Raw genomic sequence first — 111478 nt, 5'->3', positions numbered from 1 at the left:
TTCAGTTCTGAGGCGATTCTTCGAGATCCTGATCGCAGAGGGCAGGGGACCGGCCACCTCGCCGGTTCCCCCCGCCGGCCGCGGGTTCCGACCCGAAAAAAATCAAATCCGGTACAGACGGATTTCCGCATTTGTTCCCTCGCCGCCTCAGCGCTCGGCACATGCTATTCCCGAGGCCCTGTTAAAACGTTTTAGGTCGGAGGCGCGATGTGCACGCGACAGTGCGCTGATCGAATGCCTCTATTCCACTGGCGCACGGGCAGCAGAAGTGATCGCCATAACGTACGAAGACGTGCTGTGGAAGGAACAGGCCGTGTTTCTTCAGACGAAAGGGCGCGCGGTCAAAGAGAAAGTCGCAGCATCGCGGATCTTTTTCGAGCGCCTGAAAGTGTATCTGGATGAGCGTGGCGAACGCCTGAGGCCCGGGGATTACATTTGGGTCGTGCGGCGGGGCGCCACGAGACCCATGACATATCCTGCCCTCCGGGCCGTCATTCAAGGAATGAACCGTCGCTTTGGGAGCAATGTTACCCTGCATGATTTCAGATCGACGTGTGCCGTCCAAATGGCCCGGAACCCCTTGATTCCCCTGCTGACGATTCGAGACCAGATGAGACATACAAATCTCTCTACAACACAGCGCTACATGGATTCAGGACGCATTGAAGATTTCTCTTTGCTTCAGAAGCATCTCGATGATGACAGTCACACGTCGCTTCCTATTGTTGAGTCGGTTGAATATGATCAGGATGACCTTGCTACTATTTTTGGACACATCAATGAGAGAGGGTCGGAGTGACAGCTGATGATTTTACGCGCGATGATATGATCTGCAAGATCGTGGGATTTTCACAGCTCCAGGGCTATACAGAGAAGACGCAAATGGACTACTTTTACGGTGCCAAATGTCTTCTGGACTGGCTTGAGACGCAGTGTGGTCGGACATGGCAAGAGCGCTGGCTGAACGGCGAACCTTCAATCATGAATTGGGGAGAGGCTCCCTCGGTTAGAAACAGAAAACACTTTGACTCAATGAGACTAGCTCTCTCACCATTGTTATGTCTTAGAGTTTTGCGCCCTAGCTATGAATGGCTTAATCACCAACATTTTAACAAGCTACATCTTAAGCTATCGGCGACAACTGATACCGAAGATTTTAGGATGATTAAAGAGACGGCAAAGCTCATGAAATTTTCAGGACATAGCACGTTAAGAACCATGCTGTGTGCTACGCTCATTGCTATCCATACAGGAAAGAGGATTTCGGCGTTCACGCTGGAAGATCTTCAGGAGTATGACGAAAAGCGCAAATTGGGAATTCATTATCTCGTCACGGCCGCTAGTCTGTGGAATGTATTGCGATACAATAGAATTATTGAGGGTGGTCTCGCAACGAGCGGCACTTCCAAGATCGTAGGTGCTCTGGAATCTGAAGAGCTGCTGGATAAATATCTTATTCTCGATCCCGACCAGAGATTTGTTTTCGCATCGTATCTGGATCACTGCAGCGTGCAGTGCAGTCCATTGGCTCTCAAGCAGGAGGCCGCCTTTCTTTTGGAAGCGTTCTGGCGCGACATCCTTCATCATCACCCGGAACAACTGACGTTTGAGGTCTCCCGGTCGATTGCCAATGCATGGAAGAAACGGAAGAAAGTAGACCCGGATACCGGGGAACGGATGAACGCTGCCGGAGTTTTTTCAACCGTACGAGCGTTTTACGCATTTCTGGACGAGCGTGCCCGCGAGGATCCGGAAACCTGGGAAAAATTTGCGGCGTATAATCCTGTCGATCTGGCTGACATTCAAGGTGAAGAGAAATTAACTTCCGACGGAAACGCGAAAAAAAGAAAAGATACTGCCGAGAAGCTCCAATACCTCGGCATTTTCTGGGAGACGCTCAGAAAAAACTCCGAAAATGCCATGCGTCTCCTTGAGGCCGCCAGGCAAGCGGGGCCCGGCGAACAGTTTGAAGCAAATGGCAAGCAGTTCTTGCGAGTGCCGACATCTCGCTCGCTGATTTCCACAGAGAATTATGGAACCGTCAGCGTCAAAGTAACTGAAGTCGGTCATCCTGGAGCAAAAAATATTGACGCTGTCAGCCAGGAGCACAGCGCATTTTGGATATGGGCGTCGATGGATCTGCTCCTGCGTACCGGCCTCCGCCCGTGGGAGTTGTACAGATTGGAAAAGGCTGATATTTCGAAGATCGTCGATACGAACAACAATGTGGTACCGTGCTTAATGATTCGTGCGGGGAAGACAGATGAACCCCGGGTTGTGCAATTGACCCCAAAGGCGGTCGCGACCCTCTCGCACATTATGAGGCGGGTTCAAGGCGAACTTGACTCCTATCCTGCTGTGCCCCGTTTTGAAGTAGTCGAGGGAGAATACGTCGAGGATGCTCAGTTGATTCTCCAAAAATCACTGAGCAGCTACCGATCCGGCTTTTATGGAACCGAACTGCTGCGTTGGCTGCACACGTTCCATGCTGATCTGTACGAACAAAGAATGCTTCCCGATTGGGTCACGTTCACACCCAAGGATTGTAGGCGACTGGTTGCAACCAAGATGTACATCAAAGGAGTACCCCTTCTGGAAATACAGAGGTTTCTGGGTCACAAGCACCTGCAGACCACATCGCTCTATATCGGCGAACCTATCGACACATTGCTGCAGCAATTGAAAGGTGTCTGGGACGATTGAAACATCGCTGCAAGCCGAGCCGCTGTGCGTCTGATGGGCTGGGAATGTTCACGGTCGGGGCTGGCCCATCACGCTGAGCTCACACTTCAGGTGTGGCTGGCTGACCAGACGACTATCGCTGCGGTCTGGGACATGCGACAGGCCACTGCATATCCCTAGGTACGTTGGCGTGTGCCTGTCGCGGTGTCGTCAGTCGTGCGAATGCCGATCGTGCCCTGTTGGCCGGGAGAACGTTGCGTCCGCTCTCACCAGTTCCACGGCCGGTCGTCCTTGATGAAAGACCGACGCGGCAATCTGATACTCGCCGTGGAAATCTCCCCCGATGATCAGCAGCAGCGGTTCCGGGCAGGCGTAGGCGTGGACGAGGCCCGGATTCCGCATGGTCTGCTGGTCCCGGGGGCTGTGATCAGGCGGAGCGTGCGGATGCGAATGCCATTCTCCGAGGTAGTACAGGCCACGCTCACGCCATAACCGGTCGAGCCACGTCCGTGTTCCCGCCGTGCCCCGCTCGAAGGTCGAGCGGCCGGCGACAGAGTCCTCAGGGGCGGGCAGTAGGGCGCGCACATGGGCCATGTCGCGGCGGCTGGAGTAGTGGCCGGCGAGGATGCCGCCGGTTTCATTCGGCAGGCCCGTGCTGCAGTGGCGCAGCAGCGTCCGCAGCTGGGCGCCGCTGATGGTCAGCCCGAACCGTCCGTCACTGGATCGGAAGGTCAGGGGGTCAGTCAAAGCGTGCCCCGTCGATCCGCCGAATGCCCATGAAGCGGTCACCGTCCTGAACCTGCTCATAGATCTCCAGCTGAAGGGCTTCCAGGCGTCGCATCAATGCCGCCTCCACGTACTTCACTCCAGTCGCCGCGAACAAGGCGATGTCGTCGAGGCGGGCTGGAAACACGGGGTGCCAGCATCCGATGCCCGCTCGTGGGATGTCATGGGCGGGGAAGCGGGCCAGATCTCCCTCGACGGCCGCGCCCACTAGGTCAAGGAAGTCTTCCAGGGGAACGATCGGGCCAGGCGCGTAAAAGCAGTACAGACGTTGAGCGCGCAGACCGAGGGAGAGGGACACGAACGCCTGATGATCCCCCCAACGCACGCGACGGAGCTCAATCAGGAGGCTGTCGCTGGCCGTGCAGTCCACGATCAGGTCGCACTCCCGCAAGGCGGCCACTGCGTCTTCGTCGTGGTGGGTGAAGGTCCGGTTGATGGCCTGCACGGTGACGTGGGGTCCACTCATGTTCAGCCGCTGGGCGAGCCGTTCCGCCTTGAAGTGCTCGAGGTCACCGAGGGTAAGCGTATGGCGCACGAGGTTCCCGGCCTCGAGCTGGTCTCCATCGATGAGGAGGAGCGAGGCGGCGCCCGTCCGGGCCAGCTGTTCTGCCACGGCGCTGCCGAGAGCGCCCACACCGATGATGGCGATGCGGGCGCGCTGTGCTGGGTCGGGGAGCCGCCCGCGGCTGCCGAGTTCCTCGGCGTTCCAGTTGCTCGATTCGGTCCAGATGAGTGGCGATGCGTCGGCCAGGGCGTCGCGGCGGTCTTTCATCAGGCGGCCGCGAGCGTCCGGGCGCCAGCCATTCGGTACTCTGTTCCCCCGTGAGAGGCGGGGGAGGTCCAGTGCCTGCCAGTGCATCTGCCGCAGTGGGCCGCCGTGGGCTTGCGGCATCGGCCAGCCCAGGAGCAGCAGGTGGGCCTGACCATCGCGGAGCGCTTCGAGATGCGGACAGAGGCGTGCGAAGAGGTCGATGCCCTGGGCCTGCACCGCGAGTTGCAATTCTCCCCAGGTCTGGGGCAGTTGCCAGGGCGGGACCACGGGCGCACGGTCGAGCCGGAGCCACACGCCCTGCCGCTCGACAGTGACCGCCTGCAGGGCGCTGCCCCACGTGGGACGGTACGTCTGTCCAAAGCCCCGCACGAACTGCGCTCCCTTTACATCGGGGACGTCCGACACCTGGACCAGGCCAGCCCGGGCTGACTTGGAAAGCCAGGCCTGCAGACTGGTCTCGTCCTCGTTGTAGGCCAGCAGGCGGCCCGGCCTGCCTCCACCCGGCAGGGGCGGCAATTCGTAGGGGTCGCCGTCCGGGGTCAGAGACCCGTGTGCGGCCGCGTGTAGCCAGGCCAGTCCGCGGTGGACGTGCCAGGCGAGCCGGGCCGCCGCGTCATACGGTTCGGTGTCGTAGACCGCGCGGTCGAGGATGTTGAGGGGGGTGTCCAGGCACGGGTGCCCTCGGCGCCATGGCGCGCCTGCGTCTCCGTGGGTGTTGTCGGTCTGGTGGGGGAAGGTGACCTTCAGCCCTCCGTCCACGGCGGGGTACAAGCGGATCAGGCCGGCCGGGTACTCGGTGCTGACCACCAGGTACCAGGGCGTGACCGTCGGGACGAGGTCGCTTCCACCGGTGAGCACGAGCTGGCAGGGCTGGAACCAGCGGGGCCGCTGCTCGTCGGGTGTCCAGGGCCCCAGTGGCACGAAGCCCTCGATGTGTTCAAGGGCTTCGGTGCCGGTGACGAGCGCCTCTGGGAGGGCGTCAGGCAAAGCGGCCCCGCTCGGTGCCGCTGCCACTGCTGGTGCGTTCGGTGAACCCCCCGGTCGTGCTGCCGCCGCCGTTGGTGCCCCCGCTGACGGGCGGCAACGGGAACCGGTTGCCGAACAGACTCCGCCAGAGCAGGGCGCTCTCGTGGGGATTCGGCTCGTCGTAGGCCTGCCGCGCGGTGGTGGCGGCGTCATCGATCAGGTCGAAGAAGGCGACGAAATCTTCCGGCGTGAGGCGGCTGAGGACGTTCACCTCCGGAACGCCGCGGGCCGGCACGACCGGAACCTCACCGCGCTGCGCGTAGCTCCACAGGCCGTCGCGGAGGGTCTCGAGGGTCCGGGTCACGCCCTCCGCGATGCTGCCGACATGTTCTGGACAGGCGTCGCCCACGAGGTGCTCGATGGGGTACCCCTTGGGATACTTGGGCGCGTCGTGCTGGCGGCGCCACCACTTGAGTGCCTTCACGATCCGCACGAACTGCTTGTTCAGGGCCTGATTTTTGTCGGTCGTCCAGCGGATGGTCTCGAGCGGGTGGGTCCGCTGCCACTCGCGCGCGTCCCGGTCCGGGATGAGCAGCGGTTCGGAGCGCCAGGGCTCACTGGCCGCTTTGGCGAAGTAGGACTTGAAGGCCACAGCCCCCTGGGCGCTGTCCAGTTGCTCCTCCGACTCGAAGATATCGAAGGCGAAGCTCTTAAAAACCTCTGCCTGTCGGGCGCTGGGTGCACTCGTCACGACCAGGTCGAGCTCGACGTACGACAGCTCGATGCCGATGGAACGGCCGTTGAACTTCCACTTTTCGGGATAGTGCCGCTCCATGAAGGGTTGAAAGAGTTCGAGAGCGTCATGTGGGGTGTAATGCGCTTCGTTCAGGTTGGTCACCACGACCACATCCACGTCGGATTTCTTGCCGGCGCGCGGCCGGATGGCGGTTGAGCGGCGGTAGCTCCCCTGCAGAAAATGCGTGATGATGTAAGGCTCGAGGTCGGCATCAGCGTCCAGCCGCTGTCGGAGGGTGCGGTGGCCGCGGATGAATTCGTCGCGCTGGTAGTCTGTCGGTTCGATGTTGCTCAGAAACGTTTGAAACTGGGTCGGCAGGTCCATGATCTCTCCTCGAGCGGGGTCGGACACCTCAGCTCCCGGTCGTAATCGTGACAGGCATTATGTTATAGCACAACAATTGAGGTGGGGGCGCGGGCTGCAAAATGGCGTCCTGCGCGGAGACGAGGCTGGAGATGGCGCAGTGCCGCATCCACTGGATGGGGAACGGAGCCTTGGACTCTGGGAAGCCGTGGCGTACATCTGAGGGTGGCTGGGGTGCGCTGGCGTCGCGGAGGGCCGACCTCAGCAGAGGTCGCTCCTCGTCCCTTTTCTTCTCCTGCCGACACCAATTCAGCCCGAGCGCGGGCCGAGCCGGGCGGGTACTCCGAAGGCAGTTAGTTTAGAAATAGGATATTATCTGAACTAAAAGCGAGTGTTCGCTTTTTCCTCGTTCCAGACGTCATTTATCACATGGCCTATCGGGTGAAGCCGTCCACTCAACGCATCACCAACGCTTAGGCTCAGGCCGGCCTGGCGTCAGTCGTCCACCGCTGCGCGACCCACCGGCAGCCACGCGCTACGCTCGCATCACCCATGCCCGACGACCTCGATCAGGTGACTGCCGACAGCGACCGCATCCTCGATGTCCTCCATCACGCCCACCTCCACGGCGGCGGCCACGCGGACACTCCCGAACTCGCCCGCGAGCTCAGTCTCCCCCTGGTGCGCGTCTCGGCCGCCTGCCGCCGCCTCGCCGCGCTGTCCCACCTCGCGGTGCATGCCGACCGGGGCGAGGGCGAATTCCTGGTCAGCATCACCTCTGAGGGCATGCGCTCTACCGAAGCACGCCGGCGTCCGGCTGCGCCCAACACGCTCACCCAGAACTTCCATGCTCCGGTCGGCGTAGTCGCTACCCAGACAGGTCCAGATGCCCACATGACTGTCCAGCACCGCGGTGGCATCGCGGCCGAGGAACTCACCGCCCTGCTGACCGGCCTCCGGGCTCAGATCGCCACCCTCCCGGAAGACGACCAGGACGAGGCCCACGACACGCTCCAGAGCCTGGAGAAAGGCGTGCAGGAAGGCCGCCTTGTTCGCGCGCAGCGTGCAGTGGAGACCCTCAGCAAGCTGGGTACGTCCTCCGCCACGTTCATCACGGCGCTGAAGGGCATCGCCAAGGCCCTGGGTCTGCCCTTCCCAGGTGAGACACCCTGAGTTCTCACGCAGAGCGGCTGGAGTCCCTCCTGCGGGCGCACAGCCTGCATGAGATGGACGCCGCACGGCTGCTGCTGGATTGCGGGTGCCCACTTCCGCTTGCCGGGCCGTTGACGACCGCCCAGGCTCAAACTCTCGGCACGTGGCTGGACGTCGATCCGCTCTACCTCCTTGGCCGTGAGGACAGACCCGTGCCCGCCCCTCATCCGTACCACAACGCGCCACAACTGCTGTGGTCAGCCGTGATGAGTGGCGTGGCCGCCGGCACACTCAAGGAAGTGCATGTGCTCAAGGCTCGTGGCATCGACCTGGACCGCCTCAAGTCCTGGTGGCCGACCGACGACGCCCGGGTGATGATCGCGGTCGTCCTGAAGCTCCGCCGGGCCCTCGGCTCCTATGAGGTGGCGTCCTACCAGCTCTGGGAGCCCCTGCCGTGGAACTACGGTAAGTCCAGAGGCGAACTCCTCTCCGTCATGCTGCTGCTCCAGCACCTCGACGCACGGCTCAGAGGCGGCCTGTTCTTCCGGGGCGTCGAGATCAGCGTCACGGACATGCAGGGCCTGGTGGACGGCACCATCCATGCGTCAGCGGTGATCGGTGAGGGCTGCTGGACGCCAGGCTGGGACCTCTACGACCACCTCCCGCCGGATGCCCTGAAGGTGCCAAGCAGGGCACGCGCGCTGGAGTCTTCCCTCCGGCACTACGGAGAGTGGCGGTCGTGGATCACCCCGGGAGGCCAAGCCACACCCGGTCAGGGTTAAAGCCCAACCCGAGCTCCCACGGCAGGGGCTCCCGTGCTGGATCAATCGTCAGGGTGTATCCATCCCTGACCTGCACTTCGATGGTGCCTTCGAACCAGTCGTTGAGCGCTGCACGACTGCCCGTCCCGACCAGCCGGTCTGGAAGCACTTTTCCTTCCAGCAGGACGGCGGCCAGCAGCGCCCGCGTGATCACATTCGGTTGAGCGCTTTCGCGTAACCACGCGGGCTCCATGGAGACCACCTGCCCGAACCGTGGGATGTACTGTATGCCACTCACGGCCACCACGCGGCCCTGCTCGGATGCCTGCCACAGTGACTCGGCGGAATACATGGGATGCAGCGGTCCAAGTTGCGCGGTCAGGGTTCCCATGACATTGGTGACCTCGTCGGTCATCGAGTGGAGGTCAATGCCGGCAGCGCGGGCCTGCGTGATCACGGTGAGGAGTGCGTCCCGCCGCAGCGTCGCCCGGTGTAACCCCGCAGTCCACGGCCGCTCGACGAACGTCCACCCGCGGCGGAGATAGGTCTGCTCCAGGCGGGTCTGCGGCTCGCCCTCCGGGAGCCACGCCGTCAGTTCCGTGATCTTGAATCGGCCGTCATACGCGATCACCTGCAGCCCGGCCTCCAAGTGCGCGAGCAGGGTGTCGGTCAGCGTGTCGTGCTCCGAAGCACTCAGGGCCACGACGCGCACCCGGCCGTCGTTGAGGAGGTGGTACCACCCGGCCGCCACGACTTCACCTTTGTGTCTGGAGAGCCAGACGTCGTATGCAGGTTGAAATCCAAGAGGTGTGATCACACCGAAGGGCTGCATAGCGTCGAACTGCTCACCGCCACGGTCGAGCAGGCGGTCGAAGAGCGCACGCATGCTGGGGGCGTCTTTGCTTTTCGCGAGGTGGAACCGGTGGGTCAGGCGTGGAGGCAGCAGTGCCATGAAGCTCCTTGTGCGGCATGAAGTCGACGTTGCTACTTATAGAAAGACTATCAATAAGTAGTCGTTTTTTCATACTCTGACTGCGAAGCTGCGTGGATGGCGTCCGATCCCGCACAGGCCCGGCTTGAGGAGATCGGCCGCCGCGTGCGCGAGGCCCGGATCCGCCGTGGCTGGAACCAGGACACCTTCGCCCACAACGCCGGCATCCACCGCGCCTACATCGGTATGATCGAAAACGGCAAGAAGGACCTGCGGATCTCCACGGTGTACCGGCTCGCGGAAGCGCTCGGCGTGCCCGTCACGGCCCTGTTGCCCTGAGTTTCGAACAGCGGGCCCGGCCAGTTGCCGTAGTCCGTGCGCCCTCCGTTACGTATTGAACAGCTCAGTCCAGTAGTTCGCCAACGCTTACGCCGAAGGCCATGGCCAGTTTCTCGATCATGTCGATACCGACGCTGTTCTGCATGCGCTCGATCCGGCTGATCTGGGTGTGATGGATCCCGGAATATGCAGCGAGTTCTTCCTGTGACCATTCCCGCTGCTGGCGCAGACGCCGCATATTGTCCGCCAGACGTTGACGGATGGCAGGCGTTGGACTGGACATCGCGCTCATGATGGGTCAGGTCGCAGACAGCGGCCACGCCATATATGTCTTAGACACATCTGTCTAAGACATATATGCCTATAATTACGCATGCACCGCGCCACCCAGCGTTACCTCGGCCTCCCCAATACCCACCGCTCGCAGGACGGCCAGTTCCTCGCGCTCAAGTCGGTAGCCCTCGAGCCGCTGGCCCGGAAACACCTCTTTCAGGCAGTGGACATACGCGGGCGCTGGACCGGGGGTGCGCTCTTCGGTATCCGTCAGACCACCACCCTCGTCGTCACGCTCGCCGCCTGTCAGGCACCACCAAGCGCCACCACTGATCCCCTCACGCCCTCGCTTCCGTTCCTGATGGGCGTCACTCAGGGCGTATCCACCGTGCTCAGCGAAGACGTCGACTGGGCCGGCCAATGGCTCACCGCGCCGGATGGCCGTCTGCCCGACCGCCAGGTCGAGCTCGCCTGGGTCACGCTCGGTGGTCACCTGGGATTGATCGACGAGAAGTATCCCCTGCTCGTCATTGGCCTCCAGGAGGGACTCCTCACCGGCCGGGCATATCTCTGGCTCGAAGGGCAACCCGCAGAGATCGCGTGCCTGGTCGATCACAGGGCCTAGCCCGGCGGCCACATCCCACACATTGGCGTCACAGGCGCGGGCCCGCGCGCCACAGGCCGTCTGGATCAACGACCCGTCGTGCGCTACAAGAACCTACTCACCTGCCCGGAGCAGTTCCGCCACATCGACCTTCAGGGCGTCCGCGATCCTCTGCAGGTGGTCAAGCGTCACGTTCGCCTCGCCGCGCTCCATCGCTCCGATGTACGTCCGGTGGATGCCGGCGTGCTCGCCCAATTCCTCCTGCGACCAGCTGGCCGCCTTGCGGAGCTGGCGGACGTGCGCAGCAAACCGGAGTCGGGCGGCAGAAGCCATCCGGCCAGCCTGCGCGAGCGTCTCTCCAGAATCTACACTCTATACCTAGCAATTTTTCTGCTGACTTCCTAAACTGACGCATGAAAGCGCAGCAGCGGCAGTTCTGGGTACCACCTGGCGCACCGGTCCTCCCCTCTCCCGGTGAAGCGCTGCAGGACGTCGTGCTCCTTCAGGCGGTCACGCACACCCTGCACCAGCAGCTCCTGTCCCCCACCCGCATCCGCGGCGGCCTGCTGTTCGGCTACCAGGAGCAGCACACCCTGCACGTCCTCCTCGCCAGCACCGCGGGCGCGCCCACGTGGTACCCGGACACGCCCCGCGACGTCCTCCAGATCGACCCACGCTTCACGGTCGGCTGGAGCGAGGCGCTGGCCACCCTGTGGCCAGGCCGGGTGGACTGGATCGGCAACTGGATCATCCATCCAGACAGCCAGAGCGCCGCGGCGAAACACGACCACCGCCTCGTCCGGCAGGGGCACACGCTCGGTGTCCTCGACGACCGCAGCATCCTCCTCATCCCCAGCTGGAACGAAGGGGTGCTTGAGTTCCGGAGCTACACCCTGGATCAGGAAGGCCAGGCCGAGGAGCTCCCCTGCCGCGTAGGCCCACGATCCCCCTTAGAGGTCATGCAGACCTTGAGTACCGCACGTGACGCCCGGATGGAGAGCAGCCCTGAACATTGACCCGTCCCCATGCACACGGAAAGACTCCGGCCGGTTCAGGACGCCCGAATGCAGCCGCGCAGCACACTAGGCGTTCGTCGATGACCTGCTTCAGGAGGTTATGGTGACGATCGTCCGCTCCCGACAGCAGTTCGGAGCGATCACCACCCCGCAGCAACGCTCTCCCGATGACGAAGCACGCCGAGTGCGCGTGCTGGCCCGTGCTGAAGCCTTCACCCGTCCCCTAGGCCCCCTGACCACCGAGCGCCTCCAGGCCGGGATTCCTGTGCCTGCCGGCCAGGTCTCCCTCATCGCCCCCGACCCTGTTCAGTGGGGCGCCTTCGACAGTGGCGACGCGCAGATCAACACGAGGATCCTGGAAGCAATCGCTGACGGCCAGCAGGGTCTGGTAGCGCTGTACGGACTGACACGCGGCGACACCCGTCTGGCCGGGCTTACCCTCCACGCCGGACACCAGCGGGCCGACCCGTCGATCTTGGATCAGGTCGACGGTCAGACCAGCGTGCCCACCCTCATCATTCCAGTCATCGCCGTGCACCGAGGCCACCAGCGGCAGGGCGTCGGCCGGCAAGTGATAGACGTTGTGATCAGTGTGGCGCGGGCGAGAGCACCGTACCTCGGCATCACGACACTGTCGCTGGCCTCAACACCAGACAGTGATGGCTTTTTCAGCGCCCTCGGCTTCGAACGTGACGACGTGGCCGCCCCCGACGGCACCCGTGCGCGCTGGCTCCTGCTGCAGTAACGACAGTGGCTGGACGTTCAGCGCGACAGCAGGTGACCGCTCCTAAGAGGTAAAGCTCAAAACCTGCTGAGGCTGGCCGCCCAGGATGCGAAGCGATCAGCGACGGACAACATCTCCCAATGCGGCAAACGAGACACAAGAGCCTCCGGTAGAGCCGACGAGCCTATTGCTGCGCCCATCAGCTGTCCCGCCATCGACCCCACCGTATCGGTGTCTCCTCCTGCACGCATAATGGCTTCCATTACCCCCTGAAAGCCAAGTCGAGCCTCTTGTGCGGCAGCAAATACCGCAAGCGGTACGGACTCTCCCACGAAACCCGAACTGCCGAAACGCTCAGCGGCCTGCTCGATACTCATGTCCTGTTGAGTCGTAAGCGAACGAAGCTGATCGCGTACGCGGCTATCAGGTAACTTCTCGCCAATGCCCAACACATCCCACCCGAGAGGTCGGGTTACAACAGCCTGAATCGCGTAGATAACGGCGAGCGCACCAACATAGGCTTCCTCGTGGTGATGCATGATGCGGCAGACGTCTCGGATGACCTGCCGTTCTTTGAGGTCATTCGGATCAAGGAGAAAGGCGAGGGGTGCAATACGTATCGCCGCTCCATTTCCCGCTGCCCGTTCACCCCGGGCACCACTGAGCGCCCAGTGCGCCCCTGCCTCCAAGTCCCTCAGCGCCTTCAACGTGCTCGACCCAACGCCCGTAAATTGACGCGCCTGGTACCAACGAACGAAAGCCTGAGCGAGACCATCAGGCCTGACCGCCTCAGCTGCAAGGATGGCTTCACAGGTGGCGAGCGTGAACTGCGTGTCGTCGGTAAACGCCCACGGCAGCTCAACTTCCGGAGGGGCGGTGCGATTTTCGAAGGTGCTGCCCCACGCATCACCGATGGCACCGCCAATCAAGCAACCACGAATGCGATTGGCGCGATTAACGGGTGAAGCAGAGAATGCCTGGGTCACAGTATTCAGCGTACTCGGGCACCTGCTTTCTTGAAGCCGCCTCATTTGGGTCGGTCCGCTGTGCTCCTTCCTGCTAAAAGTTGAAGTGCAGTCGTCGGAAGCAAACAAGCGACGATGCCAACAGCCCGAGAGCGAGGAAGAGGTCGCTTCGACGGCCGTATCTCACCGCGAGCTTTTTGTAGTTCAGTAGCCACGAAAATGTACGCTCAACTTTCCAGCGGTTCCGCCCCAACCGGGATTTCTCCTCCACTTGGCGGCGTGCAATTCGTGGGGTGATGCCACGCAGCTTTACCGCAGTTCGGCATCTCGGGTAGTCGTATCCTTTGTCGGCATGCAGTTTGGCTGGGCGCGTGCGGAGCAGGTGGAACCGCTTGTCGTGTACTTTCGGCAGCGCGTTCAGCACGTCTACAAGCTTCTTTGAGTCGTGCACGTTTGCACCGGAGAGGGATAGCGCGATTGGAACCCTGTTGTTATCGACGATCAAGTGAAGTTTGCTGCCACATTTTCCTCGATCCGTCGGGTTTGGCCCTGTGTGAGCCCCCCTTTTGGAGCAGGGACACTCGTAGAGTCAACCGAAGCTCGTGACCAGTCCAGCAATTCTGCGTCCTGCAACGCTTGCAGTAGTGCTTGGTGTAGTTTCTGCCAGACACCTGCTTGTTGCCAGTCCCTCAATCGCCGCCAACAGGTCAAACCACTCCCGAAACCAAGTTGTTGGGGCAGAGCGCGCCACGGAAGCCCACAGCGAAGCACGAAGATAATTCCAGCGAGGACGGCCCGGTCCTCAAGTTTCGGTCGTCCGCCCCGTGGGCTCGGAGCATTCTCGGGCAGGATTGGCTGAACGACGGCCCACAGTGTGTCGGGAACGAGTTGAGCAACCATCCAAGTAAATTACGTGTTTGAGCTGGGAGTATCGTGGCACTGTGGCGAAGGGTAGATCAAGGTACGTCGCGAAAGCCATTCCTAGAGTCGGCTGGCGAATCTGGAACACCAAGATGATGCAATGGTGGGGTGAGCCGTTCAGCTACTTCCCTCAAGAACTGTTGACGGAATTGAACGGGCCAAAGCGACCTGAGCGGTTGACGGAGCTTGCTAAACGCCGGTCATGAGCGAAGGCCGACAACTTACCAGAAGTTTTAAGTTTTGAGCCTTGGCTCTAAGCCACCGTCCGGGCGTCCAGTACGGAGGGTTGACCGAAACGCATGTTCACGACGCATGGACTCCACCCGAATCTCCTGAAGCGTCCGTGTCCCTGGCCTTCGCCATCGTGGCTGCGCGTGGTCCTGCGCGTGTCGGTTGAGAACACATGGATCTTGGCCGCACATCATCCAACGGCACAGCAGTTCGCTGGAATGAATCGTCGCATTGAATGAACCGCCTAAGTTTTAAAAGCAACCCCTGTTGATCCTTGGTTCCCGTGCCGTATGCTACCAATTATGGCGTACACCACACTCAGTGAACAGGTCAGGAAACTCGCCAACGCGCAACGCAGCGACGCCTTCGTCAAGGAATTCCGCGCCGCCGTCCGGGACGGCACCTTCGACGCCGCAGATCTGCCCCAGCGCTTCACGCTGCCCAAAGCCTTCACCCGGCGCGGTCAAGACGACACGTACTCCCGTGATGTCCGGGACATGGTCTTCGAAGCCACGCCCGCATTCGACGAGTGGTTCGCGGACATGAACACCCAGCTGACGCCGGCGCGCCGGGGCGGCACGATCAAGCCTACGTACGAGAACATCGAGGCGGGCCTGGTGGACTTCAAAGCGTTGGCTGCAAGCACTCGGGAGAAGATGCAGGCGAGCTACACCAAAGGGCAGACGCTGGGGAACTCGCGGAAGGGCGCCGCGCCTGCCAAACGTGGAGCTGCTCTCGCTAAGAAGGCACCTGCCAAAAAGACCGTCGCTCGCAAGAAGGCATAACGAAGCGCCCGATCCGCCCTTAACCGCAGCCCCGCTTAATGCGGGGTGTTGTCTTGTCAGGAGCTCTGCATCTGAGCGGCATCGCCCGTGCATAGGGCGTCGCGGCAGCTCGACGGCTTCGCCATCCCATCACCCAGCGTTCAGAGGCGCGCATGATAGGACCAGTGATTTTCACGTGTATGCCTCACCAGGACGGCGCCCCATGACGCACCGCAGCAAACGCCCGCCCAAACCCCGGTACCACCAGACGTACCCGTCGACCCTGGCCACCACCGAGGAACTCCGCGTGCTCGGCCTGTGCCCCGGCACGAGGGAGCCCGACGCCATTCTTGACTACCACCACGGCAACAAGAGCGGCATCTGTGGCCTCTTCGACCGCAGCCAGGCCGTGCCCGCCAGGCCTGCTGACGATGAGGCGTCCTGATCCTCGGGTTAGCCGTGTCACTGCGATCATTCAGAAAACGACAGCGACCACAGCGACGTTTTCTCTACTGACCCACGTGCTGCCACGTCCGTAGGCACAGGCACCGTGATCTGCCTGACCACCGTTCCAGGCAGCCGGTAGCGCCCTCAGTTTCACAACGACGCTCCATCCGCGTCGGCGTGACCGCATGTATGCTCCCGGCAGGTCGTCGGACGTCCCTCCGTGAATAGTCGCTTCGATATCACTGCACTCACCACAGCCACCGTCAAGGTTGACGCACACGCCGTGATGTTCACGACCTGCCCAGTAGCGATGCTGCTGAGCCCCACTCGGACCCTGTGATCCGCGTTGTACGCCGAATTCGGGTGATGATCCAAAGCACAGACGCGGCCATGGAGATCAAGGGAGAGCCGCTCAGGGCTGAGGGATGCAACCTCGAGCTCGACAGCTTGCCTGTGTGCCCGTTCTCGGGCTGACGCATGCGTCAGGCGCTCTCTCATATCACCCCAGGCCCCGACCTCCAGCGCGCAACTGGTATGCTCCGGCATACAACAGTGAATCCTCACTCCTGCAGGCGTGACGCCGATGCCTGACCTTCAGGTCGCGGCCCTCACGCAGGGCTTCGGTGTGAGTGCGGCCCACGTGATGGGCGTCAGCGCACTGAACACCTTCGTGCTGCGCCAGGCCATCCAGAGGCACCACCCGGTCGTGGCCGGCGCCACAGGGATACTCGCCGATGCCACCTTCATCCTGCTGGGCGCCACTGGCGTGGGGGCCCTGCTGCTGCGCGTCCCCGCACTGGCCTCACTCGCTGCGTGGGGCGGCGCCGCGTTCCTGTTCTGGCACGGCTTCAAAGCCCTGCGCGCCGCATGGCGTCATGACCATCCTCACCTCGACAGCGCCAGACCCACAGCCCGGTATGCGCCCCGTGTGGCCGCGACAGCGCTGGCCCTGACCTTCCTCAATCCCCATCCGTATATCGACAGTGTGGTGCTGTTCGGTGCCCTGTCCGCTCCACTGGGCGCCGAAGGGCGAGTCCTGTTCGCCCGGGGGGCCGTGACCGCTTCATGCGCCTGGTACGCCCGGCTCACGTTTGGCGGAAGCCGCCTCGCCCCGCTCTTCCGCTCACCGGCGGCATGGCGTGGGCTCGACGCCCTCGTCGGGCTGCTCATGTGGGGGTTCGCGCTGTCCCTGGTGTGGCGCGCCCTGCACGGCGTGAATTCAGCAGCGTGAGTGGCGCTGGCCAGTCCTGTGTCCAGGGCTCTGAGGAGGTCTGCGTCGCGTGAACGTCATCTCCCCACCACGAACGATACCTAGATCAGCCCCGATTCTCGACATCTCCATCACGCCGCGTCATGACTCCCGGGCGTGCTCGAGGGCGCTGCCGATCAATGTCGTGACGTGGTGATCGAGCAGGCTGTAATACGCCACCCGGCCCTCCTTGCGGAACGTCACCACGCGGCCAGTCCGCAGCAACCGGAGTTGGTGGCTCATGGCGCTCTCGCTGATGCCGACGACCAACGACAGATCGCACACGCACAACTCCCCCGTATTCAGCGCACTGAGGATCTTCAACCGCGTGGGATCAGCAACCAGTTTCAGGAAGGCGCTGGCATGGTCGACGCACTCGGCGTCCGGCAGGGCCTCCCGGGCGCGTCGCACCGCCTCCGGGTGAACACACGCCTCCTCGCAAAGGGCGTCTTGAGAAGCGCTTATCATCTGGCCAGTGTAATGCGCCCGTGCACGGCGTATGAGGGACGCGGCACCGTCCGCCCATGGCCGTCCGAATCCCAGCCAGAAAGCCCACCTGCTGCCGTCAACGGTCACCAACCCCAGACGGCGGGTCGGCGCCGAGTCCACCGCTCCTGTCATCAACGGCAGGGCATCCGCGCGCCCTGAGAAGCACCTCTCACTGCCCAACCGGACGGGGTATCCGGTCGTCCTCAGGCACGCCAAAACGGCCACTCGTGACGTCACTGCCGCGCCAACCCGTCACCGTCCCCAGCGTGCAGTCCAGCAGGCTCGATCCGCATGATGACGTACGGCATGCCGTGAACCGCTGCGATCTCGTGCACCTTCACAACCAGGTCGCGATTCACCTCCGCACCCACCAGATGCACAGTCACGCTGTGAACGCCGCGGGTGGCGCTCCACACATGCAGCGCCTGCACTTCGGTGACGCCAGGCAGCGCGGCCAGCTCGCGACGAAAGGCATTCAGATCCACCTGTTGAAACGCGGCATTCACTGCGCCAGTCATGCTCGCGGCCAGAAGCGCCCAGACGCGCGGCACCACCCAGATCCCCACCAGCGCCCCCAGGAGCGGGTCGAGCCAGAGCTCACCGGTAAAGCGAATCAGGAGCGCGCCGCCGATCACCGCCACAGGCCCCAGCACGTCACCCCGGAGCTCCAGGTACGCGGCATGCGTGGCCGGGTTCCCCTCGCGTCCCGTGGCTGCCAGGCGCGCGCTGATCACGTTGATGCCCAGGCCAAGCACTGCCAGGGCGAGCATGACCGTGGTCTGCACGGGCACGGGTGACTGCAGCCGCCAGTACGCCTCCGCCACCACACCCAGGGCAGCGGTGGACAGCACGCCCGCGATCACAGCTGCCCCCAGAATTACGGCGCGCTGGTGGCCGGGCGTACGCCGGCGATCACGCACTTCAGGGCCTCCAGCCTGGAGCGCCAGCATCAACACCACACCGTCCGTCAGCACATGACCGGCGTCGGCGAGCAGGGCGAGACTGCCGGACAGCATGCCGGCGATGACCTCGACGAGCAGGAACGTCCCGGTCAGGATCAGCGCCTGGCCGAGCCGCCATCCGGGATCTGCCTCAGTCACGCCGCAGCCCTGTGGCTGAGAGCGTCAGCGTGGGTGACAGGCTGCCGGTGGCTGTGCCCTGCAAACGCTCGCGGCGCGGCGACCCGAAGGCCACTGGCCCACCCACCGAGTCAGCCACGCCCTGGCACGCCGATCGTCGATCCGGCGCATCGCCCCGGAACGCCGAACGTGAACGGTGCGGGCGCCACCGGCTCCCTCCGCAGCTGCCCTTGGCCTGGTGCCGCCCCGCATCGACACGCAGCGCGCTGCAGGCCAGCGACGTCATGGGGCGCTGTCCTGACCATTGTCGCGCCGCCACGTGCGGATCAGGGTCTGGACGGCCTCGCGGCTGTGCGTGAGCAGCGCGGCCTCGAACGGAACGCCGACACGCTCCTCGGAGTGAATTCCCGTCCAGTCCGCCAGAAACGCCCGCGTGCTCTCACCCGGTGTGGGGGGCAGCACCTGCAGGCGAACCGTGAGGGTGTACGCGGCGCCCCCGAATCCCACGTAGCGCTGCGGATCGAGGTACCGGACGTCCACGCTCAGCCGCGTGCGGCCGGCGGGAGACGCACATGCCGCCCGCCGGTCCACAGTCACGCCCGAACGCGGCAGTGTTCCCTGCATCAGCTGCGCCAGGAAAGGCTGAAGCGCGCGCCGTGCCCGGTTCGCCCGCCCCGCGTCCACGCCGTCGAACGTGAGGCGTACGCTCTGGGGATCAGTGCACAGGGGCACACCGCTCAGGGTGAGGGCCGCGTCATCGTGCCCAGCGCCCACCACTCCGGCCGCGCCCGCCTGTCTCCCATGGCCGCCAGGAGGCGCCTGGGTGCTGAGCACGCCCGTGACGCCCAACACGCCCATCAGGAGCAGGGCCTCGCGAACCAGCTGGAACCGCACCCCTCGCCGACGGGCGAACGCGCGCCGGACCAGCAGGGACGCCACCAGCGCCAGCAGGGCCAACGTCAGCTTCACCAGCAGGGTCTGGCCGTACCGGCTCTCCGCCCACGCGCTCAGGCGGGGCAGCTGCTGCGACGCCATCAGCAGCCCAGTACCGGCCAGCACGAGCACGCTCCCCACCGCCGCCGGGGTAAAACGCCACGCGAGGGCTGGAACGAGGGGCCGGGCCGTCCCCACCAACGCGAGCACGCCGCCCACCCACACGCCCATGGCGCCGGCATGCAGGGCGTGCAGCAGCCGAACCCAGACACCGTGGCCGTCCCCGTGCCCGATCCCCGCCGCGCCCCAGAGGCTCACGCCCACTGCAACCACGCTCAGCAGCGTGGGCCACGCGGCCACCTCCGCCACGAGCGCCGCGAGAGCGCCGAGCAGGCCAGTCAGCATCGCGCGGCCGGTCGCTGTTCCCGTGGCGTACGCGATCATGTCCGCAGGACCCGTCAGGCCCAGGACGCTCAGCGTGAGGGCCACCTGCCCGGCCCAGGCGAGCAGGAGCAGCGCGCACCCCACCGCGCCCGGCCACCACCCAGGATGGCCGGGCGTGAGCCAGCGGCGGGCCAGCACACTGCCCAGCAGCAGCGCCAGGCCCAGGTAGCTCAGGGCGGTGAGGGCAGCGGCCACGGTCTCACTTCACGCGGAAGGTACTGAAGCCCGTCACCGGGTGCCCGTCATCGGACAGGAGTTTCCACGCGATCACGTACGCACCGGCCGTCAACGCCGGCCTCAGGGGAACACAGACCACGGTGGACAGCCCCGACGCGGCCTGGGTCACGCTGGCCAGTTGGGGCGCTCCATTCTTCGCGGCGAGGGCCAGTGCGGACGCCTGCGCGGCCGTCTTGCCCACCGGAATGGCCATCACGCGGACGGTGCAGAAGCGCAGGTTCACGGGCTCACTGATGGTCAGCGTCACCACCTTGGGGGCGATCACGACTGCACTGCGCCTGGGGGTGATGGCCGTCACCTCCGTGTGGGCCAGAGCAGTCGATGACAGCAGCGCGGTCAGGACAAGCAGAACGGATTTCATGGGAACCTCCAGCGGTGGGGGCGATCTGCGCCCGGGATGGTCGGTGGCGAAGGCCTCAGCACCCCCACCGTCAGAACAGGAAACGCCGTGTCGGATGACTCCAGCGCCGAGGCGTTGCGGCGGTCGGCGAACCGCAGGTGGAGACCGGGCATCTGCAGCCAGGCAGGAGCGTGGACAACCGGCGCGCGCTGCGGCCATCCGCGGCCTGAACCCGGTCAAGATGTCCAGCTCCAGGCGAGAACGCCCCTGCCGCCGCAGCATGGTGTGCCGCGGCGGTCCCACCCGACGTCACTCGATTCCCTCACCGGCGGACGGCCCACCCTCACCTCCCGGTCGGCGCCGCAGGACGACCGTGCCCAGCAGCCATCCGAGGGCAACGCCGGCAGGCACTGCGTCGCCCCACCGCACGGCCAGGGTCTGGCCGGACTGCAGGGTGAAGGTCACCGGCACTGCCTGCGCCGTAAAGCGTGCCGCGCGCACGGTGACGGCGCCGGATGGACTCACCGCGGCGCTGATGCCGTCGTTGCCCACCCGGAGCCACCAGCGGCGGGTCTCGATGGCCCGCACCCGCCCCATCTGGAAGTGCTGTTCCGCGCCCTGCGAGGCCCCGAACCATGCGTCATTGGAGGGTGTCACCAGCACATTCGCGCCGTCACGCACCAGGGCCCGGGCGAGGGCTGGGAACGTCGACTCGTAGCAGATGAGCACGCCCACCCGGAGCGCCCCTGTACCCACCGTCAGCGCCGCGCGGCCAGGCGTCAGGCCCTGCAGGTCTGGAAGACCCAGCGCGCTGAAGACCTGCTGGTACACCCGGTTCAGCGCCCGGCGCCCCGGGAAGAACTCGCCGAAGGGCACCAACCTGATCTTGTCGTACCGGCCGGCGACCACACCTCGCAGGCTGAGCAGGGCGCTGTTGAACGGCTGGCCTGCCTGAGTGACTGCGGCGCCCAGTAAGACCGGCACCGGCACCTGGGCCAGCGCCGCCGGTCGCGTCGCCCAGGTCACGGCAGTCTCCGGCCACAGCACGAGGTCGGCGGCTCCACGCTGCAGGCCACGCCAGGTCAGGCGGAGGTACCGCTGCCAGTCGGCATCCGCCTGCCCAGCGAGCTTCTCGCGCGGGTCGACGTTGCCCTGGACGAGCAGGGCCGTCTGGGTTCCCGCGGGACTGCCGGGCCGGGTCACGCCGAAGACCAGTGCCGCGCCCCAGAGCAGCAGGGCCGCGCCGCACATCCACCTGTTCCGCGATGCCAGGGCGCTGGCCGCTATCCCCACCAGCAGCCCCAGCAGGCTGATGCCGCCCAGTTCGGCCACCTGCACCAGCGGGGTCTGCGCCAGGGTGTACCCCAGGCTGCCCCAGGTGAACCCGAAGGGCCCCCAGGACCGCGCCACCTCCAGCGCCGCCCACGCCATGGGAAAGGCCCCCAGTGACAGGCGGCCTGCCAGGCGGCGCGTGAGCCACGCCGTGAGGGCCCACATGGCAGCCAGAAGGCCCACCAGCAGCGGATACAACGCCACGATGGCCGGGCCGACCGTGCCCGCGAGGCTGAGGGGCAGCCAGCTCAGCAAGGCACCGAACAGGCCCACCGCGAAGAGCCAGGTGAGCCGCATGGCCTGACGCGGCGTCGCGGTGGCAGCTGCGCGGAAGAGGAGGGCCAGCCACACGGGAGCGAGCCACCCGAGCGGCGAGGGCGGGAAGGTGAAGGCCAGGCCGATCCCAGCCAGCACCCACCGCAGCGGGCTGTGCAGGCAGCCCAGCGCGCGCCGCCCCGGGCCGATCCGCGTCCGGGCGCCGCGACCGCGGACGGACCACCAGGAGCGCACACGCGCGACGAGCGCAGCACTCCAGAATGCGGTCCCAGGGCCCGTGCGCCACGGCGTGATCCTCATCCCGCACTGGACAGGTGGGGGCCCATCTGCCGAGGGACAGGCCACCCCTGAACGCGCCGGCCTCGACTGGGGCTGCTCAACCGCGGGTGATCCTGCCGCGCCATTCGGGACGGTGACGTCCACCAGGGGTCACGCGCCCCGAACCACGAACAGGGCCACGGCCGCCACAAGCATCACGCCGGCACCCAGCCAGCCCAGGACCCGCAGCCAGCCCCGCACGGTGAAGTCGCCCATCACCCGGCGGTTCGAGGTCATCAGCATGATCAGGATCATCACGGGGGCCGCGCTGACGCCATTGAGAATGGCGGCGTAATACAGCGCCCGGATGGGGTCGACATGCAGCAGGTTGAGCGTCAGCCCGAGCAGGGTGGCCATGGCGATGATGCCGTAAAAGCCCCGCGCCTGGTACGGCTTGCGCTCGAGGCCCACCGGCCACCGCAGCGCTTCGCCCAGCGCGTAACCCGCCGAGCCGGCCAGCACCGGCAGGGCCAGCAGGCCGGTGCCGATGATGCCGGCCGCGAAGAGCACGAACGCAAATGGCCCCGCCACAGGCCGCAGGGCTTCTGCCGCCTGCGCCGCCGTCTGGATGGACGTCTGCCCGCGCGCGTTGAGGACGGCGGCCGTCGTCAGAATGATGAAGTACGCCACCAGATTCGAAAAGGCCATACCGACGAAGGTGTCCACGCGAATCCGCCGGAACTGCCGCGGCGCCTGCTCCGGCGCCACGCGCAGCGGACGCTCAAGCTCGTGGGTGTCCATCTCGGAGACCTCCTCCGACGCCTGCCAGAAGAACAGGTAGGGACTGATGGTGGTGCCGAGCACCGCCACCAGTGCCTGGACCGAGGACGCCTGCCACGTGAGGTGCGGCCAGACCGTGGCCCTGAGCGCCTCGCCCCAGGGCACCCGCACCACGAACACCGTCGCCACATACGCGAACAACGACACGGTGAGCCATTTGAGAATCCGGGTGTAGCGGGAGTACGGCACGTAGACCTGCAGCAGGACGGATGCGCCCGCCAGCACGGCCGAGTACAGCAGCGCGGGTCCGCCCACCAGGAGCCGCACCGCTTCCCCCATGGCGCCGATATCTGCGCCCAGGTTGATCACGTTGGCGACGAGCAGCAGGGCCGTCATGCTCCACATCCACCCGGCCGGGTAGTGCCGGCGCACATTGCCCGCGACGCCGTGCCCGGTCACCCGGCCGAGGCGCGCACTGATCTCCTGAATGGTGGCCATCAGGGGGTAGGTGAACAGCATCGACCACAGCAGGCCGTAGCCGAACTGTGCGCCCACCTGCGAGTACGTGGCGATGCCGCTGGGATCATCGTCCGAGGCGCCCGTGATCAGGCCCGGGCCCAGGCTGCGCATCAGGCCGGTCTTCGTCTCCCGGCGGTCGGGAATGGAGGGGTCACCCGTCATGTCAACTCCGCCGTGATGACCGGGGACAGGCCGCCCTGTGGTGGGGCGCCGTGCCCAGGGGTGTGCCGCGTCACTGGGCCGCCAGCCATTCCGTCACGAGGAAGCCGAGCGCGAGCCCGAGACCGACACCGAGGCCCACGACGTCCCACGCACCCGGTATCCAGCGCCACCGCCGGACGTGGGCCACCAGCATGCACACGCCCAGGACGCCGTACAGCGGGACGAGGGCAAGGTGCTGGTGCCGGCCGGCCATCACGGCAGCGGCGAGATCGATCACGCCGTTGGCCGGCACCAGCAGCGCGGCATTGCGGTGTGGCCCCCTCACGTCGCCAGCTCCAGCAGGTACAGGGCCACGAAGCCTGCGAAGAACGCCGCTGTGATGAGCGGTGTCTCCTTGACTTCATGCGCCTCGGTCAGGAGTTCCTCGGTCACGAGGAACAGCAGCGCCGCCGCGCCGAAGGACAGCGTGATCTCCAGGGCCAGACCGGACAGACCACGCAGCAAGGTTCCTCCGAGCGCCGCGCCCAGAATGACGAGCACGCTCAGGCCGGCCACGGTCCCGATGGTGCGGCCACGGCTGACCCCCGACTGCCCGAGACTGGACGCCACCGATACGCCGAGGAACAGCAGTTCCAGCGTCAGGGCAATCACCAGCAGGGTCCCCACGCGCTCACCGGCGGCAAAACCCACACCGATCAGCAGGCCGTCGATCAGCACGTCGATGCCGACCACGGTGATGAGGCCGACGTTGCTCGACGGCCGGCCTGTGGTCTCGGGCGTGGCGCCTTCCAGGCGCTCGGCGAAGTGCCGGATGATCAGCATCACGGCGACCCCGAGCGCGAACCCGATCACCACGCCCACCGGCTGGTGGCCCTTGGTGATCTCCGGGAGCAGTTCGCCGGCCACCGCGGCGAACACCACGCCCGCCGCGAAGTGCTGCACCAGGCTGCGCACCGTGTCGCTGGGCACCCGGACGCTCGCCGCCGCACCGCCCAGGATGGTGGCGGCCACCGGGATCAGCGTCAACGAGAGGATCTGCCCGAGGGGTGCGCTCACGAGCCCGGGCGTCCTGCCGTCAGGGCCGCGAGGATCTGCGGGCGTTGCCGGTCGAAGGGGCCATAAAAGGCCTGCTCACCGATGACCGTGACCGGCGCAATCCGCACGTTCGCGCGTCCCTGCATTTCAGCGAGCGCGTCCGGATCACCCCGGACGTTCTTTTCGGTGAACGGCGCGCCCTGCTGCGTGAGCAGCCGCTTGATGGCCTCACAGTCCGCGCAGCCGGGCACGGTGTAGAGCGTGACGACCGGCGAGGGGAGAGCATCCGGCCCGAGGGTCATGCTCAGACGCCCTGGGCGAGAGTGGGGGCCGGGGCCGACGCCTTGGGCGTCCCAGTGGTGCCCTTCCAGCGCAGCAGCCGCAGGGCGTTCGCAGTCACGATCGCGGTCGCGCCGGTGTCCGCCAGGATGGCCATCCACAGGTTGGTGTAGCCGAGCAGCGTGGTGATCAGGAAAATCAGTTTCAGGCCCAGTGCGAAGGCGATGTTCCACTTGATGTTCGTCATGGTGGCGCGTGACAACCGCACCAAGTCGACCACGCCTGTCACTCGCTCACGCAGGAGGGCCGCGTCGGCGGTCTCCAGGGCCACGTCCGTGCCGCCCCCCATGGCGATGCCCACGTCCGACTGGGCCAGCGCAGGCGCGTCGTTGATGCCGTCGCCAACCATTGCTACACCCCCGTCAGCTTTCAGCTGTGCAATGACCTTCAGCTTGTCCTCGGGCAGCAATTCGGCGCGCACGTTCATCCCCAGGTCGCGGCCAATGGCCTGCCCAGTGCGGGCGTTGTCGCCGGTGAGCATGACGGTGTTGACCCCGAGGTCATGCAGCTGGGCCAGGGCGACCTTCGCGTCCTCCCGGGGTTCGTCGCGGATGGCCATCAGGCCCAGGGGGGTCGAGCCGTCCAGCAGCACGACGGTGGTCCGGCCCTGCTCCTCGAACGCGGCAATCTGGCGCTGGGCGTCGGCACTCAGATCCGCGAGCGTGGCGGCGTGACGGGGCGAGGTCACGCTCAGGGCGCGGCCCTCCACCGTGGCGCTCGCACCCTTACCGGGCAGCGCCTGCGCGTCCGTGGCGGACGGAACCGTGACCTGCTCCCGGGCAGCTGCGTCCGTGATGGCTTTCGCGAGCGGGTGGCTGCTGCCCGACTCCACGGCCGCGGCCAGGCGCAGGACGTCACTGCGGTCCATGGTGAGCCCGATCGTGTCCGTGACCCGAGGCTTCCCAGCCGTCAAAGTCCCCGTCTTGTCAAAGGCGACGGTCTTGACGCTGCCGATGGTCTCCAGCGCGGCGCCCCCCTTGATCAGCAGACCGCGGCGGGTGCCTGCACTGATGGCGCTGGTGATGGCCGCCGGGACGCTCAGCACCAGCGCGCACGGGCAGCCGATCAGCAGCAGGGCGATGCCCTTGTAGAGCCACGGATGCCATGCTTGACCCAGCAGCAAGGGCGGCACGAGGGCGACCAGGGCAGAGACCGCCACCACGCCGGGCGTGTAGTACCGGCTGAAGCGGTCAATAAACCGTGCAGTGGGCGCCTTGCTGCCCTCGGCTTCCTCGACCATGTGGATGATCCGGGCAATGGTGTTGTCGGCCGCGGCCTTGTCCACCTGGATCCGCAGCGTGCCGTCGGTGTTGATGCTGCCGGCGTAGACGGTGTCGCCCACCGTCTTCACGACGGGAACGCTCTCGCCGGTGACAGGGGAGTCATCCAGGCTGGACGTGCCTGCGGTGATGGTGCCGTCGGCGGGGACGCGCCCACCGGGGTTGACCTGGACGCTTTGGCCGACCTGCAGGGTGTCGGCCGGCACTTCGCGCGTGCTGTTTCCGTCGACCAGGAGTGCGGTCTTCGGAGCGAGCGCGGCGAGGGCCTGGATGCCCGCCCGGGCGCGGCCGGCGGCAATGCCCTCGAGGAGCTCCCCGACCGCGAAGAAGAACACGACGACCGCGCCTTCCGGCGCTTCCCCGATCGCGACGGCGCCGATGGCGGCGAGGCTGACGAGCATGTTGATGCTGAAGGGATCGCCGAGTCGGGCGCTGGCGACGGCCTTGCGGGCCAGCGGCCACACGCCGAGGAGCGTCGCGGCGACGAAGCCCCAGGTGGCAAAGGCGGGCTCGATGAAGCCGAACAACCACGCGACCAGCAGCAGCAGGCCGGAACTGACGACCAGTTTGCCCTGCCCGGTGCGGTACCACGGAGTCCCGGGCGGGGAGACTTCGTGGACGTGACCGGCGTGGTCATGCCCGTGATCGTGGTCGCCATGGTCGTGGTCATGTCCGGTGTGGTCGGCTGACGTTTCGGAGGCTGGCGTCGTGCGGGGCGTGACGAGGGAGGGCGCGTAGCCGAGGGCCTTGAGGTTTTTTTCCAGGGTGGCCCGTGGCGTCCGGGTCTCGTCCAGGTGAAGCGTCAGCGTCTGCTTGGTGAAGCTGGTGCTGACCTCCTCGGCGCCGGGGAGCGTGGCGACCATGCGTTCGACTTTCTGCACGCAGCTGGCGCAGTCCATGCCGTCGACGAAGTACGTGATGGATGGGGTGGGCGCTGGTGTGCCCTGGCGGGGGGTCGAGGACGTCATGCGAGCAGTATATCTGAGGAACTATTCATATGTAAATCTGTTCATTCATGAACCTGAGCAGAATGGGGGCTCACTGGCACCGTGGTGAGGAGACCTACGCTATGGGCTCAGGAGGTCAACATATGACGATGTCCAGCCAGATCCAGGAGCACATGCCCGTTGTCTGCGCCGATGGCCACAACCACGGTGAAGTCGATCGCGTCGACGGGAACTACATCAAGCTCACCAAGGACGACTCCGGGCAGCATCACTGGTTGCCGCTGAGCGCCGTCGATCACGTGGACGAACACGTTCACCTCAACCTCAACCACAGTCAGGTTCACGAACAGTGGCTGTCGGAAGATCCGCACCCTGAGCACCGTCAGTAGCGGTCTGGGCATGACATCCAAGCGTGGGGACGGCTGCCGGCAGCCGTCCCCACTCGAGTTGTCCTGACATCCGCAGAGGCGATGAGTGGTGCCCGGCCGACCGCGCTGGGTCCGTGCTGGTTCGCAGGGTGGAGCGCGCTTCTGGCGTTTGGATGTCAGCCTGATCCCCGACAGTGGTCGGATGACCTGTTACGTTCTAAGGGCTGATGAAGACCAGAATGTATGCTGCGGCACTGTTGATGGCCCTGACTATGACGGGAAGCCTGGCCCTGACCGTGCAAGTCCAGCGTGGAGATACCGTGACCCGCATCGCCGCGCGGCAGGGGGTTGGCGTGCAGGCGCTGCTGAAGGCCAATCCTGGCCTGAATCCGCAGCGGTTGCAGATCGGACAGCGGCTGAACGTGCCGGTCACTGCCGGGTCAGGCAAGGCGGTGGTCAAGACGGCCGGTCTGCGGGTCAGGGTGTCGCTGCCGCTGGTGGGCCGCCTGACCACGGCGCCGAGCAACGACCACCTCGGCCTGGATATCGCCGCCCGCAGCGGAACGGCGGTCCGGGCGGCCATGGGCGGAACGGTTCAGATGTCCGAGTTCGATGGCCGGACTGGATGGGGCTGGACGGTTGTGGTCGATCACGGGAACGGGTACACCACGCGGTACAGCCACAACAGCGCGAATCTGGTGCGGGTGGGACAGCAGGTGACGGCCGGTCAGACGATCGCCCGGGTAGGCAGCACCGGGAACAGCACCGGACCACACCTGGATTTCCGCGTCTACCGGGAAGGTCAGGCGGTCAATCCGTACAGCCTCTACGAGTGAGCTGAGCAGGCAGCGGCAGGCCCGTCACAGTGGCGGGCCTGCCGCTTCGTTCGGAATGCCACCTTCAACTCATCACATATGAACATCCATGCAGATATACTGCCGGCATGCCCAGGCCCTCGCCACAGGTCATCCCTCTCCTCGCGTTCAGCGTCCTGCTGCTCGCGGACCTGCTGGTAAAGGCCTGGGCATCCCAACACCTGCCGGCTGCCGAGCCCCGCACCCTGATTCCCGGGCTGCTCAGCCTGAACTACACCCTGAACACGGGCATGGCTTGGGGACTCCTGCCCAACCTGACGCTCCCCCTGGCCCTCCTGCGGCTGCTCGTCGGTCTGGGCGTCGTGGCGGCCCTGTTCCGGGGCCGGATCCCTGGCCCGCGCGCGCTCGCCCTGGGCCTGATCGGTGCCGGCGCCCTCAGCAACGCCGTGGACGGCCTGACACGGGGCGCCGTGGTCGACTACCTCACCTCACCCCTGCTCGACCGCGTCCATCTGCTCCTGAGCACGCAGTCCTTCCCCATCTTCAACGGCGCGGACATGCTGGTCCTCGCCGGCGTCGTCCTGCTGGTGCTCACGCCAGCCCCCCGCACCGCGCTGCGGCCCCAGGGAGACCACCTGTGAAACGCCTGGCCCTTCTCGTTCCACTCGTGCTGTTCACCGCGTGTCAGCAGACGTCCATCCGCGGTGTCACGACCTTCGACTACACTGGCGGCGAGCACCAGGACGGCAAGATCACCTACCGTGAAGCCCTGCCGGTCGGCGGGCCACACAATCCTGCGTGGCAGAACTGCGGTGAGTACCAGGCTGAGCTGTATCCCGAGTACGCCGTCCACAGCCTGGAACACGGCGCCGTGTGGGTGACCTACCGCCCCACGCTCGATCAGGAGTCCATCCAGACCCTGCGCAGCGCCCTGAACGGCCGCACCCACACCCTGCTCTCCCCACGCAGCACCCAGACCTCACCCATCGTGCTCACGGCCTGGAACGCCCAGCTGAACGTCGAAAAGGCCAGTGATCCCCGCGTCGGCAAGTTCATTCAGAAATACGAGCAGGGCGGGACGGCTCCTGAGATTGGGGCGTCGTGCAGCGGCGCGTACGACCAGACCCAGTGAACCGCACGGTTCCCTTCGTCGCGCTCGCGCTACTGACGGCCAGTGCCCTGGGCGCCGTCCTACCGTCCGTTCACCTCCTGCACCCCCGGGATGACAGTGCGGACGTGCGCTTCCTGCGGGATATGAGCGCCCACCACGCCCAGGCGGTGGACATGAGCATGCTCCTCGTCAAGCGCAGCAGTGATCCCAAGGTGCGGTTGCTGGCCCAGGACATTGCGCTGACCCAGCAGGCCCAGATCGGGCAGATGACCGGTTGGCTGACCGCGTGGGGCGTGACGGTGTCCGGATCGACGCCTCCAATGAAGGGCATGGACCGCGCGGCGATGGGCCTGGCCAGCGCTGAAGCCCTGACGACCCTCGAGCGGCTGGACGGCAGCGTGGCGGAAGAGCGGTACCTCACGCTCATGCGCCGGCATCACCTGGGCGGGATCGCGATGGCGAAGTCCGCCCTGAACACCCTGCGCAGCCCGCTCACCCGCTCGATGGCCAACCGCATCATCACGTCGCAGACGGCGGAAGTCCGCACCATCGACGCGATGCTCGGTCGCCAAGCGGCGCCGAACACGCCGGCGGCCCCCATGACGGACATGAGCCATGAGTGACCACCACCATCACGGCCAGGAGGCGAGCGCGCGGCAGCTCACGGTCGCCCTGGCCCTGACCGGTTCGTTCCTGATCGTGGAGGTCGTCTACGGCTTCCTCTCCAGGAGTCTGGCGCTGCTGTCGGACGCGGGACACATGCTCACCGACGTGACGGCCCTGGCCCTCTCCCTGTTCGCCATTCACATCGGCCGCCGGGCCGCCGACCGCCGGCGCACCTTCGGGTACCGCCGCACCGAGGTGCTGGCGGCCACCCTGAACGCCGGCCTGCTGTTCGCGGTAGGCATTTACATCCTGGTGGAAGCGTACCAGCGCCTGACCGACCCCGTCGAGGTCCAGACCCTCCCCATGCTGGTCGTGGCGGTGCTGGGCCTGATCGTCAACCTGATCAGTGCGCGCATCCTGATGGCCGGCAGCCAGGGCAGCCTGAACGTCAGATCCGCGTATCTGGAGGTCCTCAGTGACCTCCTCGGCTCGGTCGCGGTCATCGTCGGCGCGCTCGCGATCCGGTTCACGGGCCTGACGTGGATCGACCCCGTCCTGGGCGCCCTGATCGGGCTGTGGGTGCTGCCGCGGACGTGGATCCTGCTGCGGTCCAGCGTGAACGTCCTGCTCGAAGGCGTCCCAGAGGGCCTGGATCTCGACGCCCTGCGCGCGGAGCTCGCCGCGCTGCCGGGCGTGCAGGAGGTGCACGACCTGCACGTCTGGAGCGTCACCAGCGGTGAGCACAGCCTGACGGTGCACCTGGTCGGTACCGAGTCGGTCGGCGTGCTGACGGCCGCGGCTGCGGAGGTCGCGGAACGGTACGAGATCGAACACGTGACGGTACAGGTCGAGGCCCCGGACTTCCACCAGGGCACGCACGGCACGGTGCATCCGTGACGGAAGACCGTCCGGTCGCTGGACCGCTCCGCCCCGCCCGCCACTGGAGTCAGTCGCTGACCCTCGCGCTGCTGGCGGTGTCCGTGCTGCTGGCCGGCATGCTGCTCTACAACCGGCTCATCAATCCGTCGTCCTTCTCCGGAACTGCGTATCCGTCTGGCCGCATGGCACCGGCCCTCGAGGGAACCGGCGAGGACGGCCAGCCGCTGTCGCTCACGGACCTCCGCGGCCAGACGGTCGCGGTGTTCTACGGGTTCCTGAACTGCCCGAACATCTGTCCCACGACGCTCGCCGCCCTGGAGCGCGTCCGGCAGGCCCTCCCGGCCAGTCGGCGTCCGAACTTCACGCCGCTGCTCGTCTCGGTCGATCCCAGGCGCGATACCGCGGCCGGCCTGAAGCAGTACGTCGAGTACTTCAGCGTGGGCGCCCGGGGTCTGCGGGTTCCGGAAGCGCAGCTCAAGCAGACTGTCCGTGCCTGGGGTGCGGACGTTCAGTACGTGGACGTCAAGGGACCTCGGGATTACCAGGTGAACCACACCACTGGCGTATACCTGGTGGACGCGCGGGGCCGGCTTCGCGTGGTGTGGGATTACACGCAGGTCACGGCGAATGCGGCGCGGATTGCACAGGATGTCCTGGCGGTGATGGACTGATGCGCCCATCCAGTTGGCCTCGCCGCAGCGCCGTGTCTCGCCACTCAGGCGGTCACGACACCACGCGGATTCAGCGCGCTCCCGATCATGCGCGTGCTTGACACCGCGTCAAGGCGCCGCATGCTGGGGCTCCTCGCGGCCACCGCATTGACGGCCGCGCTCTCGGCCGCGTGGTGGCAGGCGGTCGGCCGCTGGTCGATGCCGCTGTACTGCATTCAGCAGCGCGGCACGGTGTGGGGAGGGCTGTTCGAGACTCCAGCTGGCTTGACCCCGGTCTGTCCAACGGCATCCACGTACCGCACCGAAGTCAGGACCGGGCAGTCGAGGGTCGAGCAGTACACCCTCCCCACGTGGGCACCCGACGCCCTGCTGACGCCCCTCACGCGCGCGGGCTACGTCCTGCGCGAAGACGAGATCCGGGGACCGGGGCACTACTCGGCGTTCCTGGGCCGCACCGTACCGGCGGAGCTCTTTTACACGGCGGTGCGCGACGGGAGCGGCACGCTGATCACCATCAGCGGCTCTCCATAGACGGGCGCGATCTGACGATTGGGTGCTCCTGAATCCATTCTTTCCGAGGTTGTCCATGAACCGCACACTTCGTCTTGCCTTCGGTAGCATCCTGGTGAGGCTGCTCGTCCCCGGGCCAAAGTACCTCGCGTATGTCCTGAGCCAGGGAGTCGGGGTCACGCTAGCGCCGGAACCGTTTTTCCCGCTAAGCGGCTGGGCTGCCCCCGGTGACCCTGAATCTGGCGGGGTGAGTCGGCCACTCCTGCGGGTGACCCTCCTCCAATGGCCCTGGCCGAAGGCACCAGCCCTCCTGACCTTCAGCTGACGCACCGAATTGACTTGATCTGTTAGGCTGCCAGCATGATCCGTGTCCTGATCCTGTGCACGCACAACAGCGCCCGCAGCCAGATGGCCGAGGCCCTGACCCGCGAGGCGGCCCGCCGTGCTGGACTCGACCTGGACGTCCACTCCGCCGGCACCGAGGCCACCCGCGTCAAGGACGAGGCGAAGACCGTCATGACCGAGCTCGGGTTGAGCCTGGACACGCACACCAGCAAGACGCTGCACGACGTGCCGGACGCCATGAACTTCGACTACGTCATCACGGTCTGCGACAGCGCCGCCGAGGCGTGCCCGGTCTACCCCGGCAAAACTGAGCGCCGGCACTATCCCTTCACCGACCCCTCGGGCGGCAGTCTCGACCGCTGGCGCACGGTACGCGACCAGCTCCAGACTCAGTTTGATGCGTTCGTGCAGTGCCTGAAAGACGGCCAGCTGGCGCCGCCCAGCTACGACGACAGCCCTGCCGTGCTGGTCACCTGAATGCAACCTCCCCTGCACCGCACGCTGGTCGCCGAGTTGATCGGCACCTTCGCCCTGATCTTCTTCGGCCCCGGGGCCGCTATCGTCAACGCGCAGACCGGCGCCCTGGGCCACGCCGGCGTGGCGCTGACCTTCGGGCTGACCGTCACCGTGGTCATCGCCGCGCTGGCCCCCATCAGCGGGGCGCACATCAACCCGGCCGCCACGTTCGCCCTAACCCTGGCGGGGCGATTCCCCAGGTCTCGAGTGCTGCCCTATGTCGCCGCGCAGCTCGTCGGGGCCTCGCTGGCGGCCTTCGTGCTGCTCGCGCTGTTCGGCCTGGAGGGGAACCTGGGCGTCACCGTGCCGGCGGGCAGTGCCTCGCAAGCCTTCGTGATGGAGGCCGTGATGACCTTTTTCCTGCTGCTCGTCGCGCTGCGCTCCGGGTTGCCCTGGGCGGTGGGCGGCGTGGTGGCCCTGGAAGCCATGATGGGCGGCCCCATCACGGGGGCAAGCATGAACCCGGCGCGCTCGTTCGGCCCGGCCCTGGCCAGCGGGATCTGGACGGCCCACTGGCTGTACTGGGCCGCGCCGCTGCTGGGGGCCGCGCTGGCGGTCGCCATGAACCACGTCCTCAGCCCCCGCCAGCCCGTCGAGGCGGATACGCACCGGGCGCAGGAATTCGCGCCGCAAGGAGAGTCATGATGACCCAGCCTGACCCCAGTCCAGCCTCCCTCCGCAAGCCCCGCGTGCTGTTCATCTGCACCGGCAACACGGCCCGATCCCAGATGGCCCAGGTGCTGCTCGAACGCCGCGCCGGCGACCGCTATGAGGTGGTCTCGGCAGGCCTGGAGCCTGGTGAGGTCAACCCGTTGACCGTCCGCGCGCTGCAGGACGCGGGGCTGCCCACGGATCACCTGTCCTCCAAGGGCGTCAAACCCATGATCGCCGAGCATTTTCACTACGCCATCACCGTCTGTGACCGGGCGGAGGCGAGTTGCCCGATCTTTCCCAACGCCCGCTACCGCCTGGCGTGGCCCTTCGAGGATCCGGCCGCCACGACGGGCAGCGACGAGGAGCGCCTCGCCGTGTTCATCCGGGTGCGGGACGAGATCGACGCGCGGATCCAGGGCTGGCTGGCCGAGCGCGCGTGAGGATCGCGGTCTTAGGGGACGTGCACGGCAACCGCTTTGCCCTGGAGGCCGTGGTTCAGGACATCGAGCCGCACCGCCCGGACGCCTGGGTGAACCTGGGCGACCAGCTGTTCGGCGGGGCCGATCCGGCGGGCGCGTGGGCGCTGCAACAGGAGCTCAGAGCCCGGCATGGCGTGCTGGAGGTGCGGGGCAACACGGAGGAGGGTCTGGGCGAGACGCTGACCGAGACCACGGCCAAACGGGACATGCTGGAGTGGTTGCATGGGGTGCTGCCGGAGGGAACCGGAGCGTACGTCGCGGCGCTCCCGACCAGCGTGACGCTGGCGGACGGCACGGTGCTGGCCGCGCACGGCACGCCGGACAGCGCGTGGACGTATCTGCTGCGAGACGGAGACGGCTGGGCAAGTGACGACCTTGTCCGCGATCGGCTGAGCGACATCGGCCCGGCGCGGATGGTGATAGTCGGGCACTCACACCTGGAGCACTTGCGGCAGATCGGGCCGATCACCGTGGTGAACGCCGGGGCGGTGAGCCGGCAGAAGGATGGCTCGCCGCTCGCGCGCTGGGTGCTGCTGGAGGGAGCGGGCGATGTCTGGAGCGTGACCTTCCGGCGCGTGGCCTACGACGTCGGGGCCGCCGCTCGGTGGGCTGAGAAACACGCTTACCACGGAACGAAGGAAGCGGCGCAACTGCGCACCGGGAACGCTGCGTCCTGAGTCCCTTTCCACCCGAGGCCCTGGGCACCGGGGCGGTCAGCGCCAGACCCTAGGCGGGCGCGTGGGTGCGGCGCAAGTCACGCAGGGTCTTGCCGGCGGAGAGCAGCAGGATGACCCCGAGCCCGAACTTGAGGGCGCCCGTCGGGGCATACGCCAGCAGCACGCCCCCCAGCAGTGCGCCCACCACCGAGCCGAGCGACATCGGCACCACCACTCCGCCGAGGTCGGCCCGCTCCAGGTAGGCGCCCTGGGCGCGCCAGCGCAGGGTGCCCGTGAGCACCGTGGGCAGGCTGATCAGGGCGCTGCCGGTGCCCGCGAGCTTGATGTCCAGCCCGAACACCAGCAGCAGCGTGGGGATCAGCAGCTCGCCACCGGCCACGCCGAGCAGGCTGCTGAAGATCCCGATGCCACTCCCGAGCAGCACACCGACGGGGATGCCGAGGGCGGGCGGCAGGTTCAGGCCGCCCCGCGTGAACGGCACGAACGCCTCCAGCAGCAGCAGGAGCCCCACCCCGAGCAGCAGGGAGAATACCACGCTCTCCAGCACGCGGTCGGACAGGCGCTTCGCCAGGGCGGTGCCCAGGTAGGCCCCGGCAACGGAGCCGGCGAGAAGCGAGAGCAGGGCGCCCCCGTGTGGCCCCAGCGTGCCGAGCGGGGTGGTGCCCGTGCGGATCAGCAACGATACGGTCAGGGTCACGAAGCTGACGGCGAGGTTGAGGGGGATGGCGGCGCGCACCGCGTAGCCGAACACGCCCGTGAGGATGGGCAGGCGGAACTCCGCGCCGCCCAGGCCGATCAGCCCACCCAGCAGGGCGACGGGAAGGCCCGTCAGGAAGGCCAACAGCGACCGGGGCACGCGGGTCAGCGTAGCAGGGGGACAGGGAGGGCGGCAGGCCTTTCCTGATGGGCCTCGGGAGTCCTGTCGCTCGGTCACTGGCCAACACATTGACAATCTTCGATCTATCGTGCAGCATAGATTCATGGATTTCGATATGGAGGCGGCGCGCTTCAAGGCCCTGGGCGATCCTCACCGCCTGCGCGCCCTGCACTTCCTGGCGACCGCCACGCCCGCGTGCTGCCAGGGGCCGGACGGGGTCTGTGCCTGCGACCTCGTCACGCACCTGGGGCTCGCGCAGCCGACCGTCAGCCACCACATGCGCCTGCTCACCGACGCCGGCCTGGTGACGGCCACCAGACGGGGCCGCTGGGTTCACTACGCCCTGAGTCCCGCCGGACTTCAGGACGCGCAGGCCACCCTGGGTCTGCTCCAGGGCACAGCGTCCGCCCGTGCCTCGCCCGCCCCCTCCCCCACCGCCCAGCCCACCCCCGCCTGAGGAGGCCACCATGACCACCCTGACCGAGCCCACCCTGCCCACCGCCATCCCTGGTCTCCAAGGCCAGGTCTCGACCCACGCGCTGATCATCGGTCTGCGCGATCAGCTCCAGCGCCCCCTGGAGTTCTGGCTGCACGGCTCACCGCTCGTCGGCCCCGGCTACCACGTCACCGAGGTCAAGGCCGTGACCATCGAGGCGATGGACTGTGGGGGCAAGGCGGCCAGCTGGCGCGAGACCGTGATCCAGCTGATGGACGGCAGCGCCCAGGACGCCCAGGGCGGTTTTATGACCACCCGCAAGTTCCTCGCCATCTACGACCGAGTCACCAGCCGCATCCCGGTGCGGGACGAGGCCGAGGTGCGCTTCGAGTACGGCTCGGAGACCCTGCCCGCCCTGCAGTACCACGTGACTCACCTCGAAGAGCAGGCCGGGCGCACGGTCGTCCACCTGCGCACGCCCGGCGTGCAGTGCAAGGCCGGCGACGCCTGCGGGCTGCCGGTGGCTGAGGCGCAGTCCGAAGGATGTGCGCCAGCCAGTGGGTGCTGCACGCCTCAGGCCCCCATCAGCCTGCAGTGAGGTCGTCCACCCAGCGCCAGCGGCCCCTGATCTGGACGCTGGCACTGCTGTCGACGGTCGGCTACGGCGCGCTGTACTACGCGCAGCCGCTGCTCGCGGTGGCCACCGAGCAGACCACCGGCTGGAGCCGCGCCCAGACCGGTCTGGCCTTCACGCTCGCGCTGCTCACCAACGCGGCGCTGGCCCCCGTTGTGGGACGCGCGGTCGACCGCTTCGGGGGACGGCTGCTCATCAGCGGCGGGGCCGCCCTCGGTGCCGCTGCATTGACCCTGATGAGCCTGCACCCCAGCTATCCCGGCTTCGTGGCGTGTTGGGTGCTCGCGGGCGTGGCGATGACCCTGACTTTCTACGAGCCGGTGTTCACGGTGGTCGCGCAGCAGTTCCAGGCCGGTGACCGCCGCCGGGCGACGCTCACCATCACGCTCATCGCCGGGCTGGCCAGCACCATCTTCGTGCCGCTCACCAGCGCTGGACTCCAGGCGGGTGGGTTGACCATGGCCCTCGGGATACTGGCGGGCCTGCTGGTGATCACGGCCGGACTGGGGTGGGCCGTCTTGCCTGGGGTTGGGCGGCACACCGGCGCCAAGCACCACATGGTGACGCCGTTCGCGCCGGATGCCTCCTTCCGCCAGCTGGTGCTGAGTTTCACGCTGGCGCGGATCGTGTCGGTGGGCACCGGGCTGCAGCTCGCGCCCCTGCTGCTCGCGCGTGGAGAGGCGCCGGCCGTCGCGGCGGCGCTCGCGGGTTTGATGGGGCTGGCGGCCCTGCCCGGCCGGGTGCTGTTCGGGCCGCTGCTGGCGGCACTCGGCATCCACCGCCTGACCACCGCGCTGTTCATCATGCTGGGCCTCGGGCCGCTGCTGCTGGCCACGACGTCTTCGGTATGGCTTGCCAGTCTGGCCATCACGCTCTTCGGTCTGGCCAACGGCGCGCTCACCCTGGCCCGCACCGAACTGCTGGTGGGCCGCTACGACGCCGGGCTCTTCGGCACTATCAACGGGCGTCTGGCCGGGCCGGTCAACCTGGCCCAGGCGCTGACGCCATTTGGGGTTGGCTTGCTGTTCAGCGGGAGCGGAAGCTACCTGCCCTCGCTGTGGGGGCTGAGCGTCCTGGCGGCGCTGTCCGCCTGGGGCCTGCGGGCTCAGGTCCTCGACCCGGCAGCAGCCTGGGTCACTCGCAGAGTGAGGCGTCCTCGTGGGCGTGGCGCACCGGATCGTGGAAGACCTCGGTGAGTATCAGACCGCCCAACTGGAACAGCCGCGCTTCACACAGCGAGTAATAGATGTTCTTGCCGCGCTGCTCGCTCACGACCAGACCCGCGTCGCGCAGCACCCCCAGGTGGTAGGAGACCTTCGACTGCGGCAGGCCGGTCAGGCCCTCGAGGTCACACACGCAGCGCTCGCCCGCCCCGAGGAAGCGCACGAGGTCATAGCGGATCTCGTTGGACAGGGCCTTGAGCTGTTCCAAGACGTCGGAGGCCACCAGAGTCATGCGCCGAGTGTAGACGAGGGAGTTGGAGCGCGCCTTTCAAGGCGACCGTTCCGTGATTCAGAACGTCCGATTGAGGTACACCCCACCTGGACGTCCACCTTCAGGCTCAACACTGCCCAACTGAAGTCCGTTTCTTGATTTCCTGACAGTATGATGCTCAACTCTACGAGTTCAACCTGACACTTCCCTTGGAGGCCCACCATCCTCGGTCACCGCATCGGCTACATCCGCGTCAGCGGCGCCGACCAGAATCCGGATCGCCAGCTCGACGGCCAGACTCTGGCGCGCATCTTCAGCGACCAGGCGTCTGGCAAGGACACCCGGCGTCCCCAGCTCGACGCGCTCCTGGGCTTCGTCCGCGAGGGCGACACCGTCGTCGTGCACAGCATGGATCGGCTCGCCCGCAACCTCGACGACCTCCGCCGGCTGGTCACGACCCTGACCGGCCGGGGCGTGCGGGTGGAATTCGTCAAGGAGGGCCTGACCTTTACCGGCGAGGACTCCCCGATGGCCACCCTGCTGCTGAGCGTGATGGGCGCATTCGCCGAGTTCGAGCGGGCGCTGATCCGCGAGCGGCAGCGCGAAGGCATCGCCCTCGCCCGGACACAGGGAAAGTACCGGGGACGCAAGAAGGCCCTGTCGCCGGAACAGGTGCAGACACTCAGGCAGCGCGTCCTGGCGGGAGAACCCAAGGCGGCCCTGGCACGGGAACTGGGCATCAGCCGCGAGACCCTGTACACCTACCTGCGGCCGACCTGATGCCCGTCGAGTTCCTGAGTGACGAGCAGGCCGCCCGCTACGGGCAGTACCACCAGCCACTCACGCCTGAACAGCTCACGCGGTACTTCTACCTGAGCGAGGAGGATCACGCCTTCATCGCGCGGCGCCGGCGCGACCGCAACCGGCTCGGTTGCGCGGTGCAGCTCGGCACCCTGCGGTATCTGGGCAACTTCCTGCCCGAGCCCACCCGGGTGCCCGACGCGGTGGCACAGACCCTGGCCCAGCAACTGCAGGTGAATCCGGCGGCCCTGCTGGACTACCGCCGGCGCGCCAGCACCTGGTACGAGCATCAGCACGCGATCCTACAGCACACCGGCATGCAGCCCTTCGACGGCCGTCAGGCGTTCCGGCTGGTGCGCTGGCTGTACGCACAGCTGGCCACCGGCACGCTGCGCCCCAGCCTGCTGTTCGATCTGGCCACCTATCACCCCACCGGGCACCAGGTCGTGCTCCCGGGCGTGACGGTGCTGGCCCGCCTGATCGCGCGCGTCCAGGAACGCAGCGGCGCGCGCACCTTTCAGGGACTCAGCCGCCGGCTGAGTCCCGAGCAGCGAACCACCCTCGACGCCCTGCTGATCCTGCCACCCGGGCAGTTCCGGACACCGTTGGAGATGCTCCGCACGCCGCCTACCCGCGTGTCCGCTCCAGGCCTGGTGGCGGCGCTCGCCCGCCTCGAGCAGATCCGGGCGACCGGTGTGGGCCGTGTGGGCGTGGAGGACATCCCGGAGGCGCACCTGACCGTGCTGGCCCGGCAGGCTCAGGGGGCCTGGGCGCAGACCCAGCTGCGCATGGCAGATGACCGGCGCTGGAGCACCCTGCTCGTCTTCGTGCAGCACCTCGAGCGCACCGCGACCGATGACGTTCTCGACGTCCTCGTCAGCCTGCTGGGCACCCTGTCGCTGCGCGGGGAGGCCAGGCGCCGCCAGGAACGCCTGCGCACCCTGGGTGACCTCGACCACGCGGCCCTGATCCTGCAGGACGCGTGCCGCCTCCTGCTCGACACGGGCACACCCGACGCCGAGGTGCGTGCTCAGGTGTACGCCAAGGTCGGTGAGGCGCGGCTCCTCGAGGCCGTGGGCACCATCCAGGCCCTCGCCTGGGAGGCCGAGCAGCCTCCCGACGCGCTGAGCGGGCAGTACAGCACCGTCCGGCGGTTCCTGCCGGCGCTCCTGCGCAGCGTCACGCTGGACGGCACACCCAGCGCGAAACCGCTCCTGGCCGCCTGGACGTTCCTGGTCACTCAGGAGGACACCGGCCGCAGCAGGTCACGCTGGGAAGATGCCCCACGAAGCTTCGTGCCCAAGGTCTGGGCGCGCCGCGTCTTCCCGGATGGCCAGCCCGACCGCGCGTGGTACACCCTGTGCGTCCTTGACCGCCTACAGCAGGCCCTGAAACGGCGGGGGGTCTTCGCACCGGGCAGTGACCGCTACCGGGATCCACGCGCCCAGCTGCTCCAGGGGGACGCGTGGTTGGCCGCGCGGGATGATATGTCCCGCGCCCTGGATCCAATGCCCGATCTCGCCGCGTGGCGCGCCGCGCTGACCGAGGCCTACACCGACGTACAGCACCTGGCCGGCGCAGGCACCGTGACGCTCCGGGAGGAGGCTGGGCACACGCACGTGAGCGTGTCCCCGCTGGACGCACAGCTGGACTCCCCGGCCCTGAACGACCTCCGGACGCGACTGGCCCTGCGACTTCCGGCCATCGAACTGTCCGAACTGCTGCTGGAAGTGCAGGCCTTCTCAGGCTTCGCGGGGGCCTTCACGCCCGTGACCGCCGGCCGCACGTCGTGGCGCGACCTTCCCGTGAGCATCTGTGCGGTGCTGCTGGCTCAGGCCTGCAATATCGGGCTCAAGGCCGTGGCCCGCGACGACGTGCCCGCCCTGACCCTGGCCCGCCTGTCCTGGGTTCAGCAGACCCACGTGCGCGCCGAGGGCATCACGGCCGCGAACGCGCACCTCGTGGCCGCGCAGGATCACCTGCCGCTGGCCCGCCAGTGGGGCGGCGGAGAGGTGGCATCTGCGGACGGCTTGCGGTTCGTGGTGCCCGTGCGCATGATCCATGCCGGGTGGAACAGCACATACTTCGGGTCGCAGCGGGGCGTGACGTACTACAACTTCACCAGTAACCAGTTCACCAGTTTTCACGGCATCGTGATTCCGGGCACCCTGCGCGATTCGCTGTTCGTCCCGTCCGGTCTGCTCGAGCAGCAGACCCACCTCGATCCCCGTGAACTCATGACCGATACCCACGGATCGAGCGACGTCATCTTCGGCCTGTTCAGCCTGCTGGGCTACCGGTTCAATCCGCGCCTGGCAGACCTGGGCGACCAGCGCTTCTGGCGCCTGGATCGGAACGCCGATTACGGCGAACTGAACGACCTGAGCCGGCATGTCATCAACGAGCGGCTTATCGCGGAGCACTGGGAGGACATGCTGCGGCCAGTGGGGTCGCTGAAACTCGGTCAGGTCAAGGCAACGGCCGTGATGCGCACCGTGCAGCGGGGCGGGAGCCTGTCCGGTCTCGGGCGAGCCGTAGCGGAGGTGGGCCGGATCGAAAAAACGCTGTACCTGTTGAGCTACGTCCGGGACGACGGGTACCGCCGGCGCATCCTGGTGCAGCTCAACCGCGGGGAGGGCCGCCACGCGGTGGCCCGGGCGGTCTTTCACGGCCGCAGAGGCGAACTGCGCCAGCGCTACCGGGAGGGGATGGAGGTTCAGCTCGGGGCCCTCGGGTTGGTCGTGAACGCCCTGGTGCTGTGGAACACGCGCTACCTGCAGCATGCCCTGACCCATCGGACGCAGACCCAGGGGCCGGTCGCGCCGGCCGACATCGCCCGCCTGTCCCCGCTGCTCCACGAGCACGTGAACATGCTCGGCCGTTACGACTTCTCCCTCCCAGAGGCCGTCGCAGGCGGCCACCTGCGACCACTCCGCGATCCGAGTCCCCTCCAGGCGTCTCTGGAGCAACTCTCTTAGCGGGTTTTCCTGCTCCGGCCCTAGCGTGACCCCGAGTCGTCATGGCGACCGCCGGATCCAGCAACAACACCACGTCGCGCGCGGGAGCGAGTTCGCTCCCGGACGCGATTGAGGCCCACGGCCTCGCATTCAACTGGCACGCCGCCAGGGACGTTGGTGTGCTCTCCCGGCTCACGTTCCCTCTCCTCCCTCCGTGGGGGCAAGACACGATGCTGGAATTTTACTCTGCTAAGCAGCATACATCGTGCTCAACGAGCTTTACCGTCCCAGCTCTCAATAGGTGCCGCTCAGCGGCACCAGGTCTTCCCGACAGAGGTCGTTCCCCGTCAGGCCGATGTGTTCCCAGCCCATCAGCGAAAAGCGTTCCAGGCGTGGTCAACGGTCGCGGCAGGGGTGGCCTGAAGGTCAGGCCACCCCTGCTCTCAGCTTGCCGTGCAGCCAGTTCAGGCAGCACAACCTGACCCCGAGGATGATCTGCATGCCTGACATGCGGCTGCACATGCACCTTTGGCCGCCCGCAGTCCGACACGTTGGGTGAATCCACGTGCCGTGCGGATTCGGGCTGCTGGTGCACAGCGGGCATGTGCCGCCGAACCGTCCAGTTCGAGCGTGCGGCACGCCCCAGATGGAGCCGATCCGTCACCCTCCTCCGGTTCGTGTCGCGGACGGCTCCTCCTTCCAGAACCGCAGAGCCACATAGATGAACCGTCGAGGCGCGACCACCGTGCATGTCGTCCAGCCGCCCGAGCGGCGGCAGTCGTCCGGAAGCGCCACGGGCACCCGGACGCCATCGCCGAACGGAGTAAAGGTCGCGTCCGCCGTCGCAAACAGGCCCTGCACTGCCGCACGCCCGGGGTAAGTGACCGTGAGCCGACCTGGCGTGAACACCACCTTGAGACCGGGCGGGGCGTCACCGAGCTGCGCGAACGCCCTGAAACTCAACGTGAATCGGTCCTCCACTCCGTTCGGAGGAAGCGGTTCAACCAGCCTTGACAGGTCAGCGACAGCTTCCTTGGCAAGCCACTGGAGGCGCAGGTTTCGGATCCGTGCGAAGTCACGGATCGGCATTGGTGGACGTCGCCGCCCTTCAGGCTGCCGTGTTCCGAAGATGGCGTACGTCACCCAGTCCGGGTCGATGGTCATCCGACCTCCGACCACCGTTGATTCGTTGCCGGGAGGTGGCAATAAGTAGATGCCGTTGTAGCGAAGGTAGATCCCCTGGGCCTGGGACGTGAAGGCCAAGACCAGAACGCTTGCCCTAATAGATCGAGACGATGTCCAGAGCGGGAGCATAATCTTCCACAGCGATGGCTGAACTCGGGTTGGCGCAGACGCCGTCGGTACCCACGTCGATGTCGCTCCCGTAACTGCCCCAGGAATGCAGGGCGTCGATGACATCTGAGACGCCATCTGTCGTGCTCGCCGTCCTGCGCCTTCCTAAGAGCCCGTTTGGCAAATTATACGTCCCTCACGCAGTCTACCTACTGTTGAAGAATGCCCAGTGGAACGTATCCGAGCGATCTCACGGATCGCGAATGGCAGCTCCTCCAGACGGTTCTTCCACGCCGCACTGGACGAGGTCGTCCGCCCATCTGGCATCCAAGGCTCATTCTGGATGCCGTGTTCTACGTCCTTCGCGGCGGTATCGCCTGGCGTGCCCTCCCAGTCGATTTTCCTCCATGGCAGACGGTGTAGTTCCATTTTCGCCACATGCGGCGTTCAGGCGTTTGGGAGGATGTAAATCGCCAGTTGCGGGAGCGATACCGCGTGAGCCTCGGGCGAACGCCCGAGGCTCACGCGGCCATTATCGATAGCCAGAGTGTCAAAACCGCCGAAAATGGTGGCCCACACGGCTTTGATGGTCACAAACAGGTCAATGGGCGCAAGCGTCACATCCTGGTTGACACCTTGGGATTGCTCTTGAAAGTCGTGGTTCATTCTGCCGGTCTGGTTGACCGTGTGGGCGGGAAATTGTTGCTCCAGGCTGTCCACGGTCATTTCCCTGGCCTTCAGAAAATCTGGGCCGATCAGGGGTATACCGGCAAGTTCAAGCACTGGGCCAGCGAACTCCTCCACCTCGATTTCGAGGTGGTCTATCCCTGGTGGCGTCAACTCCAACGGTACCTGCCGGAAGCGCTAGAAGCACAAGGCTTCGATCCGCACGGCTTTCACGTCCTTCCACGGCGCTGGGTGGTAGAGCGCTCATTTGCGTGGCTGGGACGCTATCGACGACTTTCCAAAGACTTCGAAACCTTGCCGTGCTCCGAAGAAACATGGTGCTATGCCGCGATGAGCCGCTTGCTCCTCAAGCGATTGACGATGACATGAAAACGACGTTCAACACGCCAGATGAAGATGCCAAACCGGCTCTTAAGCGTGTTGGGAAACGTGAGGGCATCGTCAGGTCAGGGTGCCGTGCGCGCCTGATCTGAAATGGAACTGCTGATCTTGCGGGCATGGCTCAGCCACACCCCCGCGAGGAGCACCAGGGCGAGCCCCCCACCGATCACAAAGGCGTGCTCCGGGAAGCGTGTGCCAAGGAACCCAGCCACCGGGTACGCGAACGCCCACCACAGGTGACTCCACGCGAAGTGCGCGCCGTACACCCGGCCCTGTGCGGCCTCATCAGTGCGCTCGGCAAGCAGCGTCTCGGTCGGGAGGTTCACCCAGTTCTGCCCGATGCCGGCGATCAGCCAAAAGGCCATCAGACCGCTGAGCGGCACGACGTTCCCTGGCAGAATCGCCAGAGAGGTCACCAGCGCGCCCACCGCGATGAACCGGGTCAGGGGGACGCGCTTCCCGGCCAAGCCCACCGCCAGCGATGCGGCGGCGGCCCCAAGGCCATACGCGGCCATCACCCAGCCGTATTGTGCTCCGCCGAGGTGCAGCCCACCCTCGACCCGCGACACGGTGACCGTCAGGATCATCGCCCCGGCGAGCGCGGCAACGAGTTCCATCAGCAGCGCGAAGCGGATGGGCGGATCACGCCACAGCCGCGCCGTACCGTCCCGCAGGTCGGCACGGGTGCTGCGGTCCACAGTCCCGTCCTGCGTCGCCCGCAGCGCCGGCAGCGTGAGGATCAAAAGCCCGGAGAGCAGGAAGCTCGCGGCGTCGACGGCGAACAGCGTCCGCGTGCCCAGCCACGCCGCGAGCGCGCCCGCCAGTCCAGGCCCGACGATGCCCAGCAGTTCAGTCGTGGCGCTGGAGAGCGCGAAGGCGGGGCGGGCGTCGTCGCGGCCGACGACCAGCGGCACGGTGGCCTGGTTGGTCGGCGTGAAGAAGGCGGTCAGCGCGTTCAGGACGAACATCAGCACGTAGATCTGCCAGACCTGCGTCACGAAGAACATCCCGCCGAGCACGGCCATGCGGCCGAAATCGCAGGTCACGAGCACGGTGCGGCGGTTGACGCGGTCGGCCAACACGCCCGCGAGGGGGCTCAGGAGCACGAAAGCCGCGACGCGGATGGTGAGGGCAATCGCCAGCACGGCCGGCGCCTGACCGGGACCGGCGAGCTGCGCGGCGAGGAGGGCCAGCCCGACCCACGTGAGCGCGTCCCCGACCTGGCTGATGGTCTGCGCCGCGTACAGCCGGGCGAAGCGCGGGTTGCGGAGCGAGCTGAACAGGGCCAGGGCGTTCAATGCACACCCCCGGACAGCCGGTCTGTGAGGTGGTGGTCAGCGAGACCCAGGCGGCGGTGCTCGGCGTGGCTGAAGGCCTGGATCAGGAGGTCGCCCAGGTGGCTGTCGGCGAGGCGGTACAGCACGCGGGTGCCGTCACGGCGGGTCTGGACCAGCTGGGCGTGGCGCAGCACACCGAGATGCCGGCTGACGGTGCTCTGGGGCTGGGCGAGCTGCGTCACCAGGTCAGACACGGCCTGCTCGCCCTGTTGCAGGGCAAGGAGCAGCAGGACGCGCGTGGGGTCGCCGAGCGCCTGGAACAGCTGGGTGACCGAAGTGAGGTCGCCGATGTCCGGGGGGAAGGGAACCGCGTGGACTCGCATGCCCACCACTCTAGCATTCGTCTATCCGGAGGAATAGATTTAACCTCGGGCGGCGAGCGATGCGCCGCGCGGTTTCGAGGAGACGAGATGAGTGACCTGGTTCTTCCAGCCCTGGGCGCGGCCGGCCCGCATGGCGGCCCCTTCGTGCAGACGCCGCTCGGATCAATCGAAGTGAGCGTGTTTGAAACAGGGGTGCCGCCGCGCTTCCGGCTGTACGTCTACGACCACGGCGGCAAGCTCCTGCCTCCACCTTCAGCACGTGACGTCACCCTGGACACTGTGCGTCCGGACGGCACGCGTCACCGCTTTGTGTTTGAGGATCATGGTGTCTACCTCGAGGCCACCGAGTTGCTTCCCGAGCCCCACGAATTCGAGGTGGAAGTGATGACGTCTGCGGCGGGTGTGGTGCCCACCCTGTACGCGGCGCGCTTCACGGAAGACGGGCACGATCACGGCGCCGGCGGCCATGCCCACGGTGGTCATGATCACGCACACGACCACAGGGATCACGCGCACGCCACCGGACCACTCGGCTGGTTGAAGAACACCTTCGGTCACTCCCACTCCATCGTGGAGAAGACCGACACGGCCCTCGAATCCAACGAGCGCGGCATTCGCGCCCTGAAACGCTCGCTGGTGATCCTCGCGTTGACTGCGGCCTTCCAGATCGTCATCGTGTGGATCTCTGGCTCGGTGGCGCTGCTGGCGGACACCATCCACAACTTTGCCGACGCGACCACCAGTCTGCCCCTGTGGCTTGCGTTCGCGCTCGCGCGCCGCGGTGTCAACCGGCGCTTTACGTACGGCTACGGCAAGGTCGAGGACGTGGCCGGCGTCATGATCGTGCTGATCATCTTCCTGTCGGCCTGCGTCGCCGCGTACGAGTCGGTCGTGAAGCTCCTGCACCCCATGCCGATCACCAACGTCGGGTGGGTAGCGCTGGCGGCCGTGATTGGATTCCTCGGCAACGAATGGGTGGCCCTCTACCGCATCCGGGAGGGCAAGGCCATCGGGTCGACCGCCCTGGTCGCGGACGGCTACCATGCCCGTGTCGACGGCTTCACCAGCCTCGCGGTGCTCATCGGGGTGCTCGGGGTGTGGATCGGCGTCCCGACGCTCGACCCACTGGTCGGCATCGGGATCACGCTCGCGATCCTGTTCATCGTTCGCGACGCAGCGCGCTCCGTGTGGCTGCGCTTGATCGACGGCATCGAACCCGACATCCTGGAGAGCATTGAACACGCGCCCCTGCACGTCGCCGGGGTGCGGCGCGTGCGCAACGTGCGCGCCCGGTGGGTGGGGCACCGCGTGCACACGGAGCTCGATGTGGACGTGTCACCGGAGCTGAGTGTGCAGCAGGCCGAGCGCGTGGCCCAGGCGGTCACCGCGTCCCTGCATGACCATGTCCGGCTGCTCGAGAACGCCGTCGTGCGCGCCCGGCCCGCGTGAGCAGTCCCACTCAAGGAGCCGCCATGCCCATCACCGTCCACGTCGACCCTGGGCAGATCCTGGGCCCCGTCACCTCCAGCGACGATCCACGGTTTCCGCCCGGCACCCAGGTGGGACTGCGGCTCGCCGACCGCGAGGGCATCTCCGAGCCGAGCGCGTCCGTTCAGGGCGTCATCTACCCGATTCTGGTGACGGACCGCGTCCTGTATGGCGACACCAGCAGTGACGTGACTTTCGAGGTGCTGCCTGAGACGCACGTGGCCCCGTCTTGAAGCAAGGCATGAACCAGCGCGCGGCGGCCGACCCGACTGGTGAACCGCGCAGCGGCGCGAGGCGGCCTATGTCCTGAATCATTGCCATGCTGGTCGGCGCCCTGGCAGGCTGGCTCGCCAGCATCCTGATGAACACCCATCCGCAGCAGGGTGCGCTGCTCAACATCCTGATCGGGATCGTCGGCGCCATGCTGGGCCGCTGGATCCTCGGTGACCTGCTCCACATCGGCACTGCCGTTGGCACCAGCGCCACACACAGGTTCTCGGGGTATGGTCGGCGCCGTCATCCAGATCGCCATCCTCAAGTCCCTGCGCGGTCTGCGCTGACGTCCAGTCACCGCGCCACTTCGCCTGACGGGTGAAGCGGCGCGCCGTGCATCGGCTGGCCCGGGCGACTCCCGTACACTGCGCGCTGTGGTCACCCCCAGTTTCTCGTCCGGCTTGTGGGGGTGGAGTGTCGCCGCGCTGCTCCTGTGCACCTCCGCCTTGGCCGCGCCGCGCGTGGGCACGCATGACGGCTACACCCGTCTGGTGTTCCCCCTGCCCAGCACCACGACACAGCGCAGTGTCCTCCGCGGGCAGACCCTCACGGTCACCCTGGGACGGGCCGTGCCGTCTGAGCAGGGTAACCCAGACGCCCCGGGTGTCACCCGGTATGCCGTGGCGGGCCGGGTGCTGACGGTGCAGCTGGCTCCGGGCTGCACCCGGGCGACGTCCCGGATGTTGGAAGCGTCGGGTGGCCAGCCGCGCCGCCTGGTGGTCGACGTACCCATCCCCTGCGCCCGGACTCCGGCCTCGGTTCCGGCGGCCACAGTGCGTCCTGCCAGCACGACATCAGGCACCGCCCCCCGCCCGCGCGTCGTGCTCGACCCCGGACATGGGGGGAACGACCCGGGTATGGCGAGCCCCTGGGTGCGCGAGGCAGACGTCAACCTCGCGGTGGCCCTCCTTGTCCGGGAGGAGCTGGTCCGCAACGGCGTGGACGTGGTCATGACCCGCACGACCGACCGGCACCTGGACCCGAACAAGCGCACGGATTTGGACAAACGCGCCAGGCTGGCCAGCAGTGGGACGGTCAGCGCCTTCGTGAGCATCCACACCAATGCAGCCGGGTCTTCCGCGCAGGGCATCGAGGCCTTCTACTTCGGGGCGCCACTGGAGGGGCAGGGCCGCAGTACCGCGGTCTTCGAGAACGGGGGCGGCGCCGCCGGGGAAGCGCTCACCCGGGCGCTGTCGACTGGCGCGCAGTCCATGCTGGGAGACCTCCTCGCGCAGGCCAAACGGTCGTTCTCCCGGCAGCTGGCCCAGGCGGTGCACGCCAGCCTGGTGCGGGCGACGGGGGCGCAGAGCCGGGGGGTAAAGACGGACGCGTTCTATGTCATCCGCAACCCGACGACGCCGGCCATCCTGGTGGAACTCGGCTTCGGGTCGCATCCGGTGGAGGGCCCGAAGCTCGCACAGGCGTCGTATCAGCGAACGCTGGCGCACGCTCTGGCGCAGGCGGTGCTCGGCTTTCTGCATCGCCGTCCGTGAGAGTGGCACCTGGGAGAAGGCCGCCGCCGATCTGAGCGGTGCCGAGTTCACTCCAGTACCCCGCGGGCGCCGTCACCGCTTGGGGCGACCGTTGGGTGGCAGTACAGGGCACGCCGGATTCGCGAGTGCGTTGTGAGCCCTTGTTTCCGTCGGGATGGAACCTGGCGTCTGCGTCCGGAATCCGGCCGGGAAGCGCGGTACACACGACCCACTGCTTGGTCGTGGTGTCGTTCTGCCCCGTCTGAAGACCAATCGTGCCCACCCGCATGTGACCAGACCCCGCCGCGCGCGATCCTCCGGCGCGCCTCCCCCTGACGGGGCCATGTTCTGAGATGGCGTTCTGTGTCGCGGCTCCACCGTCCTGTGGTCGCGCCGCGCCGTCGCCTGTGTCCTCCGGCGGGGTGAGCGCTCTGAATCTGGGCCACGTCGTAGGCGAGTTTCAGGCCGCCGGCCACCACACAGGCCACACCGACACGCCGGCATACAGCGGCCCTGCCAGTACCGGAGACAGGAGACTTCCGAAAGTGCGCGTCGTGTTCGTGAAGCCGGCGGCAGAGCGCTCGACGGCGTTGACGACAGCCATCACGTAGCTCTGCCAGGTCGGCAGGTTCATCTCTGAACAGACAGACGTCGGCACACGAGCGGCAGATCGCCCCACAGTCGAGACATGCGTCCAGGCATCGGAAAAGGATGTGGTGCGCAGGCCCGCCTGCGCCGCGAGGGGATGGGACGGCAGCATGGTGCGGATGGACGGGTGCTGGCCGGGGTCATGGGAAGATCTCCAGGGGAAGGTGCCATCACGGCGCGGCAGCCGGAGAATTCAGAACCCCCATGGTGCCGCAGGCCGTATTCAATTCCCGTCAAGCGCCCTATGCGTGAACATCAGGTGGAGCGTGAGGCGCATGGCGAGGGCGCGGAACGCGGTTGGTCGCCGACCGGTTCAGCAGCAGGGCGTTGACCGACACGATCACCGTGCTGGCGCTCATCAGCAGCGCCGCCCACTCGGGCCTGAGCAGCAGGCCATAGCCGGGGAACAGCACGCCCGCCGCGAGGGGGATCGCCAGCACGTTGTAGGCGGCCGCCCAGAAGAGGTTCTGCCGGATCTTCGTCTCCACACGCCGGGCGAGGACGATGGCACCCGCGACCGCGGCTGGATCATTGCGCACCAAAATCACGTCCGCCGTCTCCACCGCCACGTCCGTGCCGGCGCCGATGGCGATGCCCACCTCGGCCTGGGCGAGTGCAGGCGCGTCGTTCACGCCGTCACCCACCATGGCGACCTTTCGCCCCTGGGCCTGCAACGCCTGCACCTGCCGGGCCTTGTCCTCCGGGAGAACATCCGCGACCACGGTGTCGATGCCCAGGTCACGGGCCACCGCCCCCGCAGTACGCTGGTTGTCACCGGTGAGCATCACCGTGCGCACGCCGGCGTCGTGCAGGGCACGAACTGCCTGACGGGCCGTCTCCCGCACGGTATCCGCGACGGCGATCACGCCCAGGGCGCGGCCACCCCCCGCCACGTACATGGCCGTCTTGCCGTCACCGGCCAGCCGCTGGGCCTGGCCGATCAGGGCCGCGACGTCCACTCCTTCCCGCGACATGAGTTTGACGTTACCCAGCAGCACGCGCCGCCCCGTGACCGTCGCCACCACGCCGTGGCCGGGAACGGAGTCGAAGGCGTCAGGCTTCGGGAAAACCAGGCCCCGTGCTCGGGCTCCCGCCACGATCGCCTCGGCCAGGGGATGCTGTGAGGGTGAGTCCGCGCTGGCGGCCAGCCGCAGAAGGTCTGCTTCATCCGTCCCAGGAGCAAGCACCACGTCGGTCACGGCCGGCTTGCCCTCCGTCAAGGTACCGGTCTTGTCGAACACGACCGTGTCCACAGCGGCGGTCGCTTCCAGGGCACCTGCGTTCTTGAAGAGCACGCCCTCCCGCGCCGCCTTCCCGACGCCCACCGTGATCGCGGTCGGCGTGGCGAGCGCCATCGCGTCCGGGCACGCGATCACGATGGCGGACACAGCGGCGGTCAGCGCGAAGACCACGTCCTGCCCGAGCAGCATCCACACCAGGAACGCGATCAGCCCTGAGCCCAGCGCCACGAACACGAGGTACTTCCCGGCGGTGTCGGCCAGCTGCTGGGCGGGCGCCTTGCTGGCCTGAGCATTCTGGACGAGCTGGACGATGCGGGAGAGCGCGGTGTCGCTGCCGACCGCCGTGGCCCGGAAGGTGAAGGCCCCCGTCTGGTTGACGGTCCCGCCTGTGACGTGGACACCGGCCGTCTTGGCGACGGGCACGGGCTCGCCCGTGATCATGCTCTCGTCGACGTAAGAACTGCCGGTGAGCACCTCGCCGTCCACGGGGACGCGGTCGCCGGGCCGCACGGCGAGCTCGTCCCCCACTACGACCTGATCTAGCGGAACTTCGGTCTCCTGGCCGCCGCGCACCACCCTCGCGGTGGCGGGAGCGAGCTTGAGCAGCGCCTCAACCGCGCGCCCGGTCGCGAAGCGCGAGCGCATCTCCAGCCAGTGGCCCAGCAGACTCAGGGTCGTCAGCATGGCCGCGGCCTCGAAGAAGACTTCGGTGCCGCCCAGCGCGAGGGTGGAGTACACCGAGAACAACCACGACACCAGGATGCCGGTGGCGATCAGGGTCATCATGTTCGCCTCGCGCTGACGCAGGGCACGCCACGCGGCCGAGATGAACGGCCACCCGCCCCACCACACCACGGGGGTGGCGAGCAGCAGCCCGAACCACGCCATGGACAGGCCGAACGGCGGCATGGCCGTGAAGCCAAGGCTTGCTCCGATCGGGGAGTACAGCACCAGCGGCACGGTGAGGGCGGCGCTGATCACGAAGCGCCGCAGCATGTCGTTCACCATGTGCGCGCCGTGGCCGGCGTGTTCGCCGTGCCCCATGTCTGCGTGGGCGCTGTGGTCCATGGCCGCGTGATCGCCCGTCATCGCGGCGTGGTCGTGGGCAGATGCTGCGGTGGAAGCGTGGCCGTGGGTGCTGTGCGCCGCAGGGACGACACCGTGCTCATGGCCCAGGCTCGGATGTCCTGGCTGCACGGACGACGGCGCGCAGTCCTCACAGGCGCAGTCGTACCCAGCGTCGTGGAGGCGCCGGCGCACGTCGTCTCCGGTTACCGTCGCCGGATAGTAGGTGAGGTGGGCGACTGCGCGTGTGCGGTCGATATGGACGCTCTGCACCCCATCCACGCGCGCGAGACGCTGTTCGAGGTCGGCCAGCTCCGAACTGTCGTGGCAGTTGCGGAAGCTCACTTCTAGGACGCTCACCGCCGCTTCAAGGACGACGGGATGATGGCCTTCGTGGGATCGTGTCATGGTCTCCCTGCTTTCCGGTGCCGATGTGGGGCGGTGATGACCGGTGGGATCTGCGGGCGGTTGGATGGTATGAAACGGAGCGGCGTTGGGATGGCGGGCCCACCCACGCCCGCACCCTATACCCCCCCCGGGGGGGAGTCAACTCCCGCGTCATGGATTGTCTCGATGACGGTGTGTGGGAGTCCATAATTCTCAACATCTTGCCGCTACACTTCAATCTTCTCGTTCCACCCCCCTGGGGAGGTTCAAAGTGGTGGGAGGACGGCGCGTGGCCAAGTGTGGGGCCTGGACGGGGGCTTCGTCCTCAAGCCTGCGCCCGCCGAATCCGCGCTCAGCAGCACTGAAGGGGTCGTCCTCGCGCGGCCTTTACACGAATGAAACACAGCCCCAGTACGGTGAAGGACGTGACTCCAGCTGAAGCCGACGGAGGGACAGGGTGGACGCGTCCTGGTGCGGATGCCGTGGGCCAGGTTCCACCCGGCAACCTGGGAAGCGCTGGCATGCAGGAGGTTCATGCTGCCCCGCGTGAGGCGCATTGGCGTCCATGGCCGCTGCTCGCCATTGTGGGCCTGGCCGGAGCGTCAGTGATGGTGCTGGGCGTAGAGGAGCTCAGGACGCTCGCCGGCTGGCTGTACCGGGGCGCGTCCGAGTTGGGTGGGCGACTGAGCGAACCGATCAATGCCCTGCGGCTGCAGAGGGGCTCCTCACCGCTGACACCCGTCCTGCTGGGTTTGATGGGCGCGGTGGCCCCGTGCCAGTTGTCGAGTGGCGCGGCTGCCCTGGCCTACGTGGTCAAGGATGGTCGAAGCGGGCAGCCGCACCGGCGGGCCGCTGCGTACCTGCTGGCGCGCGTCCTGGTCTACGTCTTGGGTGGCGCGATCATTCTGGCCCTCGTCGGTCGGGCGGTGCCGGCCCCGGCGGAGTTCTTTGCCGGCGTGCGGCGGGTGCTCGGCCCGCTGACGCTGCTTTCGGGCCTAGTGATGCTTGGGGTGGTGCGCTGGCACTGGCTGCTTGGCGCGCGTCTGGCGGTGCGGCTGCGGGCCGTCTGGGGACGGCGCGGCGGGGTCTGGGGCGCGTTCACGCTGGGCCTGGCCTTCAGCTTCAGTTTCTGTCCCACGCTCTTTTTGCTGTTCTTCGGCCTGACCCTGCCCCAGGCCTTGACGGCGCCCGCCGGTGCGTTTTACCCGGCCCTCTTCGCTCTGGGCATGAGTGTGCCGCTGCTGATCGTGGTTGGACTGCTGCCCGCCCAGGGCGCCGCGAATCCGGCTGTGCAGGCCCGCCACCTGGGCCGCCTGGTCACGCCACTGGCCGGCGCGGTGTTCGTGCTCACCGGCCTCTTTGACACCTTCGTGTACTGGTTGATGTGAGGCCTGACGTGATGTTTTCATGCAAGTGACCCCTGACGCCCTGAACCTGCTGGGCTTCACGCTCGACTGGAACCGACTGGCCTTGTTGCTGGGGGCCGTTGCGCTGCTGACGCTGGTGGGTCGTCGGCGCGACGCCGTGCTGGACCGGGCCGCGCTGTGGGGCCTGGTTGCCGGACTGCTGGGTGGTCGTCTGGCCTCGACGCTGCCGTCGTGGGGGGCGCTCCAGGCTTCAGGTTGGGAACGGGTGCGCTCGGTGATCGATCTGCGCACCGGCACCCTGAGCCTGGGATGGGCGCTGGGCTTCGGGGTGCTGACGATGCTGCTGATCGCCCGGCGCCGCGGGCCCACTCTGCTGCCAGCACTGCTGGGGGCGGCCCTGATCGGTGTGGCTCCGCTGCTGCTCAAGCCGGCTCCCACGCTGCGTACGGTGCCGGGCACCCTGCCCCTGGAACGCTACGCCGCGCCGGGCGCGCGCGGCACGCCCATCACGTTCGCGACCCTGCCAGGCCCCACCCTGGTCAATGTCTGGGCCTCCTGGTGCCCACCGTGCCGCCTGGAGATGCCCCTGCTGGTGGATGCCGCGCGGCGCGGCTATCCCGTGACGCTGGTCGATTCGGCCGAGCCGCCGGCCGCCGTGTCAGCCTACTTGCAGAGCGTTGGATTCCCCGGTCCCTACTTCCGCGACAGCGGGCCGGCGTCGTCGGCCCTGCAGATCAGCGGCCTGCCCACCACGCTCCTGGTCGCTCCAGATGGCCGGATCCTGGAGCGTCACTTCGGCCCGCTGAGCGCCGCCCAGCTCCAGTCGATCTTCGACCGCAACGGCATCACGCCGGTCGCCGGGGGAAGCTGAGGGTCACGGCGGCCCTGGCCGCCACACCCAGCTCCCAGGGCCGCCCGTGCCGAGTGTGCGGCTGGAATACGGGCGGCTCAGATGCTGAGGGCCAGCAGCCGCTGCTCCTCTCCGAACCGCTGGTCGCGCACGACGGCACCTCCCCTCCATGGGCGGCCGCTCACGGCCAGGGCGTTGGACAGGAACGCACAGAGAGATCGTTCAAGGCGCAACGGGTGACCTCCGCTTGAAACGAGCGCGCCGCGCGGGTCAGGGCGTCCACATCCTCTGGCAGCTTCAGCAGAACAGTCTTCTGCAGGGACGGGCTCAAGAGGCGCAGCACCTGGGATGGGTCAGCATCCGGGGGCGGACACAAAGTCTCAGCGGAATGGTTGTGGCCTGCAGGGAGCGAGTGGCCTCGGTACAGCAGGTGGCCTGAGATGCAGGCCACCTGCTGTACCACGCCTCGCCACGACTCGAACGCAGTGTGTTGCTGGCGACGGCGATGACGAGCGGAGACAGTGGAGCGAGCGGGGTTGTGGAGGTTCGTGATCCGGGCGTGCAGGTCGAGGACGCCGTGAGCGCGTTTTCGTGAACGGAAGCCTCGCTGCTGACGTTCCTGCTGCCGGGCCGGCCGATGAGACTGTTCAATGAGGGTGTTGCAACGCGCCGTGGAGACCACTTGGACGTGCTCCACGCTGTGGAGCACGGGACGTTCCCGTAGGGCGGCGCCGTGCCTCCTGAGCTTCTCCGTGTGAATGACCTCTGGCACGTCGTATTCACCCAACAGTCGCTGGAAGAACGAGCTGGCGGCCTCGGTATCCCGGTGTGCCTGCAAGAAGACGTCCAACACGGCGCCGCGCTCATCCACGGCCCGCCACAACCAGAGCCGTACCCCACCGACATCCATGTGCGTCTCGTCACGGTGCCGCTGCAAACCCCGTCAGGGTTCGCGGTGGCGTCAACCTTGGTCGAACAGGTCACTGAACTTGATACACCACGTATGGACGGACTCGTGGGCGACAGCGATCCCCCGTTCGAAGAGCCGTTCTTCACTGTCCCGGTCGCGGTTATGGCAAGTTATTGGAGTAGGGTGACGCAGTGCTGAACGGGCAGAGGCTTGTCGGCTACCGATTCCCTCTTGAGGTCATTGGGTACGCCGTTTGGCTGTACTACCGGTTCACGGTGAGTTATCGGGACGTCGAGGAACTCTTGCTGGAGCGGGGAATTGCCGTCACCCGCGAATCCATCCGCACGTGGTGTATCAAGTTCAGCGACCTGTTCGCCCAGGGCCTGCGCCGCCGGGAACCCCGACGGGGTTCCCGGTGGCACCTCGACGTCACGGCACGTGGACGTGGGCGGCGTCACCCACTGGTTATGGCGGGCAGTCGACGAACACGGTGTTGTCTTGGACGTGTTCCTTCAGCGTCACAGGGATACCAAAGCTGCCACGTCCTTCTTCATCCGGCTCCTGGGCGAGCATGGCGTCCCGGTCACCATCCACACGGACAAGCTCTGGAGTTACGGTGCAGCCCTTCGCGAACTTCCGGTGCTCCACGCTGTGGAGCACGTCCAGGTGGTCTCCACGGCTCGCTGCAACAATCTGGTTGAGCAGTCCCATCGTTCCACACGACAAGAGCGCCAGCAACGCGGATTTAGATCACGGCGACGAGCACAAGGATTTCTTGACCTGCACGCCCGCATCACGAATCTGCACCATCCAGCCCGTTGCACCCTTCCCGCTCATCATCGTCGTCACCACCAAAAACGGGCATTCGTGCTCTGGCGCGACGTTGTAACACAGGTGGCCTGAAGTTCAGGCCACCTGTGTTACTGAGGCTCTTTCATTGCCCTGACGTCAACAACTTGCCACAACCCAGCCGGGGCGTGCCGTCCCGCGCCTGCCAGAAGACCTCGTCGCCCGTCCACAGTTCCGCCGCGTGCACTTCTGGAAGCCCGCCCAGGGCCAGCCGCTCGGTGCGCTGCCTGGACGTGCGGTCAGCGTCGGAGCGCGCCGGATCGAGGATCGGCTACCCGTGCATCCGCGTCTCCCGCAGCATCCGCTGACGCAGGTCCATGAGCCGCCGCTGCGCTGCATACCGGTGTCTCTCCGGCACCACCACAGCCCCCGGCAGAATGTGACCGCCGATCTCCGATTCGTCGATGTCAATGTGCGTGGTCTTCACCCGGCCAATCCCCTCACCTGACGTCCGGCACTGTAGCGCGGCCGCCCGGAAACCAGAGCACACCTTCGGGAGTTGACGTGAGCCGCGGCCCTCTGCAGGGAGCACAGCGTCAGAACCGATTGTCAGCGGCGCGGGCCGCTGGGCGCCGGCGCCATCCCAGGCATGGCGGCGCCGCCTGACATGTCCATGCCCGGCATGGTGTCCCACTTCACCGTGGACTTGAGGGCCCATCCACCCCAGACGGCCACGGCCAGGACCAGCAGGGCCACCACCCACCCCCGGAGCGTCCGGCGCGGTCGGGACGCTGGAGCTGGGCGGACATCGTGTGGCAATTCGGGCATGGTCTGACCGTAGCCCTGGACTGTTCAGGTCGTGTAAAGCCCTCCCGGGCCCAGGGTTCAGACGAAACTTCGCCCCCGCCTGCGGGCGTATGCCGTGCCCCACCACACTGGGCGCCAGTCCGGCTGGTGCGGATGGTCGCCCTGACCACCGGTTTACACGAAGTTTACGCGCCGTTCCTAGCCTCTGGTGTGGTGGCCTGCGCCGCGTCTCCATCGTCCGACAGGACGTCACTGGCGCGTCATGACAGCCACGGCAAGGAGGTCCCTGTGACCAGTTCATCTCGACATGCACCCGTACAGCACGTTCGCCTGTTCCTGATCACGTTCCTCGGCCTGGCCGGGAGCATGTCGGCGGCCACGCCCGCACCAGCGGCGCCGAATGCCTCCATGCCCGGCATGACCATGCCCCCGGCCGGAGGTGGGAGGACGCTGCCGTCCATGTCTGCACCAGGAACTCCAGTCAAACGTGTTCCGCTGGATCAACTGCCGGAAGCCACCCTCTCCGGGCCGACCCGCATGGGCTCGCTGGTGATGCCCCCCGGCATGATCATGACCGCCAGCACCAGCATGGACGCCATGAAAGATATGGCCGCCGTGGATCCTGCCAACGTGAAGGCCACCGCGAGCCCGGGCGCCCGCGGTGACCGCCCCCTGGCCCCCACGACCGTGAAGGGCGTCAAGGAGTTCCGCCTGACCATCGGCCTGACGACCTGGAATATCCTCCCGACCCGTCAGGTGGACGCCTACGCGGTCAACGGCCAGGTGCCCGGCCCCCGGCTGCGCTTTGAACAGGGTGACCGCATTCGGGTGATCGTCAAGAACACGCTGCCTGAAGGCACCTCCATCCACTGGCATGGCCTGATTCTCGGTAACCGAATGGATGGTGTCGGCGACGTCACGCAAAAGCCCATCGCGCCAGGCGCAAGCTTGACCTATGACTTCACAGCGGTGCAGGCCGGGACGTTCTACTACCACTCGCACACCCAATCGGACCGTCAGCAGGGCCTGGGGCTGTACGGCGCGCTGATCATCGATCCGACCACCAACCCCGCCAACATCAGGCGGCTCAAGGCGCTGACTCGGCCGGGTGACGCGGCAACAGCGCTCGCCAGGGTCAGCGACCAGCCCAGAACGGACAAGGAGTACGTCCTGCAGCTTCAGGAATGGCTGTGGCGGGACGGCTACACCTTCCCGGCAATGATGATGGAGGGCGCGCTGCCCAACTACTTCACCATCAACGGCAAGGCGTACCCCTCCACGGACGTCATCCGGTTGAAGGTCGGGCAGACGGTGAAGTTGCGATTCATCGGGTCGAACAACAACTTCGTGCATCCCATGCACGTCCACGGGGGGCCCTTCGAGGTGGTGGCGCGCGATGGCGAGACCCTGAAGGCCAGTGCCCGCTTTCTCGCCGACACCGTGAACGTGGGCCCGGGGCAGCGGTACGACGTCATCTGGACGGCCAGAACACCCGGGACGTGGCTGCTCCACTGCCATATTCCGCACCACACCGTGAACGACAACGTTGAGGAGCAGGGCGGAGGGGGCCTGATGATGAAGATCATCGTGGAGTAGCCACCCGGAGACCGCCGATAGAGCCCCGAACCGCTGGCCTTCGGCACGCCGCCACAGCAGGAGTCGGTTCTGGCGACTGAACGCCGGTAGAGTGGCGAGCCGTGAGTGACCGCAAGCCCTACCGCCACCGTTTTCCCCGTTGCGTCATCGGCTACGCCCTGCGGCCCTATCACCACGTCACCCTAGTCAGCGTGACGTTCAGGAGCTGCTCTACGAGCGCGGTATCCACGAGACGCTGCGGTAGTGGAACATCACGTTCGCGCCGCTCCTCAATGAGGAATTGCGCCACTGAGAACCCCGCCAGGGTTCTCGGTGACATCTGGACGAGGTGTGCGTCACGGTTGGTGGGGTGAGGCACTGATTGTGCCGGGCAGTTGACGAATATGGGGCGTGCTCGACATATTCTTTCCAGAGCACCGGGATACCAGGGCGGCCAAGACCTTTTTCGTCCGCCTGTTGGGGGCATACACCGTGCCGGAGATTATCCACACCGACAAGCTGTAGAGTTCTGGGGCGGCCATTGGACACCTTCTGTACTCCAAGCCGTGGAGCACGTCCAGGTCGTGTCCACAACCCGCTGCAACCACCGGGTTGAGCACTCGCACCGTCCGACCCAGCAGCAGGAACGAGCTCAGCTTGGCTTCATACGACGATGGCGTACATAGGAATTCCTCGATCTGCACGCCCGCGTTTGAATCATTACCGCTACACCCGAACCACGGTTCCCGCCGCCCTCAGACGACACCGCCAATCCGCACCCCTGCGTCTGTGGCGAGAGACAATGCAGCAGGCAGTTTGATTCTTACTCTGCCTGCTGCGCTACTCCGGCCTCGCCGAGGTTAAGTTGCCGGAACCGGTGATCGCCAGCGCTGCGAGCCGGTCGCGTGCCTGCCGGATCAGGGAAGCGAGCGTGCCCAGGGGCTGTGAGCTCTGTACGGCGCGGCTCACGGTGGTCAGGGCATCCTGGGCGGCGCGCACCTCGGCGGGTCTGACCTGCGGCAGCACCTTCACCTGTCCGAGTTCGCTGTGCGCCTGCTGCGCGGCCCGCCGGCTGGCCGCCACGCTCTGTGCACTTCCTGCCAGTCCCCGGGCATACTCCAGTTCCACGATGTCCAGCGCCCCGCTGGCCTGCCGCAGGTGCCGCTCGTCCGGGGCCAGCAGGGTCGCCAGGGTGGCGGGTGGGGCGCTGCTCCGCCCGGCCAGGAAGCCGAGCACCACAGCCACCACGACGAGCAGGCCGGAGAGCCACACAGGAAGGGACGTGCGCTGCTTGCGGTAGAGCACGGTTACTCCTGGCGCACGATCAGGGCCACCTGGGGTTCCAGGCGCAGGTTGTCGTGCAGTTGTCGTGTGAGCGCGGCGCGGTCATGCAGGTGAGCATAGTCGCGCAGTCGCGTGGGCGTCAGAACGGCCACCTGGGGCGCGGTGGTGCCGGCCACGCCCGCGCCGAAGCGGGCCAGGACGTCCGCCGGCGAACCGACCAGCACCTCCGCATCGTCGAAGCGCAGCAGACGCCCACCGTACTGGTCGAGCACCAGCGCCGGGTGCTGTGCCTTCCGGCGCCACAGGATGCGGGTCTCCCGCGCGGCCGTGAACAGGCTGTGGTACTGCCCCCCGAAGACCAGCCGGGCGGTGTCGCCCAGCACCAGACGGGCCTGGGCGTTGAGCTGGTCGTGGTCGAGCACGCGGGTCTGCGCGCTGAGCGCGTGTGCGCCCACCGCCACAGCCCGCAGCCGCCCCTCCTGCGGCAGGTACGCCGTCTCCACGCGCAGGCTGGCCGGATCGGCGCCCAGCCGCACCGCCTCGTCGCCGACCTCCCGTTCGAGCAGGTCGAGCACGGTCGGATCCTGGCGGGTGACCGTGCGCTCGCGCTCCACCCGGATCACCGCCAGCGCGGCACCGATCGAGGAGATCACGTCTGCCTGCGGCACCGCCTGGAAGAGGACGCCCAGCCGCCGGGCCATGACGGGGCCGAGCACGCTGGCCGCGCCGCCGCCGCCATACAGCGGCAGGCCCTGCAGGCCGTGTTCCCGCGCGAGGTCACGCACCAGCGTGACGAGTTTCTCGGCGCTGGCCTCGAGCACGGCGCTGGCCGCGTCCTCCATGCTGGCGCCCAGCCGCTTCCCGAGCAGGCCCAGCGCCAGCCGGGCACTCTCGGGTTCCCCGAAGGCCCGGCCGTCCTCACCGATGGCCCCCAGCGCGTTGGCAGCGCAGGTGGGGGTGATGGCGAAGCGCTCGCCTGTGGGGGTGCTCAGCAGGGCATAGCGGCGGCCGTCGTCTGGCTCCAGGGGAAGCTCGACCAGCTGCGCGCCGGCGAGCTGGGCCGGCGGCGTGAAACTGGCATACGGCAGCCCGGCGATGTGCGCGCTGCGCGGGCCGACGTCCTCGATGCGGCGCTTTCCCAGGCGAACCAGGCTGCCACCGGCCACGCCGGCAATTCGGATGTCGACAGCCCGCAGGCCGGTCGGGACGCCGAGGACCGTCATGTACTTCAGAACCGGCTGACCGTCCTTGATGGCGCCGATGTTGGTGCTTGTGCCGCCCACCTCGAAGAACACCCCGTCCATCAGGCCCTCGCGCAGGATGCCGCCCGCGAGCGACGCGGCCGGGCCGCTCACGACCGTGTGCAGCGGGGTCTCCTCGAAGGCGTCCAGGCTCGCGGCGCCGCCGTCGCCACGCACGATCAGCAGCGGCACGCCGGGCAGGCGCTGCTCGACCGCCGCGCGGACGTGCCGGGCCGTGCGCAGCATGGTAGGCAGGATGCTGGCGTTGATGGCGGCGCTGAGCGTGCGCATCTCCAGGCCGTAGCTGCCGCTCAGCTCACTCCCCAGCGTGACAGGAAGTCCGAGACTCCGGGCCTGGCCACCGGCCAGGCGTTCCCCGGCCGGGTCGTCCACACCGAAGGCCTCGCTGACCGCCACGGCCTCGATGCCGGCCGCCTGCCAGCCGCGCAGCACGGCGTCGACGCGCGCCTGGAGATCCTCCTGGTCGGATGCCACGAAGGCCCACTGCGCCTTCAGGGCCGTGGGCGCCTGGGTCACTTTCCGGATGCGGCCCTCGTCGCGCCGTTCGCCCAGAGCCAGGACGCCGATCCGGGCGGTGTCGCCCTCGAGCAGGGCGTTGGTCGCCTGCGTCGTGGAGTGGGCGACCAGGATGACCGGCGTGGCCTCGGGCAGGGCGTCGAGCAGCCGGTTCAGGGCGTCCAGCACGCCGGCCGACACGCCGTGGTCGTGATCGTGGGTGGTCGGCACGTGCGAGACGGCCAGAATCTCCCCCGTCATGCCCAGGGCGACCCCCTTGGTGAAGGTGCCGCCGACGTCGATGCCGATCCGGACGGCCGGGGGAGACTCAGTGCCGCTCAAGGCGACCCGCCACGTGTGGGCTGTGGCGCTGGCTCGACCAGCGGACATAGCCGTACCCGGCGGCGTAGACCAGCACCATCAGGGCCTGTGCGGCGAGCGTCTCCACCGTCGGGTGCAGGCCCGTCAGGGCCGAGACGTTGGGATCCAGCGTGGGCAGGCGCCCATAGAGGTTGGTCACGCCGATCCAGCCGGCTTCCTGGAAGGCACGCACGCCGTTGCCGACGAAGGCCACCGCGAACAGGGCGGTCACGCCCACGAGCGCCGGGAAGAGCCTCGCCGTTGGCAGGCGCCGACCGAAGCGGAACAGCAGCATGAAGGTCACCGCGAGGGCCAGGGCGGCCAGACCGATGCCGAGGTACATGGAGTTCAGCACCGGGCCGCTCGCAACGGCCAGCGCCTGATAGAACAGCACCGTCTCGAAACCCTCGCGGTAGATGGTCGTGAAGGTCACCAGACCCAGCGCCAGCAGACTCCCGCTCTGCACGGCCTGACCCAGGCGCGCCCGCATGAACTCCGCGCTGCGGCGGCGATCCGTCTGCTGGAGCAGGAAGAACGACAGCGAGAAGAGGATCACCACCGCGATGACGCTGGTCACGGCGCTGATCAGTTCACGCGACACCGGCGCGATCGACAGCACATAGGTGGCCAGCGCCCATGTCACCACCGTGGCCAGGAGCGCGGCCGCGCCCCCCCACCACACCGCGCGGCGCAGGCGGCCGTTGCGGCTGCTCTCCAGGTACGAGAAGATCGCGGCCAGCAGGAGTGCGGCTTCCAGGCCCTCACGGAAGAGGATGGTGAAGCCCCCGGTGGCCGCCAGGGTCGGCGCGAGGACGCCAGTGCCGCTCACGATGCCTTCCGCCTTTCGCAGGCTGTCATTGATATCGCCGGCGACGCGCTGCAACTCGGCGACCGGTTGCCCATCACGCATCCCGTTGCGCAGGTCCGAGAAGCGGTACTCCATCTCGAGGATCAGGTCTGGGTTCAGCACGCGCAGCGGCGGCTCGGCGTACTCGAAGTGGTCGAGGTAGGCGCTGCGGGCCGTCCGGAAGGCCTGCTCCGTGTGCCCCTGAGCGTATTCACGCAGCGACTGCGCGACGAGGTCATGGGCCGTTCGCAGCTGCTGGGGGACGTCCACGGCCCCCTGAGCGTGGGCGCCGGGGGCAGTAAGCAGCACCAGCAGCAGGGCCAGCAGACGCAGGATCATTGGAGGAGGCCCCGCGCGCGGCGCAGGTCGGCCAGCGCCGCGTCCACAGCCGCCGTGAACTGCGCCGGCGTGACCTTGCGGGTGATCAGCTGCCGTAGGCCGTTTTTCAGGGTTTCTTCGAGCTTCAGTTCCAACGGCTTGTCTTTCACGGCCAGCGGCGCCTCAAGTTGCTCGTAGTGGTCGAGGTAGGCGCTGATGACGGCCTCGTTCGCGGCATCGGTCATCCCGCCCTGGAAGTGGCTCTTGGCCTGAGCGAGCAGCGTGTCGATCGCGTCGAACTCCGCCATGGGTCCGCTGGTGGGGGTCAGGGGATCGCCGCTGATCTCGGCCAGTTCCGTGCGGGCCCGGTCGAGCTGGGCACTGAACGCGGTGGGATCAGCCTTCGCGGCATGCAAGGTCTTCGCCTGGGCCAGGGCCGCCGCCGCCTGCCCGCCCTGGTCGGCCGGGAAAAGGCGCTGGGCGCGGGTCAGCCAGCCGCTGGCCCGCGCCAGGTAGAACTGGGCGTCCTGATACTCGGCGGGATTGATGATCTGGCCAGCGCGCACGCCTTCGCCATACTCGGTCTTGGTGTTGCCGAGGATGGTGGAGATCACGCGAGCGATGTATTTGGGATCCTGTCGGGTGGCCGCCGGCACAGTCGCCAGCGCGGCGTCGACATCCTTGGAAAAGGTGTTCAAAGCGGCCTGCACGGTCGCCGGCACGCGGGTCTTCAGGGCGGCGTCGATCGCCTTGTAGTCCGCGAGGAAGCGGGCTCGCAGGGGGGCGTTCAGATCGGCCTGCATGGCGGCATACAGCTCGTTGGCGGGGTGACCGGCATGCTTGAGGGCTAGGGGCTGGTTGCCCGCCCTGACGTTTAGCAGCATGGCGTCGTAGTGGCCGCGCATCTGCTCGAGGACACCGGCGAACTGCACCGGATCGCGGGGCGCGGCGCTCGCGGTGCTGGCAAGGGCGAGGGTCAGGACAAGGGCGGAGCGGACGGTCATGCCTGGAGCATACGGAATAAATCCGACCAAGGCAATCAAGATAGTACGGATTACACGGTGTGCATAGCGCCGTCTCAGTGGAGGGGGATCTGCGAGATGGCATGTATGGTCTTCGGCGAAGCAATCGGTTCAGTAGGGCTGACCGCTGCAAACTATGGCGGGTTCCATGGAGCCCAGCGTGGTTTGCACGAACGCGTCGCACCAGGGTGCTCGGCCCGGACAGTGTCGAGAATTCAGAGTGCTCGGGCCACCGCTTCCACGGCGCGCAGGCCCTGACCGAAACGCGCCATGGCCTCACGGTGACGCTCGAGCTCGCTGTAGGGCAAGTAGCGCATGTTCAGGTGCGACACGGCCCGAAAGGCCGGCCGGCGCAGCTGGTCACGTACGTCGGCTTCCCGCGCGTCCGGGGCGACGAGGTACAGGCCCTGCACGGTCCGCTCGGGGGCGCCCAGGGCCAGGTCGAGCATCCGCACGATGCCCGAGTAGATCGACGTGGTGTGCTCCACCTCGAAGGCGGCGGCTGGGGCCAGCGTGCCGCGTTCGAACCACACAACGTCGATCAGCCGCACCGCGTCCGCTCCAGGGGTGCCGGCGATGCCGGGCGGCAGCGTGTCCAGGCAGCCGTCCCCCAGGCGGCCATCCCCATAAGGTCTGGAGCGATCGTTGGCTGCCATCCACACCTCGTAGCCCAGTGCCCGGCCCAGATCGCGCAGCCAGCCCTGCACCTGGGTATGGGTGGCGTCCTGGCTCTGGGCAGTGTCCTTCGCCCTGTGGGCTGCCTGACCTTCTTCCCGCACCCGCTCCAGGTCGGCCCGCCACGCCGCGGCGTCCGCCGCGTCCGCGCCGCGGGGTGGCGGGGCGTAGCGGCCGCTTCCCACGTCGAAGAGCAGCCCGGCCACCGCGCCCAGGTCGTTGGACAGCTGGGAGCGGTGCTCGGCGGTCAGCCGCAGCATGCCCGCGCGCAGCGCGAGGTACTCCTCCCACTTCCCGAGCTTGACACGGGCGCCCGTCAGGGCGTTGTAGCCGTTCACGATGGCGGTGTTGAAGGGCGGCATCAGGGTGGGATGCAGGAAGTACATCAGGTTGGCCGCGGCCGGACCGAGGCCCTTGATGCCCCGAGCGTCCAGGGTCCGGATGGCCTGTACCAGATCGGCTTCCGTCGAGCAGCACGCGCAGGTATCGAGGAAGTGCCCGAAGGCCCGCTGGTGCCCGGGATCCTCGTAGATGTCCGGGATGCGCAGCTTGGGCTTCCACAAGAAGGCGTGGTCGGCGCCCTTGAAGATCTGACGCTGCTCGGCGATGGAATGCACCACCGTTTCCAGCGAGGAGCCGCGGTACTGCGTCCCGAACGTTCCATCCTGGATGTCCTGCACGACGACCTGCAAGCCCCGGCGGATCGACCGGAAGTTCTTGAGACGCTCGTCCCACAAAAACCACGTGCGGTAGGTGCCCCCGGCATCATCCCGCCAATGCCGGATCAGGGTATCGAGCGTGTGCATGGCCATGGTCTAGCACGCGTGTGGCGGGGGCGGGGCACTGGACGCATCTGGCGGGGCGTCCCCGGCATCCGGGCCTTTATTCCCCCGTCATGGGGTCTAAGGCCACCATTCACCCGTTATTGAGGGACGCCAAACCTTTACACGAATCGAACACAGGGGTTCTTACAGTGCGGACGACCGGAGCCCGACGCCAGCCACCACATTCGCCCGACTCCCTCTTTCGCTGTACAGGAGACCGTATGCCTCAGAACACCGTGACCATGCTGCGCACCCATCCTCGTCCCACCACCCCGTTCGAGCAGGGGGCGCTCGCCGAGTGCATCGACGCGTGTTTCGAGTGCGCCCAGATCTGCACGGCCTGCGCCGACGCATGCCTGGGTGAGGGTGATCACCTGCCGCACCTCGTGCACTGCATCACCCTCAACCTCAGCTGCGCGGACATCTGCGACGCGACCGGACGCGTGCTGACCCGCGTGACCCAGCCCGACGAGGCCGCCTCGCGCGCCCAACTGCAGGCCTGCCTGGCCGCATGCCAAGCGTGCGCGGCGGAGTGCGAGATGCACGCGCGCAACATGAACATGCAGCACTGCGCCGTGTGCGCCGAGAGCTGCCGCCGCTGCGAACAGGCGTGCCAGCAGCTGCTGGGGAGCGTGAAGGCATGAAGCGCGCCCTGCTGACCCTGGCCCTCGGCACAGCCCTCCTGGGGACCGCGCACGCGGGCGGCGCCGACCCCAGCGCGATGTCCGGCACGGCGATGATGATGCGCATGAGCATGGAGATGCACGCCAGCATGCAACCGGTCATGGATGACCTACGCCGCCTGAGCGGCGCGGCGTTCGACCGGGCGTTCTATTCGATGATGATCCCGCACCACCAGAGCGCCATCGACATGAGCCGCGCGGCCCTCCCCACCCTGAAAGACGCGACGGTGCGCGCGTGGGCGCAGGCCATCATCAATGATCAGCAAAAAGAAATCGCCGAGATGCAGGCGAAGCTCCGGCCGCTGGGCGGGGTGGACACGGCCCGGCAGACCCGCATGAAGCAGGCGATGATGGGCATGATGTCCATGCCGGTGTCTGACCGGACGTTCCTGGAGATGATGATTCCGCACCACGGCTCGGCGATCGACATGGGCAACCTGGCCCTGCAGCGTGGCCACGGCGAAGGCACCGTGAATATGGCCCAGCGCATCGTGACGGCCCAGGCCAAGGAGATACAGGAGTTCCAGGCATGGCTCAGGACCCACCCGTAAAATCTGGCCACAGCACATGACTCCCCATTGAACACAAGGTGCAGGTCAGGGCTAGGCCCTGACCTGCTGTGGTTGTGGGGGTTTCGGAGTGCCTCGAGCTCTCTCAGGTGTACTTGAGGGCTTCCATCAGTTCCTCGACGATCTCGACGCTGTCTCCCCGCGTGGACGCCGTGGCGACGTGGGCTTCCAGGTGCCCGCGCAGCACCACTTCCCCAGCGCCGGAGAGGGCGCCCTGGACCGCCTTGATCTGCCGCAAGACGTCCACGCAGTACGCGTCCGGGTTGTCCAGCATGGTCACGATGCTGTCGAGGTGGCCGCGGGCGATCTTCAGCCGCCGTGCGGCGCGCTTGCGCGCGTCCTCGGGCATGCACAGGTGACCGTGCGGGTGGGTGGACGCGGTGGTGTCCGTCATCTCAGCCGCGAAGCTGGGCGCCGTAGCCTTCTTCGGTCACCGCCTGGATCAGCGCCTGGGGATCCGCATCCCCCTGCACGGTGGCCCGGCCGCCCGGGAGGTCGACCCGGACGTCCTGGACGCCGGGCACGTTCTTCAGGGCACCGGTGACCGCCTTCTCGCAGTGGCCGCACGTCATGCCGGAAACCGTCAGTTCAGTCGTCATGCCCGTAGTATAGACCCTCCCAGGGAGGAGTCAAGAGTGCGCGCACATGCGGCGGATCCTATGTCCTGTTGCAGGGCAGAGCGAGCTTGCCGATTCCGTTCCGCGGAGGTATGCTTTTCCTATATCCCCCCAGGGGGGATTGGAGGGAGAATGAGCACAGTTATCGAGCTGGGGGTCCAGGGCATGACCTGCGCCAGTTGCGTGGGACGCGTCGAGCGGGGCCTGAACAAGGTGCCGGGCGTCGAGCACGCGGCCGTGAACCTCGCCACCGAGCGCGCCACGGTCACCTACGATCCAGCCCAGACGAACCCCGCCGCGCTGCTGGACAAGGTGCGGGACGTCGGCTACGAGCCGGTGGTCGCCGACCTCGACCTCGGCGTGCAGGGCATGACCTGCGCCAACTGCGTGGGGCGGGTCGAGCGGGCGCTGAAGAAAGTCGGAGGCGTCGTCGACGCCTCTGTGAATCTCGCCACCGAACGGGCCACCGTGCGGTACCTGCCCACCAGCGTGGGCCCCGGGCAGCTCAAAGCGGCGGTGGTGAACGCCGGTTATGGGGTGCTGGACACCCAGGCCGGCCAGGACCGCAGCGACCAGGAACGCGAGGCCCGCGAGCGGGAGGTGCGCCGCCTGCGCCAGGCCGTCACGTTCAGCGCCGCCTTCGCCGTGCCTCTGCTGCTCCTGGCGATGGTGCCCATGCTGTGGATGCCTGCCCACATGTGGCTCGCCAGTGTCGTGAACGAGCGCACCCTGAACGTCATCCTCCTCGCCCTCGCGGCCCCCGTGCAGTTCGGACCCGGCCGGCGCTTCTACCGCCTCGGCTGGGCCAGCCTGAAGCACCGCAGTCCCGACATGAACTCGCTGGTCATGATCGGCACCAGTGCGGCGTTCTTCTACAGCGTGCTGGTGACGGTGGCCCCCGGCATCTTCCCTGAGGGCACCGCGCACGTGTACTACGAGGCCTCAGCGGTCGTGATCACCCTGATCCTGCTCGGCAAGTACTTCGAGGCCATCGCCAAGGGACGCTCGAGCGAGGCCATGAAGACGCTCCTGAATTTGCAGCCCAAAATGGCCCGTATCGTCCGCGGCGGCCAGGAACTCGAACTGCCCGTGGACGACGTGCTGATCGGCGACGTGATCTCGGTGCGTCCTGGCGAGAAGGTGCCGGTCGACGGCGAGGTCACGGGGGGACAGTCTTACGTGGATGAGTCGATGATCACCGGTGAGCCCGTCCCGGTTCGCAAGGAAAGCGGCGCGGCCGTTGTGGGCGGTACCATCAACCAGAACGGCGCGTTCGAGTTCCGGGCCACCAAAATCGGTGCCGACACCGCCCTGGCGCAGATTATCCGGCTCGTCGAGACCGCCCAGGGCTCCAAACCGCCGATCCAGGGCCTGGCCGACATGGTCGTGGCTGTGTTCGTGCCGGTGGTGCTGGGCATGGCGGCGCTCACCTTCCTGCTGTGGCTCATGCTGGGCGGCCAGCAGGCCCTGAGCTTCGCTCTGGTGACCACAGTCGCCGTGCTGATCATTGCCTGCCCCTGTGCGATGGGGCTGGCCACGCCGACCAGCGTCATGGTGGGCACCGGCAAGGCTGCGGAACTGGGGGTGCTGTTCCGATCCGGTGTGGCGCTCGAAGGCCTGCAGGGCGTGAAGGTGATCGCGCTGGACAAGACCGGCACCCTCACCCGGGGCCGGCCTGAACTGACGGATCTGATCCCTGCCGGCTCCTTCACCCGGGCGGACGTCCTGGCCCTGGTGGCCGCCGCTGAGGCGCAGAGCGAGCATCCGATCGCTCGCGCCATCGTGGCGACTGCCCAGGCCGAGGGCGTCACCGCGGCACCAGCCGACACCTTCGAAGCGGTCCCCGGGTACGGACTGGACGCGGTCATCGCGGGCCAGCGCGTGCAGGTCGGCGCCGACCGCTACATGCAGCGGCTGGGCGTGGACGTGTCTGACCTGGCGTCCCACGCCGCCCGCCTCGGTGACGAAGGCAAGAGCCCCCTGTACGCGGCCATCGGCGGCCAGCTCGCTGCCATCATCGCGGTGGCCGATCCCATCAAGGACGGCAGCCGCGAGGCCGTGCAGGCCCTGCACCGTCAGGGCCTCACGGTCGCCATGATCACCGGGGACAACGCGCGCACGGCCCACGCCATCGCGCGGCAGCTCGGCATTGATGAAGTTCTGGCCGAGGTTCTGCCAAGCGGCAAGAGTGACGCCGTGAAAACGCTGCAGGCGCAGAGGCACGCGGTTGCCTTCGTCGGGGACGGCATCAACGACGCGCCGGCGCTCGCGCAGGCGGATGTGGGGCTCGCCATTGGTACCGGCACGGACGTGGCGGTCGAGACGGCCGACGTGATCCTGATGGCGGGCGACCTACGTGGCGTGCCGAACGCGATCGCCCTCAGCCGCGCCACGCTGCGCAACGTCAAACTCAACCTGTTCTGGGCGTTCGCGTACAACATCGTGCTGATTCCGGTCGCGGCCGGCGCGCTCTACCCGGCTTTCGGGTGGCTGCTCAGCCCAGTCTTAGCCGCCGCAGCCATGGGCTTTTCCAGCGTCTTCGTGCTCACCAACGCCCTGCGCCTGCGCTCATTCCGCGCGCCGCTCCGGGTGATCCCCGCCCCACATACGCCGCGCTCAGTCCTGGCGACGTCATAACGGCACGCTACGGCATTGGTCACCGGTGCTCCGCGGCCCCATGCTCCCGATGATCTGAACCCGGCCGCTTGGAACCAGCGGCTTCATCCTCAGCGCCACCATGCCATCCCTCCTGGAGACCCCCATGCCCAAACTCACCGTCGGCCCTTGGATTGCCGCCCAGAAACTCCCCAGCAAGGCGCTCGGGCGAGACCGCTTCGCCTTCCTGGAGCGGACCCGGCTGCGCCATGAGCTGCAGCAGGTTGTTGGCCTGCCCCTGGTGGGGATGGGCGGCAGCTGCGGCAAACCGTGCTTCGCGCTGCCGTACGTGTTGACCTGGACCGAGGCCAACACGCAGGCCCTCGAAGACGTGGCCGCTGAGCACAGCTGCTACGTGGAGTACGGGTTGTATCCGCACCTCAAACAGCACGACGGTGACCTTGAAGTGGCCGCCGTTCAGGACTGGACGACGTTTGCCATGGTGTACCTGCGCCCCGGGTACGACCATGCCGAGGAGCTTCTGGAGCGCCTGGCCACCGCGCTCCGGCCGGCCTGAGGCCCGTGTGCTGACTGTCCTTCAGCCGATCGACCCCTTCGTGCTGGGCTGACTGATCCTGTGCGTGCTGTGTGCCGTCTACGTCGCGTACGACCATTTCAGGAACAACTCAGAGCCCACCGTGATGCGTTGGGCCTTTATCCTGACCACGCTTACATGCGGCCGATCGGTCTGCTGCTGTACGTCGTGGCGGACAAGGAGCCGAAACCGGGCACCCACAATGAATTTACCCACGCCCTGTGGGAGCAGGGCGTGGGCAGCACCATGCACTGCGCCGCCGGGGACGCCACCGGCATCATCGTTGCGGCATTGGTCGTGACGGCGCTGGGCCTGCCGATGACGTGGGACGTGGTCGTCGAGTACGTGGCCAGCTTCACGGTCGGCCTGTTCATCTTTCAAGCGCTATTCATGAAGAGCGCGATGGGCGGCTCGCACTGGGAGAACGTGCGGCGCCCGTCTATCCCCGAGCTGATCTCAATGAACGTCATGATGGCCGGCATGGCGCCGGTGATGGTGCTGATGATAGGCCGGGATATGGCGGGCCATACAGCCCACGGAGCCCTGGTTCTGGACGAGTATGAGCCTGGGCGTGATCGCCGGGTACGCGACCGCGTACCCGTCAACGTCTGGATGGTCTCGCGCCACATGAAGCAGCGTCCCTGGGGCAGCCGCTTCGACGTGCCACGGCAGGCCCTGGCGCCGCAAAGCAGCCCTGCTGCTCACCACTCAGGCGGCGCGGCCCTGGCGGGCGAGCACTCGGGTCACCCGGGCGGCCACGCCCCACACCGGTCTGTCTCACGGGCAGGACGCGGCAATGCAGGACGGACATCCGTCATCGAAAGGAACCGCTCCAGGGAATGGCCACAAGGCACCTGACGGCCACCAGATGCAGCCGGACGTCACCCGGCCTCAACTCGTCTTGGTGGGCCTGGTCAGCGGCCTGGCGCTGCTGCTGGGCCTGACCTGGCCGGGCAGCCGGGTCAACATGGCCATCGCCGCGCACGAGGTGGTCAGCGCCATCATGCCGCCGGGCATGCTCATGACCACCGACACGTCCGCCGAGGCCATGCGGGACATGGTGGCTTTCGATCCGCGCACCTTCCGGTTCCGTGCTCCGGTGGACGCACAGGGAGACCAGCGGCTCACGCCAGCCGGACCAGGGGACGCGATGCAGTTTGCCTTCACGCTGAGTGCTGGGCAGTGGCACATTCTGAAGGGGAGAAGTGTCTGGGCCTACGCGATCAACGGACGAATGCCCGGCCCCGCCTGGAACTGACCTAGGGCGGCCGGGTAGAGATCACGGTTCGCAACGACCTGCCGGAGGGCACCACCCTGCACTGGCATGGCCTGATCCTGGACAACGCGATGGACGGGCCGGCCATCATCACCCAGCCGCCCATTTGGCCGGGCGAGCAGTTCACCTACCGCTTCACCGCCGTACATCAATGGCGGTTCCATCGGGCACCCCGGCCAGGCCGTATGACGCAGTTATCGGAGTGCGCCGGTTGGCGTCCAAATAAGCGTCTACGCTCGATACCATCACGATTCACGTCCAGGTGCCCTGAAGTGTGTTCGAGCCCTCGCGGCTTCAGGTGCACACCGTATGGACAGCGCTACGGACGTGGGCGGGCGACTGTGCGGACCGACCGCGTCCTCCTGAACCGCAGTCTTGTGGGTGCCCAGGTGGAGAAGACCATGGTCGACGCTGCCGCCGTTCCCGAGCCCTGGGATTTCAGCGCTGAGGGACGGCGGCGCGACCGCGTTGACCTGGGCCATGAACCGGCGCCGTAACGTCGGCGGGCCACCATGTCCAGCGCGTGACCCCCGGAACTCACCGTCACTTCGCTGGACACGCTGTGACCTGGTCATGGATGTTCGCGGTCTGTCCGGCTCAGTCCAGGCGGAGCGGATCCACCGGCGTGCCCCGCACGACCACCCGGAAGTCCAGGTGCGGGCCGGTGCTGTTGCCGGTGCTGCCCACCCGGGCGATGACCTGACCGGCTGCCACCCGTGTGCCCTCCAGTACCAGGTTCGCGCTGTTGTGGCTGTAGCGGGTGGTCATGCCGTCCCCATGGTCGACCACGACCGTCCAGCCCCAGCCCGTCCGGGCGTCGAAGCGAGACTCGGTGACGACGCCAGCCCGCGCGGCGCGTACTGGCGTTCCGGTCGGCGCCGCCAGGTCGATGCCCTCATGGCCTGTGCGGTAGGGGGTCGTCAGGCGGCCCTGCAGCGGCAGGGCGGCGAGCACGCGGATGGAGGCCGGCCGGACGGTCGCCGCGGTCGGGGCGCGCGCTTGGCCTGGCGCTGAGGGCAGGGTGAGGCGCTGGCCGATGCGCAGGGCCTGCTGCGGGTTAACGCCCGGGTTCACGTTCAGCAGGGCTTGGAGTGTGACGGCCTGACGCCGCGCCACACTGGAGAGCGTGTCGCCCGCCTGCACCGTCCAGACCGCCGGGTGGGACGCGGGGAGGGTCAGCCGCGTTCCGGCCCTCACGCCGTCGCCGACCAGGCTGGGGTTGGCCTGCCGGAGGGCCGCGACGCTGGTGCCGTACCGGGCAGCCAGCGCGGTCAGGGTGTCTCCCCGCGCGACGGGAACGGTGACAGCAGTGGCCGTGCCGATGAGCACGGTCAGGATCAGGCACAGTGGGGATCGCATGAACGGGGGCAGTGTGGCGTCACGGTGTAAAGGTCGTGTTAAGACCGGCCGGCATGTCCTGGCCCTCCCTGTCGAAAAACGCGCTTCCCAGAGTGGAAGCGCGTCGTGAGAAAGCGCGAATTACGCGCCGCGCTTGATCAGCCACCGCCGGAAGTCGTACATCTCCTTGGCCTGCGCCGTCACGATGTCGCGGGCGAGCGTCAACACCTGACTGTTCGCGCTCTTCTGCAGGGCCAGCTGCGCCATGTCCAGCGCGGACGAGTGGTGCGGCAGCATGCCCTGCACGAAGGCCTGATCCGGCTGCTTCGATGTTTTGATGGCAGTCGCCATCTCCGCCATGCCGCTCTTCATCGTGGCCGACATGGCCGTGTCTGCGCCGCCGTATGTTGCGAGCAGCTTGGTCATCACCGTGATCTCCCGGCTCTGGTCCTGAATCACCTGGGTCGCCCACTGCTTGACTGTGGCGTCCTTGTTGAGCGGCAGCACGGCCCGGGCCATGTCGATGGCGGCTTGGTGATGCGGAATCATCATGCTCAGAAAGGCGCGGTCGAAGGCCTTGCCACTGAGCTTTTCCAGCGCGCCCATGTCCATGCTGCCGGTCATGGACATGGTGTTGCCGGCCGGCATGCTGCCGCCCATCTGCGAGTGATCCATGCCGCCCATGCTGCCCTGAGCGAACGCCATCCCCAGGACGAGAAGGGCGGGTCCAACGATGACGCCTGCGGTTCGGTTCATGCCCTGACGCTAGGAGGGGGATGTAAAATTTATGTAAACAGCGCGGGGATCAAGCGTGGCCCAAGGCGCGGTGAGGTGGGCGTGAGGTGCCGGGCGCCGGTTTACACCGTCTTTACACGGATTGACTAGCGTCTGGAGAGATCAGGGCACCCATCCTGAGCGCCGGAGGTCACTACGCATCCTGTCTTTCTGAACATCGGTGGGTTCACCATCGCCTGGTACGGGGTGCTGATCACGCTGGGCATCGTGGCCGGCGTGTGGGTCGGCACCCGCATGGCGCGGGCGCGCGGCCTGAACGTGGACCTCTTCAACGACATGATCCTGTGGATGATCGTGTGGGGTCTGGTGGGCGCGCGCCTGGTGTTCGTGGCGACGTCGTGGCACCAGTTCGCCGGCACGCCCTTTCCGCGCGTGCTGCTGGACATCGTGAACCTGCGCGCCGGGGGCATCAGCATCCACGGCGGCCTGATCGGCGGGATCCTGACGATCATCTACTTCGCGCGCCGGTACCGCTTCGACTTCTTCCGCTACGCGGACCTCGCGGTGCCGGGCGTGGCCTTCGGCGTGATCGGCGGGCGCATCGGGAACATCATGAACGGCACCGATACCGTGGGCCGCGTGACCGGGTGGCCCATCGGGTTCCACTGGCCGGCGTCCGCGCGGGCGTTCCACGAGGGCATGTGCGTGCCGAACCCCAACCCGGACCTGGACCTGTCGCAGTACTGCCAGACCATCGGCGGGCAGGTCGTGATGACCGCGCCGGTGCACTTCACGCAGATGTACGGCGTGATCATCGGGATCATCCTGTCGGTCGCGGCGTTCTACTGGCTGCGGTCGCGCAAGTCCGGGTGGGCGTTCTGGCAGTTCTGGCTGTGGTACTCGGTCCTGCGTGCCGGCTGGGAGGAGACCTTCCGCCTGAACCCGCTGTTTCCCAAGGCCTACCTGAACCAGGGCCTGAACGCGCCGGGCATCGGGCTGTTCACGGAAACGCACCTGATCTCCATTACGCTGATCATCGTGAGCATCTACATGCTGTGGCGCCTGCGGACCCGGCCCGACGACCGCTCGGCGGCCACCGGGGAGTTCCTGACGCCCGACGGCGCGAGCGCGAAGGTGCTGGCCGGCGCGTCCACTGTGGGGCGGTCGTGACGGCCGCCGGGTCGTGGGCCGTCCCGGCCCATTGGGACGGCCGTCATTGGCTGGAGGTGCTGTGGCCACCGTGCTGATCGTGGATGACGACCCGGCCATCGTGGAGATCTTGGAGGCGTATCTGCGCGCGGACGGGCACCGGGTGGAGACCGAGGATCATGGTCTGGCCGCGTTGCCGCTGCTGGCCCGTGCAGACGTGGCTGTTCTGGACTGGATGCTGCCTGGGATGAGCGGCGTGGACCTCACGGCGTACGCACGGCAGGAGTATCCGCAACTGCCCGTGCTCCTGCTGACCGCCCGCGGCGAGGAGGAAGACCGCCTGCGCGGACTGAATGCCGGTGCGGACGATTACGTGGTCAAGCCGTTCAGTCCGCGCGAAGTGGTGGCCCGCGTGCGGGCGCTGCTGCGCCGCGCAGGCGTCGGGGAGCGCATCGTGGCCGGTGAGCTGTCCCTGAACCTGCCTGGGCGGACGGTGACGTTGCGTGGGCAGCCGGTCACGCTGTCGCGCACGGAATTCGATCTTCTCGCCACCCTTGCGCAGTACCCGGGGCTCATCTGGGCGCGCGAGCGGCTGATGGAACGCGTGTGGGGTCCCAACTACCCAGGGGTGACCCGCGTGGTGGACGTGCACATCGCCTCGGTTCGGCGCAAACTGGGGGATGACCCGGACGCCCCGACGTTCATCGAAACCGTCCGGGGGCTGGGCTACCGTTTCCGGGAGGAGTGACGTGCGCCTGTTTCCCCGTCTGCTGCTCCACCACCTGACGGTCGTCGTGGTCATGGCCGTGGTGCTGGTCGCGGCGGCGGAAGTCGCGGCCCATCCGTTCATCGGACATCACGTCGATCAGATGGTCCGCCTGATCGGCCCACAGGGCGCGCGGCTGCGGCCCGACCTGTATGTAGGTATGCGAGCCACCCTGACGTGGGCGCTGCTCACGGCCCTGCCGCTCGCCCTCGGGGTGGCGGCCCTGGCGGCGTGGGTGGCGGCGCGCCAGGTGACGGCGTCCGTGCGGACCCTGCAGGACGGCAGCCGGGCGCTGGCCGCCGGAGAGTACGGCCGGCGCCTGCCGGAAGGCGGGCAGGACGAACTGGCGCAGCTCGCCCACAGCTTCAACGTCCTGGCCGGGGCGCTGGAGCGGGTCGAGCAGTCGCGGGTGGAACTGATCGGGAACGTCGCCCATGAACTGCGCACCCCGGTCAGTGCGGTGCGCGGGTACGTGGAAGCGGCCCAGGACGGCATCCTGCCCGTTCCGCAGGCGCTACAGGCGGTCGCGCGGGAAGTGGCCGGCATGGAGCGCCTGGTGGGCGACCTGAGCCTGGTCAGCCGGGTCGAGGCGGGCCGGGTCGAACTCAGGGTGATGGAGGTCGATGTGGCCGAGCTGCTCGCGCAGGTGCAGGAGCGCTTCGTGCTGGCCTTCGAGGAGCGCGGCGTGACCCTGGCGATCCGGCGTCCTGCGGAGGACCTCGTCGTCCCGCTGGACCCGGAACGCGCCCACCAGATCCTGGCCAACCTGTTGCGCAACGCCCTGAGCCACACGCCGCGCGGCGGAACGGTGCGGGTGGACGTGCGCCGAGAGGGGCGTGGCGTGGCCGTGACGGTGAGTGACACCGGAGCCGGCATCGCCCCGGAGCATCTCGAGCGGATCTTTGAGCGCTTCTTCCGCGCGGACGCGGCCCGGACGCGCGGGGAGGGCAGCGGCGTGGGCCTTACCATTTCCCGCGGCCTGGCCCGCGCGATGGGCGGCGAGCTCGGGGTGCGCTCTGCCGTGGGGCGGGGCAGCACCTTCACGTGGACGCTGGTTCGCGAGGATCGGGCCAGCCCGGCGCTGCGTGTCGCGGCGTCAGTCGGATGAGGGCGGCGCTGGCGTGCCGCTCACGAGGGTGACGCCCCGCCAGCGCGCCGGGCGTCCCGCGTCTGCGACTCCTGCACGTCCGAGGGGTCGTCCGGAGTGTGGCGGGCGGGTAATCTGGGAACCGGCAGGGCACGGGGGGCCGCTGAAGCGGTCAGGTGTGTCGGCTCGGGGTGCATTTCCGGCCGCCCGCCAGCACGGCGAGTGACAGGACACTGAGCCACACGGCCCAGTCACCGAACCGCACGTACAGTGTCCGCGTGTCCTGTAGGCCGAAGGGTGCGCGGTACGTGCCGCGTTCCCCCCGGGGCGCACGCGTCGTCACGCGGCCCCATGGGTCAATCACGGCGCTGACGCCATCATTCCCGGCCCGCAGCACAAACCGCCGCGTCTCAATGGCGCGCAGGCGGCCCATCTGGAAATGCTGCTCGGCGCCCGCTCCTCGCCCGAACCACGCGTCATTGGAGATCACCACGAGCACGTTCGCCCCGGCGCGGACGGCCTGACGGCTGAGCCGCGCAAACACGGACTCGTAGCAGATGCTGATGCCGGCCCGCAGAAGCCGGAGGGGCAGCACGTTCAGGGCCGTGCCGGGCGTGAGGTTCGTGTACCCGGCCATCCCGAGGCGGTCGAGAACCGGTCGGTACACGCCGCCGAGCACACCTGCGAAGGGCAGGCGCTCCCCGAACGGCACGGGAACGCGTTTGTCCTGCCGTCCAGTCACCGTGCCGTCCACGCCGTACGCGCTGTTGCGGGCCTGACCGGGCACGTCTCCCGGCGCGCCCACGATCAGGGGGGACAGTAGTCGTCTCAGGGCCTCGAGTGTGCGCGGATCCGAGGGCGGCAGCGGACTGGCCGTCTCAGGCCACACGACCACGTCGGCTGGGCCGGTCTGTAGGGCGCGCCGCGTGAGGTCGAGGTAGACCTGAAGTTCTTCCAGCGTGCGTCCCTGAGTCTTGTGCAGCGGGTCGATGTTGCCCTGCACGAGCACAGCCGAACGCGGGGCGGGGACGGCTTTCGGTGTGATCCACAGGCCGACGGCCGTCCCCACACTCCACACGACGAGCGTGCCGAGCAGGGCCGGGCGGCGGGCACCCAGCCCCGCCAAGACGCTGGCGGTGCCGGTGACGAGCAGCGTGAGCAGGGGCACGCCCCCCACGCTGGCGAGTTGAGCCAGTGGCGTCTGGATCAGGGCGTAGCCGGGCGTGCCCCACGGGAAAGCCAGTGGGCCGAGGGTGCGGAGCGCCTCGAGGATCACCCAGCCGAACGGGAGGGCGAGGAGGGTGCGGGGTCCGAAGACCACCCGGATCAAGGCCAGGGGCGCGGCCCACGTCATGGCGGCGGCCGGCAGCACCAGCAGGGTCAGTAGGCCGCCCAGCGGCCCCAACACGTCCGCCATGCTGCGCGGCAGCCACGCAAGGTGCACTGCGAAACAGCCCAGCGCGAACCAGAACGCGTGGCGCAGGGCCTGTGGACCGCCCGCGCTGAGCGCCACGCGGCGGTGCAGGGCGGCCAGTGGCAGCGGCGCGAGCACGGCCGCAGGCGTGATCAGGACAGCACCCAGCGCCGCGCCCCACATAAGGTCGACAAGTCCGCGGGGTGGGAGCGGGTGGGCCAGGCGAGAGCGCCATGCCCAGAAGGTGGCGTGGTGGTGCACACGCTGCAGGGTAAGGACTGCGTGTTCAGGTGGTGTAAAGGGCGCGGACGTTTACAGAACGGCAACACGCGGCGGTTACCATGCCGTGGTGAGCCCTGCACCTCTCCCCGGTCTGCCCGGCGCCGACCGTGCCCTGACGAGCGCGGCGTGTTTGTGGGGGCGGACGTCCTGACGAGCAGCGCGGCCACCCACCCGCCCCGCCGCCTGCGGTTCATCACGGTGCTGCTCCTGCTCCCGCTGATGATGCTGGGCTCGGCGTTTACCCGGCTGGCCCTCGCGCCTTCGGAGCCGCGGACCACGGTCACGCCCGTCCGGGGCGCCCTGCGGAGCGCCGACGGAACAGTGCTCGCCTCCGGGCCGCTGCATGACCGGCGGTATCCGCAGGGCGCGGTGGCAGGGCCGGTCGTGGGGTTTGTCGGGACCTCGGCGGGTCTGGAGGGGGCCGAGCGGGCCTTCGACGCGGCCCTGCAGCGGGGTGAGGACGTGACGTTGACCCTGGACGCCCGCGTTCAGGACGCTGTCGAGGAGGTCCTGATCCAGGCCGTGCGGCGCACGTCAGCCCAGTACGCCAACGCCATCGTGATGGACACCCGGACGGGTGACCTGCGCGCCGTGGCGACTGTGCCCGGGTTCGCGCCGGCGTCGTGGCGGACAGCCCCGGCGGGACGCTGGCGCAACCGGGCCCTGCTTGACGAGTATGAGCCGGGCAGCGTGATCAAGGCGTTGACGGTCGCCGCTCTGCTCGACGCTGGCCTGACGACGCCGGAGACGCGGTATGACACGCCGATGGTGCGGCGCGTGGCGCGCGCGGCCATCCACGACATCGTGCCCCACCCGGCCCGCCTGAGTACCCGGGAGATCCTGCGGTACTCCAGCAATGTCGGCATGACGCGCCTCGTGGAGGGCGTGCCGGCCCCGCAGCTTCGCCGCGCCTTCGCCGCGTTCGGCCTGGGACGACCCGTCACGCTGGCCCTGCCGGCCGGTGACGGCCGGGTGCGGGACGCCACGGCATGGACGGAACTGTCGCAGGCCACCATGGCCTTCGGTCAGGGCCTGACGGTCACCACCCTGCAGCTCGCGGCGGCGTTCAACGTACTGGCCGCCGATGGGCGGTACGTCACGCCCCGCCTGACCGCTGCGGTACCCGTGCGAACCCGACCGGTGCTTGCGCCTGCCACCGCCGCCCGCATGCGCGAGGTGCTGCATGGGGTGATTGATGACGGGATCCGGGGCAAGGCGGCGCTGCCGGGCTACCACGTGGGCGGCAAGACCGGCACCGCCCAGGTGGTGGTCAGCGGCCGCTACAGCGAGTCGGTATTCTCCTCGACGTTCGCGGGCTTTCTGCCGGCCGACCGACCCCAGTTCACGGTGGCGGTGATGGTGCGCGGCGCCCAGCGGGAGTATCAGGGCTCCCAGGTGGCGGCCCCCATCTTCCGAGATATCTCGGCCGCGCTGGTCTCGCTGTATGCCCTGGCGCCGGCCCCAGAGGACCGGAAAGCGCACTGAGGTCCCCAGAAGAGCAGGGTCACGCTGCCCGGGATGGTGAGGAGGGCCGGTGCGCCCAATGGGTCACGGGCCCGTCAGAGGGCAGGGCCGCGGGATCACGACATGGACGTTCCCCGGCCCATGGTGCTGCTGGTTTTGGCCGATTGGGAGGTAGTCTCCGAGAGCGTTACGGAGCTGCACCGCTGCCTGAGTGAAGAGGACAGCTCACACCCTTCTCGGCGGTCGATGCGTTGGGACTCAGGCGACGGTATACCCCACCTTAACCTGGCGCGGGGATGCTGCGCGGCATGATGACCGCACCCGTTCAGACGCCCCGCACGGTGAAGCGCCCCTTGTGGGTCTGGCCCATCGCTGCATCGGCCGTGCCCGCTGCTGGCGTACTGGGCCTCGGCAGCGAGGTGCTTGAACGCCAACCGATCACGCCGGACATCGGCGCTATGGCATGGCTGCACGCCCACACGGGCGCGGGCCTGCAGCTCTTCGGGCATGTGATGAACGCCGTAGGCGGCCCGTGGGTGACCACGCCACTGTTCATCCTGCTGCCCCTGCTCCTGGGGTTCCGCAGACGGTGGCACCTGGCGCTGTTCGCTGGTGTGGGGTTGTGGCTGGCCGAGGCGACGCAGTGGCTGCTCAAGCTCGCGTATGGCCGGCCGCGTCCAGACCTGTGGCCAAGCGACGTGTATGTCTCGGGGCTGTCGTTCCCCAGCGGACATGCCACGGCCGCGGCCGCGCTCGCCGCCGTGCTGATCGTTCTGGCATGGCGGAGCCGCTGGCGGTGGGTGGTGCTGGGCGCAGGCGTCGTCTACGCTGCGCTGATGGGCCTCTCGCGCGTGGTGCTGGGCGTGCACTACCCCACCGACGTCCTGGCCGGGGCGCTGACGGGATTGACGTGCGTCATGGCCACACTCGCGGTCTTGCTGTTCCTGAGGCGCGTCTGATGCGGCTGTTGATCGTCGAGGACGACCCACACATCGCGGAACTGCTCCGCGACGGGTTGAGCGAGGACGGCTATGAGATCGACGTGGCCCCCAGCGCCACGGTCGGTGCGGAGCTGGCTCAGCTCTTTCCGTACGGCCTGCTGATCGTGGACGTGATGCTGCCCGAGGGCATCGACGCCGGGTACGTGCTGGGCCGGCAGCTGCGCGCTGCTGGGGTGGTCACCCCGATCCTGTACCTGACGGCGCGCGGCACGGTCGCCGACCGCGTTCAGGGCCTCGACGCCGGCGGTGACGATTACCTGCTCAAACCCTTTGACTTCACCGAGCTGAGCGCCCGGGTGCGCGCCCTGCTGCGCCGGGCCAGTGGGAACGCCCAGAACACCGTGCAGCTCCCGGGCGGCTGGGTCATGGATCTGGCGGGCCGGGAGCTGTACCGCGCGGGCGTCCGCGCCGACCTCGCCCGCCGGGAGTTCGGGCTGCTGGAACTCCTGGCCCTGAACCCGGGGCGGGTGTTCACCCGCGACGAGATCATCGACCGCCTGTGGAGCGGGGACGCGAACGTCGAACCCAAGGTGATCGACGTGTACGTCAGCATCATCCGGCGCAAGACCGACGACACGCTCATCGTTACGCTGCGCGGCACTGGATACCGGCTGGGCGGCGCAGGATGATTGCGAACCTGAGCCTTCGCATCAAACTGACCCTCGGATACGCGCTCGTGTTCGCCGTGACCGTCGTGCTGGGCGGCGCGGGCGTGTACTTTGCGGCCGAACGGGCGCTGGGCGCGTCCCTCGACGCCACGCTGCAGGAAACGGCCAGCGTGGCGCGTGCCAGCATCGAGCGGGTGGACGGACAGACGGCATTCACCCCAGACCTGAACCCCAACGCTGATCTGAGCATCGAACTCCTGCGTCCAGACGGACAGGTAATCGCGCGGGCTGGCAACGCTTCGGAAGGCACTCGCACGCAGTTTCCGGTCACGCCGGGCCTCGGTACTGAGGACGCCCGCCGCGTGTTGACCCTGCCTGTCGAGGGTCTGGTGCTGCGGGTGTCGCGTTCCACCGAGGCGCTCTCGGGCTTTCTGGAGACGCTGGCCAAGTTGCTCCTGATCGGCAGCGTCTTTATGATTGCGGCCGCCTGCGCGGCCGGGTACTGGCTGGCCGACCGCGCCCTGCGCCCCGTGGACGCCGTGGTCCGCACGGCCGACGCGATCGCCCGCCGGGGCGACTACGCCGAGCGGGTGCTCCAGGCGCCGGGCAACGATGAGATGGCCCGCCTGACGAGAACCGTGAACTCCATGCTGGACGGCCTGTCGCACACCATCGAGCGGGAGAAGAACTTCGCCCGCACGGCCGCGCACGAGTTGCGCACCCCGCTGACCGTCCTGCGCGGGCGGCTCGACCTGACCCTCAAACGCCCGCGCGAGGCGGCGGAGTACGAGCGCGCCCTGCTGGGCATGCGGGGCCGCGTGGAGGCGCTCCAGGACCTCACCGAAGGGCTGCTGGCCCTCGCCCGCAGCGAGGCGCCGGTGGCCCTCCAGCCGGTCGATCTGGCGGCCGTGGCGGTCGGCGCCAGCGAAGTGTTCGAGGATACGGCTCATGCGCAGGGCAAACGTCTGGCCCTTGAGATCGAGCCTACGGAGGTACACGCCGAGCCAGACGGCGTGGCCCGGGCGCTGGGCAACCTGCTGGAGAACGCCCTGAAGTACGGCGACGGTGACGTCATCTGGATCCGCACCGCGGCGCGTGAACTCAGCGTGGAGAGTCTCGGGCCTGGGCCGGCGCGGGACGACTGGCCCCGGCTGCTGCTGCCCTTCGAGCGTGGCGCGGGCGTGCAGAGCGTGGAGGGCAGCGGCCTGGGCCTCGCCCTGGTGTCGGCCCTCGCGCGGCGCTGGCATGCCCAGCTCATCCCAGAGTGGACGGCCACCACCTTTCAGGTTCACCTCAGGTTCCCGGCCACATGACAGTGCCTCTGCCGCCCGAGTCACTGTGGCCAGCTCGCCTTGCCATCCTGGCGGTGATCGGCCTGAACCTGGCGCTGAGCGAGCACCTGACCCTCGGCCCCACGTGGCTGCTGCCCAGCCTGGAGGGGCTGATGCTCGTGCCGCTGGTGGTTGTGCGTGGACGGGCCCGCCGGCACCTGGTTCGGCTGGAAGCCCGGGTGACGCCCTGGGCCCGGGACAGCCGCGTCCTGGCCATCGCCGTGATCGCCCTGCTGCACCTGACCAACCTCTCGTCCCTGGCGCTCCTGGTGCTCAGCCTGCTGCGCGGCAGCGGTGCCAGCGGGGTCAGCCTGCTGGCCGGTGCCCTGAACATCTGGGTCACCAACGTACTGGTCTTCAGCCTGTGGTACTGGGAGATGGATCAGGGCGGCCCGCTGCGCCGCGGTCTGATCGGCAAGCCCCCGGACTTCCTGTTCCCGCAGATGACGCTGGCCCCCACCACGCCCCCGTGGCGGCCGATGTACCTCGACTACCTGTTCCTGGCGTTCACCAACGGCTCGGCGTTCAGCCCCACCGACGCGCTGCCGCTGAGCCGGCGGGCCAAGGGGCTGATGATGCTGCAGGCGGCCACGTCCATGCTGACGGTCATCCTGGTGGCCAGCCGGGCGGTGAACATCCTCAAATGAACCGCCGGACGCTTCGCCGACCCGTCGTTCCGCTGACGCTGCTGGCCCTGCTGATCCTGGCCGTGTGGATCAACTCCCCACAGGTGGCGCAGCTGTACGACGCCGGGGCCGACCGGGTGGCGGCGCTTCCACCGGCGCCGGCCTTCACCCGTGGTGAGCGCGTGTTGATGCTCTCGCCGCACCCGGATGACGAGACGCTGTGCTGCGCCGGGATGATCCAGCAGGCCCGCGCGGCCGGCGCGGACGTGACCATCGTGTGGGCGACCGCCGGGGACGGGTTCGAGTTCGACGCCATGCTCACGCGCCGGGTGCTCGATCCCAGCGCGGCGGACATGCGCGCACTCGGCAACGCGCGGGTTCTGGAGGCCCGCCGCGCCGCCTCGCTCCTGGGCGTCGACGCGGCCCACACGGTCATGCTCGGCTACCCGGATGGGGGCCTGGAGCGGCTCTACACCACGAACTACACGCAGGCGTACACGGCCCCGACCACGGCGGCCACGGCCGTGTACGTGACCGGGGCGCTGACGCCGGGCGCGCCGTACACCGGGCAGGCGCTGGAGGCCGACCTGAACCGCGTCCTCGACCGGGTGCGCCCGGATCTGGTGCTCGCACCGTCCCCGCAGGACTTCCACCGGGATCACCACACCCTCTCGTTCATCGCGCAGCGCCTGCTCGCCCGCCGCCAGCAGATCGACCGCCTGCGCTTCTGGATGGTGCACGGCGGCGTGGAGTGGCCGCTGCCCAAGGGCCTGCACCCGCAGCTGTCGTTGACGGTGCCGCCGCTGGCCCCCCACACCCCGTGGCACCGCGTCGACCTGAACGCTGCCCAGGAGGCGACCAAGCTCGCGGCCGTGAACGCCTACGGTACACAGACGCGGATCATGGGCCGCTTCATGCGGGCCTTCGTGCGCCGCAACGAACTGCTCAGCGCCCCCTGAGGCCCCCGGGGCCCACACCTATACCAGGGCTCAATCCCGGCACGCGACGCTCGGGGCATGACGCGCCGGTGGTGGATGCTGGGCCTGGGTCTACTGGGCAGCCTCGCCGTCGGAACCGGGTACCTCGTCGAGGTGAACTGGCCCCTGCGGCAGGTGAGGATGCCGCACCGTCCTGCTCACGCCGCCATGGTGACGGTGGCGGTGCTCGACAGCGGGATCGGTGCCCAGCCCGCCCTGGGGGGCACGCGTGTCACCGGGCACGACTTCACCACCCGGGGATGGTCTCGCCCGATCACGAACGGGCACGGCACGGCGGTGGCCGGTGTCGTCCACAGTGTCGACCCGCAGGCCGCCCTGCTGGACGTCCGGGTGCTGGGAACCCACGGGCAGCCGTCGCTGGACGCGGCCATCCGGGCCCTGCGGTGGGCGGCCGGGCTGCCGGTGTCGGGTGTCCCCAGGAATGCCCATCCTGCCCGCGTGATCACGGCGTCCTTCTCACTGGCCACGGTGCCCCGGACGGGCTGTGCCCCCGCCATGCAACAGGCCGTGGATGAGGTGCTGCTGGCCGGGAGTGTGATCGTCGCGTCTGCGGGCAACATGGACGCGCCGGCCGCCCGCAACACCCCGGCCGGCTGCCGGGGGGTTCTGGCCGTGGCCGCCACGGATCAGCGCGGCGTCCGGGCACCCTACTCGAACTGGGGAGCGGCCGTGGCGCTCGCCGCCCCCGGGGGGAGTCCTCAGGAGGGCGTGGACGTCCTGAACGTCGGCACCGGCGAGCGTGAAGCGATGGGCACCAGTTTCGCGGCGCCGCTGGTGGCTGGGGCCGCCAGTCTGCTGCTCAGCGCGCAGCCAGACCTGAGCCCGCAGGCCGTGGGGCACCTGCTGCGGGGGAGTGCCCGGCCGTTCGCCGGTGGCCGCTGTGATCCGGATCCCCGGCGCAGCTGCGGCTCGGGCATCCTCGACATCGCCGCGGCCCTCCGGGATGGCCTCCACCCGCGCCACGGCGTGTTGCGCGGCCCGTGAGCCCGGCCTGGCCAGCACCGTGGCCCGTGCCCGGGGTCACTTCAGGACGCCGGCGGCGAGCAGGGCCAGGATGACGGCCCCCATCACCACCCGGTACACCGCGAAGCCCCGGAAGTCGTGTGTGGACACGTAGCGCAGCAGCCACGTCACGGACACCAGCGCGGTCACGAACGCGACGACCGTGCCGATCACCAGGGTGCTGCTCCCGCCGGGAATGCTGCCCAGCGCGTGCCGGGCCTTGTACAGGCTGTACAGGCCCGCCCCGCCCAGGATGGGAATACCCAGGAAGAACGAAAAGGCCGTGGCGGTCACGCGATTCAGGCCGGTCAGCAGGCCGCCGACGATGCTGGCCCCGCTGCGCGACACGCCGGGAATGATCGCGACCGCCTGCGCCACACCGATCAGCGCCGCCTGCCGGGTGGTGACGCTGTCCAGGTCAGGTTCGGTCAGCTCGACCGTGGCCTCCCGGCGCCGGGTGTCCACCCACCACAGTACGGCGCCGCCCAGGATGGCGCTGATGGCCACCGTCAGCGGGGAGAAGAGCGCCGCCTTGATGGCCTTCTCGAACAGCAAACCTAGCAGGGCAGCCGGCAGCGAGGCCACAATCAGGTTCAGCCAAAAGTGCCGGGCCGGGCGACTGCCCCGCAGTAGCCGGGTCAGTTGCCCGATCAGCTGCCGCCAGTAGTAGAGGATCACAGCCAGGATCGCGCCGAGCTGGATGACGACGGTGAGAACCTCCCCGGTGTCCCGGTAGCCGATCAGGCTCTCGGCGACGATCAGGTGACCGGTGGAGGACACGGGGAGAAACTCGGTAAGGCCCTCGACCACGCCAAGGATCACCGCCTGGAATTCTGGAGTCATGGGCGCGACCGTAGAGAACGCAGGTAAAGCCGGGGTATACCGGTGGCATACGCAAAACCGCGAACCCTGCAGTTCGCGGTTTCGACACCCTGGGGGAGGGTCATCAGGTCACGTTCAGGTGCCGGCCCCCATCACCATGGCCTGGAAGGTATAGCTGAAGTGGGTCACGGGATTCGTCAGGGTGAAGAGACCGACCTGACCGACCCGCAGGCTCCTGTTTGTCCGCCAGATCGACAGGCCGACCTGACCGGGCGCTTCTTCAGGGACAAGCTTGGCATGCACATTGCTGGGCAGATTCATGGTCGTCAGCTGCACGGCACTGTAATTTCCCAGCTTGGACATGACACCTTCGGGCAGAATGACGCTCTGCCAGGCACTTTCGGTGTACAGTTGGTTGTCGGGCATGTACCCGCCTCCTGTCGTATCACTCACGATGGTTGCCTGCGGAACATCCAGCGGCACAGCGTGAACCAGGCTGAACAGGGCGGCGAAGGGCAGGGCAGCACACAGAAGGGTCTTTTTCATGGTGAATCTCCTTTACGCTTTCTGTTTTAGGCGGCCCGCCTTTAGGGAAGGTATAGCCATGAACAGCGTTCAGGAGCGGCTGGCCTTCCACAGGCTGACGGCGACGAAGACCAGCACGGCCAGCGGCAGCACCACCCATGCGCCCGCGAAATGCGCGAGGAGCGCGGTCGCGATCAATGCCGCGACCACGGCGGCCGCGACCGTCCAGTCGTCCCCGACGATGAAGTCGTACCAGAACCGGAAGAAGCCTGTCACGTATTTCACGCGGTCACCTCCGTGCGTGCCGCGCGGGCCGTGTGCCTCCGCCTGAGCCACGTCACAAATCCATACGACGCGGCTGCGTACACGACCAGCAGACCAAGGATCGCCGCATCTCCGCCGGGCCACACGGCGCCGGCCCCCTCGGCCGCCCAGAACGTGCCGAAGGTCGTGAGCATCACGCCCACCGTGAACTTCAGGGTGTTCTCCGGCACCTGCGACAGCGGCCGGTGGATCAGCAGGCCCAGGGCCAGGACGACCACCAGCGCCGCGCCCGCGCCCCACGCGGCCAGGCCCAGCTGCTGCGCACTGGCCCCGAAGGTCACGACGATGAACGCGACCTCCAGGCCCTCGAGCAGCACGCTCTTGAAGGTCAGGGCGACGCCATAGGTGTCGAGGGCGCCGGGTCTCACAGCACCCTGTGCCTGGGCGGCAGCCGTCTCAGCGGCGAACGTGGCGTCCTCGTCGTGCAGGGCTTTGAAGCCGCTGGCGCGCAGCATGGCCTTGCGCCACCACTGCACGCCGAAGATGAGCAGCAGCGCGCCGACGATCAGGCGCAGCGGCTGCAGGGGCAGGCGGGACAGCACGGGCCCGAAGAGGGCGACGATGACCGCCAGCAGGATCAGGGCGGCGGCCGTGCCGGAGAGGGCCGAGCGCCACCCGCGGGTGAGGCCGACCGCGAGAACGATGGTCAGGGCCTCGACCATCTCGACTGACGACGCCAGGAAGGACGACAGGACAACGAACACTTCGTGCATGGCACCTCCAGCCGTCAGCTTCCCCTCCCAACGTAAAGCCCGGGTGTGGACGCGCGCGGCTATACCTGCCCTCAACGTGCGGTGCCTACGATGCGCGCGCGCTCAGCGCGCCGGAGGTTTCATGAACACAGTCCTGACCGCTCCCCACCCGCTCCCTGCCCGCCCCGGTCGGCACCCGTGACGACGGCCGCCGGCAGCACCACCGATCACCTGCGCACCGTGATCAGCAAGGTGCCGGAGGTCACGGCCTTCTTCTGGATCATCAAGGTGCTCGCCACGACGGTCGGTGAGACGGCCGCCGATTACTTGAACACCACCCTGAAGCTCGGCCTGACCGGCACCACCGTCGTGATGGGCGTCCTGCTGATCGCCGTGCTGGTCGCGCAGTTCCGCTCCAGCCGCTATGTACCGGGCATCTACTGGGCGGCCATCGTCCTGGTCAGCGTGGTCGGCACGTTGATCACCGACAACATGACCGACCACTTCGGCATCAGCCTGTGGACGAGCAGCGCCATCTTCGCCGCCGCGCTGGCCGCGACCTTCTTCGCGTGGTGGCGGCGTGAGGGAACGCTCTCGATCCACTCGATCTTCACGGCCCGGCGCGAGGCCTTCTACTGGCTCGCCGTGCTGTTCACGTTCGCGCTGGGCACCGCGACCGGCGACCTGGTCGCGGAAAAGTTGCAGCTCGGGTACGTCGTGTCCGTCGGCCTGTTCGCAGGGCTGATCGTCCTCGCTGCCCTCGCACACCTGTTCCTGAAACTGAACGGCATCCTGACCTTCTGGATCGTGTACATCCTGACGAGGCCGCTTGGAGCGTCCATCGGGGACTCGCTGTCGCAGGCGAGGGCCGACGGCGGGCTGGGCCTGGGCACCACGGTGACCAGCGCCCTGTTCCTGCTGGCCATCTTGGGCGTCGTGGGCTACCTCGCCGTGACGCGGCGGGATCAGGTGGCGCTCGCGCCGGCGGACGCCGAAGCGGCGTGACGCCCGGCGCAGTCCGGGCTCCCGGATGCCCCTGCGGTCCCCGGGAGCCGCGTCTCAAGAGGTATACCCGCCCTTTACCTGCCCTCCCTATGCTCCGGCCATGTCCGATCTCCCTCACCTGATCCAGAGCGTCTCCTACGCCGGGATCTTCGGCATGGTCTTCGCGGAGTCCGGCCTGCTGGCCGGCTTCTTCCTGCCGGGCGACAGCCTGCTGATCACGGCGGGCCTGCTCGCCCGGCAGGGCACGCTGAACCTGCCGGGCCTGATGCTGGCGGTGGCGGCCGGAGCGATCCTTGGGGACAGCGTGGGGTACGCCATCGGCCGGAAGTTCGGCCCGGCGGTGTTCAACCGCGAGGGCAGCCGCCTGCTGCGGCCGGAATACGTCCAGCGCACGCAGGCGTTCTTCGACCGGCACGGCAGCCGGGCGCTGATCCTGGCGCGCTTCGTGCCGGTGGTGCGCACCGTCGCCCCGACCATGGCCGGTGTGGGCGGCATGGCTTACCCGAAGTTCCTGACATACAACGTGGTCGGGGGCCTGCTGTGGGCGCTGGGCGTGCCACTGCTCGGCTACGCGCTGGGGGGCCTCATCCCGAACCTCGACCGCTACATCCTGCTGCTCGTCGGCGTGGTCGTGGTCCTGAGTTTCATCCCGGTGGCGCTGGAAGTCCGCCGGGCCCGAACGAACGTGGAGTGAACGTGGGGGAGTTACGGTGGGGACGGCCGAAGCGGGCTGTCCCCATTGCCCGTATGCGTCACGCCGAGCGTCGTCCAGCGCGGTCTTTACCGCACCTCAACCTCCCGGTTCTACGGTCACGGTGGAGGTTCACCATGACCAAGCGCCTGCCCATCACCGCCCTGCTCCTGACGGCGGCCCTGACTCCCCTCGCCGCCCACGCCCAGACGTCCACCCAGGTCGCCCCGGAAACCCACCCGGTCGGCGACATTCCCGACAACCAGGCCTTCGTGCGCTACGCCAGTGCAGCCGGCGGGTACTCGCTGGAGGTGCCCGAGGGCTGGGCCCGCGCCGTCAGCGGCACGCGCGTGACCTTCACGTCCAAGCTCGGCGCGGTGGAGGTCTGGACGGCCGGCAGCACCGGGACGCCCACGCCGGCCAGCGTGCGTTCCGGGGAACTGGCCGCGCTGGCGAAGACCGTCCCGGGCCTCAAGGTCACGGCGGTCAAAGCCGTCACGCTGCCGTCCGGGCCGGCCGTCCGGGCGAGCTTCACGTCCACCGGGCCGGTGAACGCCGTGACCGGGCGCGCCCCGGCGCTGGAGAACGACCTGTATGTGCTCTCCCATGCTGGGAAGCGGGTGCTCCTGCGGTTCTCGGCCCCGCTGGGCTCGGACAACGTGGACGCGTGGAAGCAGATGTCCGACTCGCTGCGCTGGCGGTGAGGGGCGTGACCCTGCTGAACGCCACCGATCTGTACCGCTTCTACCACGTGGGGGACGACGAGACCCGCGCCCTGCGTGGGGTCAGCCTGGAGCTGCGGCCGGGCGAACTGACCGTGCTGCTGGGTGCCTCTGGCAGCGGGAAGAGCACCCTGCTTGCGTGCCTGGCGGGCCTGGACGATCCGGACGGGGGGTGGATCGCGCTCGGTGGAGAGCGGCTCTCCCGGCAACCGGAAGCGCGCCGCGCCCGGCTGCGAGCCGCGCACCTGGGCGTGATGCTCCAGAGCGGCAACCTCATCCCCCACCTGAGCGTGCTGGACAACGCCCTCCTCACGGGCGCGCTGCTCGGACGCCGGGACGCCGCGCGGGCGCGGGAACTCCTGAACCGGGTCGGTCTGGCGCAGCGCCTGCACGCCTACCCGTCCCAGCTGTCCGGCGGGGAGACGGCGCGCGCCGCGCTGGTCGCCGCCCTGGCGCACGGCCCCCGAATTCTGCTGGCCGACGAGCCGACCGCCGAGGTCGATGCAGAGACCGAAGACCGCGTGACGGAGCTGATCGGCGACTTCGTGCACGGGCAGGGTCGCGCCGCTCTGATCGCCACCCACAGCCCGCGCCTGGCCGCCCGGGCCGACCGGGTGCTGCACCTGAGTGACGGGCGGTGGGCTGATGCGTGACGTGATCGACCGCCCCGGCCTGCACCTGGGCCGCCTGGACACCGCCCTGGTCTCCGCGCACGACCTCACCCGCGACTTCCGGGTGGGCACCCAGACGGTGCACGCCCTGCGGGGCGTGTCCGTGTGGGTCGCGCCGGGCGACCGGATCGCGCTGCTGGGCTCCTCGGGGAGCGGCAAGAGCACCCTGCTGCACCTGCTGGGCGCGCTCGACGCGCCCACGTCCGGCACGCTGTCCTGGCCGGCCCTGGGTGCCCCCGACACCCTGCGGCCCGGCCGGGTATCCTTCGTGTTCCAGGCGCAGAGCCTGCTCGCCCCGCTGAGCGCCGTGGAGAACGTGGCCCTGCCGCTCATCCTGAACGGCCAGGATCAGGGCAGCGCCCTGCATGAGGCCCAGGAGTGGCTGGAGCGCCTCGACCTCGGCGCGCTGGCCGACCAGCTGCCCGAGGAACTCTCGGGCGGGCAGGCGCAGCGGGTGGCGGTGGCGCGTGCGTTGGTCACCCGGCCACGCCTGATCCTGGCGGACGAGCCGACCGGGCAGCTCGACTCCGCGACCGCGCAGCAGCTGATGGACGTGCTCCTCGCGGCGTTGGAGCCGGGCAGCGCGCTGGTGCTCGCCACCCACGATCCTGCAGTCGCCACACGTCTGAAGGACGTCTGGCACCTGCAAGGCGGGGCGGTGTCTGGGATCACCCGCTCGGTTCGGGGGCTGACGTGACCGGCGCGTGGCTGCGAGGGCTGCTCTCGCGGCGGGCCCTGCGGGTATGGGGCACCTCCGGGGGCGTGGCCCTGACGACCGCGTTCCTGGCACTGCTGCTGGCGTTCATCGCGACCGGCCGGGCGAACATGACCGCGCGGGCGGCCGCGTCCGTGCCAGTGGACTGGCAGGTGCTGCTGGGCCCACAGGCGAGCGCTGCAGCAGCCGAACAGGCCATCCGGGCCGCGACCCCCGTCAAGACCCTTCTCCCGGTCGGCTATGCCGATGTGGCCGCCCTGAGCGCCGTCACCGGCCCGGCTGGCCAGACGACCACGCAGACGACCGGGGCGGGCAAGGTGCTGGGACTGCCCCCCGGGTACGCGGCGGCCTTCCCAGCCGAACTCCGGGCGCTGGTCGGGGCGACGCAGGGCGTGCTCCTCTCGCAGCAGACCGCCGCCAACCTGCACGCCGGGGTCGGCGACCGCGTCACGGTCACGCGCCACGGCGCGCCGCCGGTGGCCGTGACGGTCGCGGGCGTGGTCGACCTGCCGGCCGCCGACTCGCTGTTCCAGGCGGTCGGGGCCCCGAAGGGGCTCGCTCCACAGGCCCCGCCAGACAACGTGCTGCTGCTGCCCCGGGCGCAGTTCGACGTGCTGTTCGCGCCGCAGCGCGCGGCGCGTCCGGACACCGTGCGCACCCAGCTGCACGTCCGGCTGGCCACGACGTTACCGGCAGATCCCGGCCGGGCCTTCGCGCTGGTCGGTCGCCTGGCGAACAACGTCGAGGCGCGGCTGGCCGGCTCGGCCGTGGTCGGCAACACCCTGGGGGCCACGCTGGACGGCGCGCGCGAGGGCGCGCTGTATGCGCAGGCATTGTTCCTGTTCCTGGGCCTGCCGGGCGCGCTGCTCGCCGCGGCCCTGACGGTCACGGTCGCGGAGGCCAGCGGCACCCAGCGGGCCGGCGAGGCCGCCCTGCTGCGCGTGCGCGGCGCGCCCGAGGGGCTCATCCTGCGGCTCGGCGCCGCGGAGGCGCTGGTCGTTGCGGGCCTGGGACTGCTGGCCGGACTGGGCGTGGCGGCGCTGCTCGCTCCGTCGCTGGCCGGCACGCCATTGACGTTGACGTCGCTCCTGTGGCCGGCCCTGGCTGGGCTGCTGCTCGCCCTGGGGGCCGTGCTGCTGCCGACCCTGGGGGCCGTGCGCTCGTCTACGGTGGCCGCGCAGCGCCAGGCGGTCCGGCGCCGCGGCATACCCCTGTGGCAGCGGCTGTACGTGGACGCCCTGCTGCTGATCCTGGCCGGCGTGGTGTTCTGGCGCAGCGCGGCGGGCGGGTACCAGCTCGTCCTCGCGCCGGAGGGCGTCACGCAGGCCAGCATCCAGATCGAGGCCTTCATCGCGCCGCTGGCGCTGTGGCTGGGCGGCACGCTGCTCGCCGTGCGGCTGCTGGGCGCGCTGCTGCGCCGGAACGTGCTTGGGCAGCTCCTTCGCCCCGTCAGCGGCCGGCTGTCCGGCATCGTGGCCGCCGCGCTCGAACGCCAGGGCGGCGTGCTCTCACGCGGCGCGGCGCTGGTGGCGCTGGCGGTGGCCTTCGCGCTGTCGACGTCGATTTTCAACGCCACCTACAACGATCAGGCGCGGGTGGACGCCATCCTGACCAATGGCGCGGACGTGACCGTGACCGGCACGGCCGCCGGGCCCGCCGGGCCGCAGCTCGCCGCCCTGACGGCCCTGCCCGGCGTGAGCGCCGCGCAACCCCTCATCCACCGCTACGCGTACGTCGGGGCCGACCTGCAGGACATCTACGGCATTGACGCGGCGCACTTCACGGACGTCAGCCACCTCTCGAACACCTACTTCAAGGAGTTGAGTGCCCCGGCAGCCCTGGCGAAGCTCAGCGCCCGCCCCGACGCCCTGTTCGTCTCCCAGGAGACCGTCAACGATTACAACCTCTCGCTTGGGGACGCCGTACGCCTGCGGCTTTTGAATGCCCGCACGCACCAGTATGCCGTGGTGTCCTTCACCTTCGTGGGCGTGGTGCGCGAGTTCCCCACGGCCCCCAAGGACTCCTTCCTGGTCGCGAACGCGGCGTACCTCGCGCAGCAGACCGGCAATGCGGTGGCGGAGGTCGCGCTGCTGAAGGTGAGTGGCTCCCCAGGCCAGGTCGTGGACGGGGCCCGCCGCCTCACCGCGAAGCTCCCGGGCGTGCAGGTCACGGATCTCGGCAGCGCCCGCGCGCGGGTGTCGTCCGGGCTTACGGCCGTGAACCTCGCGGGCCTGTCACGCATCGAGCTGAGCTTCGCCGCGGCGCTCCTGGCCGGCGCGACCGGGCTGGTGCTGGCCCTGGGCCTCACCGAGCGCCGCCGCACCTTCACGGTGCTCGGCGCGCTGGGGGCCACGTCGCGGCAGCTGGGGGCCTTCCTGAACGGCGAGGCGCTCGTGGTCGTCGGCCTGGGCGGGGCCTTCGGCCTCGTGATCGGCCTGGGCGTCGCCCAGACGCTGATCAAGTTGCTGCAGGGCGTGTTCGACCCGCCGCCTGAGGGCCTGCTGATGCCCTGGGTGTACCTGGGCGTGCTGCTGATCAGCGCGGTGGTCTCCACCGGCGCGGCTGTGGCCGTGGCCCGGCGTGCCTCCGGGCAGCGCGTGACGGAGGTGCTGCGCGCGTCCTGAGACCACCGGCAGGCGCCGCCGGACGCGGGGCACAGCCCTGCGTCCGGCGCTCACTCCAGGGCGGTGTCCAGCGCCGGGCTCGTCGCGCGTTCCTCGACGTCCCGGCGAGTGAGGGCCAGCGCGGCCACGAACACGACGATCAGGGCCCCCCACCCGAGGGTGACCGGCCCCGTCCCCAGGTTCAGGCCGCCCTGGCCGTGCGATGTCGCCATCCAGTCGGCGACCGACGCGCCCAGCGGTCTGGTCAGAACATACGCCGTCCAGCACGTCGCGATCTCCCCCAGGGGCCGACGCAGCAGCGCCGGGACGAGCATCAGCGCGGCAAAGAGCAGCGCGGAGACGAACCACCCGAGGTTCAGCGTGCGGGCGGTCAGATCTCCGGCGGCCGTGCCAAGCGCGAAGGTCGCCAGAACGGTTGCCCAGTAGAACTGTTCGCGGGAGCGGGTGTGGATCGAGTGGATCGAGAGGGTTCCTTCCCGCTGCTTCCACAGCCAGAACACCGCGGCCAGGACAGCCGCGAACGCGATGGTGGAGAGCAGGTACGGCACGCCCAGGCCGACGTGCAGGACGTCCGCAGCGACGGTGCCGAACACGCTGACCATGACCACGGCCGTCCAGTACACCGGGGCGCGGTACCGGGGCGAGGTGAGCTGCCACGTGAGCGCGGCGAGCAGGGCGAGGCCCGTGATGGCCACCGCCGGTACCGGCCCGAGGCGGTGCGCGAGGAAGTCCGAGGCGGTCTCGCCCATGCCGGTCGTGAGCACCTTGACGACCCAGAATGCCGCCGTGATCAGCGGCACCTTGCTCAGGATCGGCGCCGCGGCGGACCTCGTGGATGAAGGGCGGGCATGAACCGTCATCTGCCCAGCGTGGCAAGCCGCGGTCACGTCCACCTGAAACGTCCCCGGGACTGCGGCGTGGCCCGTTCCTCCACACGCGCCCTTTACTTTTGCTGTCCAGGCCTTTACCACGCGTTTCTACAGTGCACGCATCGGAGTTCGCCGCCGCTCCGATCCCTGAGCCCCAGGCGGCCGAAGGATGAAACCCATGAACATCAAACTCAAGTTGATCGCCGCGTCCCTCACCACCGCCATTGCCGTGCTCGGCGTCACCCAGATCGCCGGCGCGCAGAAGACCGCGCCCGCCACTCCCGCGACTGTGACGGCCCCGGCCAGCACTCAGGGCAGCGCCGTGGACACGCCGGAGACGGGCGACACCGCCGACGTGGCCGGCGCGACCGACACCGCTGAAGTCGGCGACGTGCCGGACGCGGCGGGGGACACGGAGACGGCGGACGGCGCCGAAGCTGGCGAGACGGCCGACGCCGCCGAGCCGGCGGGCGCGGATACGGACAACGTGCAGCAGGGCGACCAGAGCGGCCCCGAGACGCCTGACGTGGCCGGCGCGACCAGCAAGTAGCCCCCTCCGGGAGAGGAGCGGCGCAGATGATCTGCGCCGCTCCTCCTTTGCCGACCCTTTACCCGCCAGAGCTACGGTGGGGCATGCTCCCCAGTGCGCTGCTGGCCGGTTCGGAGGGTCGCCATGCGGCTCCTGCTCGTCGAAGATGATCCGCGCGTCGCGGCCCTCGTCACTGAGGGGCTCGGCGAGGATGGCCTGACGGTTGATCACGCGCCGGACGCCGTGACCGCCGAGGGCCTGTGCGCGCTGCGGGACTTTGACCTGCTGATCGTGGACGTCATGCTGCCCGAGGGGCCGGAAGCTGGCTTCGCCCTGGCCCGCACGCTGCGCGCTCGGCGCGACCGGACGCCCATCTTGTTCCTGACCGCGCGGGCGGATCTCGATTCCCGCGTGACGGGTCTCGACACCGGCGGGGACGACTACCTGACCAAACCCTTCGAGTTCCGGGAGCTGCGGGCCCGCATCCGCGCGCTCGTGCGGCGCTCGGTGGGCGAGGCGAGCAACACGCTGCCCCTCCCGCTGGGCTACCGCCTCGACCTCGCCGGGCACCAGGTGCTGCGGGACGGGCAGCCGGTGGCCCTGACGCCGCGTGAGTACGCGCTGGTGGAGTGCCTGGGGCTCAATCCCGGACGGGCGTACGCGCGCGACAGCCTGATCGAGCGGGTTTGGCCGGAGGACAGCGCGGTGGACACCAAGGTGGTGGACGTCTTCGTGTCCACGGTGAGGCGCAAGCTGGGCGACAGCGTGATCGAGACGGTGCGTGGCCTGGGGTATCGGCTGGGGCCGCTGCCGCAGGACGTCCGGGCGTGAACCTGCGCTGGCGCCTGACGCTGTACTCCGCGCTGGTCAGCACGGTCATCGTGCTGCTGAGCGCCCTGCTGATCTTCGTGAGCCTGCGCAGCAGCCTCACGGCAGGTCTGGACGCCTCGCTGCGTGAGGGCGCGACCGTGGCCGCCACGCAGCTCGCCGGGGACGTGGGTTCACCCATCGGCGGCGACGCGGCCGGCGCGCCGGTGCAGGGCCAGCTGCCCGGCGTCACGGCCCTGCGCGTGTACAGTCCGTCCGGCGTGCTGGTCGATCAGCTCGGTGCGGCCCGCACCCACCCGCCCCTGCGGGCGGGGTACGTGACGGTCGGGGTGGAACGCACCTTCACGCTGCGCCTGCCGGCTGGCGGCTGGGTGCAGGCGACCCGCTCGGAGGCCGAGGTGCGCGCCACATTAAACCGCAGCGTACGCGTCCTGACGCTGGGCCTGCTGCCGCTGCTGCTGTTCGGGGTTGTGGCCGGGTACCTGCTGGCCGACCGGGCGCTGCGCCCCGTGGACGACGTCGCGCGCCTCGCGGCGTCGATCGCGGCGTCCGGCCGCTACGCGGAGCGACTGCCCCCCGTGCCCGGGCAAGACGAGATGGCGCGGCTGACCTCCACCGTGAACGCCATGCTCGAGCGCCTGGGAAGCACCATCGAGCGTGAGAAGGCCTTTGCCCTGGCCGCCGCCCATGAACTGCGCACCCCGCTGACGGTGCTGCAGGGCCGCGCCGATCTCAGCCTGGAACGACCCCGCTCGCCCGAGCACTACGTCCGCAGCCTGCGCGCCGTCCGGGAGAGCGCCGCCGAGATGCTGCGCGCCATCGAGAGCCTGCTGGCCCTCGCACGCAGCCATGGGACGGCACCGCTGCAGCCTGTCGACCTCGCGGAGGTCGTCACGCAGGTCGTGGCGGCCCAGTGGCCTGCGGCCACGTCCCGGGGCCAGCGCATTCACCTCGCGCCGGACAGCGTGCTCGTGCCGGCCGATGTGGGCACCCTGGAGCTCGCGGTGAGCAACCTGCTGCGCAACGCCCTGACGTACGGCCGCGAGGGAGGTGAGATTTGGGTGCAGTCCACGCGCGATGGCCGGGGGGCACGCATCGAGGTCAGCGACGACGGGCCCGGCCTTCCCCCTGGCGAACTGGAACGGGTCGTGCAGCCCTTCCAGCGGGGCCACGGGCAGCAGGCGGTGCGGGGCGCGGGACTGGGCCTCGCGCTGGTGCGCGCCGTCGCGGAGCAGCACCATGCTGAGTTCTCGCTCGCTGTGCGGCCGGGCGGGGGCCTGAGCGCCTCGTTGAGCTTCCCGGAAGCGGGCCTGGATCCCGGCAGCACGGTGACGCGCCCGCTGAGCTGATCAATGGGCGCGTCGCGGCGATCCTGCAGTGTGGCTGTGGCCGTCAGGAGCGGCCGACCGGCAGGCCTCGTCCGTGTCCCCCAGCCTCCGTGCCCATGAAGGCCGGGCGGGTCATCAGCCAGCGGGCATGCGCCGCGATCGCTGCCCCCCGGTCATTCGGGCGCGGCTCCGGGTGAACGCCCGCTGCGCCGGTCAGGCCGATGCTGTACAGCGTGCCTAGGATGTCCGCGCGGGCGGCGATGTCCACCCCGCCAGCCCGCCAGTGGTCGGTGGTGGCGCGCAGGCACGCCGCGACCAGGGTGGGCGCGCGCGCGTCGTCAAGCAGCATGTCCAGCTTCGCGTCCAGGCTGGCCGGCACCGTGAGGTAGCCGTGAATGCCGAGCCAGGTCAGGGTTGCGACCTTCATCTGCGCGTGGCCCAGGCTGAACGACTCGACCGGACGCCCGCACGCGCGCTCGACCTGCTCCAAGAGCCAGTGACGCGCGCGGCGGGGCAGGGCGCAGGCGCCGCGCATCACGAGGTTTTGCACGCGGTCGGCCAGGTCGAGGCGGGTTCGCTCGTCGGCGAGGACGCTCGCCACCAGCGCTGCAGACACGCCGTGCCGCGCGGCGGCGTCATGGACGGCTATGGTGGCTGGACGGTCGAAGGTGACCTGACGTAATCGGAGGTGGCTCCAGGGCGTCGGGGGGAGGAACGTGGTCATGCCCTCAGCGTGCGCGGGGCGGGTTAACGGCCGGTATATGAGGCTCGGAAGAACGGCCGGCCTGGGCGCGCTGACGCCTGCTGTACAGCGTCCGCCCGGACCACGCGCTCAGGGCGATGACGGCCACGCCGATCAGGAGTTCCCGGCTCCAGTGGGCCACCTGGAGGAAGAGGGCGGGCCCGACTTGCCACAGCAACGTCTGCCACACGCCCACGTGGAGCCCCGCGCCGAGCAGACTGAAGGCCGCGGAGCGGATCAGGGGGTGGCGGCTGGTGCCAGTGACCGTGGTCACCGGGGTGCGCAGGTTGCCGGGGCTGCGGCTCATGATGATCAGGCCAGAGCGGGCCAGCGGGGGCCCGCCAGGCACTTGGAAACCAGCGAACACCCCGGTGCCAGAAGCGCGGAGGTGGTGGCGTTCAGCCCTTTCGGGTCGAAGTCGCTACCCCCGCGAACAGCATCACCGGGTCAGGGTGCCGGCCGTGTCGACGGTGTACCCTTTCTCCGTGGCGACCTTGAGCAGGTCAGGCAGGGCGGCCAGCCCGTCCGGGGCGTTGTCGTGCAGCAGGATGATCCCGCCGGGACGGAGGGTGCGGGCAAAGCGGGCCTCCACCGTCTCGACACCAGGGTTCTGGAAGTCGCCGGGATCGTCCGTCCAGAACACGGTGGTCAGGCCCAGGTTCCGGGCGATCCTCAGGACGCGGGCGGAATACTCCCCCCCAGGCGGCCGGAAGTACCGCACCGGCTGGCCGCTCAGGTGGGTGAGCAGGTCGGTGGTGCGCTGGAGTTCGGCCGTGATCTGCGCGTCACTCAGTTTCGGCAGCCGGACGTGGTGATAGGTGTGGTTGGCGACCTCATGCCCGCCGCGCACCATGTCCTGCACGAAGTAGGGATAGGCTTCGGCGTTGCGGCCGATCACGAAGAACGTCGCGTGCGCTCCGGCCCGCCGCAGGGTGTCGAGCACCAGTGGGAAGTACAGCGGGTGCGGCGCGTCGTCGAACGTCAGGGCCACCTGACGCCGGGCGGGGGTGCCTTTGAACAGCAGCCCCCCGGGACGCACGCCACCGCCGGCCAGACCCAGGGCCTGCTCCAGCCGCTGGCGGAGCAGGTCGGCCTGGGTGCCGATGAACACCGGGACGCGCTCGAGTTCCTGCAGGGGCGTGATCTCCTGTTCGGGTGGCGCGCTTCCCTGTACCCAGATCCGGTCGTAGGTGCCGGCCATCACCTCTGTCTGGAGGACTGCGCGCCGGCTGGCGGGTACGGACAGGGTGAGCAGGGGGAGCGGCCCGCCGAACCCCTGGTACGTCTGGGCGCGGTAGATGCTGACGTCGACCTCGGCCAGCCCAGGATCCGCGCGGTAGGTGCGCAGGGCGGCCGTGACCGCCAGGGTCTGCAGCTGTGCCGGGCTGAGTGCCGTGCGGGGCAGCACCAGCGCGTGGGCCACGCGGATGAAGCCGTTGCCGAGCACGTCCACCCGGTGCACGCCGGGCAGGGCGGGCCGCAGGGTCAGGGTGGGGAGGGCCATGGAGGTGCGTGTTCCCGGCGCGACCGGCTGCACCTGTCCGGGTGGTGAGATCCGGGGCACCAGTGCAGGCGTGACACTCTGTGCTCCCGCGAGGGTGCTGAGCAGGACAGGAATCAGGAGGGCGGAGCGGCGCATGCCGCCACCATGACTGCCGTCGGTAAAGGCGAGGTATACCTGCACCAGGCTGCCCAGCTGCCATCTCCATGTCAGGTATACCGGCGCTTTACCTTCGCTGGGCATCCTCGCGGTCATGCGTCTGTCCTCTGCCGCTCCCATCCTCCGACCGGCCCCGGTGCTGCGCTTCCTGCTGGGCATCCTGCTGCCCCTCGTGCTGGTCGGCATGATCGCCGAGGACGTCCTCGAGCAGCAGCGCTTTGCGTTCGAGACGCCCCTTCTCACCTGGATCCATGCCCATTCGAGCCCAGCTTTGACGTCCATGAGCGTGTTCCTGCACACCTTCGGGGGGCCGGTGCCCATGGGCGCCGTGTTCATGGTGATCGTCCTCGGGCTGAGGTTCATGCAGCGCCGCCCACAGGCACTCTTCGCACTCCTGGGCCTCGGGAGCGCAGTGGGCATCGCTTTTGGGATGAAGGTGCTGTTCCACCGGCCCCGCCCGGAACTGTGGACGCGGCTGGTGAGTGAGTCTGGGCCGTCTTTCCCAAGCGGGCACACCACGGTTGCGGCCGCGCTGGTCACCTTTGTGGTGCTGCTGGCATGGCACTCATCGTGGCGCTGGCCGGCGCTCGTGTTGGGGGTGGTGTACGCCGGCCTGATGGGGTACTCGCGTCTGGTCCTCGGGGTGCATTTTCCGACCGACGTGCTCGCCGGCTGGCTGACCGGTGTCGCGTGCGTGCTCGGGGCGTACAGCCTGCTGGGGACGCGGCTGCGGCCAGCCGTAGAGCCCGTTATGGAGGGTCACGCCGCTCAGGACAGGCGAATACCATGAGGGGTGGCGTCGCGGAAGTATCATTCCGATGTCACCGCTGCTGCGAGAACCCTGCGGAGTGAGGTGTGGTGCCCACGGTCTGCTCGCGGCATCCCTTTGCGGTGGTCATGCCATGAGATCGTCGATGCCGGGCTGTACGCGCTGCGCGGTGGGATGGTGGGCAGCGCTCTTCACGATGTTCCACTGGGGCAGACGGTGTATGCCCACTTCCGTCAGCTGAAGATGGCCGGCCTCTGGGAACGTCTCCACAGGGCCCACCGTCAGCTGTATCGCGTGCGGATCGGGCATTCCTCCCGATCCGCACACGGCCATCATCGTTCATCCGTACTCAAAGACCACAGAAAGTGGTGAGCCACGCGGTTTTGAAGGCAACAAAAAGTCCAATGGCCACAAGCGGCACCTCCTGGTCGTTACCCTGGGCCTGACCCTCCCCCCGTTTCCGGTGCCAACCTGACTGCACAGCCAGCGGAACTCTGAGCTGCCCCCACGTACGCTCCGACTGTCGCTTGCAGGCCGGGCAACCCGCGTGTCACTTCAGCCGTCCGTTGACCAGGGAGACTCCATGCGCCCCATCGCCCTCCTGCTCACCCTGCTGAGCGCGTGCCCACCCGTATCGTCAAGCCCGACGACGCCTGCCACCGGCGACTCGGGCGCCACAGCCGGCGTGCTGTTCGACTTCAGGCCGACTGGGACGGGCGTGACCGTCCTGTTGGCCACCTCCGGCCGTGATCAGCCGGCGCCGCCAATACCTGACACGGCCCGCGCGATCAGGAAGGCTGCACCGGACGCCGCTGCCCCCACGAACATGGTCTGGAGCGCGCTGCGCCACACCGGTGAACCGGTGAAACGCCCCTTGAGCGCCCCGAACACGAACAGCGCGATCAGCGTCAGCACCACCGAAACCATCAGCGCCTGATTCAGCGTGAGCTTCAGGGCATACGGGGCCAGCGGGATCACGCCGCCCGCGATGTACGCCAGACCAATCGTGAACGCCGACGTCAGGGCACGCTTGGGATCCGGTTCGTCCATCCCGAGTTCCTCTTTCATCATGAAGTCCACCCAGGTGTCCGGGCGGCTGATGATCGCCTGCGTGGCCGCCTCCAGGGGTGCGCCTTCCAGGCCGTAGTTCTGGAAGACCTCCCGCACCTCCTGGATCTCCATATCGCGCTTCTCGACGATCTCCTGCGTTTCCCGGGCCCGTTCAGCGACGTAGGATTCGTGTTCGCTGCGCGCGGCGAGGTAGCCGCCCAGGCCCATGGCGATGCTGCCGGCGGCCATCTCCGCGATGCCGGCGATCAGCACGACGTGCCCGCTCGCGACCGCGCCAGACAGCCCGGCAGCCAGGGCAAACGGAACCGTCAGGCCGTCGCTCATGCCGATCACAATGTCGCGGACGGTCTCTGAGCCGGTGAAGTGCGCTTCCTTGTGCATGTTGACGGCTTTATACATGGATGTCCTTCAGGGTACGGCCTACCCTTGGTGAGAATCATTCCTATTCTGGAAGTGGAATTCCGAGCACATGAAGACGCCACATCTTCCCCGAAGCCGAGGTGCCCCGCCGCTCGGCTGGGCCACGCGTCTAGGTTCAGGTCCAGCCGCCGGATAGGGTGACCACGACCGGCATCAGGCAGTGGGTCATTTCCCACTGCCCGACCGGCACACCGGTGCTCAGGTGAGCCGCAGTCCCGACCGCCGAAGCTCCTGCACGGCGAGCACTACGAACGCCACCTCGACGATCAGGGAGATGACGCCCGTCGGTTCTGCCCAGTTGCCAATGTCACCGGTCGCGTCAGGCAATCCGACGCTGCGCGTGAGGCTGTACCCGAGGATCGCCCCGAAGGAGATCACGGCACCCAACAGGTATCCGAGCCGCCAGCGCTCACTGAGCAGCCACGCCCCGGCTGCCGCGCAGCCGACCACCAGCAGGATGTACAGCCAGCCCAGGTACGCGGTCTCGCCGAGCTTATCGGGAATGTCCTTGAAGTGAATCCAGGCGGTGACGGCCAGCAGGCCGAGGGCAACGGAACGGGACATGGTCATGGGGATCTCCTGGTGAGAGAAAAACGGGGACCGGCCGCTCAGTGCGGCGGGGGCAGCGGGTCATGGGCGGATGACGAGTCCGGCCCACCACAGGTGGCCTCAACGAGAACGCGGACGCGCCGGGCAACCTCCATTTCCACGGCGAACAGCACGGACTTCGCGGTCACCTCCCCCGGTGGCCAGCGTTTCAGGAGCGCCTTGACGCGGCGCAGGAACTGACGGTTTGTGTCCAGAAGTCCTGACATGATGGATCCGGGCACAACTCCAGGCGTGGATGCACCGGACGTATACACCGGATCCACGGTGCCCCGGCGTGCCACGTGGGCGGTGAGCACATCGGTGCTCACCCGCAGCGAATCCGCCTGATCCCCGAGCATCTCCGCGCGACCTGACCCCGGCACCCCGCCCTGCCGCCCAGTGGTCAGCAGGGTCTGGAGGGACAGGGTGTCGGCGGCCTTCAGCAGCGCCCCAGCAGATCAGCCACGTCCCCGGGGGTCACGGGCAGAGCACCTCGACCATCCATAGCCCGGAGTGGTTGACGTGATGCGCCCCCCGACGCGAGAACGCGCGCCGCAGCGCGTCAAGCTAGGCCCGGCCACGCGCGTGCAGGCAGACCAGCATGTGCCCGGCCTCGAGCTGCTCGGCGTACCAGCCGATAAAATCGTGCTCGCGCGTAAGTCCCTGCGCTGCACGGGCAACGCGGCACAGCACGCCGTGATGGTGCCCGTCCCGGTCGAGATCGACCAGGCCGGACGGGCCGCTGAGTATTTGTACACCGGGAATACCCAGGGCGGTCAGGTCACGGCACAGCGCCTCCGCCTGCAGCGCGGTGTCGAGCACGCCATAGACCATGTCGCGGCACAGCAGGGTGAAATGGGCCGGGGAACGTGTCAGGGGGATCATGTCAACTCCTTGGAGGAACAGCGGGGGCAGACCAGGTCGCTGGCCCAGGATGCCCAGCCTCTGGATCCGCTCCGGGGGAAGCCGGTTGGATGACCGGTGTGCGGATCCGTCGTCATGGTGTCCGGGCGCGGTGACAGCGATGTGACATGGGCGTGGGACGCGTATGAGCCGGGGGCACAATGCGGGCATGCGCATCCTGCTGGTTGAAGACGCCCCGAACATCGCCCGGGTGGTGCAGCGCGCGTTGACGGCTCAGGGGCACGCGGTGATTCACGCCGCCACACACGCTGCCGCCCTGGAGGCCGTGTCCGGTACGCCGTTTGACCTGCTGATCCTCGACATCACCCTTCCCGACGCCCCGGACGGCGGCTTTGAGATCGCGCAGCACGCCATCGACGCCGGTCACGAGGGGGGCATGCTGTACCTGACGGCCCGGGACGGCCTGGATGACCGGCTGCGCGGGCTGGATGGCGGCGGGGACGACTACCTGATCAAGCCGTTTGACCTGCCGGAACTGCTCGCCCGGGTACGGGCCCTGCTGCGGCGCGGCGGGGGGTCGCCGGGCAGCCGCTCTGCCCTGGGGAGCCTCGAGGTCGATTTCACGACACGCTCTGTGCGCTGGGCCGGCCAGGCCGTCATCCTCACCCCCCGTGAATTCAGTCTTCTGGAACGCTTCGTGCGGCAGCCCGGGCGGGTGTATAGCGTCACGGATCTCCGCGACGCGATCTGGGCGGACGCCCCGACGGAACTGAGCGTGGTGCGCCAGACGGTACGCCGCCTGCGCACCCGGCTGGCTCCGGAGGCCATCGAGACGGTTCCTGGGGGCTACCGTCTTGGCATGGGGGGGACGTCGTGACGCTGCGCGCCCGCGTCGCCCTGCTGATGGCCCTCGGGATCGCCCTGGCCGTGCTGCTGCAGGGCGGCCTGGGGTATCTCGCCTTCCGGCGGCTGGTGCTGCATGACATGACCGCCGATCTCAATGGGTTCACGGGTCAGACCCTCCGGAACCTGCAGGCCGCCACGTCACTGGCCAGCGTGCAGGCCAGCTATGAGGGCTACGTCGTCCACGCCCGCATTCTGGAGGGGAACACAGTTGTCCATGACTTCACGGGCTACCCGGACAGACTGGGGACGCCCGCAGCCGGGCCCCAGACCATCGGGCCCTGGCAGGTCACCCGGGTCGCATTCATCTGGCACGGACAGTCCTACGTGCTGGAGGCGGCGCTGACGAGTCCGGAATTCACGTCGAGCCTGCACAACTACCGCCAGACTGTGTACTTCACGGCCGTGCTGGTCACGCTCCTGGGGGCGGCCGTCGCTTATGCCCTGAGCGGCTACGCCCTGAGGCCCTTGCGTGCCCTGACCCGGGTCAGCAGCCGGATCGCCACGTCCGGCAGCCTGCACGAACCCGTCCCGGTGGGCGGGGGCAGCGGGGAGCTGCACGACCTCGCCGTGAGCTTTAACCGCATGCTGGCGCGCCTGGGGGAGTTCCGTGACCGGGAGGCCCGCTTCACGCGGCAGGCCGCACATGAACTCCGCACGCCGCTCACGGCCATGGGTCTGGCGCTCGACGCGGCGCGCAGCGGCTATACCACCCCTGATGAAACCCTGGACATCCTCGAGCACGAGGTGCGGGCGACCCAGCACCTCACCGCGTCCTTACTGATCCTGGCCCGTGAGGGCCGCTTGGCCCAGCGTGAGGCGGTCGACTTGGCTGAGGTGGCCAGCACGGGCGCCGAAGCGGCCGGGGCCACCTACCGTGGCCCCGCTCATGCCATGGTGCAGGGGGACGGCACCCTGCTCCGCCGGGCCCTGCAGAACCTGCTGGAGAATGCCGCGCGGTATGCCCCAGGTGCCCCCGTGACCGTGACTGTCAAGACGGCACCCGCACCGACCCTGAAAGTCGAAGATGGCGGGCCCGGGCTTCCGGACTCCGCATTGCGCTACTTGGGCGAGGAGTTTTACCGAGCCGGAACGACACTCACGGGCACCGGGCTGGGGTTGAGTGTCGTCAAGCACGTCATGCAGGCCCACCAGGGCAGCGTGACGTTTACGCACGTGGTACCGCATGGACTCCAGGTTACGCTGCACTTCCCCGATACCTAATCAGGATCTCCGGCGTCCACTGGAACCCCCACCCTATGGAGCACGGCCGGACGGCCACTCCGTCGGCCTGAGAGCCGATCGTCCACGTTGCCCATGCGTTGCCACCGGGTTGACACCGTCAGAAACCACAGAGTTCAACCGGACAGGCCATGCAAAGCCGGGGTCGATGGATGACGTCGAGATAATAAGCGCAGTTCCGGAATGTCATGACCGGCATTGACCTGCTCCCACAACACCGGTCCACCAGAGAATGGAGTGTCTGGCCCCATGAAGGGGTCATCCCCGGAAGCCGGCATGAAGGGAAAAAAGCACACGGAAGAGGTCAAGGTGCCGGATCTCATATCGCCAGCTTTGAGTCATTGATAGCGCCAGCTTTGAGTCACAGGGCAGAACAACTCGTCTCAGACATCAAATCCCGAGTATCGCTAGCTTTGAGTCACGGGCCGAAGTTTGGCTCCGAGAAGCGCGCTACCTTTGAGTCATGGGGGTTCGGCCACCCTCGCTAGCTTTGAGTTTTCAGCACCGAAATGGCACGCTAGCTTTGAGTCGGACCCTCGCCACCTTTGAGTCAGGAGCGCGCTACCTTCGAGTCATTTTGGGGCGAAATCATCGCTAGCTTTGAGTCACAAGTGCCCATCGCCCCGCACCAGGCGCAGGTCTCCCCTCTTTCTTGATGATGCAATCAATCTTTTTTCTGTCTTTTAAAATCATTACAATCATCCATCATGAGCCAGGGCAACGAACAGTGGATCAACGAATTGACCCTGGCCAGATCCGGGGTCTTCAGCATCCTGAACCGAGACAGCGGCGATGACCAGAGTTGGGAGACGACCTTCAGCATCGGCGACCGTCACTTCTACGTTCAGGGCGTCGCGGCCCGTGGGCGTCCCCACGGTGTGGATCCCGATGTTCTCCTGGCGTTGCAGACCCTGTTCTTTGAGGCCGGCTGTCCCGACGATGACACTGTGGAGTGCACGGCCTACCGACTGCTCAAACTCACTCCGCTGGGCATCCGCGGCAACGCCTACGCCAGACTCCGCGAGAGCCTGCTGCGGCTCGAGGGCGTGAGCTGGCTCACGCGCATCTCGCGGCAATCAGGGGGTCGCTTCCGTGGCACCACAGAAACGAACCGTCTGATCGACCGCGTGTCGGTGCGGGACACCAGTCTGAGCGCCAGCGGCGAGGGCGGCACCATCGAGGCGGGGGCGCCCCTGCGGGTGACGTTCTCGCGGCATTTCGCGCAGTCGATCCGGGAGGGCTTCTACCAGATCCTGGACGCCGAACTGCTCAGCGACCTGAAACAGCCGACCGCGCGCAGCCTGTACCGCGTGCTGCAGGCCCATCGCGTCGGCGACGACGGCTCCCTCGCGCGGGAGCTGCCGGTCATCATGGCCGCGTGGCGGGAGGCCACCGGGCTGAGCGGACAGCGCCACAACAATGTCCGGCGCACGCTGGATGGCGCCCACGTGCACCTGATCGCGGCCAAGTACCTGCGGGACGTGTCCTATGAGGGGTCGGGTGAGGGCACGCGCATCCGGTATGAGTTCGAGGGGGAGGTCGACCCCGAACTCGTCGGCCTGCTCACGGACATGAGGGTTAGCCGCCCGGTAGCCGAGGCCCTCGTGACCGATCACCCCGATCGCATCCGGCCGGCGGTGAAGGCCGTGCGTCAGCGGCTTGAAGAGGGGTACCGGCCACGCTCGCTGGCCGCGACGATGGTGGACGCCGTCCGCAATCCCGAGAAGTACGACGTCAGAAGCAGCGCGCCGAACGCCGTGCCCACACTGCCCCGAGTGAAGGCTCAGCCGGAGCCGCAGCCCCTGCTGCTGCCCCTCAACCGCGAGGAGTCGCTCGGTATGGTTCGCTCGATCCTGCGGGTGAAACTGGGCCGGGTGCCGCGCGACGAGGCTGTTCTCAAGCTGGCATCGTTGAGTGCTGACCAGGTGGATCGCCTGGTGGCCGCGGCGCGTGGCCAGGAAGACCTGGTCAAGGCTGTGGAGGAACTGGTGGGCGAGGCGGTCTGATCGGGTCGGTACGTGATGGTGCGCGCCCAGTTCCTGCCGTTTGGGTGGCGTCTCGCTCGGCGAGTATGCAGGAAGACTGAGTTATTACGAACAAGTAATACTCCAAATGTCATGCATACTTTGGGCATGGCGAGGACTGAGCGCCCACCACCTCCACTGGAGTTGACTGCCGAGCAGACTGCGCGGATCCCCCAGGAGTTTTACCGGCTGACATGGGAACCGGACGGGGCCCATGCCGGCTTGGACGGGTATCTGACGGTTACCTGGCTGGGGAACGAGCAGCGGTACATCTACGACTACACGGCTGACTGGAGTGAAGCCACCTTCAGCGCAGCTCTGGAGCAGATGATCCAGCGTCGCCGGGCGGCGGACGCCGAATCGAATTGCCCACTCGTGATCCTGCCCTACCTCAACGGTCAGCAGCTGCACCGCCTCGCGGAGACCGACGTCAGTGGCCTCGATCTGGCCGGCAACTGCTGCCTGCACTTTCCACACGACCGGCTGATCATCACTGGTCGCCCTGTTCGCCACCAGCGTGACTACACGCTGAAAAATCCCTACCGCGGTATCTCCTCGCTGGTGGGCCGCATGCTGTTGATTCGACCCCAGTTCCGTACTGGCCTCGAACTGAAAGCCGCGATCGAACAGCGCGGCGGCAGGATCTCCCAACCTCTGGTCTCCCGGGTCGTCAAGGAACTGACCAGCCAGGCACTGGTCGGTCCAGACTCGGCCGGCCACCGCATCACGCTGCAGGACCCTGGAGGTCTACTCGAACAGTTGGTTGAGCACTGGAAGGACGAACCCCGCGTCCTATGGCGTGGACGCATCCCCACAGACTCCCTCCCGCAGGCCGCGCAGCATCTGTTTGCCTCTACTGCCCAGCCCGTGATCCTCACCGGCCTGAGCTCGATCGGTGCCGTGAGCTCGCTGACGACGGACAGCAGCGTGAGTCTCTATGTCGACCGCGTGGCAAACCTGCCAGAACTCGCCGGAGCCATGAAGACCAGCCGCTTTCCCAACCTCACCCTCTACCAAGCTCCTGGGGACGAGGTGTTTTTCGACGCCCGTCCGGATGACGCGGGCATCCTCCACGCCTCCCCTATTCAGGTCTACCTGGAAGCGCGGCGCGGGGACTCGCGCCTGCAACAGGGTGCGGACGAGGTGAAGCGGCGCATCCTCGACAGCATCAGGACGTCGATGGCCTCACAGGACACCGGATGAAGCTCGCGGTTACGACCTCCACCTTTGGCCCCCTGGCCCCACACCTCATGGATCTGGCCGGAGCCCTCACCGCTGCCGACCAGCCCCTCATCCTGATCGGTGGCTTCGGGCTGCTGCTCAGGCGCGCTTACCGCGAACAGGAACAGGCCAAGACACTCCTGGGAACCCTCCCGGACACCCGAACCACCGACGACTTTGACGTCGTGCTCTGCTTGAAGCTTCTGGCTGACCCCACGGCCCGTCAGATCGTTACCAGCGTTCTGACGACCCTCGGGTACACGGTGTCAACGGCGACTTAAAATTGACCACTTTCGGCGGGTTAAATTTGACCACCCTGCCAGCTGTCATTTCCGGTTCACCTCCTGACTGGTGGGCTCAGCCCCACCAGCGTGCTCGGGAACAGCCCAGATTTCTTCTTCTCCCGCAGCCGGTACGATTCGCCTTTGATGTTCAACACGTGGCTGTGGTGCAGCAGCCGATCCAGGATGGCGCTCGCCACCACCGGATCCCCCAGCACCTCGCCCCAGTCACCGAACCCCTTGTTGGATGTCAGGATCACACTCCCACGCTCATAGCGCGCCGCGACCAGTCCGAACAGGGCATTCGCCGCCAGGCGGTCATAGGGCCACACGCCGAATTCGTCGACGACCAGCACCTTCGGTTTCAGGTAGAAGCGCAATCGCTGCTCCAGCCGGTTCAAGGCCTGCGCTCGGCGCAGGTCCTCCATCAACTGGCCGGCCCGCGTGAACAGCACGCTTTCGCCCTGCTCGATGGCATTCACACACAGCCCGACGGCCAGGTGCGTCTTTCCGACGCCCGGTGGCCCCAACAGAATCACGTTCTGTCCATCAGCGGCGAACGACAGCGTGCCCAGTTCCTTGATCAGCCGCTTATCCACACTCGGCTGAAACCCGAAGTCGAAGCTGTCCAGCCGCCGGTCGAAGGGCAACTTCGCAAGTTTCAACCGACGGGCCCGCCCGTGTTCATCGCGGGCATTGACCTCGATCCGCAGCAGATCGGCCAGGAACTCCGCATACGGGAGTTCCTTCTTGGCGGCCGCGTCCAGACGGCTGTCCAACAGGCTTGCCGCATGCGGCAAGCCCAGTCGCTCCAGATCGTCCCGGCAGCGTTCCACCGAGATCATGCGGGTTCCTCCCGGAACACGTCGGCCAGCACCTCATCCAGCGTGATGCTGTCCGGGCTGGCCACCAATGCCGCGTATTCCGCCAGGGGGCGCTGCTCGACCTGCACGTCCGACAGCGCGGCTTGCTGATAGGCCAGGTGCAGGCCACGTCGGGCGGCCGCGCCACCTGCCGGCATACCGTCGTACTGGCGATCCACCACGAATCGCGCGCCTCGCTGAGCCGACCTGGGATGCACGGCGATGCGGCATCCACCGCTGAAGATCTGCACCGTCACCTGGTCGGCCTGCACGTCGACGCCCTGACCGGCATACGACCAGGGCACGCCATAGAAGTTGCCGGCATACGACACGAAGCTGTCCCAGCTGACCTTGCGGGGTTCCCGCAGGAATACCGCGATGGTGTCGATCGGTGGGATGGGTGTCAGGGCCGACTGTTCCTGGTGCAGTCGATCCACCGGGCGTTCACGCGTCGTGCCGTGAACGCG

The 111478-nt window shown here is 67.9% G+C and carries 116 protein-coding genes and 5 pseudogenes (1 of these 121 cut by a window edge); 70 read left to right on the top strand and 51 right to left on the bottom strand.

Annotation, left to right across the window (positions count from 1 at the left end; genetic code table 11):
• Together HNQ07_RS20105 and HNQ07_RS20100 are read left to right on the top strand one after the other, a co-directional pair.
• Positions 1-799 carry the 3' portion of a tyrosine-type recombinase/integrase gene (locus HNQ07_RS20105; RefSeq protein ID WP_184115140.1) on the top strand. The gene continues 377 nt to the left of window position 1, outside the view, so only the last 799 of its 1176 coding nucleotides appear in the window; the start codon falls outside the window, past its left edge; it ends in the stop codon at positions 797-799.
• A 26-nt stretch (positions 800-825) separates the two neighbouring features.
• A complete protein-coding gene (locus tag HNQ07_RS20100; protein ID WP_184115138.1) occupies positions 826-2703 on the top strand; it encodes a site-specific integrase in 1878 nt (625 codons plus the stop codon).
• Between the two features lie 189 nt (positions 2704-2892).
• On the opposite strand, the gene HNQ07_RS20095 is transcribed toward HNQ07_RS20100, so the two are convergent.
• From HNQ07_RS20095 to HNQ07_RS20085, 3 genes are read right to left on the bottom strand one after another with little or no spacing between them, the layout of a single operon-like run.
• Positions 2893-3429: a M67 family metallopeptidase gene (locus tag HNQ07_RS20095; RefSeq protein WP_184115136.1), complete on the bottom strand. Its 537-nt coding sequence runs from the start codon at positions 3427-3429 to the stop codon at positions 2893-2895.
• Positions 3422-5227, bottom strand: coding sequence for a HesA/MoeB/ThiF family protein (locus HNQ07_RS20090; protein WP_184115134.1), 1806 nt, complete (start codon positions 5225-5227; stop codon positions 3422-3424). Before HNQ07_RS20090 ends, HNQ07_RS20095 begins: the two co-directional genes overlap by 8 nt.
• Positions 5220-6326, bottom strand: coding sequence for an SMODS domain-containing nucleotidyltransferase (locus HNQ07_RS20085; RefSeq protein ID WP_184115132.1), 1107 nt, complete (start codon positions 6324-6326; stop codon positions 5220-5222). Before HNQ07_RS20085 ends, HNQ07_RS20090 begins: the two co-directional genes overlap by 8 nt.
• 531 nt (positions 6327-6857) lie before the next feature.
• Between HNQ07_RS20085 and HNQ07_RS20080 the strand changes: the two genes are divergently transcribed.
• Complete coding sequence (locus HNQ07_RS20080) at positions 6858-7478, top strand: hypothetical protein (protein WP_184115130.1); 621 nt, start codon at positions 6858-6860, stop codon at positions 7476-7478.
• Positions 7479-7531: 53 nt separating this feature from the next.
• On the top strand, positions 7532-8239 hold the full coding sequence (locus HNQ07_RS20075; RefSeq protein WP_184115128.1) for a hypothetical protein: 708 nt from the start codon (positions 7532-7534) through the stop codon (positions 8237-8239).
• On the opposite strand, the gene HNQ07_RS20070 is transcribed toward HNQ07_RS20075, so the two are convergent.
• Positions 8202-9170, bottom strand: a complete 969-nt coding sequence (locus HNQ07_RS20070; RefSeq protein WP_184115126.1) for a hypothetical protein — start codon at positions 9168-9170, stop codon at positions 8202-8204. The two genes, HNQ07_RS20075 and HNQ07_RS20070, sit on opposite strands and share 38 nt — an antisense overlap.
• Before the next feature lie 96 nt (positions 9171-9266).
• Here HNQ07_RS20070 and relB (HNQ07_RS20065) point away from each other — a divergent pair, with 96 nt between their 5' ends.
• Positions 9267-9488, top strand: a complete 222-nt coding sequence (gene relB, locus HNQ07_RS20065) for a type II toxin-antitoxin system RelB family anti-toxin (protein ID WP_184115124.1) — start codon at positions 9267-9269, stop codon at positions 9486-9488.
• A 64-nt stretch (positions 9489-9552) separates the two neighbouring features.
• Here the strand turns inward: relB (HNQ07_RS20065) and relB (HNQ07_RS20060) are convergent, their stop codons facing one another.
• Entirely contained in the window at positions 9553-9780 is a 228-nt protein-coding gene (gene relB, locus HNQ07_RS20060) for a type II toxin-antitoxin system RelB family anti-toxin (protein ID WP_184115123.1), read from the bottom strand.
• A gap of 81 nt (positions 9781-9861) precedes the next feature.
• Between relB (HNQ07_RS20060) and HNQ07_RS20055 the strand changes: the two genes are divergently transcribed.
• Positions 9862-10386 carry a hypothetical protein gene (locus tag HNQ07_RS20055; RefSeq protein WP_184115121.1) on the top strand — a complete coding sequence of 175 codons (525 nt, stop codon included), beginning with the start codon at positions 9862-9864 and terminating at the stop codon, positions 10384-10386.
• Between the two features lie 93 nt (positions 10387-10479).
• On the opposite strand, the gene relB (HNQ07_RS20050) is transcribed toward HNQ07_RS20055, so the two are convergent.
• Positions 10480-10698 (bottom strand): type II toxin-antitoxin system RelB family anti-toxin, encoded by a 219-nt coding sequence (gene relB / locus HNQ07_RS20050; RefSeq protein WP_184115119.1) that lies wholly within the window; start codon positions 10696-10698, stop codon positions 10480-10482.
• Positions 10699-10778: 80 nt separating this feature from the next.
• Here relB (HNQ07_RS20050) and HNQ07_RS20045 point away from each other — a divergent pair, with 80 nt between their 5' ends.
• Both HNQ07_RS20045 and HNQ07_RS20040 read left to right on the top strand, forming a co-directional pair.
• The gene (locus HNQ07_RS20045) at positions 10779-11381 is read left to right on the top strand and encodes a hypothetical protein (protein ID WP_184115117.1); all 603 of its coding nucleotides are present in this window, start codon (positions 10779-10781) and stop codon (positions 11379-11381) included.
• 100 nt (positions 11382-11481) lie between these two features.
• Complete coding sequence (locus tag HNQ07_RS20040; RefSeq protein WP_184115115.1) at positions 11482-12126, top strand: GNAT family N-acetyltransferase; 645 nt, start codon at positions 11482-11484, stop codon at positions 12124-12126.
• Positions 12127-12182: 56 nt separating this feature from the next.
• On the opposite strand, the gene HNQ07_RS20035 is transcribed toward HNQ07_RS20040, so the two are convergent.
• Both HNQ07_RS20035 and HNQ07_RS20030 read right to left on the bottom strand, forming a co-directional pair.
• A complete protein-coding gene (locus HNQ07_RS20035) occupies positions 12183-13091 on the bottom strand; it encodes an ADP-ribosylglycohydrolase family protein (protein ID WP_184115113.1) in 909 nt (302 codons plus the stop codon).
• 73 nt (positions 13092-13164) lie between these two features.
• A protein-coding gene (locus HNQ07_RS20030) for an IS5 family transposase (RefSeq protein ID WP_373298124.1) occupies positions 13165-13970 on the bottom strand; the annotation gives its coding sequence in 2 pieces (ribosomal slippage) (positions 13165-13640 and positions 13640-13970; 807 coding nt in all).
• A gap of 554 nt (positions 13971-14524) precedes the next feature.
• Here HNQ07_RS20030 and HNQ07_RS20025 point away from each other — a divergent pair.
• From HNQ07_RS20025 to HNQ07_RS20015, 3 genes are all read left to right on the top strand, one after another.
• Positions 14525-15007, top strand: a complete 483-nt coding sequence (locus tag HNQ07_RS20025) for a hypothetical protein (protein WP_184115111.1) — start codon at positions 14525-14527, stop codon at positions 15005-15007.
• A gap of 202 nt (positions 15008-15209) precedes the next feature.
• A complete protein-coding gene (locus tag HNQ07_RS20020) occupies positions 15210-15431 on the top strand; it encodes a hypothetical protein (RefSeq protein WP_184115110.1) in 222 nt (73 codons plus the stop codon).
• 585 nt (positions 15432-16016) lie between these two features.
• Positions 16017-16664 carry a LysE/ArgO family amino acid transporter gene (locus HNQ07_RS20015; protein WP_229832232.1) on the top strand — a complete coding sequence of 216 codons (648 nt, stop codon included), beginning with the start codon at positions 16017-16019 and terminating at the stop codon, positions 16662-16664.
• Positions 16665-16784: 120 nt separating this feature from the next.
• Here the strand turns inward: HNQ07_RS20015 and HNQ07_RS20010 are convergent, their stop codons facing one another.
• From HNQ07_RS20010 to HNQ07_RS19965, 10 genes are all read right to left on the bottom strand, one after another.
• Positions 16785-17150, bottom strand: a complete 366-nt coding sequence (locus tag HNQ07_RS20010; RefSeq protein ID WP_184115106.1) for an ArsR/SmtB family transcription factor — start codon at positions 17148-17150, stop codon at positions 16785-16787.
• Between the two features lie 254 nt (positions 17151-17404).
• A complete protein-coding gene (locus tag HNQ07_RS20005) occupies positions 17405-18271 on the bottom strand; it encodes a cation diffusion facilitator family transporter (protein WP_184115103.1) in 867 nt (288 codons plus the stop codon).
• Positions 18272-18532: 261 nt separating this feature from the next.
• Positions 18533-19822, bottom strand: a complete 1290-nt coding sequence (locus tag HNQ07_RS20000) for a CopD family protein (protein WP_184115101.1) — start codon at positions 19820-19822, stop codon at positions 18533-18535.
• Between the two features lie 4 nt (positions 19823-19826).
• Positions 19827-20225 carry a copper resistance CopC family protein gene (locus HNQ07_RS19995; protein WP_184115099.1) on the bottom strand — a complete coding sequence of 133 codons (399 nt, stop codon included), beginning with the start codon at positions 20223-20225 and terminating at the stop codon, positions 19827-19829.
• Positions 20226-20513: 288 nt separating this feature from the next.
• Positions 20514-21950: an apolipoprotein N-acyltransferase gene (gene lnt, locus HNQ07_RS19990; protein WP_229832223.1), complete on the bottom strand. Its 1437-nt coding sequence runs from the start codon at positions 21948-21950 to the stop codon at positions 20514-20516.
• 291 nt (positions 21951-22241) lie between these two features.
• Positions 22242-23531, bottom strand: coding sequence for an Nramp family divalent metal transporter (locus tag HNQ07_RS19985; RefSeq protein WP_184115097.1), 1290 nt, complete (start codon positions 23529-23531; stop codon positions 22242-22244).
• Between the two features lie 70 nt (positions 23532-23601).
• Positions 23602-23856, bottom strand: coding sequence for a hypothetical protein (locus HNQ07_RS19980; protein WP_184115095.1), 255 nt, complete (start codon positions 23854-23856; stop codon positions 23602-23604).
• Complete coding sequence (locus tag HNQ07_RS19975; RefSeq protein ID WP_184115093.1) at positions 23853-24587, bottom strand: ZIP family metal transporter; 735 nt, start codon at positions 24585-24587, stop codon at positions 23853-23855. The genes HNQ07_RS19980 and HNQ07_RS19975 overlap by 4 nt, the downstream gene beginning before the upstream one ends.
• Positions 24584-24868, bottom strand: coding sequence for a glutaredoxin family protein (locus HNQ07_RS19970; RefSeq protein WP_184115091.1), 285 nt, complete (start codon positions 24866-24868; stop codon positions 24584-24586). Before HNQ07_RS19970 ends, HNQ07_RS19975 begins: the two co-directional genes overlap by 4 nt.
• Before the next feature lie 2 nt (positions 24869-24870).
• Entirely contained in the window at positions 24871-27153 is a 2283-nt protein-coding gene (locus HNQ07_RS19965; RefSeq protein WP_184115089.1) for a heavy metal translocating P-type ATPase, read from the bottom strand.
• Positions 27154-27275: 122 nt separating this feature from the next.
• Here HNQ07_RS19965 and HNQ07_RS19960 point away from each other — a divergent pair, with 122 nt between their 5' ends.
• From HNQ07_RS19960 to HNQ07_RS19905, 12 genes and pseudogenes are all read left to right on the top strand, one after another.
• Positions 27276-27521, top strand: coding sequence for a DUF2171 domain-containing protein (locus HNQ07_RS19960; RefSeq protein ID WP_184115087.1), 246 nt, complete (start codon positions 27276-27278; stop codon positions 27519-27521).
• Positions 27522-27820: 299 nt separating this feature from the next.
• The gene (locus HNQ07_RS19955) at positions 27821-28336 is read left to right on the top strand and encodes a peptidoglycan DD-metalloendopeptidase family protein (RefSeq protein WP_229832221.1); all 516 of its coding nucleotides are present in this window, start codon (positions 27821-27823) and stop codon (positions 28334-28336) included.
• A 107-nt stretch (positions 28337-28443) separates the two neighbouring features.
• Entirely contained in the window at positions 28444-28956 is a 513-nt protein-coding gene (locus HNQ07_RS19950; protein WP_184115083.1) for a signal peptidase II, read from the top strand.
• On the top strand, positions 28953-29447 hold the full coding sequence (locus tag HNQ07_RS19945) for a thioredoxin-like domain-containing protein (protein ID WP_184115081.1): 495 nt from the start codon (positions 28953-28955) through the stop codon (positions 29445-29447). The genes HNQ07_RS19950 and HNQ07_RS19945 overlap by 4 nt, the downstream gene beginning before the upstream one ends.
• A complete protein-coding gene (locus tag HNQ07_RS19940; protein WP_229832220.1) occupies positions 29444-30049 on the top strand; it encodes a DUF305 domain-containing protein in 606 nt (201 codons plus the stop codon). Before HNQ07_RS19945 ends, HNQ07_RS19940 begins: the two co-directional genes overlap by 4 nt.
• Positions 30042-30929 (top strand): cation diffusion facilitator family transporter, encoded by an 888-nt coding sequence (locus HNQ07_RS19935; RefSeq protein WP_184115079.1) that lies wholly within the window; start codon positions 30042-30044, stop codon positions 30927-30929. Before HNQ07_RS19940 ends, HNQ07_RS19935 begins: the two co-directional genes overlap by 8 nt.
• Positions 30926-31582, top strand: a complete 657-nt coding sequence (locus HNQ07_RS19930) for an SCO family protein (protein ID WP_229832218.1) — start codon at positions 30926-30928, stop codon at positions 31580-31582. The genes HNQ07_RS19935 and HNQ07_RS19930 overlap by 4 nt, the downstream gene beginning before the upstream one ends.
• A gap of 120 nt (positions 31583-31702) precedes the next feature.
• On the top strand, positions 31703-32113 hold the full coding sequence (locus HNQ07_RS19925; protein WP_229832216.1) for a hypothetical protein: 411 nt from the start codon (positions 31703-31705) through the stop codon (positions 32111-32113).
• 339 nt (positions 32114-32452) lie between these two features.
• Positions 32453-32914: an arsenate reductase ArsC gene (locus HNQ07_RS19920; protein ID WP_184115077.1), complete on the top strand. Its 462-nt coding sequence runs from the start codon at positions 32453-32455 to the stop codon at positions 32912-32914.
• Entirely contained in the window at positions 32915-33598 is a 684-nt protein-coding gene (locus HNQ07_RS19915; protein WP_184115075.1) for an MIP/aquaporin family protein, read from the top strand.
• The gene (locus HNQ07_RS19910; protein WP_184115073.1) at positions 33598-34047 is read left to right on the top strand and encodes an arsenate reductase ArsC; all 450 of its coding nucleotides are present in this window, start codon (positions 33598-33600) and stop codon (positions 34045-34047) included. Before HNQ07_RS19915 ends, HNQ07_RS19910 begins: the two co-directional genes overlap by 1 nt.
• Positions 34044-34592: pseudogene (locus tag HNQ07_RS19905) on the top strand (metallophosphoesterase family protein); the annotation flags it as partial. The gene HNQ07_RS19910 and the pseudogene HNQ07_RS19905, both read left to right, overlap by 4 nt.
• Before the next feature lie 220 nt (positions 34593-34812).
• Here the strand turns inward: HNQ07_RS19905 and HNQ07_RS19900 are convergent.
• Entirely contained in the window at positions 34813-35619 is an 807-nt protein-coding gene (locus HNQ07_RS19900) for a sulfite exporter TauE/SafE family protein (protein WP_221275245.1), read from the bottom strand.
• 124 nt (positions 35620-35743) lie between these two features.
• Between HNQ07_RS19900 and HNQ07_RS19895 the strand changes: the two genes are divergently transcribed.
• Genes HNQ07_RS19895 through HNQ07_RS19885 form a run of 3 tightly spaced genes read left to right on the top strand, consistent with a single transcriptional unit; the run spans position 35744 to position 37906 of the window.
• A complete protein-coding gene (locus tag HNQ07_RS19895) occupies positions 35744-36097 on the top strand; it encodes an ArsR/SmtB family transcription factor (protein WP_184115067.1) in 354 nt (117 codons plus the stop codon).
• A 10-nt stretch (positions 36098-36107) separates the two neighbouring features.
• Positions 36108-36674 (top strand): DUF6428 family protein, encoded by a 567-nt coding sequence (locus tag HNQ07_RS19890; RefSeq protein ID WP_221275244.1) that lies wholly within the window; start codon positions 36108-36110, stop codon positions 36672-36674.
• Positions 36671-37906: an MFS transporter gene (locus tag HNQ07_RS19885; RefSeq protein ID WP_184115065.1), complete on the top strand. Its 1236-nt coding sequence runs from the start codon at positions 36671-36673 to the stop codon at positions 37904-37906. The genes HNQ07_RS19890 and HNQ07_RS19885 overlap by 4 nt, the downstream gene beginning before the upstream one ends.
• On the opposite strand, the gene HNQ07_RS19880 is transcribed toward HNQ07_RS19885, so the two are convergent.
• The gene (locus HNQ07_RS19880) at positions 37845-38165 is read right to left on the bottom strand and encodes an ArsR/SmtB family transcription factor (protein WP_184115063.1); all 321 of its coding nucleotides are present in this window, start codon (positions 38163-38165) and stop codon (positions 37845-37847) included. The genes HNQ07_RS19885 and HNQ07_RS19880 overlap by 62 nt on opposite strands.
• Positions 38166-38366: 201 nt before the next feature.
• Between HNQ07_RS19880 and HNQ07_RS19875 the strand changes: the two genes are divergently transcribed.
• Positions 38367-38924 (top strand): recombinase family protein, encoded by a 558-nt coding sequence (locus HNQ07_RS19875; RefSeq protein ID WP_184115187.1) that lies wholly within the window; start codon positions 38367-38369, stop codon positions 38922-38924.
• Positions 38924-41923: a Tn3 family transposase gene (locus tag HNQ07_RS19870; protein WP_184115061.1), complete on the top strand. Its 3000-nt coding sequence runs from the start codon at positions 38924-38926 to the stop codon at positions 41921-41923. The genes HNQ07_RS19875 and HNQ07_RS19870 overlap by 1 nt, the downstream gene beginning before the upstream one ends.
• Before the next feature lie 639 nt (positions 41924-42562).
• On the opposite strand, the gene HNQ07_RS19865 is transcribed toward HNQ07_RS19870, so the two are convergent.
• Positions 42563-43066 carry a hypothetical protein gene (locus HNQ07_RS19865; protein ID WP_184115059.1) on the bottom strand — a complete coding sequence of 168 codons (504 nt, stop codon included), beginning with the start codon at positions 43064-43066 and terminating at the stop codon, positions 42563-42565.
• A gap of 351 nt (positions 43067-43417) precedes the next feature.
• Between HNQ07_RS19865 and HNQ07_RS19860 the strand changes: the two are divergent.
• A pseudogene (locus HNQ07_RS19860) lies at positions 43418-44251 on the top strand (IS5 family transposase).
• A gap of 77 nt (positions 44252-44328) precedes the next feature.
• On the opposite strand, the gene HNQ07_RS19855 reads toward HNQ07_RS19860, so the two are convergent.
• Together HNQ07_RS19855 and HNQ07_RS19850 are read right to left on the bottom strand one after the other, a co-directional pair.
• Positions 44329-45561, bottom strand: a complete 1233-nt coding sequence (locus tag HNQ07_RS19855; protein ID WP_184115057.1) for an MFS transporter — start codon at positions 45559-45561, stop codon at positions 44329-44331.
• Positions 45558-45923 carry an ArsR/SmtB family transcription factor gene (locus HNQ07_RS19850; protein ID WP_184115055.1) on the bottom strand — a complete coding sequence of 122 codons (366 nt, stop codon included), beginning with the start codon at positions 45921-45923 and terminating at the stop codon, positions 45558-45560. The genes HNQ07_RS19855 and HNQ07_RS19850 overlap by 4 nt, the downstream gene beginning before the upstream one ends.
• An 87-nt stretch (positions 45924-46010) precedes the next feature.
• On the opposite strand from HNQ07_RS19850, the gene HNQ07_RS19845 reads away from it, so the two are divergent.
• The 4 genes from HNQ07_RS19845 (at position 46011) to HNQ07_RS19830 (ending at position 49177) form a co-directional block, all read left to right on the top strand.
• Positions 46011-47372, top strand: a complete 1362-nt coding sequence (locus HNQ07_RS19845; RefSeq protein WP_184115053.1) for a cation diffusion facilitator family transporter — start codon at positions 46011-46013, stop codon at positions 47370-47372.
• 23 nt (positions 47373-47395) lie between these two features.
• Complete coding sequence (locus tag HNQ07_RS19840; protein WP_184115051.1) at positions 47396-47644, top strand: hypothetical protein; 249 nt, start codon at positions 47396-47398, stop codon at positions 47642-47644.
• An 86-nt stretch (positions 47645-47730) separates the two neighbouring features.
• Complete coding sequence (locus HNQ07_RS19835) at positions 47731-48006, top strand: GlsB/YeaQ/YmgE family stress response membrane protein (RefSeq protein ID WP_308430885.1); 276 nt, start codon at positions 47731-47733, stop codon at positions 48004-48006.
• A gap of 52 nt (positions 48007-48058) precedes the next feature.
• A complete protein-coding gene (locus tag HNQ07_RS19830) occupies positions 48059-49177 on the top strand; it encodes an N-acetylmuramoyl-L-alanine amidase family protein (RefSeq protein WP_229832214.1) in 1119 nt (372 codons plus the stop codon).
• Positions 49178-49616: 439 nt separating this feature from the next.
• On the opposite strand, the gene HNQ07_RS19825 is transcribed toward HNQ07_RS19830, so the two are convergent.
• Positions 49617-49790 (bottom strand): hypothetical protein, encoded by a 174-nt coding sequence (locus HNQ07_RS19825; protein WP_184115049.1) that lies wholly within the window; start codon positions 49788-49790, stop codon positions 49617-49619.
• Positions 49791-50046: 256 nt separating this feature from the next.
• Positions 50047-52518: a heavy metal translocating P-type ATPase gene (locus HNQ07_RS19820; protein WP_184115047.1), complete on the bottom strand. Its 2472-nt coding sequence runs from the start codon at positions 52516-52518 to the stop codon at positions 50047-50049.
• Between the two features lie 587 nt (positions 52519-53105).
• Here HNQ07_RS19820 and HNQ07_RS19815 point away from each other — a divergent pair.
• Positions 53106-53885, top strand: coding sequence for an urease accessory protein UreH domain-containing protein (locus HNQ07_RS19815; protein ID WP_184115045.1), 780 nt, complete (start codon positions 53106-53108; stop codon positions 53883-53885).
• A gap of 19 nt (positions 53886-53904) precedes the next feature.
• Positions 53905-54735 carry a TlpA family protein disulfide reductase gene (locus tag HNQ07_RS19810; RefSeq protein ID WP_184115043.1) on the top strand — a complete coding sequence of 277 codons (831 nt, stop codon included), beginning with the start codon at positions 53905-53907 and terminating at the stop codon, positions 54733-54735.
• 460 nt (positions 54736-55195) lie between these two features.
• Here the strand turns inward: HNQ07_RS19810 and HNQ07_RS19805 are convergent.
• Positions 55196-55849 (bottom strand): annotated as a pseudogene (locus HNQ07_RS19805) (IS6 family transposase); the annotation flags it as partial.
• Between HNQ07_RS19805 and HNQ07_RS19800 the strand changes: the two are divergent.
• The 3 genes and pseudogenes from HNQ07_RS19800 (at position 55819) to HNQ07_RS19790 (ending at position 59615) form a co-directional block, all read left to right on the top strand.
• Positions 55819-56527, top strand: a pseudogene (locus HNQ07_RS19800) (IS6 family transposase). The pseudogenes HNQ07_RS19805 and HNQ07_RS19800 sit on opposite strands and share 31 nt — an antisense overlap.
• An 846-nt stretch (positions 56528-57373) precedes the next feature.
• Positions 57374-58816, top strand: a complete 1443-nt coding sequence (locus HNQ07_RS19795) for a multicopper oxidase family protein (RefSeq protein ID WP_184115041.1) — start codon at positions 57374-57376, stop codon at positions 58814-58816.
• Between the two features lie 101 nt (positions 58817-58917).
• Positions 58918-59615, top strand: a pseudogene (locus HNQ07_RS19790) (IS6 family transposase).
• Between the two features lie 20 nt (positions 59616-59635).
• On the opposite strand, the gene HNQ07_RS19785 reads toward HNQ07_RS19790, so the two are convergent.
• The 5 genes from HNQ07_RS19785 to HNQ07_RS19765 all read right to left on the bottom strand — a co-directional run bounded on the left by HNQ07_RS19785 (position 59636) and on the right by HNQ07_RS19765 (position 65864).
• Complete coding sequence (locus tag HNQ07_RS19785; RefSeq protein ID WP_184115039.1) at positions 59636-60100, bottom strand: hypothetical protein; 465 nt, start codon at positions 60098-60100, stop codon at positions 59636-59638.
• Between the two features lie 2 nt (positions 60101-60102).
• Positions 60103-62178: a hydantoinase/oxoprolinase family protein gene (locus HNQ07_RS19780; RefSeq protein WP_229832213.1), complete on the bottom strand. Its 2076-nt coding sequence runs from the start codon at positions 62176-62178 to the stop codon at positions 60103-60105.
• Positions 62165-63382 carry an FTR1 family iron permease gene (locus tag HNQ07_RS19775; protein WP_184115036.1) on the bottom strand — a complete coding sequence of 406 codons (1218 nt, stop codon included), beginning with the start codon at positions 63380-63382 and terminating at the stop codon, positions 62165-62167. The genes HNQ07_RS19780 and HNQ07_RS19775 overlap by 14 nt, the downstream gene beginning before the upstream one ends.
• Entirely contained in the window at positions 63379-64365 is a 987-nt protein-coding gene (locus HNQ07_RS19770) for a 4-helix bundle domain-containing protein (protein WP_184115034.1), read from the bottom strand. Before HNQ07_RS19770 ends, HNQ07_RS19775 begins: the two co-directional genes overlap by 4 nt.
• 233 nt (positions 64366-64598) lie before the next feature.
• On the bottom strand, positions 64599-65864 hold the full coding sequence (locus HNQ07_RS19765) for a type II restriction enzyme NmeDI-related protein (protein ID WP_229832211.1): 1266 nt from the start codon (positions 65862-65864) through the stop codon (positions 64599-64601).
• Between the two features lie 239 nt (positions 65865-66103).
• On the opposite strand from HNQ07_RS19765, the gene HNQ07_RS19760 reads away from it, so the two are divergent.
• Positions 66104-66526, top strand: coding sequence for a four-helix bundle copper-binding protein (locus tag HNQ07_RS19760; RefSeq protein ID WP_184115030.1), 423 nt, complete (start codon positions 66104-66106; stop codon positions 66524-66526).
• Positions 66523-67116, top strand: coding sequence for a DUF305 domain-containing protein (locus tag HNQ07_RS19755; RefSeq protein WP_184115028.1), 594 nt, complete (start codon positions 66523-66525; stop codon positions 67114-67116). The genes HNQ07_RS19760 and HNQ07_RS19755 overlap by 4 nt, the downstream gene beginning before the upstream one ends.
• A 103-nt stretch (positions 67117-67219) precedes the next feature.
• Here the strand turns inward: HNQ07_RS19755 and HNQ07_RS19750 are convergent, their stop codons facing one another.
• Both HNQ07_RS19750 and HNQ07_RS19745 read right to left on the bottom strand, forming a co-directional pair.
• A complete protein-coding gene (locus HNQ07_RS19750) occupies positions 67220-67528 on the bottom strand; it encodes a metal-sensitive transcriptional regulator (RefSeq protein ID WP_184115026.1) in 309 nt (102 codons plus the stop codon).
• A gap of 1 nt (position 67529) precedes the next feature.
• Positions 67530-67733, bottom strand: coding sequence for a CopZ family metallochaperone (locus HNQ07_RS19745; RefSeq protein ID WP_184115024.1), 204 nt, complete (start codon positions 67731-67733; stop codon positions 67530-67532).
• Between the two features lie 150 nt (positions 67734-67883).
• Between HNQ07_RS19745 and HNQ07_RS19740 the strand changes: the two genes are divergently transcribed.
• The 5 genes from HNQ07_RS19740 (at position 67884) to HNQ07_RS24225 (ending at position 72714) form a co-directional block, all read left to right on the top strand.
• The gene (locus tag HNQ07_RS19740) at positions 67884-70388 is read left to right on the top strand and encodes a heavy metal translocating P-type ATPase (RefSeq protein WP_184115022.1); all 2505 of its coding nucleotides are present in this window, start codon (positions 67884-67886) and stop codon (positions 70386-70388) included.
• Between the two features lie 124 nt (positions 70389-70512).
• Positions 70513-70923, top strand: coding sequence for a hypothetical protein (locus HNQ07_RS19735; RefSeq protein ID WP_184115021.1), 411 nt, complete (start codon positions 70513-70515; stop codon positions 70921-70923).
• A 156-nt stretch (positions 70924-71079) separates the two neighbouring features.
• Positions 71080-71799, top strand: a complete 720-nt coding sequence (locus HNQ07_RS24235; RefSeq protein ID WP_229832210.1) for a DUF4396 domain-containing protein — start codon at positions 71080-71082, stop codon at positions 71797-71799.
• Positions 71800-71809: 10 nt separating this feature from the next.
• Positions 71810-72199 carry a cupredoxin domain-containing protein gene (locus HNQ07_RS24230; protein WP_229832208.1) on the top strand — a complete coding sequence of 130 codons (390 nt, stop codon included), beginning with the start codon at positions 71810-71812 and terminating at the stop codon, positions 72197-72199.
• Between the two features lie 20 nt (positions 72200-72219).
• The gene (locus HNQ07_RS24225; protein ID WP_308430886.1) at positions 72220-72714 is read left to right on the top strand and encodes a multicopper oxidase domain-containing protein; all 495 of its coding nucleotides are present in this window, start codon (positions 72220-72222) and stop codon (positions 72712-72714) included.
• 100 nt (positions 72715-72814) lie between these two features.
• Here HNQ07_RS24225 and HNQ07_RS19720 read toward each other — a convergent pair whose 3' ends face one another.
• Together HNQ07_RS19720 and HNQ07_RS19715 are read right to left on the bottom strand one after the other, a co-directional pair.
• A complete protein-coding gene (locus HNQ07_RS19720; RefSeq protein ID WP_184115019.1) occupies positions 72815-73576 on the bottom strand; it encodes a M23 family metallopeptidase in 762 nt (253 codons plus the stop codon).
• A gap of 120 nt (positions 73577-73696) precedes the next feature.
• Entirely contained in the window at positions 73697-74311 is a 615-nt protein-coding gene (locus HNQ07_RS19715) for a DUF305 domain-containing protein (protein ID WP_184115017.1), read from the bottom strand.
• 189 nt (positions 74312-74500) lie between these two features.
• Between HNQ07_RS19715 and HNQ07_RS19710 the strand changes: the two genes are divergently transcribed.
• The 3 genes from HNQ07_RS19710 to HNQ07_RS19700 all read left to right on the top strand — a co-directional run bounded on the left by HNQ07_RS19710 (position 74501) and on the right by HNQ07_RS19700 (position 77313).
• Positions 74501-75460, top strand: coding sequence for a prolipoprotein diacylglyceryl transferase (locus HNQ07_RS19710; RefSeq protein ID WP_184115183.1), 960 nt, complete (start codon positions 74501-74503; stop codon positions 75458-75460).
• Between the two features lie 61 nt (positions 75461-75521).
• The gene (locus tag HNQ07_RS19705; RefSeq protein WP_184115015.1) at positions 75522-76187 is read left to right on the top strand and encodes a response regulator transcription factor; all 666 of its coding nucleotides are present in this window, start codon (positions 75522-75524) and stop codon (positions 76185-76187) included.
• Between the two features lies 1 nt (position 76188).
• On the top strand, positions 76189-77313 hold the full coding sequence (locus HNQ07_RS19700; protein WP_184115013.1) for a HAMP domain-containing sensor histidine kinase: 1125 nt from the start codon (positions 76189-76191) through the stop codon (positions 77311-77313).
• 151 nt (positions 77314-77464) lie between these two features.
• On the opposite strand, the gene lnt (HNQ07_RS19695) is transcribed toward HNQ07_RS19700, so the two are convergent.
• Positions 77465-78967, bottom strand: coding sequence for an apolipoprotein N-acyltransferase (lnt, locus tag HNQ07_RS19695; RefSeq protein WP_229832205.1), 1503 nt, complete (start codon positions 78965-78967; stop codon positions 77465-77467).
• Positions 78968-79114: 147 nt separating this feature from the next.
• On the opposite strand from lnt (HNQ07_RS19695), the gene HNQ07_RS19690 reads away from it, so the two are divergent.
• The 7 genes from HNQ07_RS19690 to HNQ07_RS19660 all read left to right on the top strand — a co-directional run bounded on the left by HNQ07_RS19690 (position 79115) and on the right by HNQ07_RS19660 (position 86000).
• Positions 79115-80473, top strand: coding sequence for a peptidoglycan D,D-transpeptidase FtsI family protein (locus tag HNQ07_RS19690; RefSeq protein ID WP_229832204.1), 1359 nt, complete (start codon positions 79115-79117; stop codon positions 80471-80473).
• A 287-nt stretch (positions 80474-80760) separates the two neighbouring features.
• On the top strand, positions 80761-81411 hold the full coding sequence (locus tag HNQ07_RS19685; protein WP_221275240.1) for a phosphatase PAP2 family protein: 651 nt from the start codon (positions 80761-80763) through the stop codon (positions 81409-81411).
• Positions 81411-82082, top strand: a complete 672-nt coding sequence (locus HNQ07_RS19680) for a response regulator transcription factor (RefSeq protein WP_184115011.1) — start codon at positions 81411-81413, stop codon at positions 82080-82082. The genes HNQ07_RS19685 and HNQ07_RS19680 overlap by 1 nt, the downstream gene beginning before the upstream one ends.
• Positions 82079-83374 (top strand): sensor histidine kinase, encoded by a 1296-nt coding sequence (locus tag HNQ07_RS19675; RefSeq protein ID WP_184115010.1) that lies wholly within the window; start codon positions 82079-82081, stop codon positions 83372-83374. The genes HNQ07_RS19680 and HNQ07_RS19675 overlap by 4 nt, the downstream gene beginning before the upstream one ends.
• A complete protein-coding gene (locus HNQ07_RS19670) occupies positions 83371-84039 on the top strand; it encodes a hypothetical protein (RefSeq protein ID WP_184115009.1) in 669 nt (222 codons plus the stop codon). The genes HNQ07_RS19675 and HNQ07_RS19670 overlap by 4 nt, the downstream gene beginning before the upstream one ends.
• Complete coding sequence (locus HNQ07_RS19665) at positions 84036-84977, top strand: PIG-L deacetylase family protein (RefSeq protein ID WP_184115008.1); 942 nt, start codon at positions 84036-84038, stop codon at positions 84975-84977. The genes HNQ07_RS19670 and HNQ07_RS19665 overlap by 4 nt, the downstream gene beginning before the upstream one ends.
• Before the next feature lie 57 nt (positions 84978-85034).
• Positions 85035-86000 (top strand): S8 family serine peptidase, encoded by a 966-nt coding sequence (locus tag HNQ07_RS19660; RefSeq protein ID WP_184115007.1) that lies wholly within the window; start codon positions 85035-85037, stop codon positions 85998-86000.
• A gap of 36 nt (positions 86001-86036) precedes the next feature.
• Here the strand turns inward: HNQ07_RS19660 and HNQ07_RS19655 are convergent, their stop codons facing one another.
• The 4 genes from HNQ07_RS19655 to HNQ07_RS19640 all read right to left on the bottom strand — a co-directional run bounded on the left by HNQ07_RS19655 (position 86037) and on the right by HNQ07_RS19640 (position 88402).
• The gene (locus HNQ07_RS19655) at positions 86037-86861 is read right to left on the bottom strand and encodes an undecaprenyl-diphosphate phosphatase (RefSeq protein ID WP_184115005.1); all 825 of its coding nucleotides are present in this window, start codon (positions 86859-86861) and stop codon (positions 86037-86039) included.
• A 114-nt stretch (positions 86862-86975) separates the two neighbouring features.
• Positions 86976-87386, bottom strand: a complete 411-nt coding sequence (locus tag HNQ07_RS19650; RefSeq protein WP_184115003.1) for a hypothetical protein — start codon at positions 87384-87386, stop codon at positions 86976-86978.
• A gap of 69 nt (positions 87387-87455) precedes the next feature.
• Positions 87456-87650 carry a hypothetical protein gene (locus HNQ07_RS19645; protein ID WP_184115001.1) on the bottom strand — a complete coding sequence of 65 codons (195 nt, stop codon included), beginning with the start codon at positions 87648-87650 and terminating at the stop codon, positions 87456-87458.
• Positions 87647-88402 carry a COG4280 domain-containing protein gene (locus HNQ07_RS19640; protein WP_184115000.1) on the bottom strand — a complete coding sequence of 252 codons (756 nt, stop codon included), beginning with the start codon at positions 88400-88402 and terminating at the stop codon, positions 87647-87649. Before HNQ07_RS19640 ends, HNQ07_RS19645 begins: the two co-directional genes overlap by 4 nt.
• 177 nt (positions 88403-88579) lie before the next feature.
• Here HNQ07_RS19640 and HNQ07_RS19635 point away from each other — a divergent pair, with 177 nt between their 5' ends.
• The 6 genes from HNQ07_RS19635 to HNQ07_RS19610 all read left to right on the top strand — a co-directional run bounded on the left by HNQ07_RS19635 (position 88580) and on the right by HNQ07_RS19610 (position 94809).
• Positions 88580-89386 carry a COG4705 family protein gene (locus HNQ07_RS19635; RefSeq protein WP_229832203.1) on the top strand — a complete coding sequence of 269 codons (807 nt, stop codon included), beginning with the start codon at positions 88580-88582 and terminating at the stop codon, positions 89384-89386.
• A gap of 100 nt (positions 89387-89486) precedes the next feature.
• Positions 89487-90080: a DedA family protein gene (locus HNQ07_RS19630; RefSeq protein ID WP_184114998.1), complete on the top strand. Its 594-nt coding sequence runs from the start codon at positions 89487-89489 to the stop codon at positions 90078-90080.
• Between the two features lie 134 nt (positions 90081-90214).
• Positions 90215-90781 carry a hypothetical protein gene (locus HNQ07_RS19625; RefSeq protein ID WP_184114997.1) on the top strand — a complete coding sequence of 189 codons (567 nt, stop codon included), beginning with the start codon at positions 90215-90217 and terminating at the stop codon, positions 90779-90781.
• Between the two features lie 5 nt (positions 90782-90786).
• Positions 90787-91452 (top strand): ABC transporter ATP-binding protein, encoded by a 666-nt coding sequence (locus HNQ07_RS19620; protein ID WP_184114996.1) that lies wholly within the window; start codon positions 90787-90789, stop codon positions 91450-91452.
• A complete protein-coding gene (locus HNQ07_RS19615) occupies positions 91445-92167 on the top strand; it encodes an ABC transporter ATP-binding protein (RefSeq protein WP_184114995.1) in 723 nt (240 codons plus the stop codon). Before HNQ07_RS19620 ends, HNQ07_RS19615 begins: the two co-directional genes overlap by 8 nt.
• The gene (locus tag HNQ07_RS19610) at positions 92164-94809 is read left to right on the top strand and encodes an ABC transporter permease (protein ID WP_184114994.1); all 2646 of its coding nucleotides are present in this window, start codon (positions 92164-92166) and stop codon (positions 94807-94809) included. Before HNQ07_RS19615 ends, HNQ07_RS19610 begins: the two co-directional genes overlap by 4 nt.
• Before the next feature lie 50 nt (positions 94810-94859).
• Here the strand turns inward: HNQ07_RS19610 and HNQ07_RS19605 are convergent, their stop codons facing one another.
• Positions 94860-95669 carry a COG4705 family protein gene (locus HNQ07_RS19605; RefSeq protein ID WP_184114992.1) on the bottom strand — a complete coding sequence of 270 codons (810 nt, stop codon included), beginning with the start codon at positions 95667-95669 and terminating at the stop codon, positions 94860-94862.
• A 187-nt stretch (positions 95670-95856) separates the two neighbouring features.
• On the opposite strand from HNQ07_RS19605, the gene HNQ07_RS19600 reads away from it, so the two are divergent.
• The 3 genes from HNQ07_RS19600 to HNQ07_RS19590 all read left to right on the top strand — a co-directional run bounded on the left by HNQ07_RS19600 (position 95857) and on the right by HNQ07_RS19590 (position 98384).
• Complete coding sequence (locus tag HNQ07_RS19600; RefSeq protein ID WP_184114990.1) at positions 95857-96228, top strand: hypothetical protein; 372 nt, start codon at positions 95857-95859, stop codon at positions 96226-96228.
• Positions 96229-96351: 123 nt separating this feature from the next.
• Positions 96352-97038, top strand: coding sequence for a response regulator transcription factor (locus HNQ07_RS19595; RefSeq protein WP_184114988.1), 687 nt, complete (start codon positions 96352-96354; stop codon positions 97036-97038).
• Positions 97035-98384, top strand: coding sequence for a HAMP domain-containing sensor histidine kinase (locus tag HNQ07_RS19590; RefSeq protein ID WP_184114986.1), 1350 nt, complete (start codon positions 97035-97037; stop codon positions 98382-98384). Before HNQ07_RS19595 ends, HNQ07_RS19590 begins: the two co-directional genes overlap by 4 nt.
• A gap of 43 nt (positions 98385-98427) precedes the next feature.
• On the opposite strand, the gene HNQ07_RS19585 is transcribed toward HNQ07_RS19590, so the two are convergent.
• The 3 genes from HNQ07_RS19585 to HNQ07_RS19575 form a co-directional block, all read right to left on the bottom strand.
• A complete protein-coding gene (locus HNQ07_RS19585) occupies positions 98428-99087 on the bottom strand; it encodes a hypothetical protein (protein WP_184114984.1) in 660 nt (219 codons plus the stop codon).
• A 4-nt stretch (positions 99088-99091) separates the two neighbouring features.
• Entirely contained in the window at positions 99092-99412 is a 321-nt protein-coding gene (locus HNQ07_RS19580) for an SNARE-associated domain-containing protein (protein ID WP_184114982.1), read from the bottom strand.
• A gap of 132 nt (positions 99413-99544) precedes the next feature.
• Complete coding sequence (locus HNQ07_RS19575) at positions 99545-100861, bottom strand: polysaccharide deacetylase family protein (protein ID WP_260323163.1); 1317 nt, start codon at positions 100859-100861, stop codon at positions 99545-99547.
• Between HNQ07_RS19575 and HNQ07_RS19570 the strand changes: the two genes are divergently transcribed.
• Positions 100860-101555, top strand: coding sequence for a phosphatase PAP2 family protein (locus tag HNQ07_RS19570; protein ID WP_184114980.1), 696 nt, complete (start codon positions 100860-100862; stop codon positions 101553-101555). The genes HNQ07_RS19575 and HNQ07_RS19570 overlap by 2 nt on opposite strands.
• Before the next feature lie 105 nt (positions 101556-101660).
• Here HNQ07_RS19570 and HNQ07_RS19565 read toward each other — a convergent pair whose 3' ends face one another.
• From HNQ07_RS19565 to HNQ07_RS19545, 5 genes are all read right to left on the bottom strand, one after another.
• Positions 101661-101843 carry a hypothetical protein gene (locus tag HNQ07_RS19565; protein ID WP_184114978.1) on the bottom strand — a complete coding sequence of 61 codons (183 nt, stop codon included), beginning with the start codon at positions 101841-101843 and terminating at the stop codon, positions 101661-101663.
• A 441-nt stretch (positions 101844-102284) separates the two neighbouring features.
• Positions 102285-103004: a VIT1/CCC1 transporter family protein gene (locus HNQ07_RS19560; protein WP_229832197.1), complete on the bottom strand. Its 720-nt coding sequence runs from the start codon at positions 103002-103004 to the stop codon at positions 102285-102287.
• Between the two features lie 219 nt (positions 103005-103223).
• Complete coding sequence (locus HNQ07_RS19555) at positions 103224-103595, bottom strand: hypothetical protein (RefSeq protein ID WP_184114976.1); 372 nt, start codon at positions 103593-103595, stop codon at positions 103224-103226.
• A 38-nt stretch (positions 103596-103633) separates the two neighbouring features.
• The gene (locus tag HNQ07_RS19550) at positions 103634-103972 is read right to left on the bottom strand and encodes a hypothetical protein (protein WP_184114974.1); all 339 of its coding nucleotides are present in this window, start codon (positions 103970-103972) and stop codon (positions 103634-103636) included.
• Positions 103973-104180: 208 nt separating this feature from the next.
• The gene (locus HNQ07_RS19545; RefSeq protein ID WP_184114972.1) at positions 104181-104498 is read right to left on the bottom strand and encodes a hypothetical protein; all 318 of its coding nucleotides are present in this window, start codon (positions 104496-104498) and stop codon (positions 104181-104183) included.
• A gap of 187 nt (positions 104499-104685) precedes the next feature.
• Here HNQ07_RS19545 and HNQ07_RS19540 point away from each other — a divergent pair, with 187 nt between their 5' ends.
• From HNQ07_RS19540 to HNQ07_RS19520, 5 genes are all read left to right on the top strand, one after another.
• Positions 104686-105354, top strand: a complete 669-nt coding sequence (locus HNQ07_RS19540) for a response regulator transcription factor (RefSeq protein WP_184114970.1) — start codon at positions 104686-104688, stop codon at positions 105352-105354.
• Positions 105351-106604 carry an ATP-binding protein gene (locus tag HNQ07_RS19535; protein WP_184114968.1) on the top strand — a complete coding sequence of 418 codons (1254 nt, stop codon included), beginning with the start codon at positions 105351-105353 and terminating at the stop codon, positions 106602-106604. Before HNQ07_RS19540 ends, HNQ07_RS19535 begins: the two co-directional genes overlap by 4 nt.
• 725 nt (positions 106605-107329) lie before the next feature.
• On the top strand, positions 107330-108628 hold the full coding sequence (locus tag HNQ07_RS19530; RefSeq protein ID WP_184114966.1) for a replication initiator protein A: 1299 nt from the start codon (positions 107330-107332) through the stop codon (positions 108626-108628).
• A gap of 126 nt (positions 108629-108754) precedes the next feature.
• Positions 108755-109849 (top strand): hypothetical protein, encoded by a 1095-nt coding sequence (locus tag HNQ07_RS19525; RefSeq protein ID WP_184114964.1) that lies wholly within the window; start codon positions 108755-108757, stop codon positions 109847-109849.
• Entirely contained in the window at positions 109846-110148 is a 303-nt protein-coding gene (locus HNQ07_RS19520) for a hypothetical protein (protein WP_184114962.1), read from the top strand. Before HNQ07_RS19525 ends, HNQ07_RS19520 begins: the two co-directional genes overlap by 4 nt.
• 56 nt (positions 110149-110204) lie before the next feature.
• On the opposite strand, the gene istB is transcribed toward HNQ07_RS19520, so the two are convergent.
• Both istB and HNQ07_RS19510 read right to left on the bottom strand, forming a co-directional pair.
• Positions 110205-110993, bottom strand: a complete 789-nt coding sequence (istB, locus tag HNQ07_RS19515) for an IS21-like element helper ATPase IstB (RefSeq protein WP_184114959.1) — start codon at positions 110991-110993, stop codon at positions 110205-110207.
• Positions 110990-111478: Mu transposase domain-containing protein (locus HNQ07_RS19510; RefSeq protein WP_446333884.1), on the bottom strand; the 489-nt coding region annotated here is incomplete at its 5' end. The genes istB and HNQ07_RS19510, both read right to left, overlap by 4 nt.

It is taken from the genome of Deinococcus metalli (genome assembly GCF_014201805.1).
Lineage (GTDB): Bacteria > Deinococcota > Deinococci > Deinococcales > Deinococcaceae > Deinococcus > Deinococcus metalli.
The sequence above is the reverse complement of the archived record's forward strand: the minus strand, read 5'-3'. Positions and strand labels throughout refer to the sequence as shown.

Bases quoted from the DNA above. Each gene is read 5' to 3' on its own strand.
- HNQ07_RS20100 (WP_184115138.1), top strand. From the start codon at position 826: ATGATCTGCAAGATCGTGGGATTTTCACAGCTCCAGGGCTATACAGAG.
- HNQ07_RS20085 (WP_184115132.1), bottom strand. From the start codon at position 6,326: ATGGACCTGCCGACCCAGTTTCAAACGTTTCTGAGCAACATCGAACCG.
- HNQ07_RS20080 (WP_184115130.1), top strand. From the start codon at position 6,858: ATGCCCGACGACCTCGATCAGGTGACTGCCGACAGCGACCGCATCCTC.
- HNQ07_RS20075 (WP_184115128.1), top strand. From the start codon at position 7,532: ATGGACGCCGCACGGCTGCTGCTGGATTGCGGGTGCCCACTTCCGCTT.
- HNQ07_RS20070 (WP_184115126.1), bottom strand. From the start codon at position 9,170: ATGGCACTGCTGCCTCCACGCCTGACCCACCGGTTCCACCTCGCGAAA.
- relB (WP_184115124.1), top strand. From the start codon at position 9,267: ATGGCGTCCGATCCCGCACAGGCCCGGCTTGAGGAGATCGGCCGCCGC.
- relB (WP_184115123.1), bottom strand. From the start codon at position 9,780: ATGAGCGCGATGTCCAGTCCAACGCCTGCCATCCGTCAACGTCTGGCG.
- HNQ07_RS20055 (WP_184115121.1), top strand. From the start codon at position 9,862: ATGCACCGCGCCACCCAGCGTTACCTCGGCCTCCCCAATACCCACCGC.
- relB (WP_184115119.1), bottom strand. From the start codon at position 10,698: ATGGCTTCTGCCGCCCGACTCCGGTTTGCTGCGCACGTCCGCCAGCTC.
- HNQ07_RS20045 (WP_184115117.1), top strand. From the start codon at position 10,779: ATGAAAGCGCAGCAGCGGCAGTTCTGGGTACCACCTGGCGCACCGGTC.
- HNQ07_RS20040 (WP_184115115.1), top strand. From the start codon at position 11,482: ATGGTGACGATCGTCCGCTCCCGACAGCAGTTCGGAGCGATCACCACC.
- HNQ07_RS20025 (WP_184115111.1), top strand. From the start codon at position 14,525: ATGGCGTACACCACACTCAGTGAACAGGTCAGGAAACTCGCCAACGCG.
- HNQ07_RS20020 (WP_184115110.1), top strand. From the start codon at position 15,210: ATGACGCACCGCAGCAAACGCCCGCCCAAACCCCGGTACCACCAGACG.
- HNQ07_RS20015 (WP_229832232.1), top strand. From the start codon at position 16,017: ATGCCTGACCTTCAGGTCGCGGCCCTCACGCAGGGCTTCGGTGTGAGT.
- HNQ07_RS20010 (WP_184115106.1), bottom strand. From the start codon at position 17,150: ATGATAAGCGCTTCTCAAGACGCCCTTTGCGAGGAGGCGTGTGTTCAC.
- HNQ07_RS19995 (WP_184115099.1), bottom strand. From the start codon at position 20,225: ATGAAATCCGTTCTGCTTGTCCTGACCGCGCTGCTGTCATCGACTGCT.
- HNQ07_RS19985 (WP_184115097.1), bottom strand. From the start codon at position 23,531: ATGACGGGTGACCCCTCCATTCCCGACCGCCGGGAGACGAAGACCGGC.
- HNQ07_RS19970 (WP_184115091.1), bottom strand. From the start codon at position 24,868: ATGACCCTCGGGCCGGATGCTCTCCCCTCGCCGGTCGTCACGCTCTAC.
- HNQ07_RS19965 (WP_184115089.1), bottom strand. From the start codon at position 27,153: ATGACGTCCTCGACCCCCCGCCAGGGCACACCAGCGCCCACCCCATCC.
- HNQ07_RS19960 (WP_184115087.1), top strand. From the start codon at position 27,276: ATGACGATGTCCAGCCAGATCCAGGAGCACATGCCCGTTGTCTGCGCC.
- HNQ07_RS19950 (WP_184115083.1), top strand. From the start codon at position 28,444: ATGCCCAGGCCCTCGCCACAGGTCATCCCTCTCCTCGCGTTCAGCGTC.
- HNQ07_RS19935 (WP_184115079.1), top strand. From the start codon at position 30,042: ATGAGTGACCACCACCATCACGGCCAGGAGGCGAGCGCGCGGCAGCTC.
- HNQ07_RS19925 (WP_229832216.1), top strand. From the start codon at position 31,703: ATGCTGGGGCTCCTCGCGGCCACCGCATTGACGGCCGCGCTCTCGGCC.
- HNQ07_RS19920 (WP_184115077.1), top strand. From the start codon at position 32,453: ATGATCCGTGTCCTGATCCTGTGCACGCACAACAGCGCCCGCAGCCAG.
- HNQ07_RS19915 (WP_184115075.1), top strand. From the start codon at position 32,915: ATGCAACCTCCCCTGCACCGCACGCTGGTCGCCGAGTTGATCGGCACC.
- HNQ07_RS19910 (WP_184115073.1), top strand. From the start codon at position 33,598: ATGACCCAGCCTGACCCCAGTCCAGCCTCCCTCCGCAAGCCCCGCGTG.
- HNQ07_RS19895 (WP_184115067.1), top strand. From the start codon at position 35,744: ATGGATTTCGATATGGAGGCGGCGCGCTTCAAGGCCCTGGGCGATCCT.
- HNQ07_RS19890 (WP_221275244.1), top strand. From the start codon at position 36,108: ATGACCACCCTGACCGAGCCCACCCTGCCCACCGCCATCCCTGGTCTC.
- HNQ07_RS19880 (WP_184115063.1), bottom strand. From the start codon at position 38,165: ATGACTCTGGTGGCCTCCGACGTCTTGGAACAGCTCAAGGCCCTGTCC.
- HNQ07_RS19870 (WP_184115061.1), top strand. From the start codon at position 38,924: ATGCCCGTCGAGTTCCTGAGTGACGAGCAGGCCGCCCGCTACGGGCAG.
- HNQ07_RS19865 (WP_184115059.1), bottom strand. From the start codon at position 43,066: ATGACCATCGACCCGGACTGGGTGACGTACGCCATCTTCGGAACACGG.
- HNQ07_RS19850 (WP_184115055.1), bottom strand. From the start codon at position 45,923: ATGCGAGTCCACGCGGTTCCCTTCCCCCCGGACATCGGCGACCTCACT.
- HNQ07_RS19845 (WP_184115053.1), top strand. From the start codon at position 46,011: ATGAGTGACCTGGTTCTTCCAGCCCTGGGCGCGGCCGGCCCGCATGGC.
- HNQ07_RS19840 (WP_184115051.1), top strand. From the start codon at position 47,396: ATGCCCATCACCGTCCACGTCGACCCTGGGCAGATCCTGGGCCCCGTC.
- HNQ07_RS19835 (WP_308430885.1), top strand. From the start codon at position 47,731: ATGCTGGTCGGCGCCCTGGCAGGCTGGCTCGCCAGCATCCTGATGAAC.
- HNQ07_RS19825 (WP_184115049.1), bottom strand. From the start codon at position 49,790: ATGAACCTGCCGACCTGGCAGAGCTACGTGATGGCTGTCGTCAACGCC.
- HNQ07_RS19820 (WP_184115047.1), bottom strand. From the start codon at position 52,518: ATGACACGATCCCACGAAGGCCATCATCCCGTCGTCCTTGAAGCGGCG.
- HNQ07_RS19815 (WP_184115045.1), top strand. From the start codon at position 53,106: ATGGTGCTGGGCGTAGAGGAGCTCAGGACGCTCGCCGGCTGGCTGTAC.
- HNQ07_RS19810 (WP_184115043.1), top strand. From the start codon at position 53,905: ATGCAAGTGACCCCTGACGCCCTGAACCTGCTGGGCTTCACGCTCGAC.
- HNQ07_RS19795 (WP_184115041.1), top strand. From the start codon at position 57,374: ATGGTCGCCCTGACCACCGGTTTACACGAAGTTTACGCGCCGTTCCTA.
- HNQ07_RS19775 (WP_184115036.1), bottom strand. From the start codon at position 63,382: ATGATCCTGCGTCTGCTGGCCCTGCTGCTGGTGCTGCTTACTGCCCCC.
- HNQ07_RS19770 (WP_184115034.1), bottom strand. From the start codon at position 64,365: ATGACCGTCCGCTCCGCCCTTGTCCTGACCCTCGCCCTTGCCAGCACC.
- HNQ07_RS19765 (WP_229832211.1), bottom strand. From the start codon at position 65,864: ATGCACACGCTCGATACCCTGATCCGGCATTGGCGGGATGATGCCGGG.
- HNQ07_RS19760 (WP_184115030.1), top strand. From the start codon at position 66,104: ATGCCTCAGAACACCGTGACCATGCTGCGCACCCATCCTCGTCCCACC.
- HNQ07_RS19755 (WP_184115028.1), top strand. From the start codon at position 66,523: ATGAAGCGCGCCCTGCTGACCCTGGCCCTCGGCACAGCCCTCCTGGGG.
- HNQ07_RS19750 (WP_184115026.1), bottom strand. From the start codon at position 67,528: ATGACGGACACCACCGCGTCCACCCACCCGCACGGTCACCTGTGCATG.
- HNQ07_RS19745 (WP_184115024.1), bottom strand. From the start codon at position 67,733: ATGACGACTGAACTGACGGTTTCCGGCATGACGTGCGGCCACTGCGAG.
- HNQ07_RS19740 (WP_184115022.1), top strand. From the start codon at position 67,884: ATGAGCACAGTTATCGAGCTGGGGGTCCAGGGCATGACCTGCGCCAGT.
- HNQ07_RS19735 (WP_184115021.1), top strand. From the start codon at position 70,513: ATGCCCAAACTCACCGTCGGCCCTTGGATTGCCGCCCAGAAACTCCCC.
- HNQ07_RS24235 (WP_229832210.1), top strand. From the start codon at position 71,080: ATGCGGCCGATCGGTCTGCTGCTGTACGTCGTGGCGGACAAGGAGCCG.
- HNQ07_RS24230 (WP_229832208.1), top strand. From the start codon at position 71,810: ATGCAGCCGGACGTCACCCGGCCTCAACTCGTCTTGGTGGGCCTGGTC.
- HNQ07_RS19720 (WP_184115019.1), bottom strand. From the start codon at position 73,576: ATGCGATCCCCACTGTGCCTGATCCTGACCGTGCTCATCGGCACGGCC.
- HNQ07_RS19715 (WP_184115017.1), bottom strand. From the start codon at position 74,311: ATGAACCGAACCGCAGGCGTCATCGTTGGACCCGCCCTTCTCGTCCTG.
- HNQ07_RS19685 (WP_221275240.1), top strand. From the start codon at position 80,761: ATGATGACCGCACCCGTTCAGACGCCCCGCACGGTGAAGCGCCCCTTG.
- HNQ07_RS19680 (WP_184115011.1), top strand. From the start codon at position 81,411: ATGCGGCTGTTGATCGTCGAGGACGACCCACACATCGCGGAACTGCTC.
- HNQ07_RS19675 (WP_184115010.1), top strand. From the start codon at position 82,079: ATGATTGCGAACCTGAGCCTTCGCATCAAACTGACCCTCGGATACGCG.
- HNQ07_RS19670 (WP_184115009.1), top strand. From the start codon at position 83,371: ATGACAGTGCCTCTGCCGCCCGAGTCACTGTGGCCAGCTCGCCTTGCC.
- HNQ07_RS19665 (WP_184115008.1), top strand. From the start codon at position 84,036: ATGAACCGCCGGACGCTTCGCCGACCCGTCGTTCCGCTGACGCTGCTG.
- HNQ07_RS19660 (WP_184115007.1), top strand. From the start codon at position 85,035: ATGACGCGCCGGTGGTGGATGCTGGGCCTGGGTCTACTGGGCAGCCTC.
- HNQ07_RS19655 (WP_184115005.1), bottom strand. From the start codon at position 86,861: ATGACTCCAGAATTCCAGGCGGTGATCCTTGGCGTGGTCGAGGGCCTT.
- HNQ07_RS19650 (WP_184115003.1), bottom strand. From the start codon at position 87,386: ATGAAAAAGACCCTTCTGTGTGCTGCCCTGCCCTTCGCCGCCCTGTTC.
- HNQ07_RS19640 (WP_184115000.1), bottom strand. From the start codon at position 88,402: ATGCACGAAGTGTTCGTTGTCCTGTCGTCCTTCCTGGCGTCGTCAGTC.
- HNQ07_RS19630 (WP_184114998.1), top strand. From the start codon at position 89,487: ATGTCCGATCTCCCTCACCTGATCCAGAGCGTCTCCTACGCCGGGATC.
- HNQ07_RS19625 (WP_184114997.1), top strand. From the start codon at position 90,215: ATGACCAAGCGCCTGCCCATCACCGCCCTGCTCCTGACGGCGGCCCTG.
- HNQ07_RS19615 (WP_184114995.1), top strand. From the start codon at position 91,445: ATGCGTGACGTGATCGACCGCCCCGGCCTGCACCTGGGCCGCCTGGAC.
- HNQ07_RS19605 (WP_184114992.1), bottom strand. From the start codon at position 95,669: ATGACGGTTCATGCCCGCCCTTCATCCACGAGGTCCGCCGCGGCGCCG.
- HNQ07_RS19600 (WP_184114990.1), top strand. From the start codon at position 95,857: ATGAACATCAAACTCAAGTTGATCGCCGCGTCCCTCACCACCGCCATT.
- HNQ07_RS19595 (WP_184114988.1), top strand. From the start codon at position 96,352: ATGCGGCTCCTGCTCGTCGAAGATGATCCGCGCGTCGCGGCCCTCGTC.
- HNQ07_RS19585 (WP_184114984.1), bottom strand. From the start codon at position 99,087: ATGACCACGTTCCTCCCCCCGACGCCCTGGAGCCACCTCCGATTACGT.
- HNQ07_RS19580 (WP_184114982.1), bottom strand. From the start codon at position 99,412: ATGAGCCGCAGCCCCGGCAACCTGCGCACCCCGGTGACCACGGTCACT.
- HNQ07_RS19570 (WP_184114980.1), top strand. From the start codon at position 100,860: ATGCGTCTGTCCTCTGCCGCTCCCATCCTCCGACCGGCCCCGGTGCTG.
- HNQ07_RS19575 (WP_260323163.1), bottom strand. From the start codon at position 100,861: ATGACCGCGAGGATGCCCAGCGAAGGTAAAGCGCCGGTATACCTGACA.
- HNQ07_RS19565 (WP_184114978.1), bottom strand. From the start codon at position 101,843: ATGCCCGATCCGCACGCGATACAGCTGACGGTGGGCCCTGTGGAGACG.
- HNQ07_RS19560 (WP_229832197.1), bottom strand. From the start codon at position 103,004: ATGTATAAAGCCGTCAACATGCACAAGGAAGCGCACTTCACCGGCTCA.
- HNQ07_RS19555 (WP_184114976.1), bottom strand. From the start codon at position 103,595: ATGACCATGTCCCGTTCCGTTGCCCTCGGCCTGCTGGCCGTCACCGCC.
- HNQ07_RS19550 (WP_184114974.1), bottom strand. From the start codon at position 103,972: ATGCTCGGGGATCAGGCGGATTCGCTGCGGGTGAGCACCGATGTGCTC.
- HNQ07_RS19545 (WP_184114972.1), bottom strand. From the start codon at position 104,498: ATGATCCCCCTGACACGTTCCCCGGCCCATTTCACCCTGCTGTGCCGC.
- HNQ07_RS19540 (WP_184114970.1), top strand. From the start codon at position 104,686: ATGCGCATCCTGCTGGTTGAAGACGCCCCGAACATCGCCCGGGTGGTG.
- HNQ07_RS19530 (WP_184114966.1), top strand. From the start codon at position 107,330: ATGAGCCAGGGCAACGAACAGTGGATCAACGAATTGACCCTGGCCAGA.
- HNQ07_RS19525 (WP_184114964.1), top strand. From the start codon at position 108,755: ATGGCGAGGACTGAGCGCCCACCACCTCCACTGGAGTTGACTGCCGAG.
- HNQ07_RS19520 (WP_184114962.1), top strand. From the start codon at position 109,846: ATGAAGCTCGCGGTTACGACCTCCACCTTTGGCCCCCTGGCCCCACAC.
- istB (WP_184114959.1), bottom strand. From the start codon at position 110,993: ATGATCTCGGTGGAACGCTGCCGGGACGATCTGGAGCGACTGGGCTTG.